Raw genomic sequence first — 115,343 nt, 5'->3', positions numbered from 1 at the left:
TTGGTGCCGGGCGCAACGCCGAAGAAGCCGTTCTCGGGGTTGATGGCCCACAGGCGGCCGTCCGGGCCGATGCGCATCCAGGCAATATCGTCGCCCACTGTCCAGACCTTGTACCCGTTCTTGCGGTACCCCTCCGGCGGAATCAGCATCGCCAGGTTGGTCTTGCCGCAGGCGGACGGGAAAGCAGCCGTAACATACTTAATCTCGCCCTTCGGGTTTTCAATGCCCAGGATGAGCATATGCTCGGCCATCCAGCCCTCATTCTTGCCCAGGAAGGAGGCAATGCGCAGCGCAAAGCACTTCTTGCCCAGCAGAACATTTCCGCCGTAGCCGGAGTTGACGGAAATGATGGTGTTGTCCTCGGGGAAATGGCAGATATAGCGCTTTTCCTCGTCGATGTCGCACTTGCAGTGCAGGCCGCGGACCCAATCCTCGCTGTCGCCGAGCACCTCCCAGACCTTGTTGCCCACACGGGTCATAATGGCCATGTTCAGTACGACATAGATGGAGTCGGTCAGCTCAACGCCGATTTTAGCGAACGGAGAGCCGATAGGGCCCATGGAGTAGGGGATGACGTACATGGTGCGGCCCTTGTAGCTGCCGCGGGCAATGTCATAGAGCATCTTATAGGCGCTCTGGGGCTCCATCCAATGGTTGGTGGGGCCTGCATCCTCTTCCTTGCGCGCACAGATAAAGGTACGGCCCTCCACGCGGGCAACGTCGTTGACGGCGGTGCGGTGCAGGTAGCAGCCGGGCAGCTTCTCTTCGTTGAGCTTAATCATTTCGCCGGTGCTGCAGGCCTCTTTGCGCAGGGCCTCCAGTTGTTCCTCGGAGCCGTCAATCCAGACGACCTGGTCCGGGGTAACAAGCGCTTTCATGTCTTCAAGCCACTTTAAAACAGATGGATTCTTAGTCATATCAATCTCCTTCCGGCCATATTCGGCCAAACTGAATTTTAAACCCCTTAAACTTTGCGATTTTTAGTTTATTATAATCTATTGTCAAAAAATAATCAATTAAATAATTATGAATAAGGGGATAAACTTTTCCATTATTTTCTGTTGCTTTTCGTATTTTATGCGGGGGCGCGGGGGCTTAATTTTATCAGAAGCCGGCTTCAATACTCATCGTCGGGCGGGCGTTGAGCGCCATGCCGGCGAAGTGGCCCGCCTGCTGCTCAAAATAGGCCTGGGCCCCCACCATGGCGGCGTTGTCCCCACACAGGGAAAGCTGCGGCATAAAGAGCTGCCAGCCGTTCTGGCGGCACAGCTCCTGCATGCGGCGGCGCAGCAGGGTATTTGCCGACACGCCGCCGGCCAGCACCAATTTACGCGCGCCGGTTGCCTCTGCGGCATGAACGAAGTTGCGCGTCAGGCAGTCCACCACCGCCTGCCGGTAGGAGGCCGCCAGGTCCGGGATGCTGACCTGCACGCCTTTTTGCGCGGCGTTGTGCAGCAGGTTGATGACGGCGGTTTTCAGCCCGGAGAAGCTGAAATCGTACGGCGAACCGTCCACTGTGGGCTTGGGCAGGCGGAAGGCCCCCGGGTCGCCCCCCTCCGCCACGCGGTCCAGCTCGATGCCGCCCGGGTAGGCATCCCCATGGCGCGCGCCGCCTTGTCAAACGCCTCGCCCGCCGCATCGTCCCGGGTACGGCCCAGCACGTGGATCCGGGTGTAACCGTCCACACGGATAATATGGCTGTGCCCGCCGGAAACCACCAAGCACAGGAAGGGCGGTTCCAGCCCCGGGCTGGCAATATAGTTGGCCGCGATATGCGCGCGCAGGTGATGCACCGGAATCAAGGGCTTGCGCGCCGCCAAAGCCAAGCCCTTGGCAAAATTGACGCCCACCAGCAGCGCGCCGACCAGGCCCGGCGCCGCCGTGACGGCGATGCCGTCCACCTCCCCGAGCGCCAGGCCCGCCTCCTGAAGCGCCTGCTCCGTCACCGGGACCACCGCCTCACAGTGGCGGCGGGAGGCGATCTCCGGCACAACCCCGCCGTAGAGCCGGTGCTCGGCTACCTGGGAGGCCACCACGGAGGAGAGCACGCGGCGGCCGTCCTCCACCACGGCGGCGGCTGTCTCGTCGCAAGAGCTTTCAAGCGCCAAAATTCGCATGGAAATATCATTCCCCTCTTTGTTCAAATTAAAACGGCTTTCCCCGCGGGCCGCGGCACATGGCTATTATTTATCATACGTTAAAGCGGAAGAGCACCACGTCGCCGTCCTGCATGACGTATTCCTTTCCCTCGCTGCGCACCAGCCCTTTTTCCTTGGCTGCCGCCATGGAGCCGCAGGCGATGAGGTCGTCATAGGCGATGACCTCCGCGCGGATAAAGCCGCGTTCAAAATCGGTATGAATCTTCCCCGCCGCCTGCGGCGCCTTGGTCCCCCTTGTAATGGTCCAAGCGCGCACCTCGGGCTGGCCCGCCGTCAGATATGAAATAAGGCCCAGCAGGCTGTAGCAGGCGCTGATGAGACGGTCAAGCCCGGATTCGCTCAGGCCCATATCGCTGAGGAACAGCTGCTTTTCCTCATAATCCATCCCCGCAATTTCCGCCTCAACCTCCGCGCAGATGGGCAGCACGGCGGCATGCTCGCCCTCCGCGATTTTTTTAACCGCCTGGTAATATTCGTTGCCGTCCAGCCCGCCGCTGAAGTCCGAATCGCTCATGTTGGCGGCATAGATGACCGGCTTATTGGTCAGCAGGGATACGCTCGCCAGCAGGGCCGCCTCCTCCCCGGTGCACTCCATGCTGCGGGCGGGCCTGCCGGCATCCAGGGCCTCGTGCACACGGGTGAAGAAATCCACCTCGTCCTGAAATTTCTTGTCGGCCTTTACCATTTTGCGGGCCTTGTCGATGCGGCGGTCGAGCACCTCTATATCGGAGAGGATCAGCTCCAGGTTGATGGTCTCAATATCGCGGGCCGGGTCGATGCCGCCCTCTACATGCACAATGTCGTCGTTGACAAAGCAGCGCACCACATGCACAATGGCGTCTACCTCACGGATATTCGCCAGGAATTTATTGCCCAGCCCTTCGCCCTTGGAGGCCCCGCGCACCAGGCCCGCAATATCCACAAACTCAATGGTGGCGGGGGTGTACTTCTCCGGGTGGTACATTTCCGCCAGCTTATCCAGGCGCTTGTCCGGCACGGCGACGACGCCGACATTGGGCTCAATGGTGCAGAACGGATAATTTGCGGACTGCGCCCCCGCGTTGGTGATGGCGTTGAACAGGGTGCTCTTGCCCACGTTCGGCAGGCCCACGATTCCTAATTTCATATATGCTCACTTCTCCTTATTTTAACGGGCTTTCTCAAATCTAAATATTTTTTGTCCTTCCCTTCAGACAGGCCTTTTCCGCATTTCCGGCCCTTCGGGTCTTTTCTCCTATACCGGAAAGCCCCTGTCGAAAAAGGGGGAAAAGAGCTTTGTACAACGGTATATTATACCATGCCGGCCCTTTTCCCTCAACTGTTTTAAGCCAAAATCTCGTGTATCATCTTAAATTTTATCCTTGTCCAAATTTAACTGTGATTTCAACTCGCCTTAAAGTTTGATTGGGATCCCCCTTTTCAATCTGTTCGGGCGTCATTTTCCGCTTTTTTCCGAGCCCTGTAACCGCCTCAAAAAGAGGAGCTTTTATATTTTATTTATAATAATAATGTTTACATCGTAAAAAAATTAGTATAAAATGAGAGCAGAAAATAGACTGGAAAAGGCGAATCTGATGAGCCATTGCGCAAGCAAGATTGATCTTGTTCCCCGGTAGGGTAAAAAGCATGAGGAGGGTAAAATTTATGAAAAAGCTTGCGGCCAAGTTAACCGTGCTGCTGGTATGCCTGCTGCTGCCGCTGACGGCCTGCAGCCCGGTGGATTTTTCAGAACAGATTCAGGACGTTTATTCGTATTGGGACTTTGAGGTCATTGTACGTATGCCGCGGTATTACCGGGCAAGCGCAATAGACCCGAACGCGCCGCTGGATATTGAGGTGGAGCTGCGGTGTGCAGGGAATAATGAGAGTATTGAAATTGGGCATAACGGATCTTTTTCTGCGGCGCTTCTGTATTATGAGGATGAAGAGGAGCCGATGCTCCCCTATTCATTTACGCAAGAGTTGCATTTGCAAACGGTCTATAAGGATCAGCCGCTGATAGAAAAGTGGGATGCTTCAAAAGAGGTTCAGAAGCTGGGGCCGCTCAAGCCCGGAAAATACCGCGCAAAGATGTACTGGAATTTCCGCTACATCGACGCCGACCGTGACAGTGAAGAAACCATAACCAACTGGGCATATGTCCATTTCTGGATTATTTAGTTCGTATAAAATAAAAAAAGAATGGATTGAAACAGGCGAATCCAATGAGCCATTGCGCAAGCAAGATTGATCTTGTTCCCCGGTAGGGTAAAAGCATGAGGAGGGTAAAATTTATGAAAAAGCTTGCGGCCAAGTTAACCGCGCTGCTGCTGGTATGCCTGCTGCTGCCGCTGACGGCCTGCAGCCCGGTGGATTTTTCGGAACAAATCAACGACGTCTATGCGTATGAGGACTTTGAGGTCACGGTGCGTATGCCGCGGTATTACCAGGCAAGCGCAATGGACCCGAACGCGCCGCTGGATATTGAGGTGGAGCTGCGGTATACAGGGGATAAGGAGAGTATTGAGATTGGGCATAGCGGAATTTTTTCTGCGGCGCTTCTGTACTATGAGGATGAAGAGGAGCCGATGCTCCCCTATTCATTTACGCAAGAGTTGCATTTGCAAACGGTCTATAAAGATCAGCCGCTGATAGAAAAGTGGGATGCCTCAAAAGAGGTTCAGAAGCTGGGGCCGCTTAAGCCCGGAAAATACCGCGCAAAGATGTACTGGAATTTCTGCTATACCGATGCCGCGCACGACAGTGAAGAAAGGATAACCAACTGGGCGTACGTCTATTTCTGGATCATCTAGTTTTGATCAAACTGCTAAAACTGCAATCATGAACCCATAACGCTGCGGCGCATAAACCCGAGGGGTAAGGCACAAACGCCTTACCCCTCAAATTGTATGCTCTAAAAACGGCTTAAAACAGGCCTTTCACCCCTTAAAATTTCATGGACATAAGGCGGAAGCAATGAAACTGGGAGCGTCTCCTTTATTGATAAGCCCGGCGCCTCTCCCCGTCTCCCCGTTCTCAGGGCTGCCGCATGGTCAGCGCAATCCGCTTTTTGGGAATATCCACCGAGACCACCCACACCTTGACCACATCGCCGACCTTGAGCACCTCGCTTGGGTGCTTGATAAAGCGGTTGCAGATTTTAGAGATATGCACCAGGCCGTCCTCGTGTACGCCGATGTCCACAAAAGCGCCGAAGTCAATGACATTGCGCACGGTGCCCGTCAGCTCCATGCCGGGCTTCAGGTCCTCAATGGAGAGCACGTCCGCCCGCAGCAGCGGCGGCGGCAGCTCGTCGCGCGGGTCGCGGCCAGGACGCAGCAGCTCCGACACAATGTCGCGCAGGGTCGGCTCGCCCACACCGATCTTTTCCGCGGCAGCCGCGTAGCCAATGGCCTCCACCTTTTCCGGCAGCCCGGTAAGGCTGCCGGCGCGCACGCCGTCCAGCCCGAAGCCGCAGAGCTTCAGCAGCTCCTTGGCGGCGGCGTAGCTCTCCGGGTGGACGGCGGTGTTGTCCAGCACATTTTCACTTTCTGCCACGCGCAGGAAGCCCGCGCACTGCTCAAACGCCTTCGGCCCGAGCTTGGGAACCTTTTTCAGCTCCGACCGGCTATGGAAGGCGCCGTTTTCCTCCCGGTAGGCGACAATGTTTTTCGACACCGCCGCCGAAATGCCGGAGACCTGCTCCAGCAGGCTGGGGGATGCCGTGTTCAGGTCCACGCCCACGGTATTGACGCAATCCTCCACCACGCCGCCCAGCGCCTCTCCCAGCCGCTTCGGGGGCATGTCGTGCTGGTACTGCCCCACGCCGATGGCCTTGGGGTCGATTTTCACCAGCTCCGCCAGCGGATCCTGCAAGCGGCGGGCAATGGAAACCGCGCTGCGCAGGGTGACGTCAAAGTCCGGGAACTCCTGGGCCGCCAGCTTGCTGGCGCTGTAGACGGACGCCCCCGCCTCGCTGACCAGCATATAAGCCGGCGCGGGCGTGTGCCCCGCCCCGGCAAGCTCGCGGATCACCCCGGCGGCAAAGGCCTCCGTCTCACGGCTGGCGGTGCCGTTGCCAATGGCAATAATCTCCACGCCGCGGCGGAGTATCAGGTCCTTCAGGTATTTTTTTCCCTCCTCCACCTTTGCCTTGGAATGGGTGGGGTAAATGACGCCGGTGTCCAGCACCCGCCCGGTGGGGTCCACCACCGCCACCTTGCAGCCGGTGCGGTAGCCGGGATCCAGCCCCATGGCGACCTTGCCCTTGACCGGGGGCTGCATCAGCAGCTGCCGCAGGTTCATGCGGAACACCTGAATCGCCGACTCCGCGGCGTTCTCCGTCAACGCGGCGCGCACCTCGCGCTCAATGGCGGGGAAGATCAGGCGGTCATAGGCATCCTCCGCGGCGGCGCGGCAAACAGCCGTGCAGGGGGACTCCGGCGCCGCGGGGCCGGCCGCAACCGAGCAGACAATCCCAAGGCCGCGCGCGCGGTCCAGCTCCACCGCAACTTTTAAAAAGCCCTCCCGCTCGCCGCGGTCTACCGCCAGCACCCGGTAGCCCGCAATGCGGCGGACAGGCTCGCGGAAATCATAATACTGCGCATAGACGGAGTCCTTCTCCGGGTCCGCGGCCTTCGAGGCCAAAACCGCCTGGGCCATTGCTACCACGCGCAAGCGCTTGCGAATGCCCGCATCATCGGAGAGCATCTCCGCAATAATATCCATCGCCCCCTGCAGGGCCGCAGCGGCATCGGGCACCTCCTTCTCCGGGTCCACATAGGCCCGGGCCAGCTCCAGCGGCTCGGGGGTCCCGGCCTTCTGGGCAAATATCTGCTCTGCCAGCGGGGCAAGCCCACGGGCCCGGGCCACCGATGCACGCGTCTTGCGCTTGGGGCGGAAGGGCCGGTATACGTCGTCAAGCTCCGAGAGCGTCTCGGCGGCGTTCAGCGCTGCCTCGACCTCCCCGGTCATGCAGTCCGCCTCCGTGATGAGCTGGCGGACCTCTTCGCGCCGTTTTTCCAGGCTGCGCAGGTACTCCAGCCGCTCGGAAACCTCGCGCAGCTTCTGGTCGTCCAGGCTGCCGTGCGCCTCCTTGCGGTAACGGGCGATAAAAGGGATGGTATTCCCCTCGTCAATCAATTGAATAATATTGTTCGCCTGCCATGCCTGCAGGCCGAACTGCACCTGCAGCGCCGATGCGTAATCCATAAATCCATATCCTCCTGTATTTTTGCTGAGGGCCCGAAGGCCCTCCGGCTCCTTGTATGCCGGACAGCACGGCCCGGCAAGCCGCCTTAAGCCGGACCTGCCGCCGGATTTTCCGCCGGATTCGCCGCCGGGTTTTCCGCCGGCACCTCTATTTCATAGACATAGTCGTCCATGACAAACCCGCCGCCGATGCCGGCCACCTGGCTGCGCACCCGCGTCATGCCAAGGCGCTCATAGGCCGCGACCGAACCGCTGTTGTGCTTGTTGACGGTGAGCCAGATGGCGCGGTAGCCCTCCCGGCGGCAAAGGTCCATTAAAAACTCCAGGCCCTGCCTGGCTGCGCCGCGCCCACGGAAACGCCTGGCCACATAGAGCTTGCTCAGGTACAGCTTCTGCCCGCCGTCCGTCGGCTGAATGCCGGTAAAGCCTGCGTTTTCCCCCTCGCAGCGAAAAAAGTAATAGCGGTAATGCTCCTGCTCCAGCTGGCGGCGAATCGCCGCCTCTGACTGGAACTTGTCCACCATATATGCCACCTGCGCCGGCCCCAGCAGCGGCGTGTAGTGCTCACGCCAGATTTCCGCCGCCAGCTTCGCCAGCACAGGGATCTCCTCCTCTTTTACAGGGATTATCTCCATACCTTCCTGCATCATGCTTTGCCCTTCCTCCTCATTCTTATTGTCATCTTGACTGTAATTTTTATTTTTCCAAGGCCCCGTCCCGGGCAGCCTCTAGCTACCGGCCGCCCATGAACGGCAGCAGCTGGACCAGGGACGACAGCGCGAAGATCACCGGCTGATGCAGCACATAAATGACCAGTGCATGGCGCCCGATCCAAGAAAAAAACGGAATGCGGGACGGGTAGGCGAACCGGGGGAATTTCCCGGCAGCCGCCAACCGCCCCAGCACCGTCCCGGCGAAAAAGATAAACACCCAGGGCAGCAGCGGGAAATAATCCGCCGAAAAAAAGTCCGGGCTGCAAAATCCCAGCGGTGAAAGCCAATAGACGTACAGGCCGGCGGGCAGCGGGATCTCCAGCAGATAGGGGATGCCGGCAAATCCCGACGGCACGCGCAGCGTCAGCGCAAAAAGCGCCGCAAACGCCGCCAGCTCCCCCCAGCGAAAGGGCGGCGCGGGCCGCCCGCGCTTTTTGCGCAGCGCCTCCAGCCCGCCGAACAGCAGCATGCAAACGCTGAGAAAATGGAGAATGCCGAAGAGGATCCGTTCCTGCGGCACGACAAGCCCTGTTACCAGCGAGACCGCCAGCGCAATGACAAGCAGCTTGGCGCCCCGCGCAAGGTTGGAATGCGAGAGGTTGGAGGATATTCCCGAAATTAAAATGAACAACCCGGCAAACCAGGGCTCCGCCGGCATAAAAAAGCGCAGCAGCGCCTCGCCGAACGCCCAGTGAAAGAGGTAGGCAAAGGTATAAAAGCCATGGTAAAACACCATGCAAAACACCGCGAACCCCCGCAGCTCGTCCATCAGGTAAATACGCCCGCCCACCGGGCCCCCTACGGCCTGTCCGGCGGCTCGCCCGTCCGTCTTTTGCATGCGCCTGCCTCCTCTGCTTTCTAAAGTCCTGTCTGTTTTACGCGGAAAAGCCTGTTCAAAGCCTTTTCCGGGCCCCGGGCGCCCGGCCCGCTGTCCTAACCGGGAGGGGCCGCCATGTCCCGCCAGCGCGCCGCCGAAAACGGCCTGCGAAGCAGCCCCTGCGGCGGCGTTCCACAGCCGGCAGAGAAGATTGCAGTAAAGCCACTGAAGACCTCTGCCGCTTAACAGACATTATACCACTTATTTTTTTGACTGGAAAGTGCTATAATAAAAGGAATCTATTTACAAACCAACCGGGACGGCCCCTCAAAGGGCCTCTCCCGTTCAAATCAGCTAAAGGAGAAACAGCATGAAGCTCTTGGTTTTAGACGGAAACAGCATTTTAAACCGCGCCTTTTACGGTATTAAGCTGCTCACCACCAAGGAGGGGCAGTTTACCAACGCGATTTACGGCTTTCTCACTATGCTTGAAAAACTGAAAAGCGAGTCCGCGCCCGATGCGGTCGCGATTGCCTTCGACCTGAAGGCCCCCACGTTCCGGCATCTGGCCTATGCGGGCTATAAGGCCCAGCGCAAGGGCATGCCCGAGGAGCTGGCCCAGCAGCTTCAGCCGCTGAAGGACCTGCTCACACATCTGGGCTACCGGCTGGTGGAGTGCGAGGGCTTCGAGGCGGACGACATCCTCGGCACCTTCGCCCGCGTTTGCCGGGAAAACGGGGACGAATGCGTTATCGCCACTGGGGACCGCGACAGCCTGCAGCTGGTGGGCGGCGGCGTAACGGTGCGGCTGGCCTCCACCAAGATGGGCCAGCCGCAGGCCACCGTCTACGACGCGGAAAAAATCCGCGAGGAATACGGGGTAGAGCCGCAGCAGCTCATCGAAATTAAGGCGCTGCAGGGCGACACCTCAGACAATATTCCCGGCGTGGCGGGCATCGGGCCCAAAGGGGCCGGCGAGCTGATCCGCCGCTTTCACGACGTGGCTTATCTCTACGATCATCTCGATGCACTCGACATCAAGGAGGGGGTGCGCCAAAAGCTGGCGGCCTCCAAGGAAAATGCCCTGCTCAGCCGTTACCTGGGCGCTATCCGCACCGATGCGCCCATTGACACCACGCTGAGCGACTATGTCCCCCGCGCTGCGGACCCCGAAGCCGCGCGGCTGATGGCCCGCCTGGAGCTTTTTACCCTGATGGAGAAGCTGAACCTGCACGCGGATGCAGCCATGCCCGCCGAGGGCCAGGCACCCCCGGCAGGGGCCCTGGCTCTGACGGAGGCATCCGGCGCCACGCCGGATGCCGTCAGCCGGGCAGCAGAAACCTGCCTCGCGCCCGTCTATGCGGACGGCAGCATCCAGGCGCTTTATTTTACCGCGCCCGGCGCCCTTTTCCACACCGTGGACGAAACGCTGATCCGTACGCTGCTGAGCGACGGTTCCATCCGCAAAACCGTCCATGACGTCAAGCCCCTCTATGCCGCCATGCTCCGGCAGGGGGCGGAACCGGCGGGCATCGCGCTTGACACAATGCTGGCGGCCTACCTGCTCAACCCGTCCTCAAACGGCTATGCGCCGGATCGGCTGGCCCAGGAGTACGCCGTACAGGGGCCCTCTCTCCAGGAGGCCGGCGATCAGCCGCAGGAGGCCCGGCAGGCCCGGGAGGCGGCCCTGCTGCCTGCCCTGGCGGAAAGGCTGAGCGCTGAAATTGAGGCCAAGGGCCAGACGAAGCTGCTTGAGGCCATTGAGCTGCCGCTGGCGCGTGTATTGGCTAAAATGGAGGCTGAGGGCTTTGCCGTCAACAGCGGGGAGATCGAGAAATTCGGCCTTGCCCTGGACCAAAAGGCCCGCGAGCTGGAGCAGCAAATCCACCGGGAGGCCGGCTACGAATTTAATATCAACTCCCCCAAGCAGCTCGGCGATGCGCTCTTTGTCAAGCTGGGGCTGCCCCACGGCAAAAAGACAAAAACCGGCTACTCCACCAACGCGGATGTGCTGGAGGGCCTGCGCTTTGAGCACCCGGTGGTGGACATGGTGCTGAACTACCGCACGCTTACCAAGCTGAAATCCACCTACTGCGACGGCCTCTTAAAGGTAGTGGGCCCGGACGGGCGCATCCACTCCAGCTTTAATCAGACGGAAACCCGCACCGGGCGCATCAGCTCCACCGAACCGAACCTACAGAACATCCCGGTGCGCACCGAGCTCGGCCGCGAGCTGCGCCGCTTTTTTGTTGCCCGCGAGGGCTGGGTGCTGGTGGATGCAGACTATTCTCAGATTGAGCTGCGCGTACTGGCCCACGTGGCCAACGACCGAAATATGATCGAGGCCTTCCGTGAGAATGACGATATTCACCGCCGCACCGCCGCGCAGGTCTTTCATGTGCCGGAGGAAATGGTCACGCCGCTGATGCGCAGCCGCGCCAAGGCGGTCAATTTCGGTATTGTGTACGGCATTGGGGCCTTTTCGCTCAGCAAGGACATCCACGTCACCCGCAAGGAGGCGGAGCAATATATTCAGGATTACCTGGCCCATTTCAGCGGGGTTGCCGCCTATATGGAGCACGTCGTCGCCCAGGCCAAGAAGGACGGCTACGCCGAGACCATCTTCGGGCGCAGGCGTTATCTGCCGGAGCTGACCTCCAGCAATTTCAACACCCGTTCCTTCGGCGAACGCGTCGCGCGCAACATGCCCATTCAGGGCGCAGCAGCCGATATTATCAAGATCGCCATGATCCGTGTGGAGAATCGCCTGGAGAAGGAAGGCCTGCGGGCCCGGCTCATCCTACAGGTACACGACGAGCTGATTGTCGAGGCCCCGAAGGAGGAGGCGGCGCACGTTGCCGCTCTGCTGACCGAGGAGATGCAGAACGCGGTCAGCCTGTCCGTCCCCATGGTGGCGGAGGCCAGCATGGGCGAAACCTGGTACGACGCGAAGGGCTGAGGAAAAAGGAGGAAGGCATGGATTTTTTCACCTGCCCCAAATGCGGGGGCCTGCTCCGGCAGCGGGAGGAAGGCGCTTCGCTTGCGTGCCCCGCCGGGCATGCCTATGACGTCGCCGCGGCGGGCTATGTCAACCTGCTGCTGGCAAACCAGAAGCATTCAAAGGATCCGGGCGACAGCCCGGAGATGGTGCGGGCCCGGCGAGACTTCCTCGAAACCGGCGCCTATGCGCCGTTCAGTGAAAAGCTCTGCGAGCTTGCCGCCGGGGAGCTGCGGCGGCTGTCCGAAGGCCCCCGCCAAGCCGGGCGCACCGGCAGGCCCGCCGTCCTGCTCGACGCCGGCTGCGGAGAGGGCTATTACACCGGGCATCTGGCGGAATACCTGCCGGCACATGGGATCGATGCCCGGATTTTCGGCTTTGACATCGGAAAAACCGCGGTCCGCTACGCGGCGAAGCGCTGCCGGGCCGTCTCCTTTGCGGCTGCCAGCGCGTTTTCCATTCCCTGCGCGGAACGGGCGGCAGACGGCCTGATCGACCTGTTCGCACCCATCGTTCCCGCGGAGTTTGCGCGCGTGGTACGGCCCGGCGGCTTTATGCTCCTCGCCGTGCCGGGGCCGCGCCATCTCTACGCGCTCAAGCAGCAGCTCTACGAGCGCCCCTATGAAAATGAAAGCCGGGAGATTGACTACCCCGGTTTCCGGCGCTGCGGGCGGGAACGGGTCTCCTTTTCCCTGCGGCTGAGCCGGAAGCAGGATATCCTCAACCTCTTCCGCATGACGCCCTATTACTGGAAAACGCCCGCCGGGGGGCGCCGCCGCCTGGAGGAACTCGACACCCTGGCCACCGAGGCCTGCTTTGATTTTTTGACCTTTAGACGGGAGGAATAAAGCCATGAACCAGCTTCCAGACACCAAGCCCCCGCGCGCTGCCGGAAACAGCGGCGGCAGGATCTGCCCGGGCGCCGCGGCCCACTCGGCCCACGCGGCCGCACTCACCGAAGCGGATACGCGCGCCATCCTCCTTATTTTCCTCGCCGCCATCACCCTGGTTGCCATGGCGATGCGCGTCGCGCTGTTTCCGATTGAATCCGGCGATTACCACCAGTTTTTGCACGGCTGGTTTACGCAGCTGAAGGAAGCCGGCGGCCTCGGGGGCATCGGGCTTGAAATCGGCGACTATATGCCGCCCTACTTTTACATTTTGGCTCTGCTGACCTACCTGCCTGTGGACGACCTGGTCTCCATCAAGCTGGTGTCCTGCATAGCCGACATCTTGCTCGCATCGCTGGTATTCCGGTTGGTGCGGCTGCGCTGGCGCAGCCCCAGCTATGCTGCCGCCGCCTATTGCGCCGTTCTTTTTTTGCCCTCCGTGTTTCTCAATTCCGCCGCCTGGGGCCAGTGCGATGCCATTTTTGTCTCCGCGCTGCTGGCGTTCCTCTACCATGCGGATCAGGGGCATTCCAACCGTGCGGTGCTCTGGTACGCTGTTTCCTTCATCTTTAAGCTGCAGGCGGTGTTTTTGGGGCCGCTGGTGCTTTATCTGCTGCTAAAACGGCGCATCCGCCTGCGGAGCGTTTGGATTTTTCCCGCCGTTTACCTGGCGGCCTGCCTGCCCGCCGCCCTCATGGGCCGCAATCTCTGGAGCCTGCTCACGGTATACTTTGCCCAGGCGGGGCAGTACAACCTGCTGGCAATGTTCCTGCCCAACCCCTACACCTGGTTCGGCGACAGCACCTCGCCGGCGCTCAGCCGCGCGGGCATCTTTCTGGCGGGCGGCATTGTGCTGTGCGTACTCTTTTTCCTCTGGCAGCACCGCCACCGGCTCACACGCGGCCTGCTGCTCTCCCTGGCGCTGTTTTTTGCCATTCTGGTTCCCTTTTTGCTGCCGCATATGCATGAGCGCTATTACTACCCCGCCGATGTGCTCAGTGTGGTGTTTGCCTTTTATTACCCGAAAAAATGGTATGTACCCGCCGCCGTATGCACCACCTCGGCCTATACGGTCTGCCACAACCTGTTCGGCACCGATTTTATCCCCGTGCAATACCTGAGCATTCTGATTTTAGCCATTCTGCTGCTGGTAGGCCGCCATGTGCTGGCACAGCTGAAACGCCTGCGCGCGGGCCGGGCCGCCCGGCCCGCTGCAAGGGAGGGCCGCCATGCTGCTTAAAGGAACCGGGCCCATTCTCTCCAGCGGCCCATTTCACATTGTGCCCATGCAGGCGCATCACCTTGATGCCCTGGCACAGCTGGAGCGCTGCTGCTTTTCTACACCCTGGACGCGCGACGGCCTGGCGGCCGAGCTCACCAGCGAGACGGCCTGCTTTGTGGCCGCCGAGCCTGCCGGGCAGCCAGGCGTTGCCGCCGGTTACGCCGGTATGCATTATATTGCCGGGGAGGGGTATATCGACAACGTCGCCGTTTTTCCGGAATACCGCAGGCAGGGCGCGGCGGGCCTGCTGCTGGAGGCCCTGTTCCAATTCTGCCGGGCCGCGGGCGGCAGCCTGATTACCCTGGAGGTCCGCGCGGGCAACCGGCAGGCGTTGTCCCTTTATCAGCGCCTGGGGTTTATAGAGGTGGGGCGGCGGCGAAATTTTTACAGCAGCCCAACCGAGGATGCCTTGATTTTAACCCGTTATTTTACCCCCGCAACCAATGGTTGCGGCCTGGATTTTCCATTGTAAACGAAAGATGGTAGCCTTTGCGTGCGGCTCATGGTAGCATTCAATCAGCACGGGGCCGCGGGCCGAAGCTGCGGATTCGCCCTGTGGAATGATCTTAAAGGAGGACCTCACCAATGAATATCAAGCTGGCAGACCGCCTCGTCGCCCTGCGTAAAGAAAGGGGCTTTTCCCAGGAGGAGCTGGCGGACCGCCTTGGAATCAGCCGCCAGGCCGTGTCCAAATGGGAACAGGCCCTTTCCTCACCCGACCTCGACAACCTGGTCCGCCTGGCCCAGCTCTACGGCTTACCTCTGGACGAGCTGGTGTGCGTAGATGCACCCCCAGCCGCGAAGCTGCCGCAGGGCGCTGTTGACGGCGCCGGAGAGCGTTCCGGCGAAAGCGCCCGCCTGTCCGTGGGAATAGCGCCCGCGGCCCCGCCGCTTGAGGCGGAAAATAACGCGTCGGGCCGGGAAGCCTCCCAAGAGCCCTGTCCCGTCCCTTCCGGTGCGGAGCTCGGATTGGATCCGGAGGCAACGGTAAAGCGGCGGCAGCCCCGAAATTGGAGCTGGCTTTATATCGTCCCCTATCCTGTCATCACCGTGCTGGTATTTTTGATTCTAGGCTTCGGCTGGGGGCTCTGGCACCCGGGCTGGGTCGTCTTTTTAACCATTCCGGTCTACTACGCCGCCGTCACCGGGCTGGCCGAGCGAAGGCCAAACCCGCTTTATTATGCCGTCCCCGTGCTCGCCCTTCTGGTCTTTTTTATCCTGGGGACTATCTTTCACCTTTGGCACCCGGGCTGGGTCGTTCTACTGGCAATTCCCGCTTACTATGCGGCATCGTCCGGGTATGCGGAACGCCGCCGCGTCTCCGATGCGCTCCGAAACGCTTACCCCATCTTAGCCGCGCTGGTCTTTTTCATACTCGGCGTCTGTTTTAACCTGTGGCATCCGGGCTGGCTGGTTTTTGTCACCATTCCGATCTTCTACGGCATGCTAGAGGCCTTCAACCACCGTGCAAGCAATTAAACAGCCATTTTACCGCCCTGATAAAGGGGCGGTATTTTTTATGTGCGGCGCCAGGAGCATGTCAAGGGCGACCGGCCTGTAAAACAGCGCGCGCAGCTGCTCCGGCGTCTCTGCCCGCGCACGCGCCCACATCAGCTTAGCGACGGTGGCCTCCAGCGTAAGGTCGTAGCACTCCAGCAGGCCGTGCTCCTTTTTCAGACGGTGGCCTACCTCGTAGCGGGCAAGGTCGCTGCCCTCCTGCGGCGCCTGTGTTGCCATCACCACGGTTTTTCCCTGGCGGACCAGCGCATGAAAAGCCTCCCGGTAAAGCTGGGGCAGGCCCCCGGAACCATAGCCCTGCAGCACCAGCGTGTCGCAGCAGCGCCCGGCATGCTCCAAAATAGCCGCCGGCATACCCGGCGTGAGCTTCAGCACCATTACGCCGGGGTCCAGCTTACGGTAAAACAGCGGGCCGCAGCTGCTCCCGCCCTGCACGCAGGCCGGCGGGATGTAGGGAATCACCCGCCCGTCCTGAATGCGGGCAAGGTCGGGAAAGCCGATGCTGGAAAAGGCATCATAGCTTTTTGTGCGCAGCTTACGGGCGCGGGTGCCGGCGATGACCCGGCCGCCGAACACAACGCATACGCCCCAGGAAGCCCGGGAGGCCCGGGAGGCCCGCACAGGGCCGAAGCCCTCCCCGCCCGGCTCAGCCGCAAATTCACCGCAGGCACAGCGGAGGCTGTCCAGCAGGTTCATCCTTGCGTCTGTTTCCTCCCAGGAAATGGGCCGCTGTGCGCCCGTGATCACAACCGGTTTGGGCGAGCACTGAATCAGATAAGAGAGGGCCGCCGCCGTATAGGCGAGCGTATCCGTGCCGTGGCAGACGACAAAGCCGTCGTATTCCTGGTAGTGCTGCTCTATGCAGGCGGCCAGGTCCAGCCAATGGGCCGGTGTAATGTTTGTACTGTCCAACAGGAAGGGGCTGGCTGTCTCAATCTCGCAAAAACCGGCAGCCTCCGGGATCTCACGCAGCAGCTCCGCCGCGCTTAGGCCCGGGGCAAGGCCCTGCGCCGTCTGCCGGGAGGCAATCGTCCCGCCTGTGGCAATCAGGAGAATTTTCTTTTTATGCATTTTCATTTCCTTTCCCTTCATCCTACCGTCTACTGTTTTTATTATTCCCCCGTTATTTTGCCGCGGAAGCCGGCGTTCGATTCCCTTTCCCCGCAAATTTTCATTCGTAGGCCCCGCTCCTGCCGCCTCTGCCCGGACAAAACCAGGGCAAGGCCCGCAAAAGCGCCGCTGTGCATTGCAGCGGGCGGCCAAAGGTGATAAAATAAGGAGCATAACAGCATGCCGGCTAAGCGCCGGGGATAAGGGAGGAAAAACAGATGCCTGAATTACCCGAGGTCGAAACCATCCGCCGTGTGCTGGAACCGCAGCTGCGCGGCCGCCGGATCCTGCGCGCGGAGCTGCTCACACCGGGGGTGGCGGCACACCCTGCCGCGGAGGATTTCTGCCGCGCCGCCGGCGGACAGGCATTCAGTGCCGTGAACCGGCGCGGAAAATTTCTGCTGCTTCACCTGGAAAACGGCGGAGATATTGTGGTCCACCTGCGCATGACCGGACAGCTGCTGCTGACGCCGCCCGATATTTCCCCGGAAAAGCACACGCACGCCGTCTTTTATTTGGATAACGGGAGCCAGCTGCGCTTCAGCGACATGCGCCGCTTTGGCCGTCTGTGGCTGAAACGCCCCGGGGAGCCTGACACCTTTACCGGGATCTGCGGCTTGGGGCCGGAGCCCTTTGACCCTGACGTGGATGCCGCCTACCTTTTGCGGGCCTTCGGCCGGAGCAGGCGGCCCATCAAGGCCTGTCTGCTGGATCAGTCCCGCATCGCGGGCATCGGCAACATCTACGCGGATGAAATCCTCTTTTCCGTACGGATCCACCCGGCGCGCCCAGCCGCCACGCTGCGGCAGGAGGAATGGGCGCGGCTGGCCCAGGCCATTCCTGCCACGCTCGCCTATTTTATTGAAAAAAATGCCATCAGCCCGGAGGAGTATTTAGCAGAGCGCGGGAAAAACTACCGCAACACACCCTATCTGCGGGTATATGGACACGCGGGCAGCCCCTGCCCGGCCTGCGGCGCCGTTTTAACGCGAACAGTGACCGGCGGGCGCGGCACCTGCTTCTGTCCGCAATGCCAGGCGGAGCCATCTTCGGCAGCGGGCACAAAAGAAGGACAAGGCCGGGCCGCCCGGCAGAGAAAGGAAGGGACCAAAAATGACTGAATCCCCCGTCAAAACGGCCCTGGTGACCGGCGGAGCAGGCGGCATCGGCCAAGCGGTATGCCGCCGCCTGGCCCGGGAGGGCTACCGGGTCATTGTACACTACCACACCAGCGCCCGGCAGGCGCAGGCGATCGCCCGGGAGCTGAACCAAAAGGCGGGGCCCGGCCACCTGGCCCTTGCGGCCGATGTGGGCGACCGCCAAGCGGTGGAGGCGCTTTTTGCCCAGGCGGGCCCGGTGGACGTACTGGTCAATAACAGCGGCATCGCCCAGCAAAAGCTTTTTACCGACATTACCGACGAGGACTGGGACACCATGTTCCGCACCGACGTTAAGGGCGTTTTTCTCTGCTGCCAGGCGGCGCTGCCGTATATGATCCATCAAAAATCGGGATCCATCATCAACATCTCCTCCATGTGGGGGCAGGTGGGCGCCTCGTGCGAGGCGCACTATTCCGCAGCCAAGGCCGCGGTTATCGGCCTGACCAAAGCCCTTGCTAAGGAGCTCGGCCCCTCCGGCATCCGCGTCAACTGCATCGCCCCGGGCGTCATTCTGACGCCGATGAACCGTTCCCTTTCTGCCGGGGACCTGGAGGCGCTGCGGGAGGAAACCCCGCTGGAGCAGCTCGGCGACCCGGCGCACATCGCGGATGCCGTCGCCTTTCTGGCAGGGGGACAGGCCTCGTTTATTACCGGCCAGGTTCTGGGGGTCAACGGCGGCTTCGTCATCTAACGCCCCGCGCGGACAGAAAATACAATTGGGGACGCAAAAGGAGAATAGACATGAAAACGCTGATTTTTCAGGGCTCCCCGCATGAGCATGGGGACACGGCCTACCTGACGGGGCTGCTCGCGCAGCGGCTGAGCGGCGAGGTGCGGACCGTGCACGCCTACCGCTGCGCCATCCGGCCCTGTGTGGACTGCCGCGCCTGCTGGAAGACGCCCGGGTGCCGGATAAACGACGGCATGCAGGCGGTCTATGCGCAGATTCGGGAGAGCGACCATATTGTTATTGCCTCCCCGCTGTATTTTTCCGAGCTGACCGGGCCCCTGCTCAGTGTGATGAGCCGCTTGCAGATGAATTACGCCGCCGGGCGTTTTCTCCACGTGCAGGCCTCTGGCGGGCCTAAAACCGGGGCGCTCATTCTCTGCGGCGGCGGGGACGGCAGCCCCGATCGTGCACAGAAGACCGCCCTCTCGCTGTTTCGCTTTATGAACGCCAAGCTCACCCGCACCATTCTCTCGCTGCAAACGGACGCCGTCCCCAGCTGTGAGGACGCCGCCGCAATTCAAAAAACGCTGGCGCTAGCCGGCGCTTGGAACCGTGAGGCCGCGGCGGGCGGCCTTTAACCCTGGGCCCGCCTTGCGGACTCGTTTCGCGTGCCGCCCCACGGCCGTAAGACGGCCCGTGAGGCGGCCCCTGGCGGCTGCGTATTTGCGCCTCTATTTAGAAATAAATTCTAGTATTATATTTGTTTAAGAAAATATTTTTTAAAATTTCAGTTATTCCTTTCTTCGGTATAAAAACGTTTTTTCTTTGATTCTCACCATGTTTTCTGTCCTGCCTGCAAATCAAACCAGCAGCCGCTGCCTCCTTTTCCCTCGAAAAAGAAGCCCGCAGCCGCTTGACAGCAGGCTTTTCGTTTGGTTTAATCAGTATGAAATCAATCAGGACTTAAAGGGGAGGACTCTATGAAGGTTTTATTTGTAGGAAACAGCCTGGCCTATCACGGCGAGGCGCCGGAGCTGGGCTGGTATGGCAACCATGGCATGGCTGCCAGCAGTAAGGAAAACGACTTTGTCCATGTGCTTACCCGGATGATCGAGGCCAAATGCGGGCCGGTTGAAACCATGGTCGCCGGCGGCGTAAAGGTGGAGCGGGAGCCCGCCGCGGTAACGGCGGAGGATTTCGCACACCTGCGGGCCTTTGACCCGGATATCATTGTGGCGCGCCTGTGCGAAAACGTGCCCGCCGGGCAGCTCGAGGCCTTTGGCAAGGCCTATGTGCGCATGCTGCGCGCGATTGACCCGGAACAAAACGCGAAGATTTTCTGCACCGGCAGCTATTGGCCCAGCAAAGAAGCTGATTTTGAGATTCAGACCGCGGCGAGCCTGTGCGGCGGCATATATGTACCGTTGGACGCAGTGCACGGCGACGCTTTCAAGGCGCTGGGAGAATACGCGCATGAGGGTGTGGCCGCCCACCCCAACGATGCCGGCATGAAGGCTATTGCCGGGCAGCTGTTTGCCGCCATTGATGCCTCCGGCGCGCTGGACCCCGCCACCGTGTACCCCATTCCCGACGGGGAGCCCATCTCCGGCGACTATCAGGTCACCGTTGACGGCCAGCCGGCCGGCTGCTATACCTGCCATGTCTCCGCCATGCCCTTTAACCGGGAATGGCCCGGGCATCAGCGCCCCTACAGCCAGGGCGAGCAGGCCTCCTTCCTCTATTTCGATATGAGCGCGCCCGCCAGGCTGACAGTCAGGCCGAACAGGGCCTTTACCGAGGCGGTGCTGCGCCCGCTTTCCAAGGGAATTGAGCTGACGGCTGCGGACGGCGCCATTTCGTTTACCATCCGCAAGCCCGGGCACTTTTCACTGGAAATCGACGGACGCCGCCACAACCTGCACATTTTTGCCAACCCAAAGCAGGCCTATGCCCGTACCCCGGACACTCTCTATTTTGGGCCTGGCGTTCATAAGGCAGGGCCCATTGTGCTGCACAGCGGCCAGACCCTCTTTGTGGATGCGGGCGCGGTGGTCAAGGGCTTTGTCCAATGCGTGGACAGCAGCAACGTCCGCATCGTGGGGCGGGGCATCCTCGACTGTGCCGGCTACGACCGCCACGTCCCCCTGATCTGGGAGGAAGACGGCCTCATGAACCTGGCCCGCTGCGAAAACGTCCTGGTTGACGGCGTCATCCTGCGCGATTCCAACTGGTGGTCCATCACGGCCTTTAACTGTGTCAACCTGCATTACAACAACGTCAAGACCATTGGTATGTGGCGCTACAATACGGACGGCTTCGACTTTGTCAACTGCCAGAACGTGCGCGTGACCAACTGCTTCCTGCGCAATTTTGACGATGTAATTGTCCTCAAGGGCCTGCGTGTGGAGCAGAACGACGGCGCCAGCCGCACTCCCCTGTGCTATGAGCGGATGAATGTACAGAATTTCCTGGTGGAAAACTGTGTGATTTGGTGCGATTGGGGCGGCGGCCTGGAGTTAGGCGCCGAGACCGTGGCGGACGAATACTGCAACCTGGTTTTCCGCAACTGCGATATTCTGCGCAACGACATGGGCGCACTGCGTATTCACAGCGGCGACCGCGCCGTTATCCACCACCTCACCTATGAAAATATCAATGTCGAATATTCACGCTATGATCGCGCGCCGATGATGCAAACAAGCGACGAGGCGAAGTATGAGCCGGACGACATGCTCTACACCCCCGCGGTCATCTGCGGCTGGATGTACTGCGGCCGCTGGTCCAACGACAATATCCTCGGCAACGTGTACGACGTCACCTATAAAAACATCCGTGTTTATGCAGACGAGGGCTTCGGCGTTCCCCCCATCTACTTCCGCGGCGCCTCCCCGGAGAACCGCTTTGACCGCATCACCATTGACGGCCTCTATTTTAACGGCAAGCGCCTGGCCGCCGCCGACGTCGAAATAGAGAAAAACGAATTTACCGGCGACATCACGCTGAAATGATGCTGCTGTAAAACAAAGCCGCACGGCCCGTAAACCGGCAAAAACGGAGGATCTCCCCTATAAGGGGGAGATCCTCCGTTTTTTAGCCCGCAGCCCGTGGAATGGGCCGCCGCTCTATATCCTACGGCTCGTCGTCCGTGCGGCCCAGCAGGTAATCCACCGAGCAGCCTAACGCATCGGCGATCTTAGCAAAGTTCAGGGTCAGAATATCCTTTCCCTGTCTGATCTTTGAAACCGTATTTTTACCCAGGCCGCAGCTTGAGAGCAGCCAGCCGATGCTCTTTCCCTGCGCTTTTGCCCTCGCCTTAATCCGGTTTGCAATGTCCTGCGAGCAATAACGCCGTGTTTCCTCGTGGGGCGGCCCGCTGGAAAAGCGCCCGCATTTCAGCCTGCGGATCGCCGGCCTTCTCTGCGCATAGGGCTCGCCGGGTTCCCCCCGCGCCGTCGTCATCCGTTTAGCGCGGTTTGTTATTTTAAGCATCTCAGCCACTTCTCCTTCTCCCTGTTCAGGCGCCGGGACGGCGTTCTCTTTTTTCTGCGCACCGTTAGGCGGACGGCGCACAGTAAGGCCGCACCGCCTCCGTAATCGTATCCAAAAAGGCCTCCTCGCCAAAGGTATTCATCTTCCAGAAGACCGCCTGGCTGCCCCCGGATGTAATGGCGGACAAAAAGATGCGCCCGCCGGCCTGCAGCAGCGTCAGATTCATGCTGACGCGGTTGCCGCCCAGCATGCTGTACCGCTCATAGACGCGCACTGCGCACCGGCAGTCCCCGGCAAAAAAGTCGCTTCCGTCCTCTTCACTTGCCGACATGCTCCCCTCCAGGACCGCGCGCTCAATGCCGGCAAGGATCTCCTGAAAATTCCCCTGCAATTCACATTCCAGCTTCGCCATAACGCAACAAGCCTCCCACTTCTGTTTTTTCGAGCGGGCACGGCGTTCATGCCCGCCCGATGTCGTTTATTCCGGCTGCAGCTCCAGACCTGCCTCGGTAAAGCGGTAAACATGGTCGCAGGCCTCCTGCAAATACTTGCGGTCATGCGAGATGCTGATAATCGCCCCGCCGAAATCCCGCAGCGTCTGCCGCACCACTGGGCTGGACAGCGGACTGAAATTACGGGTCGGTTCATCCAGCAGCAGCACGCCGGCGTTCCTGAGCACCATATCCAAAAATAGAAGCTTGGCCCGCTGCCCGCCGCTGAGGCGCCCGATTTTCCCGGTCATCTCCTCATGCGTAAACTTCATGCTGCCCATGTACGTACGTGCCCGGGTAATATCCTCCTTGGTATAATTGGCGGCGAGATATTCTACCGGAGTCTGATCATAATTCAACTTTTGGGAATAATCCTGCGGCATATAACAAGCGGTAATATCCCGCCGGTTCCGCAGCTCCTCCCAAAGGGCCGCGAGCAAGGTAGATTTTCCCGCGCCGTTGCGCCCCACAATTCCCACATGCTCCCCGCCGGAGACGAAGAGGCGGAGATTCCGTGCCAGCACGCGCTCGCCGATGCGCAGCTCCGGCAGGGAAAAATCCAGTACCGTCTTGCCCTTGGGCAGACGGATGTCCTCGCTGAACCGGGTCAGGATAGCGGCCTCCTCCTCGGGAAAATCAAGAAAGGATTCCGCCTGGCGTTCAAAGCGCTTTTCCTGGGAAAGCACCGCCTTCATCTTTTTCTTCAGCAGCCGTCCGCCGCCGGGGTCCTGGCGGCTGATGACCCGCTGTTCGTGGTCCACCCGGTCGTACACCTGCCGCCAGCGCTCCATCTGCCGGCCGTAATCGGCGCGCTGTTTTCTGGCCACCTGCTCCTGCTTGTCAAAGCTCTGCCGCCGGGCCGCCAGATACTCCCGGTAGCCCGCATGCGTCACACTGATGCGGCAGCGGGTCTTGCGAACCAGCTGCTCCATATGAATTATGACGTTCGCTGTATTTTCAATCAGCGTTTCATCATGCGAGACAAACAGCACCGGCGCCCGGGAACGGCGGATGTAGTTCTCCATCCATTCCAGCGTTTCAATATCCAGGTCATTGGTCGGCTCGTCGAGCAGCAGCACGTCGGGCTCCTCCATTAGGATTCTCGCCAGCTGGATTTTGACCTTTTCCCCGCCGGAGAGGGTAGACACCCGCCGGTGGGAACGCAGAAAATCCGCCGCCAGTCCAAGGGAGGCCAGCAGGCCCGCCCGGCCCGCTGTGTCCTGCCCCTCAAAATAGCCGGCTACGGTCTTTGCCAGGTCCTGCTCCTCCATCATCTGCGGCAGGTACGCGGCCCGGCCCTTTTTGATAATCTGTCCACTATGATCGACATACCCGTCAACCAGGGATTCGTCGTAAATCAGCTTCAGCAGGGTCGATTTCCCATTGCCCTCCTCGCCGATAATGGCCGCCTTGTCGCCCCGGTTCAGGGCAAATGAAAAATGCTCTGCCAGGGGACGGTTGTTTTGCGAAAGCCAGACGCTGACATCCTTCAATTCCAGCATCGGCAGCACCTCCTCGTCATAAAAGCTCTGTTTCTTGCCGGGCTCTTCACCGCCGAAAACAAAGCCGCTGTGTGCCATGCCCCGCTCCGCCGCGCGCTTTCGCTTTTTTCGGGAGACTGCCGCGGAAAATTTCCCGGGCAAATAAAAAAGGCACAGCCGTGAGCCGTCCTGTTCCGTGAGGAACCAACGGCAGCACAAAAGCAACTCAAAATCGGACGGCAAACCACGGCCCCCGCGGCAAGCTGCGCGCATGGGCTCGCACATACCCGTCTGGGCGGGCATAAGCTCGGTTTCTGTCTGATTTGAATTACTTTCTCATCGCTGCGCCTCATCTCCAAGAGTAAAATGACATTGCGGGCCCTTTGTTTTTCACCGCTGCACGGTATTTACAATGCTACAAAGCGCCCGAAAATGTGCCGCATGTTTTACCATGCTCAGTGTTATTATAATGCATGTGCGTTCAAAAAACAACCCGCCGGCGTAAAACAAAATAGGTTTTCCACAAGTCTAAGTGCAAGCTGTGGAAAACCTGTCCTTTTTTTCATAATCTACGCAAATTTATCCGGCTTATATTTAAAAAAAGCCAGAGTTTTCAAGGTTTTCCAGAGTTTTCCACCACGCGGTTGTTGAAAGTGTGGAAAGTTTTTCCAGCGCTATTTTACATAGGTTACATAACCGGCCTTACGCGGCTTGGCCTCGGGCTGATTCCCGGAAGCCGGCACCCCTAAAATACAGTGGCCGATGCCCGCGTAATCCCCCTCGATGCCCCATTCTCTCAGCAAGGCCCGGCCCTCTTCGGAGTCAAACTCCTCACGGGCACGGTGAATCCAGCAGGAGCCCACGCCCACCGCATGCGCGGCGTTGAGCAGGTTGCCCAGCACCAGACTGCCGTCCTCCACATAGGTTGAAACCGAGCGATCCGCCAAAACCACAATCACCGTCGTGGCTCCATAAAATGGGTCGCCGTCAAAGCCGGGCATAAAGCTGGCATTGAGCCTGGACAGCCGCCGGATAACCTCCGCGTTCTGGATAACCACCATTTTTGCCGACTGCCTGCCCATGCCGCTGGGCGCCCAGGTACCGGCCTCTACAATCTTCTTCAGCTTCTCCGGGTCAATTGGCTCCGCCTTAAACTGCCGGATGCTGCGGCGGGATTTCAAATCGATTATTGTTGATTCCATGGTAATTCCCCCTTATAACTAAAGTATAGCACTTTTTCAGCGGAACAGGCAAGCTCACCGGCCCCTTTCTCCTTAGTCCTCAAATACGGCGAGCGCCTCCGGGTGAAACGCCACGCCGCCGAAATAGGTGACGGTATTGGCCCCATTGATGTAGTTCATGCCGGCCTGCTTGGCGAGCTTGCTGACAAAAAGCCCATAGCCCTCCAGCGAGCCGTGCGATCTGTCCGGAAAGCGGCAGGGCGCATCCGGGTAGGTGCACTCCTTACACAGGCCGCAGCCCTCGTTGGACAGCATCAGGTAATTGCCCAGCAGCGGGCGGAGCTTATTGTCCAAGGCGCGGCAGGTCTCCTTAAAAGCCGAGGCCCCCGCCATCATCCCCTCATAATCGAAGGAATCCTCCAGATCATATTTTACACTGAACAGCAAAAATTTTTCATACTGCTGAATGCGCGCCCGGCATTCCTCCACCGTGCCGACCGCCGGCGGGCAGGCCCAGCTGGTGTTGTATTTCTGACAGGTATTGACCGCGCACATATCGCGCACCGCCTGCTCAAAGCGCATACCCGCGGTATCTACTAGGCCGGATTGAAAGACGCCGGCCTGATCCAACAGCTCTTGTAAACGCATAGCTCTTCTCTCCTCATTTCTATCTTTTCCATTGCCGCTTTCATTTTCCACAGGCCGCCGGGAAACGGTGGAAAACAAAGGCGTATAAAAACCGCTATTTTCCGGTTTGGGCCGGCCCTCCGGGGAAGCAAAACAGCAGGCCTCGGATGCCGTCCCCAAAACACATTTTAGGCTTGAAATTTTATTACTATGTGTATAAATTATAATATTATATACATATAGTGCCCCAGGACAGCAGCAGCATGCCGTTTTCAAACCGTATTCTCGGGTCCATAGGCCCCATTTTCTCTATCTGCTCCGGCTGCCTGCTGTCATCCGCACGGCACGGCTTTCGGCTTTCAGCCTTGGCATATTTAGCGCGTTAAATTCCTGCAAAAACAGCCTCCAGCGCCTCTCCGGCCTCAATCCTGACCGGCTCCGTGAAGGCCAGCACGCCGTCCGCCGTCCTGCAATCAACGGGCCGCCCGCTCAGCGCGACCGACGCGCTGCCTTCTAGTCCGGGGTGTGTTAGGGCCAGCCTCTCCAGTGTCAGGCTGCCATACAGCACCCGCAGCACGGCATGGCTTCCCTGAAGCTCTACTACGCCAAACCCGCTGTCCAGCGACCACAGACAGGTAAAATCGCCTTCAACCACCGGGGCAAAACCCAGGCAGCGCCGCCCCATGTCAAAGGTCATGCCGGAATAAGCCTGCAGCAGGGCAAACGATGCCATGGAGCGGGCATAGTTGGAGCCACACTCAATCTCATTCCAGGGGTTGCGCTTTTCACCGTCGTAGCGTTCGCGAACGCCGCGAATCAGATCCAACCCCTCCTCCAGCATGCCCTCCTGAACCATATGCACCGCGGCCTGGTACTCAAAGCCGTGCATGGTTTCCTGGGCATAGGGAACGGGGATCACCGGCTCCCGGCGGCCTTCCGGGTAGGCGCAGATCAGCGTGCCGCTCTCGTCATCCAAGCCGTAGACGCGGCACGGGTTAACATGCCCGCGCAGGGACGGCTTGTAATTATAGCGGTAAATCGACCGCAAGGCGGAGCGAACCTTGCCGCGGTCCAAAACCTCGCCCAGCCCGATGACGTTTGCGTGCCACTGGCCCAGCACCTGATCGATGGCGCAGCCCTCGCCCACCTGATACTTGACCTCGCCGAGCTCATCACTCCAGTAAGCGCCCAGGGCATCGCCGCCGACAATGGTGTCTCCCTGATTATATTGAAGCAGCTGCTCTTTATCCGTAAGGTCTATTTGCTGGAAAAAATACTCTCCGTTGAAAAGATGCTCCTCTGACCAGGCCTTGCCCTTCTCAAAGACGGCGCGGAACCTAGCCTCGCTCTCCGAGTCATTGACAACAGCCGCCATCTCGGCACCGGCCTTCAGGGCCGCCAGGTACATACTCTCCAGCCAGGAATTAGGGCCAAAAAGCTCCATATCCAGCGTGTGATGCTGGCGCCCCGAAAGCACGCCGGTCTGCTGTGGGTCCCAGGCATCGTAGTTCTCCGGGCTCCAGGCATATTCCAGCGAACGCTTGACCCGGGGCCATTTCGCCCGTAACCAGTCCGCATCGCCGCAGATTTTATACTCCCGGTAGGTTTTAAAAATGGTGGCAAACTGCCCGTCCGCGCAGGGACGGAAGCCCCAGGGCTCACGCCCCAATGGCAGCATCAGGCGGAACGCCAGCCCACCGTCCGGCTTATAATCGTATTCATACTCCAGGTTGCGCATGGAACGCTCCAGCCGTGGGAATAAAAAGCACATGGCATAGGTATAGGCCCAAACATGCGTGCAGGAGCCCTCACAGGAGCCCGTGGCGGCGTTGCAGCCCTCCCACCCATAGAGGGAGCCGTCCTCCAGGCGCAGCACGGTGGGGCTCTTCAGCACAGACACCGACGACGAAACCGCATCCAGCGCCTCCGGCGGAAGCGTTGAGCCAAAGAGCGCCTCCTGGTACAGCTTTGTCCCCTCGTACAGGCGCGCCCAGTTCTCCAGCCCGTAAACGGCGGTGGCCGCGGAGTCCGCGAACAGCGTGGCATAGTAATTCCGCCAGGCATTTTTAAACGCGCTGTTCTCACGGGCGAAATCCCGCTCCGTGTAGGGAACGCCGCCGTTTTCCTCCAGCCAATAATTATGGTTATTGGGCAGGTTCCAGCTGATGATAAAGCGCACCGCCCTCTTCTCGCCGGGCTTCAGCGTCATCCGGGCCGCGAGCGTCCCCACATCATCCGCCGGGGCCGTCTGCTCATAGCGGCGGTTTTTCAGCGGGCCGGGCGCGGTAAAATTTTTCCAGAATACGCCGATATGGTCAAACCAAACGCCGCGAAACCAATATTCCTGGCAATCCACCTGCCCGGCATCGGTCGCCAGGGTTAAATCGCCGTAGGCAAAATCCTCCGGCGCATGCGCACGGTCGCAAAGGTGCAGCACGTGGCATCCGCCCCGCTGCTCATAACGGTTTTCCCCGCCCTTTTCAGAAAACGGGTTTTTCAGCGAGCCCGCCAGCGTATAGGTCAGTGTGCGGTTGGTGGTATTTTCCACCGTATAGGTAAAAAATGCCGCGGGCAGGGACGAGTCGTCCTCATTGGTGGGAATAAAAGGGTTGAAGGCTTCCAGGCTGACCTTGCCCGGGAAGGAATCCGCCGCGCCCCCATCGTCAAAATCAATCTGTGCAAACGGAAACGCGCCCCGAAAAACACTGCTGCGGAAATGCGGCAGGCCCATCAGCGCCGTCCGCGGCACGCCGTGCCCAAAGTTCTGCTCGGAAAAGGAACCGGCACAATCCTTCTCAATGTCCGCATGCAGGACCCGCGCGTCCAGCACCTCTCCGTCCGCCTCAGCCTTAACGGCAAAATGCGTCATACCGTTGCTGCTGCCCTTGTTTGGGCGGTTAAAAATCTCCCAATCGACCAATTGCCCATAGCCGGACAGGCCGATGCAGCCGCTGCCGATTCCCCCCAGGGGAAAGCTGATGGCGCGGCGCTTGTTCCCTTCATAAATAAACGCCATAAAAAGCTCCTCCTTGCTGCTTTTTTACCGTCCGCCCTTACGGCAGAACGGAATATTTTCCTCTTATGACGCCATTATATCGGTTCATCCTCTGCCCGTCAAGCAAAAAGAAAACGTTTTCCTGCCGGCCGTCCGGTTTTCAACAGCAAGGAGGAGCTTTGGTGGAAAATACGGTTCCTCGCTTGTAACCAACAAAATTATGTGTTATGCTTTTATAAAGAAGCTCTGCCCATTTTCCGCTCCGGGAAAATAAATACAATTTGTATAATAAGGAGAGTTTATACGCCTCATGTATGCTTGTATCATTCGTATTCGCTGATATTGCGCAGCTGCACCGATGAACGCCGGTGTGCTTTGCTGCGCCTAATTTTCAGCAACGAATGAAAATGAGGTGTATTTTTTATGTCCAAAAAACAAGCGCAAGGGCTGCCCCTTTCCATATCTCAAAATTTTCTCACCAGCAAGCGGACCATTGAACGCCTGGTCCGGCACGCCTGCCTGACCAAACATGACACCGTGCTGGAAATCGGCGCGGGGAAAGGTCATATCACGCGCTGCCCGGCACAATACAGCGGATCGGTCATCGCCTATGAGCTCGATTCTGCCCCCGCTGCCCGCTTCCGGCGATATTCTCTACATCCAATGGCTCTGCCTTTTCCGAGCATGGCTGCAATACGGCAGCAAAAATTACTAACAGGAGCCGGTTTTATCATCCTACTCTCCGTTTTTCTGCCCCGCGTCGCCATCCCGGCGGTTTTTCAGCTGCGCTTCATATTTTTTCCCTACCTGAAGCTGGGAATGGTAGACGGCCCCCCGCACCACGGCGTCCGTTCCAAAGGCATTGCGCAGGCTGTCCATCGCCTGGTCGAGCCTGCGCTCCTTTTCTTTTTTCGCGTCCGCAAACAGGCTGAGCTGAGCGGTATCACCAAACTGAATATCCGTCATGGAAAGGCCGAGCAAGCGGAGGGGAACCCGCTGTTTCCACAGCTCCGCCAGCAGCAGCTTTGCCTCCGCGTATACCTCGCTGGTAATATCCGTCGGCTCGGCCAGCTTTCGCTGGTGCGAATGGTTTTTAAAATCCCTGCCGCGGATTGTGACCGCTACGCAGCCGCCCCTTGCCTGGTCGGCCCGCATGCGCCTGGTGACGCCATCCGCCAGCAGCAATAAAATGTTGTGGGCTTCCGGCAGCGTGGTGACATCCGCCTCCAGTGTTGTCGAGATGCTATAGCCCTTCGCCTTTTCGGGCTCCGCCAACACCGGCGAGTCGTCCCGGCCATTGGCGTAGTCCCAAATCTGCTGCCCCGGCTTTTTCCCCAGCAGCAGCTGCACCCGCCGCAGCTCCGCATTCGCCAGGTCCCCAATGGTGCGAATATGCGCCTTTTCCAGCTTTTCCGCCGTTGCGCCGCCAACCGAGAACAACTCCCGCACCGGCAGCGGCCATAGCTTTTCCTCAATATCCGCGGTAAACAGCGTGTGCACCTTATCCGGCTTTTCAAAGTCGCTTGCCATTTTTGCCAGGATTTTATTGGGGCCGATGCCGACGTTTACCGTGAACCCCAGCTCTTCACGAATGGCATCCTTGATGGCGCCTGCAACCGCGGTTGGATCCGGGTAAATTGACCCCGTACCGGTCATATCCAGAAAGCATTCATCAATGGAGAACTTTTCCACCACCGGCGCATATCTGCGGCAAATCTGCATGAACGCGCGCGAATTTTTCTCATAAAGGCGGAAATCGGGCCGCAGCAACAGCAGGCCGGGGCACTTTCGCAGCGCCATGCTCACCGGCTCCCCTGTACGGACATGGTATTGCTTCGCCGGAATTGATTTTGCCAAAATGATCCCGGTGCGCTTCTCGCGGTCCCCCCCGATGGCGGAGGGAACCAAACGGATATCGGGTTCCCCTGCCGCCACCCGCCGGGCGGCCTCCCAAGAAAGATAGGCGCTGTTGACATCAATATGAAAAATCAGCCGTTCCATGCGATCTCCCCCTTTCACTACAGATTTATGCGGAAGCCCTGTTAACAAAAGCCTCCAGGCCCAAATGGGGCCCGGAGGCTTTTATACGCGCCGGGAATACTCCCCGCTTTTAGCTCTTTAAAAATATTTCGCCTGTACCGCCCGGTAATCCCTGCGAAGGGGCCCTGTCAGGCCTTAAATTCCTGGAAGGCCTTGACCGCCTTGTCGCGCAGCTCAATATTCTCGGCAGCGCCGTCGTTGAGGCTGGTATCCACATAGATCATCAAGTACTTTCCGCTGTTGGAGATATAGGCTCCTGTGACGGTCTGCCCAATCAGGTCGAAGCTGCCATTGGCCTTAACGCTCTCAAGAACCGCTTTTGCCGTGTCGTTCAAATTTTCCGGGTCATACTCATACAGCTCCACGCGCACATTGCTGGTTCCGCCCGCCGCGGAAAACAGATATTTATAGCCGGTTTCCTTCGCGCCGATAAAGTCGCCCTTCATTTCGGCCTTTTCACCGCTCACATAGCCGTTTGTCAGCATAAATTCAGCCAGGCCGTCGAGGCTGTCCGCTACCTCGGACTCCGCTTTTGGGGTCAGCGCACTGGAGGCGGAGCCGCTCTCTGTACCGGAAACGGCGCTGGAAACCTCGCCGCCCATACCGCACGCCGTCAAAGAACCCATGCAGACCACTGCCGAAAGCAAAACCGCCGCAATCCGTTTATTCATAAAAAATCCTCGCTTTCTTCCTTGTGTTCTCAGCCGCCGGCCTCAGGCAAGCGGCGCCTTCTCACGCCGGGGGTTCATCTCCAAAAATAAGAAAAACCGCTCTAAAGCGGTTCTCTGTTCTTCCGATTGGCATAACCGCCCCGGCAATACGCCTTTACTGGTTGTAGGGTTTCAGGCCGGTCCGGCGGCCCGCTTTTGTCCAGCCAACACACCCATTTCATGGGCCCAAACTAAACAAAAGGCGGTAAGCGTGTGCTCACCGCATGTATGTGGTGGACACAAGGGGACTCGAACCCATGACCTCTCGCGTGTGAGGCGAGCGCTCTAACCAGCTGAGCTATGCGTCCATAGGTTACAAGAGGAATAAACCCCTGTAACTTGCTATAAAAATTGGTGACCCGGACGAGATTCGAACTCGTGAAACCGCCGTGAAAGGGCGGTGTCTTAACCGCTTGACCACCGGGCCGAATTGGTAGCGGCAACTGGACTTGAACCAGTGACACTCCGGGTATGAACCGAATGCTCTAGCCAACTGAGCTATGCCGCCATTTATGCTCCGCCGCACAAATGTGATGCGGAGCGTATTTTATTATAATATAGTTTGTCCGGTTTTGTCAAGATATTTTCTGAAATAATCAAAAAATTCGCGTGATTATTTCATTCTGGTCATGTTGGTGTCCTTCAGCACAACATCGTGGGCACCGCCCTCCTTGATGCTCACCGCAGAAACCAACGTCAGCTTTGCCCGCTGCTGCAGCTCGGGTATGGTCAGCGCGCCGCAGTTGCACATGGTGGATTTCACCTTGCTCAGCGTCAGGCTGACATTATCCTTCAGGCTGCCCGCATAGGCCACGTAGGAATCCACGCCCTCTTCAAAGGAGAGCTTCTTGCTGCCGCCCAGGTCATAGCGCTGCCAGTTGCGCGCACGGTTGCTGCCCTCGCCCCAGTACTCCTTCATATAGGTACCGTTGACGTTGACCTTATTGGTGGGGGATTCGTCAAAGCGGGAGAAATAACGGCCCAGCATCACGAAATCCGCGCCCATTGCCAGCGCCAGCGTAACATGGTGGTCATAAACAATGCCGCCGTCGGAACAAATCGGCACATAGATGCCGGTCTCTTCAAAATACTCATCCCGCGCCTTCGCCACATCGATGACCGCCGTCGCCTGGCCGCGCCCAATCCCCTTTGTTTCACGCGTGATGCAGATGGAGCCCCCGCCGATGCCGATTTTGACAAAATCCGCTCCGCAGTCCGCCAAAAAGCGGAACCCCTCGGCATCCACTACGTTGCCCGCGCCGATCTTGACGCTGCCGCCATAGCGCGCGCGTACCCAATCAATGGTGCGCTTCTGCCATTCACTGAAGCCCTCGGAGGAATCGATGCACAGAATATCCGCGCCGGCCTCCAGCAGCGCCGGCACACGCTCAGCATAATCGCGGGTGTTGATGCCTGCGCCCACCACGTAGCGCTTCTGGTCGTCTAGCAGCTCATTGGGGTTTTCCTTGTGGTTGGCGTAATCCTTGCGGAAGACCATATAGACCAAATGCCCGTTTTCATCGACGATGGGGAGGGAGTTTAGCTTGTGCTCCCATATAATATCGTTGCACTCCGAAAGCGTGGTGCCCCTCGGGGCTGTAATCAGCTCCGCAGCAGGCGTCATAAACGCGGAGACCGGCAGATCCTCCGGCATACGGCTCACGCGGTAATCCCGCCCGGTGACAATCCCCAGCAGCTTGCCGTTTGCCGTACCGTCATCCGTTACCGCCACCGTGGAGTGGCCTGTTTTCTCCTTGAGTTCCAGGATGTCGCCCAGCGTGCAGCTTGGCTGGATGTTGGAGTCGCTGACAACGAAGCCGGCCTTATAAGCCTTAGCGCGTGCAACCATGGCGGCCTCGGCCTCAACGGACTGAGAACCATAGATAAACGAGATGCCGCCCTCCTTTGCCAGGGCAACCGCCATGCGGTCGTCGGAGACCGACTGCATAATAGCCGATGTCAGGGGGATGTTCATCTCAATCGCCGGCTTCTCCCCTTTTTTATAGCGCGTTACCGGCGTTTTCAGGCTGACATTGGCGGGAATGCACTCCGCAGAGGAGTACCCCGGAATCAACAAGTATTCGTCAAACGTATGGCTCGGTTCATTGTAAAAATACGCCATTGTAGTCCCTCCACGCATATTATAAATTGATGTATAAAAAAGCCCAGCAGCTGAAAATATAGGGCTTCGCCCCGATCCGGGGGCTTTTGCTGAAAACTTGGTTTTCAGCCTCTTCGCCCGGCGGACAGCAGCTGGCTTAACCCTGCCCCGTTGTTTTTCCGGAGCCTCTACCGGCGGCCTCTAAAAGTACTCGCCGCGCTCTCGCGCGGGAGGGGCCTCGCCCCGATTCGGGGGCTTTTTGCTGAAAACTTGGTTTTCAGCCATTATACCATATTACAGCCTTCTTTTCAATGAACAACCCCGACAAAACTAGCCGTGCTTCCTGCGGCTGTTCTGGCCCTTTTTTACCGCGTTTACTCCGCCGGTGAATCCTCCACCAACGCGCGCGCGGAAAAGCCCAGGCCGCGCGGGTTGAAGCCCTGCAGGGTAACCACGCCGTCCTCCTCCCCGCCGAAAAGCTCCAGCGTCTCGCCCAGCATGCTCTCGTTAATATAATCAATTTGAACCGCGCGCAGGCAGCGGCCCATCATACCGCCCGGGATGAAGTCCTCAAAAATATCCCCGTAGATGGTATTGTTAATGTGCCCGTTGTAGTCCAGGTCCGAATAGCGCACCACACGCTCGCCGAGCGGCTCCAGGCCCTTGGCACGGATGCGGGTGAGGCGGTCCTCCGGCGCGACCCGTTCATCTACAAAAATACCATAGGCGTAAAACTCCTGCGGCCGCAGAATTTTATGATTCAGCGGATTGGCGGCTACGCTGCTCTGCATCACACCGGCAAGCAGCTCCTCCCCGGCATAAATCTGAAAATCCCGGTAAAACTGCGCCTTATTGCTGCCGCGCGGATGCGTTTTAATCGTTACAATTTCCGCATTGGCAGGCATGCGGTGAATTTTAACCGCGTTGGTAATAATCAGGAATACAATCCCGTCCTCCTTCATCTTCTGGTACCCGATGCCCAGGGCGGCGAGATGGTTCTCGCTGGTCTCCTGGCACATATGCAGCAGGGCGCTGAGCTTTAGGGTGCTCTGAGCCCCCACCTCATAGCTGGCCACACGGACGGTGCGGCAGTACTCCTCTATTTTTACAATTTGCTTTTGATCTTCCATGCTATTTTATCCCCTTCATTCAGCCATGCGTTGATTCGTTTTTGCTCGTTCCCCGCCGGTGAAACAGCCGTTTATCTGCGGCCGGAAGCGCCGTTCCAAGGAACAGCGCTTCCGCCTTGCCCCGAGCGCCCAATATCCTCGCCGGATATTGAATAGCCGGGTTATTTAATCACTTCCTGTCCGCCCATGAACGGACGCAGCACCTCCGGCACGGTTACACTGCCGTCGGCGTTCTGATACTGCTCGACAATGGCGGGCAGCACACGGCTGGTCGCCAGCCCGGAAGCATTGAGCGTGTGCGCGAAATGCAGCTTTTTGTCCGCGCCGCGGTATTTTATATTGCCGCGGCGGGCCTGGTAAGCGCGCGCATTCGAGGCAGAGCTGACCTCTTTATAAATGCCCATGCTGGGAATCCAGACTTCAATATCATAGGTTTTAGCCATGGAGAACGAGCAGTCCCCGGCGGCCAGACGGCTCAAGCGGTAGTGCAGGCCGAGCTTTTGTACCAGGCTTTCCGCTTTGCCGACCAGCTCTGCAAAGGCCTGGCCGGAGCCCTCCTCCGTCGTGTACTGCACCATTTCCACCTTGTTGAACTGGTGGCCGCGGATCATTCCGCGCTCTTCGCTGCGGTAGCTTCCCGCCTCCCGGCGGTAGCAGGGCGTATAAGCGATGTATTTGCGCGGAAGCTCTTCTTCGCTGAGGATCTCATCCCGGTGAAGATTAACCAGTGCCGTCTCAGCCGTTGGCAGCATAAACTTTTTGTCCGCGGAGGTGGGATTTTGAATCCAATATACCTCCTCGCCGAATTTTGGGAACTGTCCTGCCACATAGCCGCACTCATAGTTGAGCATATGCGGCGGCAAAACCAGCTCATACCCGTCGGCTAAATGCTCGCTGACAAAAAAGTTGAGCAGCGCCCATTCCAGGCGCGCGCCGGCGCCGCGGTAGACCCAGGCCCCGTTTCCGGCAATTTTAGCGCCGCGCTGATAATCAATCAGCCCCAGGGACTCGCACAGATCCACATGATTTTTTGCTTCAAAATCAAATACCGGCTTTTCCTTAAAGTAGTGGTCCGGCACATTCTGCTCCTTGCCGCCCGCGGCGACATCCTCGTCCGGCAGGTTGGGCAGGCTCAGCATCAGCTCCCGCTGCTTCTCTTCCCACTCGCTCAGCCCGGCATTGGCCTCTTTGACCTTTTCCGACAGCTCCTTCATTTCCGCCATCAGCGCGGAGGTGTCCTCGCCCGCCTTTTTCATGGCCGGGATCCTTTTGGTCATTGCGTTTTGCTCCGCCTTCATGGATTCCGCATGCCCGGTCAATTCACGGCGCTTCTCATCGATGGACAAAATCTCATCCACCACCGCGTCCAGGTCCATCTCTCTTTTGCGGATGCCTGCCTTGACCGCCTCCGGATTGCTCCGAATTAATTTAATATCCAGCATAATACTACCTGCTCCTTTTCCTTCCGTTTCTTTTCCTTTGTTTTCAACCGCCGGGGCGCTGTTCTGTGGAAAATCAATCCCGGTCAAACAATTTCATTAGCTCCGTCAAATCCTCTTCCCCGTAGAACTCAATTTGCAGCATACCCTTTTTCTGGTTCCCGGAGATGGCCACCCTTCTGCCCAAATGGTTGTGCAGCGCCAGCTCGGCCTCTTCAAAATAACGCGGCTTCCGCCTCGGCCTTACCGGTTCCGGCTCCCCGACTTCGTCGTTGACCCGTTTTGCCAGCCGTTCCAGCTCTCGCACCGAGAGCTCCTTTTCCACCGCAAGCTTGGCAGCCTCCAGCATATCCTCCCGGCGCTTGAAGCTCAGCAGTGTGCGGGCATGCCCCGCGGACAGCGCACCCTCCTCCAACATTTGCAGGACCTCTTCGGGCAGGTTCAACAGCCGCAGCGCATTGGCAATGGCCGGCCTTGATTTTCCCACCGTGCGGGAGACCTCCTCCTGTGTCAGCCCGTACTGCTCCATCAGCGCCTGATAGCCGCGGGCCTCTTCAAGCGGGTTTAGATCCTCGCGCTGCAGGTTTTCAATGAGGGCCAGCTCCATGACCTCGCTGTCCGTCAGCTCCCGAATCACCGCCGGTACCTCGGTGACGCCTGCCATTCGGGCGGCACGCCAACGCCGCTCGCCGGCTACAATCTGGTAGCCACCCCCCATCAGCGGGCGGACCAGCAGCGGCTGCAGCACGCCGTGCTGTGAGATGGAATCCGCCAGCTCAGACAAAGCTTTTTCGTCAAAATCCTTACGGGGCTGCTCCCGGTTCGGCTCGATCTCACTGGTTTTTAAGGCAATGGCCGCGTTGCGGTCTTCTGTATCATTCTCTGCAAAAATTGCGTCCAGGCCCTTGCCCAGACCGCCTTTTTTTGAAGCCATTCTATCGCTCCTATCCCGTTATTCATGATGCTTTGATGCCGAGGCGGCATAACGCTTTGCCTCAGTACCAGCCAGTGTGTTGTATATCGTTCTATCAGCCCGATTGCCAGTCTCTTTTTTTCTGTGTCAGGCATTGAGCCTGAGAATTTCCTCTGCCAGAGCGCTATAGGCATAGGCGCCCTTATTGTTGCGGTCGAAATACTCTATTGGTTTTCCAAAGCTCGGCGCCTCTGAAAGCCGCACAGCCCTGGGGATCACCGTTGCAAAAACCTTGCGGGGAAAATACTTTTTTACCTCATTGACCACCTGCTGGGTAAGGTTCAGGCGTCCGTCATACATGGTGAGCAGTACGCCCTCAATCTCCAGCTGTTCATTATATTGCCGTTTAACGCGGCGAACGCTGTTCATCAGCTGGGAGAGCCCCTCCAGCGCATAATATTCGCACTGGATTGGGACCAGCAGAGAATCTGCTGCACAGAGGGCATTGGTGGTAATCAGGCCCAGGGAGGGCGGGCAGTCGATAAAGATATAATCATATTGCCCGCGCAGAGGCGCCAGCGCGGCCCGCAGAATTGCTTCACGGTGGTCAAAGTCCACCAATTCAATTTCAGCAGCTGCCAGCTCCATGCCCGAGGGCAGCAGATCCAGGCCCTGAAATTCGGTGTGCAGGCAAATTTCTTCCGCCTTTGCCTCGCCGATCAATACATCATACATGGTTTTTCCCTGCTTGCGCCGGTCAATTCCTACGCCGCTGGATGTATTGCCCTGCGGGTCAATATCCACCAATAGGACCTTTTTCCCTTTTGCGCCGATGGCTGCGGAAAGGTTGACGGACGTGGTTGTTTTACCCACGCCGCCTTTCTGGTTTGCCACTGCGATTATTTTACCCAAACCTGTACTCCCCTTTCCTGTTGTGTTCATGGGCGCGGGGCAAAAACAAGATCCTGCCGGTTATATTTTTGCCCTTGATGCATTTATTATTGCATCATTATTATAGCATCAAATGATATGAAGGAAAAGGCTCTGAATCAATTTTCCTGTAATGTTTCATGTGAAACATTGACTGGCCCTGAAGGCAGGCGCCTTTCATTCCACTTTTCTTTACAGAATAATAAAATAAAAGCCTAAGCAGCAATTAAATTTTTTCTTGGCTTACCGGCTGCAAACGAGCGTCTCTTTCTGCAAGGACGAATGCTTGGCTGCGCCTGCAGAAATTTAGGCCCCCTCGTTTCAGCCGCCAGCCTCATATGCCCGGCAGTTTTCCATTGGTTCCATTTTTAATGGCCTGGCGGCGTTTTCCTTACAATGTAAAACAGGAGCAGCATAGCTGCTCCTGTTTTACAAAAGGGATATAAACAAAAAGGGAATGGGTTTTTCCTTGTAAGCAAAATTAATTTAGGATTGCCGCTTCCTTCAGCCTGTCCGCTTTACCGGAAAGGTTGAAATTGGCGAGCCAGCCGGTAACCGGGCCGCCTCCGCGGCCGCCTTGGGAATGCGTACCATATATTCAATATATTCCTCTGTCTCATTCTGCCGGCTCTGGGCGGCGATACCGCTTTTCTTCATGGTATCCACCGCATGGCGCAGCGTATTCATAAAAATACGTACATCCTTTACCACCATGGTCGGACGCTTCTTTTTGGGCTTTGCCGCCTCTCCCTGCAGGAGCCGGTCGATATATTCCTCGCTTTTGGCAACATTCCAGCCTTTTTCAATAATGACGCCCAGCGCATGCTCCCGTTGCTTTTCATCGCAAATACGCAGCAGCGCACGCGCGTGCCGCTCCGTTAACCCGGCCCGGTTTATCGCGTCCCGCTCGCTGTCCCTCAGCTTCAGCAGGCGAAGCTTATTGGCAAGTGCGGATTGGCTTTTCCCCAGCCGCAGGGCAGCTTCCTCCTGTGTGACACCCCAGCGCTCTATCAGCCTGCGCAGGCCCTCGGCCTCCTCAAATACGCCCAGGTTCTGGCGCTGCATGTTCTCCGTCATTGCCAGGACGGCGCTTTGCCCGGCATCACATTCGTTGACAATGGCTGCTATGGACCTCCACCCGAGCAGCTTTGCCGCCCGCAGTCTGCGTTCGCCGGCAATCAGCTCATAGCCCGCACCGTTTTTGCGCACGGAGATCGGCTGCAACAGGCCGTTCTGACGCAGGCTTTCCGCCAGCCCTCTCAATTCCTCCTCGCGAAAAACCTGGCGGGGCTGAGCGGGATTCGGAGCAACCCGCTCCAGGGGAATCTGTACAACCTTACGTTTATCCATTAAATTCAACATGTTGTTAAGCTGCCGTGGAAAACACGCCAGCCTTTCCCACCTTTCTCTTTTCCCATTGATGCTGGGCCCTATGCTGAAGGCCGCGTTTGGCTTGTCCACAAGGGAGCAATTTCTTTACCTAAAAGATAGCATACCAAGCATAAGCATCGTGTCATAATATGCGCCGGTCAATGAACATTATTTTGGCGCATTCGTTCTTTATTTCGCAGATAAAGGTGGTAAAAAGAGGTAATAATTAGAAATAATGGTAATTTTTTCCACATTTATTTTTTCAATAGTGGAAAACTGGTTGCGCCCCTTGCCCCCTCGCACCGTCTTGTAAATAGAGGACGGCTAAGAGAAACAGGAGCCGTGCTTTTATACAGCTCCTTTATTTTTTTCGATTCCTTAAGTTTTACAGCAACGGCTCTTTTTTTATTTTGGCTGCCGGCCTGGGATAAAGCCGGTTGAGCGGCGCAACGCGCTGAATGAGGATCACCCGGCGCTCATCGCCGTCCGGAAGCCGATAAGCGCAGACCTTCCGCACCTTCCCCCCCAGCACACGGATAGCTTTGCGCGCCTCTTCCAGCTCCTCCTCCCCTTTTGGGCCCTTCATTGCCGCAAAAATTCCGCCCATTTTTACAAAGGGCAGGCAATACTCGCACAAACGGTAAAGCGGCGCGACCGCCCGGGCCGTAGCGACATCAAATTGCATACGCAGCCCTTGCTCCCGGCCCGCATCCTCCGCGCGCTGGTGAAGCAGCGAAACATCGACGCCGATCCGGTTTGCTACCTCCTGTAAAAAGGTCAACCGCTTTTGCAGGCTGTCAAGCAGTGTCATTGTGTCGCCGGGCCGCAGAAGCTTGACCACCATGCCGGGAAATCCCGCGCCGGTTCCCACATCGATCCAATTCAGGCTGCTGTTCAGCAAGGGTTGAGCTGTCTCCTCCGACGCGATTGCTTGCAGCAACAACGCGCTGTCCAAATAATGCTTGACCATCATCTCGTTTTCCTCCAAGATGGTGGTCAAATTCATCTTTCCACTCCACTCCTTGAGAAGGAGGAGGTAATCTGTCATTTGCTGCGCCTGCTGTTCTGTACAGCCTACTTTATTTTCCGCGAACAAGCGCATAAGTGCTTCTGTTATCTCTGACATTTTCATCTTCTCCTTTGGCGGCTGCAACGCCCCTCTTTGTTTAGCCCGATCTTCTCTCCATGCACAAACGGCCCGCACGTATTACGCGGGCCATTAAAAAACCTTCTCCTACGTCGGAACAAGTTGCGCTGGCTCTGATTTTTTATTTCATAAAAAATCAGCCGCCGCTCCACTGTTCCTCCTTTTCCGCAAAAGCTCTCGCCCAGCTCACCTGCTCGCTTGTAAACGCCCTCGCGACGGTTCCCTGACGCTACCAAGCTTTTGCGGGCTTGTACTACGATCGCTTGCGGGTATTCTTTGCCACATTAGAACAAGTTGCGCTGGCTCTGATTTTTTATTTCATAAAAGATCAATCACCGCTCCACTGTTCCTCCTTTTCCGCAAAAGCTCTCGCCCAGCTTACCTGCTCGCTTGTAAACGCCCTCGCGCCGGTTCCCTGGCGCTACCAAGCTTTTACGGGCAATGTCTTCGGCGCATTTTTCTATGGGCAGCCGTTTCATTGAACCCCTGTCCGGCCCTCTTCCATTTTGGCAAGCCATATCAGCAACACGGAAATATCCGCCGGACTGACGCCGCTGATGCGAGAAGCCTGGCCGATATTTGCCGGCCGTACCTTTTGCAGCTTTTCCCTTGCCTCCATTCGCAAACCGGTAATATTGGCATAATCCATTCCCTGCGGCAGCGTTCTCTCCTCCAAACGCCGCATCTCCGCAATATCAGCCTGCTGGCGCCGGATATATCCCTCATATTTCAATTCGATTTCAACTGCCTCAAAAACAGGCGCGGGTAAATTCGGACGCCCGGCATCAACAGGCGCCAGCGCCTCATAGTCCAGCTCCGGCCTCCGCAGCAAATCCGCAAGCCGCACCCCGGTCTGCACCGGCGATGTTCCACGTGAAACAAGAATGCCGTTCAGCTCCGGTGTGGGTGAAAATACCGTATTCTCCGCGCGCTCCAGTTCCGCACGCTTTTGTTGCTGCTTGCTGAGAAACCGTTTCCAGCGTTCATCGTCAATAAGGCCAATCTCCCTGCCTATGGGGGTCAAGCGCTCATCCGCATTGTCCTGCCGCAAAACAAGGCGGTATTCGCTGCGCGAGGTCATCATGCGGTAGGGATCCGTAACGCCCTTCGTAATCAAATCGTCCACCAATGTACCGATATAAGAGCTGGACCGGTCTAAAATCATGGGCTTTCGGCCCTGTATCTTCAGCGCGGCATTTACCCCCGCCACAAATCCCTGGGCCGCGGCCTCCTCGTAGCCGGAGCTGCCGTTAAACTGTCCCGCGCCATAAAGGCCGGGCAAATCCAAAAATTCCATAGACGCGCTCAACTGTAGGGGATCCACACAATCATACTCAATTGCATAGGCGGGGCGCATAATCTCCACATGCTCCAGGCCCTTGATAGTCCGGTAAAACTGCACCTGCACCTCCTCGGGCAGGCTGCTGCTCATGCCTTGCAGGTACATCTCCTCTGTGTCCAACCCACAGGGCTCAATAAAAAGCTGATGGCGCTTTTTATCTGGAAAGCGGACAATTTTATCCTCCAGGCTAGGACAGTAACGCGGGCCGACCCCTTCTATTTTTCCGCTGTACATGGCGGAACGGTGAATATTTTTCAAGATGACTTCTTTGGTTTTATCATTCGTCCAGCTCATATGGCACACGGCCTTATTACGAAGAGGGGTACAGGTGTCGTATGAAAAGGGAACAACAGGTTCATCCCCCTCCTGCAGCTCAAGATCAGTAAAATCGATGCTCCCGCGTAAAACACGGGCAGGCGTCCCGGTTTTAAAGCGCCGCAGGCTCAGGCCCAGCTTTTTCAGAGATTCCCCTAAAAAGGCAGCCGGAAACATGCCGTCCGGGCCGCTTTCAAAGGAAACATCGCCGACAAAGATTCTGCCGCCTAAAAAGGTGCCGGTAGCAATCACCACTGCCTTTGCCGTATAGCGCGCCTTCATGCGTGTTACCAGGCTCCAGACGCCGTCTGGACGGCGGTCAAGGGCTACAATTTCTGCCTGCTTCAGCTGTAGGCGCTCTTGCAGCTCCAGCTTATGCTTCATCAGCTTTGAATACTCCCGCCGGTCAATTTGTGCGCGCAGCGAATGTACCGCGGGTCCCTTGCCTTTGTTGAGCATACGGCTCTGCAGCATGGCGGCATCCGCCGTACGGCCCATTTCGCCGCCGAGGGCGTCGATCTCGCGTACCAAATGCCCCTTTGCCGTGCCGCCAATGGACGGGTTACAGGGGCAGTTCCCCACCGCATCCATATTGATGGTAAAAATCACCGTGGAGCAGCCGAGGCGAGCGCTGGCCAGCGCGGCCTCAATGCCGGCATGGCCCGCGCCAATAACCGCCACGTCATAGAAACCCGCATTATATTCCATATCTGTTTTCCCTCTGATCTTCTCTCTTATCTGTCTGATGCAAATCCCGGATTCAGCCGCGCCTCATCCAAAAACAAGCGTAACAATTGCTTCAATTCCCGCCCAAATAAATAACAACGGCGCTAAAAAAGCCCCGACCATAAACCCGCGCCGGATCATATCCGAAAAAACGCTTGCCTTCTTGCCGATGAACCAAAAAACCAGGCAAAACGGAAGAGAAATAATCATAATCATCAACATAAACACACTGACCACCGGAAAGGAAAGCCCATAATAAAAAATCAATAGGCCGGTAGCGGCAAAAATTGCCACGACATCCAGTGCCGCCAGCAAGATCAGGATGTTGCGTTTGACAGAGACCCCCTCATTATTACGCATATAACGCTTCATGCCGTAATCCTCCTTATCATTACTATAATATTATGATTTAAACTGTTTTCATTATTTACCTACACAAAATTGAGAAAAGACGCGATCCACCACCGCGTTTGTTGCACGCTCTCCGGTCAGATCCAGCAGCGCGGAGACCGCGCCCTCCAGTGAAACGGTTACCGCGTCAAACGTCATTCCTCTTTTCAGCGCATCGAGCGCCTCGTTCAGACATTCCCCGGCCCGCGCGGCGGCATCGCGCTGGCGTTCATTGAGCAAAACCGTCGCATCCCCCTCCAGGTGGCTGAGGTGCAGCACCCGCTGTACAGCATCCCGCAGTGCCGGCAGGCCCTCCCCGGCAGCCGCGGAGATATGCACCCGTTCCGCAAAAGCCTCGGAGAGCAGCTCCTCTGGAAAACACGAGGGAAGGTCTGTTTTGTTGACAACGGCGATCGCCGGAACACCCTTACAAGCGGCAATTAAGGATCGATCCTCTTCGTCCAAATGCTGGGAGGAATCAAACACCGCCAAAATCAGCTGTGCCGATGCCAGGCGGTCCCGGGCCCGAGCCACACCGATGCGCTCGACCGGATCCTCCGTCAGGCGCAGCCCGGCGGTATCTGCCAAGCGCAGGGGAATCCCCCCAAGCAGAACCGTTTCCTCAACAATATCCCGCGTCGTCCCCGCCAATTCCGTCACAATCGAGCGTTCACAGCCCGCGAGTAAATTCATCAGCGTGGACTTGCCCACGTTCGGCCTTCCGGCGATGACCGTATCCACGCCGTCGCGCAGCAGCTTTCCCTCGTCAAATCCGGCAAGCAGGTCCTTCATTTCCCCCGCGAGCGCCGCCAGCGTCTCCATTAGGCCCTCCCCGGTCACCTCCGGGATTTCATCCTCCGGGTAATCGGCCCAGGCCTCCAAATGGGCTACGGTGTCCAGCAGGCGCTGGCGCAAGGCGCGGATGCGCTTTTCCAGCGCACCGCCATGCACAGCCAGCGCCGCCCGGGCCTCCTGCTCGCCCTTGGCGGAAATCAGAGACATGACGGCCTCTGCCTCTGTCAGGCCAAGCTTACCGTTCATAAAAGCCCTGCGGGTAAACTCACCCGGACCGGCAGGGCGCGCACCGGCGGATAAAACCGCCTGCAGTACACGCCGCAGCAAATATAGGCCGCCATGGCAGGAAAGCTCCACCGTGTTTTCACCCGTATAGCTCGCCGGAGCCCGGTAATTCAGGGCCACACACTCATCGAGCGCCTGGTCCCCGTCATAGACAGCGCCGAACAGCGCGCGGTAGCCCTCCAGCTCCGCCAGCTTTTTTCCGCTTTTAGCCCGGAACACCCGGTCCGCCACCTGCTGGGCGCCCTCGCCGGAAATGCGGATGATCCCCAGCCCTCCCGGCGCCTGCGGCGTTGAAACCGCCGCAACCGGCGCGGCGGCCAATGCCTGAGCTTCCTGTAAAGCCTGCGCCATATGTCCTTCCTTTCTGTACGCTTTCCATTCCACCATTTTCGGGTGAAGGAAAAAGCCGGCCGGTGTTGGTACCCGGCCGGCTCCTTTTATCGTCTTATTTATGAACTTCAATCTTCCCGTAAAGGGGACCCTTATGCTCGCTCTTGTTGGTCAGCGGCTCATCCTGTACCCTGGCCCTTATGGGCGTTGCAGGCGCAGCGGCACTGCCCTCGTTAAAATTGCGCGGTGCGCGGCCGCCCTGGTTGTTTCCGCCCCGGTTTGCGGGAAGCTTCTCATAGGGATGGCGGCGGTTTGCGTTGCCGCCGCCCTGCGGGCCCCGCCTGCCGCGCGGCGCGCGCTCGCCCTCAACAGGGCCAATCACGACATGGCGCGCCAGATCCTCGCCCTCACTCCAGGATTTTGCCCCCTCAATATCCTGCACCGCCGTGTGGATGATGCGCCGCTCATAGGGGTTCATCGGCTCCAATGAGAAATTACGGCCGATGCGCAGCGCTTTCGCCGCCATCTTTTTGCCGAGAATTGTCAATGTCTCCATCCGTTTTTCACGATAATTGCCAATGTCCAGCGTGATGCGGTAATAGGTGTTGTCCACATGGTTCGAGACCAAGCCGGCCAAATACTGCAGGGAGTCCAGCGTCTCCCCCCGATGGCCGATGATAAAGCCAATGTCCTCGCCCTGAATGGAAATCAGCGCACCGTTTTCTTCCTCCTGTACCTTGAACTCCACATTGGAAACGCCCATGCAGGAAAAAATGCTGCGCAGATAGGCCACCGCCGCATCCGCGGGGCTTGTCTCGATATAAGCGCGCACCTTTGCCGGGCTGCCGCCGAAAAGACCGAGCGTCTTTTTTACGGGAAGCTCTAATACCTCAAATTCTGCTTCGTAAGACTCGACCCCCAGCTTTTTACAAGCGTCTTCCTTTGCTTTTTCAATGGTATCACCAATACCGACTGCTTCCTTTACCATAGACCTATTCCTCCTGGAAAGCTGGGTTTTCCCAGCTTTATTTTCTTGCTTCCCTTCTACTTTTTCTCTCCACGGTAATCATTTGCATTTTTTGTTCCCTTATTTTTGGCGGCAGACTGCTTTTTTTCCTGCGTATTTTTCTTCTTCTGCGGCTGCGAGCCCAAATTTTTGGCCTCCAGCTTGGTCCGCACAAGCGCCTGGGTCTCCAAAGGCAGGGGCTTCATCTTAGCCTCCTCCTGATCCCTCAGGGCAATACGCGCGGCCTCGGCCCTGGCGTTCAAATCCGCCGGGCTGTAAAACCTTTGCAGCGCAAGCGTCTGGATAAAGCTGATAAGCGTCTGAGCCGTCCAGTAAAAACCGACGGCCGCAGGCATGATAAACGCCAAATAGGCGGTAAAGAGCGGCATGACATACATAACTACTTTCATGCAGCCGGCCTGCTGCTGCATGCCGGGCTGAAGCTTCATGGTGACAAACTGTGTTACCAGCGAGGAAACCAAGCACAGCACGGGAATCAGCCACAGCATGGAGGCAAAGCCGCCCGAGCTGGGGGTAGCCAGCAGGTTCAGTCCCAGAAAGTTGAATCCATGGCTGAAAAACTCAATATTGTTCATTTCATCGGGGGTAAATATATTGGTCAAATAGGGCTTTAGGCTCTCAAAATGCTTGATGATGTCCATCTCCGCATACTGGTTGGAGGCGGAGATATTCAAGCCCGGAATCTGAGAGAGCAGGGAAATAGCCTGCTTAACATGCTCGGCCGAGCAGTGCACGGCGTTCTGCAGCGGATAGAGCACGGAGTAATAGATGCCGAACAGGATTGGAAACGGGATCAGCATCGGCAGGCAGCCGCCAGTGGGGCTGGCGCCCTCCTTCGCATAGAGCTTCTGGGTCTCTTCCGACAGCTTCATCTTGTCGTTTCCATAAATAGCCTGAAGCTCCTTCACCTTCTTCTGGAGCTTTGCCTGAGATGCCATGGAACGCTGCTGCTTGATGGAAAAGGGGAACATGAGCAGCTTCATAATAATTGTAAAAAGCAAGATGGAGACGCCGTAGTTTCTTACAATAGAGTAGAGGAACCACAGCAGATAGCCCAGGATGCTGCCAAACCAATTAAACAATTCAAACATTTACAAAACTCCTTGCAAAGGATTAATCCTCTTCATTTTTCACGAGGCGGAGCCAGAGACAAAACAGCAGCCTCGCGCAAACGCCGGTCCGTTTTCTTCCAGAACAAACGCGCCTTTTTCCTGCGCGGAACAGGCGCAGGCCACGCTATTTTTTTGGGATTCTTCGCTCAATGCGTTTAAACCCGCCCGCCTGCCGCCGCTCCGGCACAGGGTCATAACCGCCGCGGCTGAACGGGTTGCAGCGCAGCACGCGGTAAACGGCTAAAAAAGTACCCTTTACCGCGCCAAAGCGCTCCAGCGCCTCCAGCGCATAAGTGGAGCAGGTGGGGTAATATTTACAGCAGGGCCTTTTTAAGGGTGAAAGGCACCGCCGGTAAAATTTTATAAAGCAAATAAGCAGGCGCTTCATTGCAAAACACCCGCATCTCTAAAATGTTTCATCATTGCACGGTAAACCTCCGTGCTTTTTACAAAAGGCGTGCGCCCACGGGCAACAAAAACAACATCGTAGCCCTTTTTCAGGCGCGGATACGCCTGCCGGTACGCCTCGCGGATCACCCGGCGGGAGCGGCTGCGTTTTACGGCATTGCCGACCTTTTTCCCCGTCGTAATTCCCACGCGCAGCGCGGCGTTGCGGTTTTTCAGCACATAAGTAACAAGCGAAGGGCTGACGTAAGACCTTCCCCTTGCATATACCCGGCGAAAATCCCGGTTTTCTTTCATTGGGACAATAACATCCATTATGCTTTACTCCAAGAAAAATTCCCTTTCAAGCGCGGGCCGAATAATCCGGGCCGGGCGGCGTATGCCGGGCCGCCGCTGAAAGCGGCGCCTAAAAAGAAAGGCCACACGAGGTGGCCATGCACTCAATAGGTCAAACGTCCTCTTCCCTTTGCACGGCGGCGTGCGAGTACTTTACGACCGTTTTTAGTGGACATTCTTTTCCTAAACCCGTGTTCCTTCTTTCTATGGATCTTCTTGGGCTGATAGGTTCTCAGCATGAAAAAACCCCCTTTCGGAAATTAAAACTTTGACAAAATGATTGCTTCGGTCCTGCCTGTGCTGGAAGAGCTCCCCGATGCTGGAAGCATCCATAACCCTGCCGTTAAAACGGTGGTTGCCGCATTCATAAGACCTTTGCAAGTTCCTATTATAGCCTAAACCCTGGGGGCCTGTCAACCAAAAAATTTAGCATCCACGCGCGTTTCAGCGTTTTACCCATCCCCTCGGACGCCTTTTCATATAAATAGGGCCCATGTTCGTTTTGCAACCACAATATCCAGTTATTATTTCTCTGATATAATAATGATAAAAATATGACCTAAAAAAGCGGCGGGCAGGGTTTCTTGAAAAGACGATAGCATACGCCCCTTCATTTTTTCAACGGTTTTTGCAGGGCTCTTTTTTTACCCGGACATGATGCCGGAAAAGGATGCTTTGCCATGTTATTCGCTATTTTCAGCCGAAAATGCGTTCATATTTTCCAAATACAGGCCTGTTAAAACGAACGAGGAAAAATCTTGTAAAAAGGGAAATTCAACCCATGCGGCCTTACAAAAGCGAAAAACCGATTGTAATGTCTATTTTTTTATGATAAAATAAATCTTAATAAAATCGTCTATTTATTTTTATAAACCCGTATTCGGCGCTTTCTGACGGGATTGTTCTGAAATCGCCGTAAGGTCTGCCGCGACAGATCCGTTTATACTGGTTTATCAGTAGGCGTTGCCGGAGGTACGCATTTTTTCGCTGACGCAGGCGAAAAAGACGTGCTTTTTCTCCGTTTTGCCTTTTTTGCCCTTTCAGCCGCCGCCCTCCGCTTTTATGAAGGAAAGGGCCTGGCGCCAGCGCGCCGTCTTATTAAAAATTAGGTAGTAAAACCCCGTTTCGGGTGGGTTACATACCGGTTTACATAAAAAATTAATCCCCCGCGGGATATGGAAAGGTTAGGTTAGTTTTTATGGAATCCTTTACTGAAGCTTGGAAACTGATCTGCGAATATTGCAAAAGCCGCATCACGGAGGTCGCTTTTACAACCTGGATCAGCCGCATCGAGCCGGTTGACCTTGATTTTACCACAGGAGTGGCGGTGCTGCGCGTCCCCAACGAGTTCCACCGCCAGACGCTGACGCGCTGCTACACGGATCTGCTCACCGACGCCATTGCGCAGGTTTTTGGCCCGGGCATCGAGCTAAACTTCATTATTCCGGAGGAAACGCCCGCGCAGCACGATATTCCCGAGCCGCCGACCGAGGATTATGAATTTACCTTCGACACCTTCATCGTCGGCCCCTCCAACAAATTTGCACACGCGGCGTCCATGGCCGTTTCCACAAAGCCCGCAACGCTTTACAACCCGCTGTTTATTTACGGGAACTCCGGGCTGGGCAAGACGCATCTGCTCTATGCCATCTGCAATGAAATCACCCGCTCCTTCCCAAGCATGAACATTATTTACACCAAGGGCGACGAGTTTACCAATGAAATGATCGAGGCCATCCGCCACGGCACCACGGCCCAGTTCCGCCAGCGTTACCGCAAGGCCGACATCCTGCTGGTCGACGACATCCAGTTTATCGCCGGTAAAGATTCGACACAGGAGGAATTCTTCCACACCTTTAACTCGCTGTATGAGGCAAAAAAGCAGATTGTGCTTACCTCCGACCGCCCGGCAAAGGACATTGCCACCCTGGAGGAACGTTTGCTTACCCGCTTTGAATGGGGCCTGACCGCCGACATCCAGCCGCCCGATTTTGAAACCCGCATCGCCATTATTAAGCGCAAGGCGGAGCTGCTGGGCATTGCCATGCCCGACAACGTCTGTGAATACATCGCCAACCGTGTCAAAAACAACATTCGGCAGCTTGAGGGCACCGTCAAAAAATGAAGGCCTTCTACCTGCTCAACGGGGACCCGCTCAACATCAATACTGCCCAGGCCGCCATCAGCGACATCATCAATAACAGCCAGCCGGCCCCCTATACTGTAGAAAAAATTATTGAAGAGGTCGCGCGCACCTTCGGCGCGACCTCCGCGGACATCCGTTCCGCCAAGCGTTCCGCAAACATCTCCAATGCCCGCCAGGTAGCCATGTACATCGCCCGAGAGATCACCCAAATGCCCATGGAGGCCATTGGCAAGGAGTTCGGCGGGCGCGACCACTCCACGGTGGTCTACGCCACCCAGCAGGTTGAAATCAAGCTGGCCAAGGACAGCAAGATGAAGAGCACGGTGGAGGACATCATCAAAAACATCCGCGACCGCTGAGTATTTACAGCGCGCAGAGCAATCGCTTCTTCTTTTTTTGCTTTCTTTTTTATCAACAAGTTCTCAACATTCCCCACACAGTTTTCAACCGAGCCGTTGAAAAACTCCGCTTCAACAGACATCCACAATTTATCCACAGCCCTTTTTTTAAAACTTCTCCCTCGAAAAAAAAGGCCTCACGCGGTTTTGCGGACTTTTCCACTTTTCAGCGACTACTACTAAGACTACTAAAATAAAAGATAAGATGCATGGATTTATATATTGTCCTGCAGCAGCTGCAAGTCCGGCGGATAATCCTGCAACGGCAGTTAAGATAATACACTCTGTATATTTGTCAAAGAAGCACGCTCACCTCACCCTTTACCGGGTTGTATAAACATACAAGCTATACGGCGCAAAGCGCTGTTCCAAATATGCCGGCAAGCGATGGCCGGCCTTCATTTCATTGAAAGGGGTTGACATTATGAACCTGACCTGTACCAAACAACAGCTGGTAGAGGCTGTTTCAAACGTACAACGCGCAGTTTCTTCCAAATCCTCCGTCCCCGCGCTGGAGGGCATCCTGCTGAAAGCAAGAGAAGGCGAAATCTTTTTATGCGGCTATGACCTCGAGCTCGGCATCACCACCGCCATCGAGGCCTCCGTCGAAGAAACAGGCGCCGTAATTTTAAACGCGCGCCTCTTCAGCGACATTGTGCGCCGCCTTCCCGCGGACACTGTCCAGTTGACAACCGACGAAAAGGACGTCACGACCATTCACAGCGGCAACAGCGAATTTTCCATCGCCGGGATTCCTGCCGCCGAATATCCGGAGCTGCCCGTCGTCACCGACGAGAGCTCTATCGCGCTCTCACATACCATGATGAAGGGCATGATCCGCCAGACGATCTTCGCCGTCGCGGAATCGGATGCAAAGCCCATTCATACCGGCACGCTGTTTGAAATCGGCGAAGGCGTTGTGCGCCTGGTTTCTGTGGACGGCTACCGGCTCGCTATCCGCGAGGAGAAAGCCGCGGATGCCGTGGAAGCGATGAATTTTGTCGTACCGGGCAAGTCCCTGGGCGAGGTGCTCAAGCTGCTCTCGGACGATGAGGAGAGCAAGGTCTCCCTACAGGTCGGGCGGCGGCATATTCTGTTCAACATCGGCCGCTATACGCTGATTTCACGCCTGCTTGAGGGCGAGTTCCTCGATTACCGCGCCGCGATCCCCGCATCCGCCTCCATGGAGGTCATCTGCAAAACGCGGGACTTTATTGAAAGCGTGGAGCGCGTCTCCCTGCTGATTACCGACCGCATGAAAAGCCCCATCCGCTGCGTATTCGACACGGATGAAATCAGTCTTTCCTGCTCGACGGCAATCGGGCGCGCCAGCGACCAGTTTACTGCCAGGGTCAGCGGCGACCCGGTGGAAATTGGCTTTAACAACCGCTTTTTACTGGATGCGCTGCGCAACACAGAGGGCGACGAGGTGCGCATTCAGCTGAACGGCCCCTTGAGCCCTATGAAGATTTTACCGCGCGAGGGCGATGCCTTCCTCTTCCTGGTGCTGCCGGTGCGCCTGTAAAGGCTCCCGGGCGTTGATGGAGGCGGCAATTTTATTTGCGGGCGGCAAGCAAGAGCGGCCCCGCAGGGAAGGAACAGGATGAAGCAGGAACAAATCTTTATTAAAACTGAATATATCCGTCTGGACGCACTGCTGAAAAGCGCGGGTGCGACGGACACCGGCGGCCAGGCAAAATATGCCGTACAAAACGGGATGGTTCTGGTCAACGGCGAGGTGTGCGCCATGCGCGGAAAAAAGATGAGGCCCGGGGACACCGCCGAGTTCAACGGCACGCGGTACCTGGTGGCGGCTGAGGAGCACGCGGCGGGCGGCGCGGAAGGCCGGAACACGCCGAAAAGATGATTGTACGGTCGCTGGGGGTTCAAAATTACAGGAATATCGCCGACGGCCTGCTGGAGGCCTCCCCTGCCGTCAATGTCATTTATGGCGAGAACGCCCAGGGAAAAACCAACCTTTTGGAGGCCCTGTGGCTCTTTACCGGGGGGCGTTCCTTCCGCGGCGCCAAGGATGCGGAGCTGGTGCGCCTTGGGCAGCAGCGCGCGCTGGCCTCTCTTTGCTTTTACAGCGGGGAACGGGAGCAGGAAGCCGAAATTTCCGTACAGAACGGGCGGCGGGCTGCAAAATTGAACGGCGTGGAAAAAAAATCCCCTTCCGGGCTCATCGGCAGCTTTTGCGCCGTACTGTTTTGCCCGGAGCATCTGCGCCTGGTAAAGGACGGCCCTGCCTTGCGCCGCAGCTTTCTCGACTCGGCCATCTGCCAGTGCAGGCCCTCCTATGCGGGCGTTTTCTCGCGCTATCAGCAGAGCCTGCTCCAGCGCAACAGCCTGCTGAAGGATATTCCCTACCACGCGGAGCTGCTGGATACGCTCGATGTGTGGGATGAGCGGCTGGCGGGCTACGGCGGGCGGATTATCCGGGAAAGGCGCGCGTATGTTGAGCGCATCCGGGAAACCGCCGTGGCCGCTTATGCGGGCATCTCCCGCAGCCGGGAGAAATTGGCCTTTGAGTACCAGTGCAGCGCGGGCGGCGGCACGGCGGGAAACGAGCAGCAGGCCCTGCTGGAGGCGCTGCGTGCCGCCAGGCGCGAGGATGTCGCGGCTGGGCATACGTCGGCCGGGCCCCATAGGGATGACCTGAGCATCGAAATCAACGGCCTGAGCGCCCGCAGCTTCGGCTCACAGGGGCAGCAGCGCTCCATTGTGCTGGCATTGAAGCTGGCGGAGGCCGCGGGCCTGGCGGAGGCCTGCGGGGAACCGCCCGTGGTGCTGCTCGACGATGTGCTCAGCGAGCTGGATGCCTCCAGGCAGGATTACCTGCTGAACCACCTGAGCGGCGGGCAGGTTTTTATGACCTGCTGTGAGCCGGAGGCCGCCGGGCGGATGGAAAACGGCGCGCTGTTTCATGTGGAGGGCGGGCGTCTGGAGCGGGTTTCCGCGGGGTAACCCGGCGGAAGGAAAAGAGAGGAGTTGGCGCGTTTTTATGTATCTGCACCTAGGGCAGGATACCGTGATCAAAATGGATGAAATCATCGGCATTTTTGATATGGAGACCTCGACGATTTCTAAAATTACCCGTGATTACCTGGCCCAGGCGGAAAAGGCCGGGCAGGTGGTCAACGTTTCTATGGAGCTGCCGAAAACCTTCATTCTCTGCCGGGACACCAAGAGTAAATCCGGCAAGACGGTTTATATATCGCAGATTTCTTCCTCAACGCTGCTCAAGCGCAGCCGTTTTATAGAAAATATCTCCAATGTCAATATAAGCCAGGAGGATCTGGACTGATAAACGCGGCCCGGGCGCGGGCATTCGCCGTCCGCGGGCCCGAAGAAGCAAAGGGAGTGCCTATGTCGAAATTTCATTTACCCCGCTGCCCTTACTGCGGGAAAAAGGTCAATCCGTTTTTAAGCTGGTACCTCAGGTTTCAGGGGGAATACCGCTGTGCAAAGTGCGGCGGGGTCAGCAATGTGGCGCTTGACAGCGCCGCCTATATCGTCGCGGGCGCGGCGGTGCTGGCGGCGCTGGCGCTGTTCGCCGTCTATTTGGCGGCCCAGCAGGCCCTTGGGCTGTGGGGGATCCTGCTGGTTTTCATTCCCTTTATTCTTTTTCTGGCCCTGAGCATCCTTTTAATCCGGCTGAAAAAGCCGGGCAAACCGGCGCCCCGTGCCGGCGCGAAAAACGGCCGCCCGCCGCAGGGGAGCCGGCGCCGCCCCGGGGCTGCAGCTTCCGAGAACAGAGAGCCGCACACCTCGCAGTTTTCAAGGCTCAACCTGGAAAAGACGACAGACCTGCGCTATGTTCAGAAAACGCTTGTAGACCAGAATATGGCGCACACCATCATCCGAAAGTAGGCGGGCGATGGGAACGAGAAAGCCGCATGGCCTGCGCCTGCCCCTGTGCCCCTACTGTGAGGGCCGGTTTTTATATGGGGATGTCCGCCGGCATATTCGGGACAAAACGGGCGTTTGCCCCAACTGCGGCAAACGTTTTATTATTCGCGCCAAGGGGCGCATCGTGCTGCTCTGGTGTATTGCCGGGGTGCTGCTGTGCCTGCTGAACCTGCTTTTCTGGAGCCTGGAGCAGGTGAACGTGCTGTTTATTGCGGGGCTTACCGCCGTGCTGCTGTGCTGCCTTTTCCCCTTGCATCCCTTTGTGGTGCGCTACCGGCGGCTGCAGGACCCCCTCCCGCCTGGGCGGCGAAGGGGCGCTGACGGAAAAAAGGGCGGAAAAACAGGTTGAAAAGTGAAAATTGTTCCGCGATTCCCTAAAAAAATTCACATCTTTTTTGTATAATGGAAAGAGGGAAAAGCGGCCCCTTTACAGCTTATTGATGAATTGTGTTTTATGGATAGACGTATATGAGGAGCGACAATCAAAATGGAATTAAATGAGATCACGCAAACCACTCAGGCCTATGATGAAAATCAAATACAGGTTCTGGAGGGGCTGGAAGCGGTTCGAAAACGGCCGGGCATGTACATTGCCTCCACCGGGCCCAAGGGCCTGCACCACCTGGTGTATGAAATTGTGGACAATGCCATTGACGAGGCGCTGGCCGGCTTCTGCAACAAAATTGTGGTTGAAATCCTGCCGGGCGATATTATCCGCGTAACCGACAACGGGCGCGGCATTCCGGTGGGCATTCAGCATAAGACAGGGCTTCCGGCTGTAACGGTCGTCTTTACCATTTTGCATGCAGGCGGAAAGTTCGGCGGCGGGGGGTACAAGGTGTCCGGCGGCCTGCACGGCGTGGGCGCCTCTGTGGTAAACGCGCTGTCCGAATGGCTGACCGTAGAGGTGCGCAACGGCGAGCACCTGTACTATCAGCGTTTTGAGCGCGGGACCGCCGTAACGGAGCTGGAGGAGCGCGATGCAACCACCGAAACCGGCACAACGGTTACCTTTAAGGCCGACCCGCAGATTTTTAAGGAAACGACCGTCTATGAATATGAGGTGCTGCAGACGCGCCTGCGCGAGCAGGCCTTCCTCAATGCTGGCGTTGAAATTGAGCTGATCGATTCGCGCGGCGAGGAAACGGTGCGGAATAATTTCTGCTATCACGGCGGTATCTCCAGCTTTGTCGAGTACATCAACAAGAAGAAGGCCGTGGAGGCCATCCACCCGGATATTATCCATTTTTCCTGCGTCGCCGCGGACGACAACGCCACGGCGGAAGTCGCCATGCAGTACAATGATTCGTATAATGAGCTGATCCTAAGCTTTGCAAACAATATCCACACCACGGACGGCGGCACGCATGAGGATGGCTTCAAGCGCGCGCTCACCCGTGTGATGAATGACTACGCGAGAAAATATAATATTCTCAAGGAGAACGACAAGAACCTCTCCGGCGACGATGTGCGCGAGGGCCTGACCGCCGTAATCAGCGTCAAGCTCAAGGATGCCCAGTTTGAGAGCCAGACCAAGGGGCGCCTGGGCAATACGGAGATCGGCGCGCTGGTGGCAAACCTCATCAATGAAAAGCTCAGCATTTACCTGGAGGAGAACCCCGCCGCCGCCCGGGCTATTTTTGACAAGGCGCTGGCGGCGGCGCGCGCAAGAGAGGCCGCAAAAAAGGCGCGTGAAATGGTGCGGCGCAAATCCGCGCTGGAAAATGCCTCCCTGCCCGGCAAGCTGGCGGATTGCCAGAGCCGCGACCCGGAGGAGACCGAGATTTACATCGTCGAGGGCGATTCCGCAGGCGGTTCCGCCAAGGGCGGACGCGACCGGAAGTTCCAGGCCATCCTGCCGTTGTGGGGCAAGATGCTCAACGTGGAAAAGGCCAGGCTCGACAAGGTCTACGGCAATGAAAAGCTGATGCCGGTGGTGACAGCGCTGGGCTGCGGCATCGGCGAGGAGTTTGACCTGACCAAGCTCCGCTACGGCAAAATCATCATCATGGCGGATGCCGACGTTGACGGATCCCATATCCGCACGCTGCTGCTCACCTTCTTTTTCCGCTTTATGAAGCCGCTTGTCGAGGAGGGCCACGTCTACCTGGCGCAGCCCCCGCTCTACCGCATTACCAAGAACAAGCAGCACTATTACGCTTACAGTGACCCGGAGCGCGACAAGCTAATGGAGCAGTTCACCACCGGGTACGATATCCAGCGCTACAAGGGCCTGGGCGAGATGGACTCCGATCAGCTCTGGGAAACCACCATGAACCCGGCGACGCGGATCATGCTGCGCGTTGAGGTGGAGGATGCCGCCGCCGCCGACGAGGCATTCACCATTCTAATGGGCGACAAGGTCGAGCCGCGCCGTGAATTTATTGAGAAAAATGCAAAATATGTGCAGAACCTGGATGTTTAATCCGGCGGCGGGCGCTTCCGCCTGGTGCGGACGGCGATAGCCGAATATCAGTACACGCGGCCCGGCGGGCCGCAGAAAGGCGAGAAAACATGAGTAAATTGCAACCTGAGCCGGCTGGCGGAGAGCAAAGCGCCAACCCTCCTGAACAAAAGAAGGAGGAGCCGTCCCTCGAGGCAAAAAAGGAAAAGAAGCATGTGTTCCCCGTCCAGGAAGAAGAGGATGAGGATGAGCCCGTGGAGTGGGACGGCAGCGAGGCCACCCTGGTGGCCGACGAGGAGGCCGCCGTTTACGAGGAAAAGCAGACGGGCATAAAGCTCAGCTATACGCTCAGGCCGGACGAGGTCTTCCATGCCCTGAAAAAAAGCGGGATGACCAAGACCTCCGGCCTCCGGGCTGTGGTTGAGATCCTGGTGCTGGCGGTGCTGGCGGCGGTGTTCTTCTTTCAATATTTCTCCGGGACCGGCGCACCGGCGCTGTTTTTCGGCATCGTCAGCGTGGCGCTGGCGGCGGTGGTCGCGGTTGTTCCCTATTTGGGCAGAAGGCGCAAGGCAATTGCCATCTGCAATAACCCGAAGATCGCATCTGTGCAGATGGAGATTTTCCCCGATGAGATTGTCATGGGCAAGGGAGAAGGAAAATGGGAAATCCCTCTGGACGGCTCCTGCTTTCGTGAGGAATATAAAAATATGATTTTGCTGCACACGGCGGACCGCCTGGTGCTGCTGCCCTTGCGCGCGGTGGAGCCCGCTGTGCGGGCCGAGGTGCAGGGCATGGTGCTTTCGGGCACCGAGGAGATAAAGGAGGCGTGAGTCATGCCTGGATTTTATGAAGGCAAGCCCGCGGCCGTGGTACGGCAGAAAATGACGGGCGCGCTTTATACACAGGCGTCGCTGACGGCGCGGCGGCAGATGTTTCCGCTGACAAGGCCCGGCGTCCGCGCGGGAATCTGTGTGACGCTGGCGCTGCTGTGCTTGTCCGGCACGCCCTGGTACGCGGCGCGGTACGGCGGCGTTTGGGTGCCGGTTGCCCTGGAAGTGCTGCTGCTGTTGCTGGCGGCCTTTTTCCTCTTTGTACAGCCGAAAAACGAGCAGGCCCAGCTGGAGAAGAAGTTTTCCTCCAACCCGCTGCTTGCGCTGGAGACAACGGCTTCTGTCTACCGCGACAGCGTGGTGCTGGAGAACGAGTGCGAAAAAATATTGGAGTATTGGACGGAGTTTCAGCGCTGCTTTGAAACGCCGCGCTATTTTGTGGCGGCGGGCGGACGGGAACGGTATTTATGGGTACTGGACAAGGACGCGCTTTCCCAAGAGGAATGCGCGCGGGTGTCGCAGCTGCTGGCGGACGCATTTGCGGCGAAATACCGCAGGCTGAAGGCTTAACGCCCCCGCCGCCCCAGCGTGCTGCTGGGCGGGCGGCGGTCAGGCCCTTTCAAACGGGAAGGAGCGCAACATGGAAGAACGTGAACCGGTAATAGAAGAACTGTGCGCAAGCTACCTGCCCACCCGGGAGGATTACTGCGACTATAAGACGGCGGCCTGCCATGCCGCGTGCCGTCCCCGTGAGGCGCTGGCACTGCGCGTCAGCGGTATTGCCTTGGTGCTGCTCGGCATTCTGTTTTGGACGCTGTGGGGCCGCACCGGCTATGTACAGACTATTGCGGACTGCCTGCTGGTGCTGCTCGGCGTGCTGCTCGGCAGCTGGCAGGATGCCCTGATGCCCTATTTTATCCGCCGCTCCGCCGGCGCCTACTATGACGCGAACAAAGAGCGGATGATTGCGAAGAATTTGCTGTTTACGGACCATACCGTTCAGATAAAGACCGGCCGCTATGAGGCGCATCTCGACTATGGCCTGCTTTTTAGGGCTTATGAGGACAAGAAGATGTTTTTGCTCTATACAGGCGAGGAGGAAAGCCATTTTGTGCCTAAGCGCGCGTTGACAGAGGCCCAGGCGGCCCTGCTGCGCGGGTGGCTTTCCACGGCAATGGGAGAAAAATTTCGTCAGGAGGGAATCCGATAAATGGATGACATTACGGGAAACAATCTGGAAAATACAGAGGATCAGGGGCAGAACGAATACAATAAGATCATCAACGTAGACCTGGAAAAGGAGATTAAAAAATCCTTTCTGGACTACTCCATGTCGGTTATTGTGTCGCGCGCCCTGCCGGATGTGCGGGACGGCTTGAAGCCGGTGCACCGGCGCATCCTCTACACCATGTATGAAAACCACCTCGACCCCGACAAGGCCTACCGTAAATGCGCGGACACCGTCGGATCGGTGCTGGGCCGGTACCATCCGCACGGCGACGCGTCGGTCTACGACGCGCTGGTGCGCCTGGCACAGGACTTTTCCATGCGTTATATGCTGGTGGACGGCCACGGCAACTTCGGCTCCGTGGACGGCGACCCGCCGGCTGCCTACCGTTATACTGAGAGCCGCATGAGCCGCCTTTCCCAGGAGATGCTGCTGGATATTGACAAGGACACGGTCGATTTTACCCCGAACTACGACGACCGCCTCAAGGAACCCACCGCCCTGCCCAGCCACTTCCCCAACCTGCTGGTCAACGGCTCCACGGGCATCGCGGTCGGCATGGCGACGAATATTCCGCCGCATAATATGGGTGAGGTCATCGACGGCATGTGTACGCTTATCGACAACCCAGACGCCACCCTTGAGCAGCTGATGGAGCACATCAAAGGGCCGGATTTCCCCACCGGCGCCGTCATCATGGGGCGCAGCGGCATCCGGGCGGCATACGCCACCGGGCGCGGGCGTGTTATTGTGCGGGCCCGGGCCGAGATTGAGGAGGAAAAGAACGGGCGTTATAACATCATTGTCACCGAGCTGCCCTACCAGGTGAACAAGGCGCGCCTGATTGAATCCATTGCCGACTTGGTCAAGGATAAGCGCATCGAGGGCATCAGCAATGTGGAGGACCATTCCGACCGCACAGGCATGCGGATTGTGGTCACCGTAAAGCGCGAGGCCTCCCCGCAGGTGGTGCTCAACCAACTGTTCAGCTACACGCAGATGCAGTCCACCTTCGGCGTGATTATGCTTGCCATTGTCAACGGCGAGCCCAAGACGCTGACACTGAAGGAAGCGCTGCAGCATTACATCGATTTTCAGGAGGACGTCGTCACCCGCCGCACGCAGTATGAGCTGCGCAAGGCCGAGGAGCGGGCCCATATTTTACAGGGGCTGAAAATTGCCGTCGATCACATCGACGAGGTCATCGCCCTGATCCGCGCCTCAAAGGACAGGCCCTCTGCCAAGGCGGCCCTGATGGATCGCTTCGGCCTGGATGATGTTCAGGCGCAGGCTATTGTGCAAATGACGCTGGGCAGCCTGACCGGCCTGGAACGCCAGAAGCTGGAGGAGGAGCTCGCCGCCATTGAGGCGAAGGTCGCGGACCTGAAGGATATTCTTGTAAACCGGGGCCGCCTGATGGGCATCATCAAGGACGAGGCCCTGGAGGTCAAGCGCAGGTTCGGCGACGAACGCCGCACCGAAATCGCCGCAATCAGCGGCGAGGTGGATATAGAGGACCTGATCCCGCGTGAGGAGTGCATTCTGACGCTGACAAACTTCGGCTATGTCAAGCGCCTGCCGGCGGACACCTATTCCATCCAGCACCGCGGCGGACGCGGCGTCTCGGGCATGAGCCGCCGGGATGAGGATGTGGCTACCGAGATGTTCGTCATCGGCTCGCACGATTATGTGATGTTCTTTACCAATCTGGGCCGTGTCTACCGGCTTAAATGTTATGAAATTCCCGAGGGCTCCCGCACCAGTAAGGGCATGAACATTGTCAACCTGCTTCCCCTCTCTGCCGACGAGCGCGTGACCTCCATGATCCGCGTGCCGGAATTTGATGAGGAAAGCTACCTGGTTATGGTCACCCGTAACGGCATCATCAAGCGTACAGAGCTTAAGGCCTATGACACCACCCGTAAGGGCGGCGTGATTGCCATTGATTTGGACGAGGGCGACGAGCTGGCCTGGGTGCTGCTGACGGACGGCAGCGACCAGCTGGTTCTGGCGACGAAAAAGGGCATGGCCATCCGCTTCAGCGAGGGGGATGTCCGCGCGGTCGGCCGTACGGCGCGCGGCGTGAAGGCGCTGACGCTCAAGGAGGGCGACGAGGTGGCCGGCATGAGCGCGGTACGCAGCGGCGGCCTGCTGCTCACCGTCTCTGAAACGGGCTACGGGCGCCTTTCGGAAATTGCGGATTACCGCCTGCAATCGCGCGGCGGCAAGGGTATTATCAACTACCATGTCGGGCGGTACGGCGATGTCGCCGCTATTAAGGTAGTGGACCCGGAGGATGATGTCATCCTGATTTCCTCCGACGGCATCATCATCCGCATTCGTGCCAATTCCATCCGCCTCTGCGCGCGGCCCAGCAAGGGCGTGCGCGTGATGCGCCTGGCGGAGGGCAGCCGTGTCGTTACCCTGGCGCGCACCGCGCATGACGACGAGGAGGCCGAGGATGAAATACCGGAGGATGACGGCGAGGACTTGACCGAGGAAGAGCTCGGTGCGGAAAATGAAGAAGGACAGGTGGATGGCGCCGATGAAAGCGATGAATAAACCGATTAAGCTGATTGCCCTTGCCGCGGCTGCTGCCGTGGCGCTGGGCCTGGCGGCCTGCAGCGGCGGCGCTTCAAGCAGCGTTGCGGGCTCCGATGCCCCGTCTCAGAACGGGCAAAGCGCGGCCTCTTCGGAAGCCGGAAAGAGTGAGAGCGCGTCCTCTCAGGAGCAGAGCCCCGGCGATTCCTCCGGTACAGGCAGCGAGTCCTCCGCGGCCGGCTCACAGGCGCCGAGTATTGATGAGCCTGCCGAGGGCGAGCAGCCCGGGCAGCTGATTGACATTGAAACCGGGAACGCGGCTTTCGACCAAAAGTTCAAGAATAATCCGATTGATCAGCAGTACCTCAAGGAGATGCAAAACGCGATCTCCAATGTGGATATGGTGACAGTGTCGGAAAAGTATACTTCGCTCTGGAAAACCGAGATTGAACAGGCTTATAAAAAGCTGCAAAATCTGGCCGCCGACGACAAGGAGGCTTATGCGGAGGAACAGGCCCAGTGGGAGAAGGACACCCCCGCGGCGCTCGAAAAGATCTATGAGAGCGCCGGCAGTGTCGGCGGTTCCCTGGCAGCGGTCAATGCCGCCAGCCAGACGATGGATTATTACCGCACCCGCGCGGCGCAGATATATGCCGAGCTCTATACCTATGACCCGGAGTTTACCTACGAGTTTTCCGCGGGCTGAGCCGATGCTGCCCGCGGGCGGCCCCGTAAAAAAGATCACACGAACGCTTTTTCCGTTTGTGTGATCTTTATCATAACGCGAGTAAGAGCATAGGGGAAAAATGAATATCTGGAGGTTTGCAGCATGGAATTAAAGGAAGAAACCCTTTCCAGTGAGGTTTTATATAGGGGCCGGGTTGTTACGCTGAAAAAGGACCGTGTACGGCTGGAAAACGGTGTGGAGGCCGCGCGTGAGGTGGTGTGCCACCCCGGCGGCGTCAGCGCCGCCGCGCTGACGCCGGACAACCGCATCTACCTGGTGCGCCAGTTCCGCTACCCCTACAAGCAGGTGGTGCTGGAGACCCCGGCCGGTAAGCTGGAGCCGGGTGAAGACCCGGACGAGGCCATCCGGCGCGAGCTGCGCGAGGAAACGGGCGTAACGGCGGACGGCTTTTTAAAGCTGGGCGACTTCTACCCCACGCCCGGCTACACGGACGAAATCATCCGGCTGTACGCCTGCCGCGCCCAGTCCCAGGGCGCGACGGATTTTGACGACGACGAGTTCCTGGAGGTCGAAACGCTGCCGATCGGCGAGGCCGTGCAAATGGTGATGGATAACCGGATCCCCGACGGTAAGAGCCAGGCGCTGATTTTGCGCACCGCACTGCTGGTGCAGGCCGGTAAGCTGTAAATAAAAAATAAATATCTATTTTGTAATATACTTATAAAATAATACAAAGCGGATTATTAATACGGCCCAGAAAAACGGGAAAGGCGGCGCTGTTTTGGGGTGGGGAACCGGCGGCATTGCGGTGGCTTCAGCCATTGCCGCGCGGCCGGGTACAGGGGCCACCAGGGGGTTGTGGAAGCTATGGAAAGATTAGCGCAAAAAAAGGGCATGATTTTTGACCTGGACGGGACGCTGCTCGACTCGATGTGGATTTGGGATGAGGTGGACAGGCGCTTTTTGGCTAAGCGTGGGATTGCCCTGCCCCCGGATTATATGGAGGCTGTCAACGCGCTGGAATTTTCGCAGGCCGCGGCCTACACCATCAGCCGCTTTGCGCTGGAGGATTCCCCCGCCGCGCTGATTCGTGAGTGGACGGAGCTGTCCCGGCAGGCCTATGCGTGTGAGATCCGGCTCAAGCCGGGTGCAAAAGCATATTTGGCGCGGCTTCGGCAAAACGGTATCCGCCTGGGGGTTGCCACTTCTTCGGCGCGGGAGCTCTTTGTCCCCGCATTGAAAAACAACGGCATCTATGATTGCTTTACCGCGTTTGCCACTACCAAGGAGGCCGGCAAAGGCAAGGATTTTCCAGACGTCTATTGCCTGGCTGCCCGGCGCTTGGGGCTGGGCCCATCTGAGTGCGCGGTGTTCGAGGACACGCTGACGGGCTTGAAGGGAGCCGCCGCGGGCGGATTTTTGACCGTTGGGGTTTACGATGCGTTTTCCACGGCGGAGCAGGCCGCGGTCATGCAGGCGTCAAATTTATACATAAAGGACTTTTTAGAGCTTATATAACAAAAAGTATCTCCTGCGGTATGCCGTTTGCCTGTGCGGGAGGTACGGGGCCGCTAGGGCCTCAAAAAGCTTTTCCCTCTATACCGGGGTTTTCTGGCTATATAATAAGACTCCTAATTGTAATATTTTTTAAAATATTACAATTAGGAGTTTTTCTATTGCTACCGGCGTTTGGAATAGAACGGCCTCATTCCGCCTCGATTTGGCGGCGCAGCTCCAGCATCTTCTCGTCCGTCTCAGCGATGGTCTCCGCGCAGCGGCGCAGCTCCTCGCTGATTACGGCGCTGTTCTTAATCTGTTTTTTATATTTCATCTCGTGCTCCAGGCTGGCCCAAAAATCCATGGCGACGGTGCGAAGCTGAATCTCGACCCGCATCGGCTGCTTGGAGTCCAGAAAAAAGACGGGTACCTCCACCACCATATGATAGCTGCGGTAGCCGTTGGGCTTGGGGTTTTTGATGTAATCCTTAACGCGGATCAGGCGGAGGTCGTCCTGTGCAAGCAGCTTTTCCGCCACCATATAGATGTCGTCAATAAAGGAGCAGACAACGCGGATGCCGGCTATGTCGTTCAGCTCCTTTTCGATGGACTCCAGTGTGATATCCATGCCGCGGGCCTTCATCTTCCCCACAATGCTGGCGGGCCGCTTGATGCGCGTTTGAATGGACTCGATGGGGTTGCGGTATTGACGGGTGTTGAAGTCGTTGCGCAGAATCTCCAGCTTAGTGGTAATCTCCTGAGACGCGGCCCTGTAGCGGGCCAGCATCTCGTTAAACTGAAGAATATGGGTGACAAAATCGTCAGGATGGTCTAAAAGATAGCTTTGCAGCTCCTCACGGTCCTGGTCGAGCTCAAGCTCCTGCGGTGTCTGCATAGGTACGGTCCCCTTTATAAAAAGTGAAGCGCGATCGGCGCATGTCATAAAATTATGATAGCATACCATTGCGAATATTTTATGAATAAGCAGCGAATAAAACCGGCGCCGGGGGCTTGATTTTTGCATCCGTGTCTGGTATAATACCGATGCTCATTCGGAGGGCGAGTCATTCAGTTGGAAATGATTAGCTGGATAAGATGACGGGCTGAAATGCCGGTTTCCTTATCCGGCTTTTTTATTTTCTAATTGTAAAACGGAGGTTGGTTCTAAATGGATCTTTTGCAGGGAAAGATCAAAAATTTGTATTTTAAGTACCTGGCCGCGGCGTTTGGCAGCGCGCTGATCAGCTCCATTTACGGGATTGTCGACATGGCCATGGTCGGGCAGTACCAAGGGCCGAGCGGTACGGCGGCTCTGGCCGTGGTCGCCCCGGTGTGGAACATTATTTACAGCCTGGGGCTGCTCACAGGCATTGGCGGTTCGGTGCTTTTCAGCCTGACCCGCGGGCGCAAGCAGGAAAATGAGGAGGATGAAAACGCCTATTTTACGGTTGCGGCCGCCGGTACTCTCTTTTTTGCTGTGATCTGCTGGCTTGCGGTGATCTTTTTCGACGGCCCGATGCTGGTTTTGTTCGGTGCGGAGGAGACACTGCTGCCCCTTGCGCAGCAATACCTGCTGCCCATCAAATTTGCCGTACCCTTTTTTCTGTTCAACCAGATGCTGGCGGCCTTTTTGCGCAATGACGGCAACCCGGGGCTGGCCACTGCGGCGGTGCTCTCTGGCGGCATTTTTAATGTCTTCGGCGATTACCTGTTCGTCTTTCCCTTGAATATGGGGATTTTTGGCGCTGGCCTGGCGACCGCCACCGGCTGCTTGATTACTTTTGTGGTGATGTGCAGCCATTTTTTCACGGCCCGGAATACGCTCAGGCTTGTTCCGGTGACGCATTTTTTCCGCAAGCTGAGAAAAATCGTTGTGACGGGGTTTTCGACCTTCTTTATTGATGTGGCGATGGGCATTCTGACCATGCTCTTCAACCGCCAGATCATGAAATATGCCGGCGCCGATGCCCTGGCGGTTTATGGGATTATTGTAAATATCAGCACGGTGGTACAATGCTGCGCCTATAGCGTGGGCCAGGCGGCCCAGCCGATTTTTTCCATCAACCTGGGGGCAGGGCTGTGGGCGCGCGTGCGGCAGGCGCTTAAATATGCCCTGCTTGCCGCCGGATTTTTCAGTGCGCTGTGGACCTTTTTGGCGCTGGCCTTTCCAAACGTGTTTGTACATATCTTTATGGCGCCCACGCCTGGGGTTCTGGAGGCGGCCCCCTATATTATCCGCTGCTACGGAATTTCCTTCCTGCTGCTGCCGCTGAATATTTTTTCTACCTACTATTTCCAGTCTATGATGAAGCCCGGGGCCTCCTTTTTTGTCTCAATTTCCCGGGGAATGGCAGTCAGCGGCGCGCTGATTCTGCTGCTGCCGCTTGTGGGCGGCGCGGATGCGCTTTGGCTGGCGATGCCGATCACAGAGCTGCTGGTGGCGCTGGCGGTAATTTTCCTTATGGTGCGTTATACCAAGAACCTGGGCGCGGAGAAGCGTTTACAAGAAAATGCGCCCGGCTGCCGTTAAAAAGCCGCTGTGCGTGCTGCCGCAGGGCATCGGCAGCGTGTTTTTGTAAGGCCTGTGTGTTTTAAGTATGGCGGCTGTCGCCAACGAACGTTCAGAAAGGGTGTTGGACATGATTTTTACGCCGATTGACAGGGAGAATTGGAGCAGAAAAGAATACTTCGACCACTATTTTAAGGAGGTCCCTTGTACCTACAGCATAACGACAAAGCTGGATATAACCGGCATTAAACAACAAGGATTCAGGCTGTACCCGACGCTTCTTTATTTGATTGCCAAAACCGTCAACCGTTTTGATTCGTTTCGCACGGCATTTCGTGCCGACGGCAGTCTCGTTGTTTATGAGGAAATGTCCCCCTGCTACACGATTTTTCATAAAGAGACGGAGACCTTTTCAAATATCTGGACGGAATATACGGCGAGCTATGCGGAATTTTGCCGGCGCTATGCGCGGGACCTGGAGCGCTTCGGATCCGTTGAAAAAATGACAGCAAAGCCCGGGCAGCCGGAAAACAGCTTTACGGTTTCGATGCTGCCGTGGCGTTCGTTTGAGGGATTTAACTTGAATATCGCCGGCAATGAGTACCTCCTCCCCATCTTTACCATTGGCAAATATCAGGAGACAGACGGAGGATATTTCATTCCATTGGCAATACAGGTGCATCATGCCGTATGCGATGGGTTTCATGTATGCCGCTTTATCAATGCGTTACAAGCATCGCTTGACAGCCGGTTCGCGGACTGCTGAACCATCTGCGGTACGGGCGGCCTCTAAGAGGATTGCCGGAAAAAATTATTCCTCAATAGGCGCCCGTTCATCGATCAGGCTGCGGACCTCCGCGGCCTTTTTTTGCAGCAGCGGCGGCACGGGCCCCTCTTGCGTACACTTCAAATAGCCGCGGGCCGCTTCCAATTCCTCCGGCGAGGTGGCGTGCAGCGCCTCATATTCCGCCAGGGTCAGGCTCCAGGCCAGCTTGTTCAGGCGGGAGGAAGTGTTGGAGAGGTTCTTTTTCATCATGCGTTTGTCCTTTTCATCCCGTTTTTCGGGTGCTTTCAGGTTTAGCGCCATAATATCCAGCAGCATGGCAGCCGCCCGGCCGTCCGGGGAATCTGGTTTGTAGCGCCCGCACTTTTCCCGCAGCAGCGCCATGGCCTGCTGCACACCGGCTTCATCTTCTTGCTTGAGCCGGCAGAGCACCAGCAGGTTGTATTTTTTCAGCCAGAGCGGGTGCCGCGGCGACCGGAAGTGGACCCGCTCCAGACATTCCCCGGCTTGGTCCAGCTCGTCAAGATAATAGTGCGCGGCGGCGCACTCCAGGGCCAGGGTGCCGCGGGCCCGGCGAAAGGCCCGGTCGTGAAGCAGCGCCTCCATAGCCGCCAAATATTTGCCCGGGTCGCAGTCGGTAAGCAGCACATCCTGCAGCAGCGCGAACCGGCTGGCTGTGCGCCGCCGGAAGCCGGTATGCAGGCACACCGCGCAGGCAATGACAAGCAGCTCCAGCAGCAGGAAGGCCATGTCACTGATGGCCCGGGCCAGGGAAAGGCCGAACAGGAGCAGCAGCAAAGCCGCCAGCCCAGCCAGCAGGACAATGCAGGCGGCTCTGGCTCTGCGTGTCTGCCGCAGGAAGCGTGCAGCCGTCTGCTCCGGGCTGATGGAATAGTAGATGGACTGTTTCATGGCGACCTTCCTTTTATCAGTTTGATTTCTTGCCTGCGGGGGAAGCCGGGCGGTCAGCGGAGCTCCTCCGCATAGTAGGCGCGGCTGCATGCGTGCAGGCCCTTTTCATCGCGGCAGTCCACACGGATATAGGCCTCCTTGCCGGTCAGCTCAAAGCTGGCCTCCGTGAGAGACTCTCCGGCCCTTGCGATGTGCTTGTAGCAATCCCGCCCGTCGGTTACGACGAAAATTTTTTCAACCGGGGAACATCTCACGTGCAGCTTGCCGTCCTCCAGCCAAAGGCCATGGAGCTCGGGCCCCATGGAGGCGTAATAGTCCCCATGCTTCAGCGCGGCGATGACGGCCGGGTAGGTGAGCGCCGCCGCCTTGACCATGGTGAAGCCGCCGAAGGAGTCGCACAGCGGGTCCCCGAAGGGGAAGAAATTGTGGTTGTCGTCGGTCATCAGGCAGCCAAGGCGCTGCCCGGTACGCAGCATCTCGTCGTACACCTGGGGGTTGTAGCCGTAGAGGCCGTCGATCTCGCAGCCGTGGTTGTAAATTTCCATGGCGAACAGCCCGCGCAGGTTTTTGTAATCATCCAGGGTTTGCAGCGACCAATAGGGGTGGTTGTAGCAGCAAAGAAAGCCAAGCCGGTTCATGCGCTCAATGAAGGCGTTGATATATTCGCAGTCGTAGCGCTGTTCGGCGAGGATGTTCGCCTGTTTTTCCGCGGGTTGGGCCTGCGGGTCGGTATCATAAAAATTGAGGTGGTAGGTGCGGCAGTGGTTATAATCGCCCGGCTCCATGGGCGCGTTGATGTCGATCTCATAGGCTGCCAGCGCCAAAAAGCCTTCGTCGCAGAGCTCGGGATGCCAGGCATAGCGGTTATGGTCCGTATAGGCGACGATGGCGTAGCCCTGTCCGCGGTAGGCCTGCTTCAGCTGCTCCAGTGTCAGCCTGCCGTCTGAAAGTGTGGAGTGGCAGTGCAGATTGGCCTTGTAAAATTGGCCTTGCTCCGGCAATAAAAACTTTTTACTCATATCAACAGCCCCCAATAATTTTACACAAAATCCGCGGCTGGCGCTTATTTGTGCGCGGGCCGCTTTTAATAAGTATAATCTTCCGGGCGGATGGATTCAAGAGAAAATTTTATTCCGCGGGGAGCACGGCGGATTTATACCGCCGCCGTGGGCGTCTGGAGCGGGGGCGCTGTAAAAGGCGGCCTGCACATGGGGTCGGGTCCGTTCACGCCAAATAGGGCTTTGTCCGGTGCTCGCTCAAATAGACGAAGGTGTGCGGGCGGTCAATCAATTCCCGGGCGAAGATCAGCATCGCGGTGAAGGACGGCGTGGGCAGAAAACGGTAAAGCTCCTGGGCGGCGCCGTCCAGCTCCGCCGGCATGCCCATGACGAGGCCGTATAGCTGTAGGCCCCGGAGAATATCCCCGGCCTGCCGCGCATCCAGACCCAGCTCTTTCACCAGCAGCTCCGGGGTAAACAGTTTGCTGTGGTCACGCCTGTTGAGCAGGACCAGGGTATTGAATACATCCGGGTCTGAAAGCAGCTTAAACAGGGCAGGGTAATCGATGCCGGTGAAAAAGGCGGCCTCCTTATCCCCTGCCTCCGGTACAATCAGAAAATAGGGCAGCCTGTCTGAGATGTTCATTCGCGTATAGCCGTAGTCGTCTGCTTTGCTGGAATAAATTTGGCGGTTCCGGCCCATGCTTTCCCGAAAATCCTGAATGCTTCCATCCTCCGGCATGCTGCCGGACATGGCCTGTTCAAGGACCCAGCACAGATTAAAAACGGCATCAAAGGACTGTGCGGGCGCGGTGTCTGCAATTTTTTTGGCAAGCTCCCGCATAATGTCCTGATAACCCGCACCGCTGCGGCCAAAAAGCACATCGATGGGCACGGCGAAAAAGTCCGCGATTGCCGGAAGCAGCTCCGTGTCCGGTACCCCGCCGTTCTCCCATTTGGAGACAGCCTGCGGTGAGACGCATACCGCGCGGGCCAGCTCCTCCTGCGTACAGCCCTTTTCCCGGCGCAGCCCGGCAATGATGCCGCCAATTTTATGGTTACTCATGATGATCCCTCCGATTTTAATTTGAATGCCGAAGGCTTTCCTGGTTTTATGATAGCGAAAAGCCCGGTTGATTTCAACGGAGGCGGATTTGCCGCCGTTCAACCTCGGGTTGAGCGGTGCAGAGGGCTTCTTCCACACATGAAATACCCCCGGCGGGGCCGGGGGTATTTATTACGGCTTCAAAGCAAATATTAGAGCGCTTTTTCCACCCGAATGGCGATGCCGTTTTCCAGGCCAAGACGCACCAGGTTATAGCGGTCCTCCCAGGCGGAGCCGGCCCCCTTAAGGAAAGAGAACGGGCCGACGCTGTAGAGCTCCCCGGCGGTGTGGTGGTGGGGCCCCAGCAGGTTGCGGCAGCTGTTTGTCAGCGTTACCGCCAGGGTGTTTTTTCCGGCGTGCGCCTGTGCGGTGATGTCGGCCTCATAGGGGGCCCAGAGGAAAACGGACGGCGCCGCGCCATTGACAGCCACCTTGGTGACAACGGCATCCGGGCGCGTGAACGAGACGATGATCCGGCAGCCCGGCTTCAGGTCCTCCGGCGTCAGCTCAAAGGCCTTTTCCAGGGTGATGGAACCCGCGAAGAAGGGGTAGCCGTCAACCGCGAGGTTCTCAATAACGGCATCCGCATGGGGCCTTGACACGGTAAAGTCCCCCGCAACGGAAAAGGCGCGGCGTTCCTTTTCAATCACCTTACCCTCGCTTTCCACCCGGAAATTACCCAGCAGGTAGATGCTTTCAAGCTCGGTCTCAACCGTTACCCGGTTGGCCTCCGCCTCATGGATGGTGGGGTCGTTCTTGACCTCATAGACCCGGCCGGGGTTGCGGAACTCCCGGGCCAGGATGATCTCGTTTTCACCCGTGCGCAGCATGCCGGCAACCGGGAGCTTTTCAAAGCTGCGGTCCAGGTAATAGCCGGCGGGCGCGGCGCTCAGCAGCATGCCGTTGACAGTGATGCGCTGCTTCTGCGGCTCCTCAACAACAAGAAAGACATCGCCTTCAGGGATCTCCTTGCAGCGGAAGGTAAATTTCAGCCAGATGGGCTGGTTCTTCGCCTCCTTGATGAGACGATCCTGGATTTCAAGGTGGTTGGCGGGGGCCTCGTAGTGCTCGCCGTCGAAGGAAAGCGCGCAGTAATCGAGTGTGAGCGCATTCGGGCTGGCGGCCTGCACGGCAAAGCTACCGCGCAGGGTCTGGGTGCGCATCAATTGTACCTGCCCCGCGCCGGTTGCCGCCGGGCCGTCAGATGACGGGCCCTCAAACAAAACCAGGGAGCCTGCGGGCTCCAGCCGGACGCGCCCGGTATCGAGCGGCGTTTCGGCCAGCGTGCCGCAGGTACATTCATAGGGGTACAATGCGGCGCCTGAGGCAGTCTCAATCCGGCAGTCCACGGCATGCTCCAGGGAATTGTTGACGAGGTAATAGTAACGGGCGCCCTCATAGACTCTGGACATACAGAAAATATCGCCGGGCTCGGAGCCGTCCACAGGGAAGGCCGTCACCACCCGCGGCGGCAGCTCCTGCTCCAGTACTGCCAGGAAGCGCTCCTCCCCGGGCTTGGCGACGGCAGCCAAACGTTGTGCCAGGTCCGGGCAGCGGACGCCGTCCACCAGCGTGGGCAGATCCCCCGCGGCAATCACCCGCCCGCCCTGTGCCAGAAAAGCCTCCAGCAGACTGAGGGTGGTGGAATCGATGCTCACCATATCGGGCAGCAGCACCGTATGGTAGCGCATCTCCCCCAGCCGCAGCGCGCCGTCCTCTACGGCGCCCAGCTCCTGAAGCAGCGTTTCGTCGCCGTAATGGAAATCGTACTGGTGGGCAAGCAGGCGGTCGGTCAGCGCCTGGAACCTGCGGTCCAGCTCCTGGACGGGCGCGCTGTCGTTGCCGTTATAGAGCACCCAGGCGCTCTTAATGGGATGCAGCAGCAAAATACCGGCCTCGGGGCGGCTCTCAGAGAGCAGCTTGCTCAGGCGGGCAAAATAGTCGTTGTAGACGCGGTAGTCCCCCCACCAGGGCTGCTGGAAAAACAGCGAGGCGGGGTATTCGCGCTTGCGGGAGCCCTTGAGCGAGTACAGGCCCAGGTGCTGCAGCTGTAGATTAATCCCCAATACATTTTGCCATTGGGAGATCCATTTGAGCTCCTCCATAGAAATATTCCAGCCCGCACAGCCATACATCTCGCACAGCACGCGCTTTTTTCCGGTTTGGGCGGCCACCGAGGTAACCTGTAGGATGGTCATGTTGCACAGCCCGATGCGCGACAGCCAGTCGATGCCCGGGATGGTCATGTGCGCATAGAAGGGCATAGTGCCGATGGCGCAGCGGATTTGATCATAGAAATTATCCTCCAGGCAGGTGTGGCCCATAAAGGCCAGCCCGTTCTGTTCGCACCAGTCGCACAGCTTTTTTGCATAGTGATTGGTAAAGCATTCCTGCATTAGGGTAAACAGGTCGTAGCGCAGCTTTTGATAGTCGCCTTTCTCATAAAACACGGCGGGCAGTTTTTCCATCAGGCTGTAGCCGTAGCGCGCCTGGAAGAGCTCCGGCAGGTCGATGGACCACGGCGTGGCGTAGCGCGCGGTCTGAGGCTCGTCGGAAAAAACGCCGAACAGGCCCTTGCCGAAGAGGTCGCCTGCCTTTTTCTTGTAGTCCTCATAGGAGGCCTCGATAAAGGCGTCGGTAACCCGGCTGCTCATGTTGTCGACATAATAGCGGCTTTCCCCGTAGTAGACGCGGATAATGGCCTCCTGGGGATGCGCGGCGAGATAGGCGGTATCCACAGGAATGGGCGCGGCGTCCCCGTCTGCCGCGAAGCGGTAAAGGCCCAGCGTGGATTTATCGCCGGCCACTGCCTGCAGCCCGGCGGCGGGCTTCTCCTCGCAGAGGAGGAATTTGAGCCAGTAGTCCTCCCCCTTTCCGTTGACCTTGCCCGCGCCGAAGCCGGAGGGCCAGCCGTGCTCGTCGTCAACAATGCTGAGCATGCCGTACTTATTGCCCTCCTCCACCATGGCGCGGACGCTGTCCGTCCACTCTTTGCCCATGTAGGGGACCTCCAGGCCGCCGCGGGCGTGCATGACATAGCCGCCCAGCCCGGCCCGGGCCATTTCGCGCACCTGGCGTGCGGTTTCCTCGGGTGAGATGTTCTCCAGCCAACCCCAATAATTTTGGGGGCGGTATTCCATCTCCGGATTTTGCAGGTGTTCAACCGCCTTTTGTGCATGGTTTGTGTTCATGTAATTCCTCCCTACGGCCCGGTGCGGGCCGGTTTCGTTTTATCCCGGGGATGCGGATCTGGGCCGGGCGGCCTCTTCCGCATCCCATTGTGCTGGAAAATCATTTTTCTTCTACTATGCATAACGGCCCCTTGCCTGAACAGCGATGTTTCCAAGCAGGAGCCGGTATGCCGTATCCTACGGATTTATTGCCTCTAAAAAATTTATAAAGCAAATCCCACAGGAGCGCCGGGCCTACGGTACGAGCGGCAGACGGTGGAGACCATGCCGCCCACTCCGGATGTGACACGCCGGCCGGCGGACCAGCGCCCCAATGGAATTAGCTGGCTTAAAGGGAAGCGTCGGGGTCAATGTAGAGAAGGGCCGAGCTTCTGGGCTGGCCGAGTGTGACAGGCAGGCCCTCCTCCATCAGCGAGCGGCCGGTGCGCACCACCGTCTCGCCGCTGCCGGCGTCTTCGACACGGTAGGCGGACGCTGGGCGCAGGCCCTTCAGACGGAACCGGGAGGCCTCAAACGGGCACTCCTCCCGCCGAAAGCAAACGACGGCGGCACGGTTCTTCGCAGGGTCGCAGAGCTCGTAGGCCAGCCAGTCGCGGTTACAGACGGTGACATTAGTCAGTGGGTATAGATCTGCCGCGTACAGGTCGCGGACCCGTTCCAGTTCAGCGAACATTGCGCGCAGCTCTGCCAGGCGATCCGGGTCGTTCAGCGCCGCCTCGATTTCGCCCACACTAATGCTGATGCCCTGGTTCATCATGCTGCGGAAGGTGTAGCGATCGCTGAAGGACCCGCCGGGGCTGGAAACAGGCACCCATTTGCCCAGCCCGCAGGTCATCATCTGGTGGCCGGTGGGGCTGTTGTCGGTGTAGCAGCTGTAGTCGGTGCGGAACAGGGCGACGCTGCGGCCCATGGCCTCAAATTCCAGGCGGCGGCCGCCGCTGGCGCAGTTGTCGATGACGAGGCCGGGGTGGCGCTCCAACAGGGCGTCCCACAGCCGGTAAAAGCCCTCTACGCAGCGGATCTGTGTGATGCCATGGCGGCCGGGGGGATCGTTGGCCTCCCAGGCCGCGAGCGGGTCGACGTTATGGTCCACGCGCAGGATGTCGATGCCGTAATCGGTAATTTTTGTAGAAATATTGTTAAACATCCACTGCCAGGCCTTGGGGTCGCCGAGGTTCAAAATCAGGTGCGCGCCCTTTTTGCGTTCACCAAGGAAGAACTCAGGATGCTCCAGTGTGGCGGGCGTGCCGTAGACGGCGCGCTCGTGCTCGAACCACAGCAGAAACTTCATGCCCAGAGCCCTTGCCCGGTCGCTGACGGGCCGCAGGCCGTCCGGGTAGCGCAGGGGGTCGTGCTCGTGGTAGCCGACGTTGTCGGACCAGTCGTTGGAGGTCTTTTCATTGCAGTGGGTGCCGGGCTTGCCGTACCAGCCTGCGTCGATCCAGTAGGCGTCCACCGGAAGGCCGGAGCGCTCGATCAGCTCCAGCTGGCGCAGGTGATCCTGTTCATCGGTCCCCCAGCATGTAGCGGAAACGGGCAGCCTCACAGGCCTGCCGTCAATATGCGGGTGGTGGCGGCGCAGCATGTGGCGGCGGAAGCTGTTCTGCGCATCGTCCACTTCGCCGCTCCAGGGCATGACGAGCACGCGCGGCGTGCTGATTTGCTCGCCTGGGAGCAGGAAGAGCCGCGTGCCCGGCATGCCGCCGGAAAAGCGGAAGCAGGCCGCGCTGCTGCCCGGCTCTCGGGCCTGCAGCTGCAGGTCCAGCTCCCATTGCCCGCCCCAGGCCAGCGCCAGGATGACGCCGCAGTCCTGTGTTTTGAGGTTAAAATAGGGGAAGCAGCCGTGGGATCCGGAGGTCGGCCTCCCGTTCAGGGAGCCAAAGTGCATGCTGCCCTTGTTCGAGATATAGTGCAGGATCTCCTGCAGGGGCAGAAAGTCGTCGGCCTTGCAGTCCGACCCGCCCGAATAATATAAAATGTTGTCATGTGCGCCGTACTGCTGGGTGCCCGCGGTACGGAACGGCGAATACTCCACGCCGAGGTCTAGGGGCTTGACGTGTTCCAGTACGGCGCTGTTTTTGCCGCCGTTGTTCCGAAAGGAAAGGCTCCATTCGACGGCGGGCGTATCTTTATAATAGGTGCACTGCACAGTGGCCTGCAGGCCGTCTGCCAGCTGGTAGGCGGCGGTGATGCGGTCTGCGCCTGCATCCAGGGCGCGAACCTCCTTGGTAAAAGCGCAGGTGCGCAGCAGCCCGGCGGAGGGGCTGCCGCCGTAGCGGAAGGAAAAGGGCAGCCGGCCGGTGGGCTCCAGGGCCTCTTCCAGCCAGTGCTCCAGCTTTTCGCGGGGAGACGGAGTGCTGCCGAATGGAATCATGATAATACTCCTCCTTTTCAGATCCGATTGATCCTAAAGAACATGCTTGCAGGCAATACAGCCGGGCACGTTTACGGCGGCGGTTCCAAGCCGCCGCAGGGCTGCATGACAAGCCCCGCGGGAATGGCGGGAATAGCCGGTGCGGTTGGCTCCGGTGGAACCGCCTCCGCGCCCTCGGGGGCGGAAAGACTGGTCCCGCGCTCTTCATCGATGAGCAGCATCAGTGCTTCCGCCGCGCTTTCGGGCCCGGCCTGCGCGGCGCGGTAGAGCTGGGCGTTGCGTTCGCCACCCGGCGTCTCTCCTCCGGCGACGGACAGTGTGCGGCCGGTGAAATCCGCGCAGCTGGCGCGCAGCACGACCGGGTCGTTGATGATCCACAGCCGGTGGACAGCGCCGCCGGCCTGCAGCGAGTAGCGCGGCGTATCCTGGGAAAGCGCATCCAGCCGTCTTTGCATCAGGCCGCTTTCGTCGCGGTAGAACGCGCAGATTGGAAACAGGCCGCAGGGCTCCGTCCGCGGGAGCTCCGCCTCTTCTGCGGCGCCGGCCTCCGTGCGGCGGGGTTGTACGGAGCCATCCAGCCGTACCAGGGCGAGGAAGCCCCGCACGGTTTGTGTCCGGCCGTTTGCGGGGGCCTGTTGTTCATATAAATAAAAGGCGGGGTCCATGTCTATTTTTACAAGCGAGTCCGTTAACCATTGCTGTAGGAGCGGTCCGGCCTCAGCCGGGCACAGGGCGAGCCGCCCGGCGCTGTAAGGGCCTGCTTCCGCGCCGTCCGCGGGCGGGCAGGTCAGCGTGCCGGCGGGGCCTGCCGCGCCGGTATAGCGCAGGCCGCGAAAGGGTTTGATCTCAGCCATAATAAATGGGGTTCCTCCGTTCTGTAGCGGTCAGGGGCAGGGGGATCCCCCCGGTACTCCTGTTCCTCTCATTGTAAACGGTAGAAAAACCGGCGTCAAGGAAAAACGCGGTTTATTTTCGGTATGCTGTGCCTCAGCGCGCGGGATAGATGCCCTCTTCCCACCAAATCCGGTTCATGCGCTCATAGCGCTCCAGGGGCAGGCCGGTGTAAACGCAGTTGGAGGTGGCAAACACATAGCCCCAGCCCTCCATGCCCTGGCGCAGGGCGCGCCGCACGTCGGCATCGCACGCCTCATCGTCGCCGGTTTGCAGCAGGCCGCAGTTGACGTTGCCAATCAGGCAGACGCGGTCGCCGTACAGGCGCTTGACCTCGGCAAGGTCCACGCCGCCCTGCGGGTCCAGCGAGTGCAGTGCGTCCGGCCCGCAGGCGACCATCTGGTCAAGGATGGGCATGATGTTGCCGTCGGTGTGCTTGATGACATAGTAGCCCATCTCATGATAGCCGTCGATGACGGCCTTCAGGTCCGGGGCAATAAATTCGGCGAACATCTCGGGCGAGAAGAAGGGGTTAACGTTGAAGCAGTAGTCCGAGCAAAGGCAAAGGCTGTCCAGCAGGCCGGGCGTGCGGTGGAGCTGCGCGGCCATGTTCAGCAGCTCCTCGGTGCGCCGGCGCGACTCCTCCTTCAGCGCATCCGCCTTTTCATATAAAGAGACGGTGAAGTCCATCATCCGGTCGCCGTCCGGAATGGAGAAGGTGGGGTCGCCGTGCATGGTGAGGAAGAATTTATCCCCCGAACGCTCGCGGATGATCTCAAGCAGGCGGCGGGTATTTTCCAGCCCGCCGGGGTTGGGATGCACGAAGATGCCGCTGTGGTGGTATTTTTCCGCAATGTCGATAAAGCACGAGGCCATATCCTGTAGATGGAGCTCGCGCTCCTTGACGGACATTTGGTTCCACTGAGAATAATCCCGGTGCAGGGGATGCACCTTCCCCAGCACCTCCATGGTCAAATAAAAAACCAGCTCAAAGGTGGGGACGTGCCCCTCCAGGGGCTCGCGCTTCAGGGCCTTGATAAACCGTTCCTTTTCAGTCATGCTTTCACCTTGTTTTCGTTGTCCCCCGGCTGCGGTGGGGACAGGATTTTAAAACGACTTCATTGTAATGAATTTAGAGACGGTATGCAAGACGAAAGACGCTTTTTCTTTTTTTTCGTCATATTTAACATAGATTACAAATTATTCTGGCAATTTTGGCGCTGCATTTGGTGATAATGATAAATATTAACATTTTGTTCATATTTTAATCACTTGACCATCACTTAGGCTTGCTAAAGTGTAAGCTGTATTTTAGGCATATGCCGGGGAAACGCATCTCTACAGCCAAAGGCGTTCAGGCCGGGCTTTTTCATAGGGCCGACGGGGATGGATGTTTCAGAGTAAAATTTAGGAGGAATCAGGATGATCGAGGTTAAGGGCCTCACAAAGCGGTATGGCGCCAATATTGCGCTGGACCATATCAGCTTCTCTGTAGAGCAGGGAACCATCGTGGGCTTCCTGGGGCCGAACGGCGCCGGTAAGTCCACCACCATGAATATCATCACGGGCTACCTTTCTGCCAGCAGCGGCAGCGTGTCCGTGGGCGGGCACAATATTTTGGAGGAGCCCTCCGAGGTGAAAAAGCTGATTGGCTATTTGCCGGAAATCCCGCCCCTTTATACGGATATGACAGTGAAGGAGTACCTGAACTTTATGTATGACCTGAAGAAGGTCACACTGCCGCGGGAAAAGCACCTGAAAGAGATCTGCGACCTGGTGCGCATCAACGAGGTATACGGCCGCCTCATAGGCAACCTCTCCAAGGGCTACCGCCAGCGCGTGGGCATTGCGCAGGCGCTGCTGGGCAACCCGCCGGTGCTCATCCTGGACGAGCCGACCGTCGGCCTGGACCCCAAGCAAATCATTGAAATCCGCAACCTGATTAAGAACCTGGGCCGCAACCATACCATTATTCTGAGCTCCCACATCCTGCCGGAGGTGCAGGCGGTGTGCGAGCGGGTGCTGGTCATCAACAAGGGCCGCATCGTGGCGGACGGCACGCCGGACTCCCTCTCTCACAACCTGTCGAGCGACCACCGCCTGATTGTGCGCATCGAGGGCCTGGAGAAGGATGTGCTTGCAAATATTAAGACGCTGAAGGATTTGGTCGAGGTGGTCAGCTACGGCGAAAAGGAGGCCAATGTGTGCGAGTACTCCATTGAGGGCAAGCCGGGCCGCGACCTGCGCCGCGACCTGTTCGCGCTGTGCTCGCGCAAGGGCATGCCGATTTTGGCGCTGCGCAACACGGACCTGTCCCTGGAGGACGTCTTCCTGCGCTTGACGAGCGAAAGCTACAGCGGGCCGGCCATTCAGCCGGAGGAAAAGGCGGCGGCGCGCGAGGCTGTGGAGGCCGCGGAGACTGCGGAGGCCGCCCCGCAGGAAAATTCTGAGGAAGGAGGGGATGAGGAATGACCGCGGTTTTAAAACGTGAACTCAGGTCCTACTTTACTTCCCCAATTGCATATGTATTCATCGGCATCCTATGCGCATTGTACGGCTTTCAGTATTGGATTGTCATGCTGAACGGCTCTTCTTATTATATTACCAGCTATGTGTACCAGAATATGTTTATGTGGAGCCTTATGCTTCTGCCGATTATCACCATGCGCAGCATGTGTGAGGACCGTAAGAACAAGACCGACCAGGCGCTGCTGACGGCCCCCGTCAGCGTGACGGGCATTGTCTGGGGCAAATACCTGGCCTGCCTTACGGTTTACCTGATTGCCATGCTGCTGTGCCTGGTGCCGGCTCTGGTCATCGGCATTTTTTCCTCGCCGAGCTGGGCGTCCATATTCGGCACCTTTGTGGGCACCATCCTCTATGGCGCGGCGATGCTCTCCATCGGCGTGTTCATCTCTTCCATGACGGTGAGCCAGGTGGTTTCCGCGATTGTCACGTTCATTGTCAGCGTGCTGATGCTGATGATTAACTCGCTGGCGGGCATGGTACAGCTGAGCTTCCTGGCAAATTTCATGAACTGGATTTCCTTTAACACGCGGTACCAGGCTTTTACAGCGGGTACGTTCAGTATTTCCAGCATCGTGTTCTTTTTGAGCGTTATTGCGGTATTCACTTTCCTTACCGCCCGTAAGCTCGAGAGCAGAAGATGGAGCTAAGGGGGGAACGGAACAATGAAAAATCAGAACGAGGGACAGGAGAAAAAGGTGGAAAAGGAAAATAAGAGGGCTGAACGAAAGGCTGCCCGCGGCGAAAAGAGAGCACAAGAGGGCAAGCGCCCCTTTAAGGAGATCGTCAAGAGCAAGAACTTCAAGCACGGCACGCTCTCCACACTGCTTTCCATTGGTTTTGTGGTGGTTATTGTGCTGGTGAACGTAATTTTCAGCGCCCTGACAGACCGGTTCCCGTCAATGAATATCGACCTGACCAAGAACAGCACCAACACCCTTTCCGAGGAGGCCGTCAAGGTGGTGGACTCCGTAAAGGAAAAGACGGTCATCAATATTTTGGCCAGTGAGAACAACGCCAACAGCGGCGAGTATGCGCAGGTGGTGGCCCTGGCCAATAAGATGGCGGAGCGCAATTCCAACATCACGGTTGAGTTCACGGACCTGGACCAGAACCCGACGTTTAAGTCGAAGTATGACGATGAAAATATTTCTTCCTACAATGTGGTGGTGGAAAGTGAAAAGCGCTACCGTGTGGTAACGGCGGACGACATGTTCCCCACCGAGCTGGATCAGAGCACATACCAGCAGGTTTATTACCAGGATGTCGACAGCCAGCTGGCCTCTGCGGTCAGCGCCGTGAACGCGGAGTCGCTGCCGGTTGCGGCCTTTGACACCGCCCACAATGAGAGCGGCGCGGCGGGCTACCGCTCCCTGCTGGAAAGCAACAATTTTGAGGTGGTGGAGTTTAACCTTTTGACCGAGGAAATTCCGGAAAACGCGCAGTACATTGTGCTGAGCGTGCCGCAGACGGACCTTTCCGAGGCAGAGGTCGAGAAGCTGGATAATTTCCTGAACGACCAGGAGGATTTGAAGGACCGCACCGTCATGTTTGTCTATTACCCCGGCATGACGGAGGTTAGCAACCTGGAGGCCTTTATCAACGAATGGGGCCTGAGCGTGGAGACCGGGCGTATGGTCGTGGAGAATGATTCCACCTCTTATTACAGCCGCCCGGACTACCTGCTTATGTCCGCCAATACAGACCTGGACCTGGAGGGGACCAGCAGCGATTATGGCTACCTCCTGGTGCCGCAGGCCAACCCCGTGGACATTCTGTTTGAGTCCAGAAGCGGCGTGACTACCTATCCCCTGCTCAGCTCTTCAGACTCCAGCGTGCTCTACGGCGCGGCTACGGGTGAGGTCATTGACGAGACAAAGCGCTCCTATTGTGTGGGCGCGCTGGCGCAAAGGGTCTTTAATGACAACGAGGAGCAGAAGTCCTACTACTCCAATGTGGTGGTTCTGGGCAGCGGCTCGATGATTGTACAGAATTTCCTGGAGGCCAGCACCTTCGGCAACGCGAAATACCTGGTGGATATTGCCCGCTACGGCACCGGTACCACCGGCGTTGAGGCCGCCGTCCCGAGCAACAAGCAGCAGAGCATTACCACCGACATCACCATGTCCTCCAGCATGATGAACTGGATGGGCCTGGGCGTGTTTACCATAGTGTTCCCCATTCTTGTGCTGGCGACAGGGCTCGTTGTATTCCTCAGAAGGAGGCACCTGTAATGAAGAAGAACGTGCGGTACCTCGTGGTTGTTTTGGTGTGCATCGCCGTTCTTGTGGGGGCCGTTTTGGTCTTGGCTTTAACGGGCGGAGAGGAAGAGGCTGCCTCCTCGTCCGCCGGCAGCACCTCCTCCACAGCGGTTGAGGCTCTCATTGACCGCCCGGACACGGAGCTCAAAACAATGGAGGTTACCAACGAGGAAGGCGGGTATATTATCCATGCGGAGCCGGAGGCCGCTTCTAGCGGCGCTGAAAGCGGCGCCGAAAGCAGCGCCAGCTCCTCGTCAACGGTGAAAATGCTCTATACTGTGGATGGCCTGAAGGACGATTATGCCAACCGCTCGCTGGTGACCGCGGCGGTCAACGACGTGCTCACCCTGGCGCCCTCCCGCGATCTGGGCGAGATCGGCGACCTCTCGGAGTATGGGCTGGATAAGCCGGTGGCAAAGGTCAAGGCCACCTATACCGACGGCAGTACCTTCAGCTACTGGGTGGGCGGCGAGTCCGCGGGTACCGACGGCGCGCGCTATATCTGCGAGGAGGGCTCAAGCACCGTATATGTCGCAACCCTGGGCGATTTCCTCTATGGCTCCAATATACAGTTTATTCGCAATGACGTGCTGAACGTCACCTCAAAGGATGAGACGGCCTCGTCGGAGGAAAATTTGGAGTCCGGCATCAGGTTTACCAGAATTGCGCTGAGCGGATCCAATTATGACGAGCCGATTGAGCTGGTCAGCGACGATGACGGCTCGACTATCAAAATGGTAAAGCCGCGCACCGCGGGGACGAATGAAACGGAAATGGACACCCTCAAGGAGGCGCTGACCACGCTGACCGCCTACGGTGCGGTAGCGGCGGAGCCAACGCAGGAGGACCTGGAGAAGTACGGGCTGGCGGACCCGGCCGCGCGGGTGGAGTTTACCGCCGAGGGCGACGATTACGCCATGATTGCCTCTAATGCGGACAGCGAGGGCTACTGTTACCTGATGCTGGAGGGCCGCGACGTGGTCTATAAGGTGTTGGAGTCTAGGATCAGCGCCTGGCTGAACGCAGATGCATTCAAGCTGCAAAGCCGCCTGACCTTCCAGCCGATGCTGACCGAGCTGAAATCCATGGAGGTTTCGGTGAACGGAAAGGAAACCGCGTTTACCTTTACGCGCACGAAGAACGAGGACAAGAGCACCGAGGACGAGACCGCCTATGACTACACGGTTGCGGGGCCGGACGGCAAGGAGCTCAATTACGAGTATTTCCGCAATTTCTATAAGAGCTTTATTGTGCTTTCACTCATTGAGAACACCGCGGATATTCCCGACGGCGACCCGGAGATCACCGCGACATACCGCTATTTTGACAAGAGCGATGTGGATGTTGTGGAGTTCTACAGGGCGAGCGGCCGCCGCTATACGGTGGTTGTAAACGGACAGGTGCTGGGCAACACCGTCACCAGCGGGATGGAGACCGCGCTCGAAAGCATGGAGCTTTTGATTCAGGGCGAGGAAGTACCGGATACAGTCGGTTAAGCGCTATTTATCCGGCACAGCGCCCCGCCGCCGTTTAAGCGGGGAGACCGGCATTTTTACAGGGGAGCCCGGCGGTGCGCGGCTCCCCTTTTTATATGCCGGCGGGCCCCTGCGCGGGGCCGTTGCGCACAGCTGGAAAAAGCGCCCGCAGAGCGCTGGAAAACACGATTATTTTTATTAGATTTTCCCGATTTGCGCTTGACACACTAAGTGGATATGATATACTTTTATTAAATCAATCTTGGTAATTTTGAAGGAGAGTGACTTTCATGCAAAAGGGTAAATTGGGTATTTGCCTTTGGGTTTATCCGCTGCTGGCATTCCTGCTGGCTATTTTTGGACAGCCGCTTATGTGCCTGGTTCTGTTCCTGTTTGCGCTGGGCGCTGAAAAGGACGAATGGGCTGCCCGCCAGACGCTGCAGGCATTTCTGCTTGCGCTCGTCAGCAGCCTGATGGATTATGTGTTCGGCACCCTGCTGGGCGCGGTCACCAACATTCCGTTTGTCGGCGGCGTCATCGGCGGCTTCTTCGGCGTGATTGAGGCGCTGGTTTCCATTGTCGTGCTGGTGTTTGCCATTCTGGGCCTGGTACGTGCCTGCAAGGGCCAAGAGGCCAATGTTCCGCTGTTCGGCGGCATTGCAAACCGTGCATTCGGCATGGTGCGCCAAAAGGTTGTATACCAGCAGCCGGTTCCCCCGCAGAACCCGCAGGGCCCGCAGGCTTAAGGTACCTGTGCGCCCGTCGGGCGCAGCATAGAGAAGGCGCTTCAGCTGGTCGGCGGCTGAAGCCGTAATAGAAAAACCCGGACAGTAAAACATCGATTTAAGGATGGCTTTGCTGCCCGGGTTTTTAACATTAAACAGAAAAACGATTTTTCCGCTATTGCGGAGGGGGCGTGCTTCCGTGCGGCCCGAGACATTACGGGCAGGCGGTTGGGCCTGCTCGAGAGGAGGCTTGTATGATGAAAGAATTTATTTTACGCAACCAACGGCTGGAGGCCGCCTTCGATGAATATGGCAGGCTTGTAAGGCTGAAAAACAGAAAAACCGGCTGGAAAATACAGGAGCGTGAGGCCCTGGCGCTTTCATTTGCCATGCAGGTGCCGCTGGAGGGCCGGCGGAACAACACCGTTTACGGCAGTGAGCAGCAACCGCCGGAGCTGGGACAACCGGCGGATAATGTGCTCCAATTTACCTGGAAGGGGCTGAAAAGCGCATATACCGGCCTGCTGGACATTATCTTCACGGCGCGTGTTACCCTGCATATGCGGGGGCTGCTCTTTGAAAGCAGGGTGGAGAACCGGTCCCCCTATACGGTCGAGAGTGTGGAATACCCCTGCCTAGGCGCGGTGGAGCGGCCGGAGGGTGCGCAGCCCTTTTACCGGATGAACGGCGCTTACTGCAGATTGATGAAAACAGAGCTTGCGCCGCATTTTGCCAACCAGATGGGTTACTGGGGCGTGGATTACCCTACTCAGCTGGCCGGGGGCCCTGAAAGCCCCTTTGTGCTGGTGGGCAATGAGGAACAGGGCTTGTATGTCGGCAACCATGATACCACCTGCAAGGAGCTGGTGCAGTTCTGTTTTGTCATGAAGCCCGGGCAGGAGGATTCCTTGCGCTTTACGGTGCCCGCCGGGCGCGAGGCGGACGGCAAGCCCGTGCACATGGAGCTGAAGGTTTTTCACTTTCCCTATGCCGCCCCCGGTGAGACGGTGGAGGCCTCGCCGGTGTTTGCCGGAGCTTATGAAGGCAATTGGGAGCGCGGCGCGGATCTGTACAAGAGCTGGCGTTCAACCTGGTTTAAGCGCCCCCCTGCCCCATCCTGGATAAAGCCTGTCCACGCCTGGCTGCAGCTGCATATTAATTCCCCGGAGGATGAGCTGCGCTGCCGGTATCAGGACTTGGTGCGCTACGGGCGCTCCTGCGCACAGAACGGCATCCGGGCCATTCAGCTGGTGGGCTGGAATACCGGCGGGCAGGACCGCGCCTATCCCCTGCATGACACCGACGGCCGTCTGGGGACCGCCGGGGAGCTGCGGCAGGCAATCGCGGAGATTCAGCAGATGGGCGTCAAGGTCGTCCTCTTCAACAAATATACCTGGGCGGACCGCAGCCTGCCGCAGTTCCGCACGCGCTTCCTGCAATATGCGGCAAAAGACCCCTATGGGGATTACCGGGTCCACCCTGGCTACCAGTACCAGACGCCTGCCCAGCTCTCCGACATCAATACCCGCCGCCTGGTCCCCATGTGTATGAACAGCGCCCAATGGCGGGACTTTTGCTGCGGTGAATTTGAAAAGAGCATCGACCTCGGCGCCGATGGAATCCTATACGATGAGTGCCAGCACCACGGCGGGGCGTTTTATTGCTTTGACCCGTCCCACGGACACCATGTCCCGGCTAATATCTATGCGGGCGACCATCTTCTGGCGCAGGATTTCCGCGCTGTTGCGGAAAAGAAGAAGCCCGATTTCCTTTTTGCGGGGGAGGCGTGCTATGATTTGGAGCTGCGGGACTACGCCCTGGCCTATTTCCGAATTACCCCGGACCACATCCCACTGCAGCGCTACCTGGACCCCTACGCCGGGCTAATGGCGGCGGTAACAGGGTTCAACGACCGCGACGCCATCAATCTGTGCCTGGTCTACCGCTATATTATCAGCTACGAGCCCTATATGTTTAAGGGCTCCCCGGAGGATTTTCCGCGGACGATCGCTTACGGGCGCATGGTGGATGCGCTGCGTACCCGCTACAGCAATTTGCTGTGGGATGCCGAGTTTACCGGTACTAAGGGGCTGCTGCTGGAATCCGCGCAAAAGGAGAGCCTGCATTATTCCGTGTTCATTGAGCCTGGAACCGGGCGCCGTGCCGCCGCCATTGCCAACACGGATGCAGAAAGGCCCGCTGAAGTAAAGGTGCGCTTTGAGCTGCAAACCAGCAACCTGTGGTTCTTCTCCCCGGAGGAGCCGGACGGAAAGGTCTGCGGCGGGAGCCGCGTCATTCCCCCGCGTTCGCTGGCGGTGCTTTATGAGAAATAGCCGGCAGCCGGGGCAAGGGGGTTTCAACGGTTTTTGGGCCCGTTGTTAAAAAAGCCGTAAGGTTTTGTTATTCTTTCGTTTGAAAGAAGACGGCGGTTGTTCAGAAAGGGCTGCTATACTTCAAGAGGGTGATGTGAAGATGATAGCGCTTTTTCTGGAGGCCTTGACCGGCTATGCCGCGTTTTTCCCGTTTCTCCTGCTGCTGCAAATTATTATGAACCGGCGTTGCAGGAAGGAGCAGCTTCAGGTGCGGCGCGGGGCCTGGGTGCTTTGGCAGCTCTTTGCTTTTATGGTGGTGGAGATTCTTTCGGTGACCGGCTCCGCGGGGATATTGGATGTGGGGACGATGGGCGCAGCGATGTTCGGCCCTAGGGAGCTCAACCTGGTTCCGTTTTTTATGCCCGGGGCCCAGGCAACCCGGCTTGGCCTGGTGCTTAATACCATTCTCTTTATGCCGGTTGGCTTTTTTCTGCCGCTGCTGTGGAAGCGCTGCGAGCATTTCGGGCGGCTCTTGGGCCTGGGCTTTGCCCTCTCGTTGTGGGTCGAGCTCAGCCAGCTCCTCAACTGGCGCGTAACGGATATTGACGATTTAATCGCCAACACACTGGGCGCCGTTATTGGTTGGCTGCTGTACCGGCTGGCCGGACGGCGGCTTGCACCGGCGTTTCAGCTTGATAATACCCAGGCCGGTTTTTGGGTGCGCCATTATGCGTTGGTGAGCCTGGGGGGCATATGCCTGTATAATTTTTTTGTGCGGCCCTTCATCAGCCTTGGCCTTTACAGCCTCACGGGCGGCGGGGTGCTGCTCTGACAAAACGGCGCGTTTTGTGCGGCAAAGCCGGGCAGGCCGCCCGAAAATGAAGAAAACACCACAAAGCCGCCCCTTTTTCCGGCAGGAAAAGGGGCGGCTTTTGCTCATGGTTGTTTTAAAGCTTCACCCGGCGGCCTTTCGCCCTTTTGCCGGGGAAAATTCTTTCAGAAATCCATCCGCGCCAAGCCGTTTGCGCGCCGCGGCGCGCTTGCCGGGAATCCCGGGCATAGGGGAGTAGGCCCCGGCTTGATATTAAGGCTTGCGCAGGCGCGGCAGCGCCAGAATCGCAATGGACCAAAGCACCTCGTAGAGCACCAGGAAGAGGGTCGTCAGGCGCGGCAGGCCCGAATAGCAGGTGAGAAAGGCAGCCAGCAGGAAGCCCAGCACCACGGCAATCGCCTGCAGTGCCACGGCAATGGAGATATTGGCGCGCTGGCGGACACAGGCGGTGATCATCCGCATCATAGCGGTGGGGCGTCCCTTGGTGGCCATCAGCGCGTCGGCACGGCCGTCGGGCTCCGCGGTGATGCCCTCATAGACCTTGCCGAGGGAATCCGGCAGCACGGCAATGCTGCTCTCGTCAAGCTGGAAGCAGCCGGCGAGGAAGGCCGGGGTAATGGAGGGATCACAGGTGCGCACAATCAGGCTCAGGCCGTTGTCCTCCATGCGGTGCAGTTCCGCCGCCCGGCGGCGGTCTGAAATGTAGGAGATGAGGAACATGGCGACAAGCTCGCCGTCCGCCGCCAGGTAGAGCAGCTGCCGCCCGCCCATGCGGTAGGTTTCCTCGTAGTCCGCCGAGGGGGGCTCAATGGAATAGGACTGCATCAGCAGGCGGTTGCCCACCAGGATTCTCCGTCCGGACACCCAGCCGACAACGCCCATGCCGTCCTCGTAGAGAGGGTTTTCGACCTTGGGCAGGATTTCCCGGCGGTTTTGCACAATCTGGCTGAACAGGTCGCTCAGCGGCCCGCCAACAGCGCACATCAGCCCGGTGGCATCCACAATGGCTTCGTCGATGCGCTGTCCGCCGAAGGTTTTAATCCCGTTGAGAACCAGCGTCCCGCGCGGGAAGAGGTCGCGCGCATCGAGCATGACGGCGTTGACGCGGCTGAATTTTTCCACGGCTGGGTAGCCGCACAGCATGGCGCCGCAGCGTGCCGAAAGCTTATCCAGGGCCTTCAGCGGCAGGTTGACGCTGAGGGTATTGGTAAAGGGCACGCAGACGCAGCATGAAACCGTCAGGGCTGTCAGCGCCGCCAGCGCATCGCCGGAGAGGAGGAAGGCCGCGATGCACAGTACCAGGGAGGCAATGACCCCCAACGGCGCAATCAGCTGGGAATTTTGGTCGCTGGGGTCAAATTCAAAGGAAAGCCGCAGGAAATTGCGCAGAAAATGAGCCTTCTTCTGATAGGCGATCACCGGCACGCCGGGAACGCAGTCGCGCCCCATTCGCAGCGCGGTGTTGTGGTCGTCAAAAATCTGCACGGACATTTTAGCCTCCGGTGAGGAGACAAAGTGGAAATTGCGCCCCACGCGGCGGACCTGCACCAGCTTGCCCGCCGTATTGAGCAGCAGCGCCAGCGCCGCAGGCAGTACATAGAGGTGCAGGGTGGAATCCGTCACCCGCTCCGGGACAAAGGCCAGAACAAGGGCGTGGACCTCCGCGACCAGCGCGGCAACGGCTACGCCGCTGTCGCTGTTTGCGCGCAGGAAGAACAAGCCCTTGAGGCCGTTCAGAAGGGTCTGCCCGTTAAAGAGAATGGCAATCATTAGAAAAATAACATTTAAAATCAGATAGGTCTGCACCGGCAGGACGGGCTGCCCACTGGCAGAGAAAAGAGAAAATTCTCCTAGGAAGCCCACGGCGCCGAGCAGCAGCACGCACAGGGCGGAAACAAGCATCCGCAGCAGCAGCTCGCGCTTCCAGGCGCCAATGCTGTGCAGAATAGAAGGAGCATCCGCGGGGTCGCGGTAATCGTCGAGCTCCTCCTCCGGCTGCGGGAGCTCCTCGTCGGCGCGGTTGTCCATCTCCTCGTCGGCAAGCACCCGGAAGCGGCCGCGTTTGCGCTGCTTGTGCGGAGGCTCCGCCTGCCCGGCCTCCGCGGGCATATCCCCGGCCCGGGCCTCCGGCAGGTCGGGCACTTTCGCGTCGCTGAGCGCCCGGTTGATTCTCACCGGGCCGGTGGGTTCGCCGTTGTCCCCGTCAATGCTGTGCAAAACCCGCGCCGGCGCGGGCCGGGCGTCTGCCTGTGCGGGCTTCTGTGCGGCGCGCGGCGGCTCGGCAGGCTTTGCCGCCGGGGCGGCGGGTTTTGGTGAGGGCTGACGGGCTGGGGCCGGCATGTCAACCGGATCCGGTGTGCCTGCGGCGGCTTCCTCCCGTTTGCCGGGCGTCCCGGCCGGGGCGGATGTTTCCCCGGCAAGCAGGGCAATGACGGCGGGCGGCAGGCCATCCTGCTCCGTCTGCTCCACCGGGGCGGCAACAGGCACGGCCTTTTTTTCCGGCAGATGGGCCGGTTTGGGATATTGCTTGGCCTCCCGTTCAAGCGCCGTGGGCAGTATGTTGACATCAATGGTATGTACCCGGGCATTTCGCGCCCGGTACAGGGTAAATGGGTCTTCGGCGCTCTGGTTGAGCCGGATCGGCGGCTTGGCTGTGCCGGGGGCCTCGGGATCCGTCCGTGGCGCCGGATCGGCGGCCTGGCCTGGCTCGGATGCCGGCTGTACGGCGGGAGCGGGTTCCTTGACCGGTACGGGGGGCTCCTCCTGTGTAGGCTCCGGGGCCTGTACGGCTGCCGGGGGCGCTGTATCGGAGGGCTGCGGAACAACAGCGGGGGCAGGCTCCGCGGGATGGCAGGAAGGAACGGGCGCTGCCGGGACAACCGGCGGCACGGATTCACCGGGGGCAGGCTGAAGCCTCTCTGTGGGGATTTTCTCGGGGGTATCCGGCGTATTCCACAGGGATTCGATGGCGGAGACCCCCTCCTGCCCGGCTGCTTGCCCGGTAATCGGGGTGGTAATAGGGTCGGCAACCGGCATTGCAGTGGGCATGGGGATGGGAGATACCGGTTCGGCGGGGCCTGTGGGCTCCGGGGGAACGATCGGGCCCGGAACACCGCCGGGTTCAGGTACCGGTTTGGGTGTGGGGACAATAGCGGGCCCTTCAGGGGCGCGCTTGGGGGCGGCCTGCTGTTCCAGCTCAGGGGGGCTCTCCTCAGGGGACTGCCGCACCGGGAAGTCTGCTGCTTCCAGCAGCAGTTCCGGGGTTTCCTGCGGCTTTTCCGCCCGGCGGCCTGCTTTCCGGCCGTGCTTTTTTTGCAGCGTTCGAAGCTCCTCCTCGGTGAGATTCATCTCATCTTTAACAAGGGAAAATATATCGGTTTGCAGGCTGCCGGTTTCCTGGATTGCCTGCTGTATCCGGCGCTTGCGCGCCGCGCGGATTTCTTCGAACCGCTTGGCGAGCTCGCTCTCCTCGTTGGGGTCGCGGATTTCCGCCTTGGTGAAGAGGTAGCGGAATTCCGCCCCCTCCTCTTCCCCATCCTGGGCGGCGTGGGCGGCAAGATCCTCGTCGGTAATGGCCTGGAAAGAAAGCGTTTTCTCATAGTCCTTGCGGTATTCCTCCAGCGATTTAAGCTGAAGGCCGTAATAGGGATCCTCCTCGTCGGGCTCGGGGATGCGTTTTTTTCTGCGCCCGAGTAGGCCCCGGCTCTTTTTATCCTTTTTCCGCTCGCCTGGGCGCTTTGCTTCCCCTGCTTTTTCCGCCTCAGGGTCAAGCGGGACCTCGGCAATTTTTTTACCCAGGTAAGGCGCGCCGGACGGCTTGCGTGCGGCCCCGTGTGCAGCGTCATGCACGGCGTCATGTACGGCGTCGTGTACCGGGGCCGGATCGGCGGCGCGCGGAAAATCCGGCGCTGCAGAAGCGCCGGAGCGCCCGGTTTGTCCGCTATGGACAGCCGGATCGGCGGCAGGCTTAGCAGCCGGGGCGGCTGCTTGTACAGCTGCCTTCGCCGGCGCTTGCCGGTCGTTCGGCGCGGCTTGCCGCCGTTCTGCTTCAATATCGGCGAGGATTTCATCCAGGGAAAGGTCGTTCCCGGTGTCCTCCGGCCGTTCATTCTTTTTATTTTCATCCATCGTTCAGGTTCACTCCCCGCACAAGTTATCAGGACTGCCGCCGGGCGGACCGGCCTTTAACGGGCCTTCCACCCGCCCCGCTGACGGGCAACCTCATAGCACAGGATGCCGCAGGCAACGGAGGCGTTCAGTGAGTTTATTTTACCCTTTAACGGCAAAGATATTACGAAATCGCTCTTTTCTTTCACCAGACGGCCGACGCCGCTGCCCTCGGAGCCAATGACCAGCGCGCAGGGGCCGGAATAGTCCACCGAGCACCAAGGCTGGCCGTCCATGTCCGCAGCGTAAATCCAGACGCCGCGCTTTTTCAGATCCTCGATTGTGGCGGCAATATTAACGGCACGGGCCACGGGCATGTACTCCACCGCCCCAGCGGAGGCCTTGCCAACCGCGTAGGTCAGCCCTACGGAACGGCGCTTGGGAATAATGACTCCGTGCGCGCCGGCGCATTCGGCGGTGCGGAGAATGGCGCCCAGGTTGTGCGGATCCTCCAATTCGTCCGCGATGATGATAAACGGGGCTTCCCCGCGCTGCTGCGCAAGGTTCAGGATTTCATCCACCGTGACATATTCCTTAACCGCGGCGGAGGCAACGACGCCTTGGTGGACAGCGCCGCCGCAGAGGCCGTCAAGCTTTCGGTTATCGGCCTCCTTAATGACCGCCCCGGCGGCCCTGGCCTTGGCTGCAAGTGCGCGGAGGCCTTTGGCGGACGGGGCATCTTGGGCGTCGGTTCCCGCACGCAGGGCATCGCGTGCGATATAGAGCACATCTATGGTGCGTCCGCTGCGCAGCGCCTCGTTGACCGCATTGCGGCCTGCAATAATCTGTAGCCCGTGGCCTTCCTCGTCCTTCCTGGAGCTCTCCGCACGGTCCCGCTGGGGAAGGGGATCCCGTCCGGACACATGCGCCTTTCTCACAAATTCTCCTTGGTGTCCGGCGGCTGCGCCGCGCCGGGGATTTCTTTCCTTCATATGTGCACTCCTTTATAAGACGATTCGTCGTTGATAGAAAATATTTACAATAGGCGTTGAAACGGGAAATAAGATTGCCCCGCTAGAGGGTGGCCTCCGGCTGCAAAAGGAAGCCTTGCGGCTAGTATGGCAATAGAGCCCGACGCTTTAAAAAAGCGCCGCGCAAGGCGTAGAGGGTGAGGGAAGTACCCGCCGCGCGCCAGCGCGGGAGGGGCTTCGCCCCGATAGAGGGTGGCCTCCGGCTGCAAAAGGAAGCCTTGCGGCTAGTATGGCAATAGAGCCCGACGCTTTAAAAAAGCGCCGCGCAAGGCGTAGAGAATGAGGGAAGTACCCGCCGCGCGCCAGCGCGGGAGGGGCTTCGCCCCGATAGACGGGGGCTTCCCAGCAACAAACCAGAGGTTTGTTGCCATTATACCATATTTCGCAGGAAAGGAGGAGGTTAAAAACAAAATTAGTAATATTTACCGACTCTAAGCCCATTATAGAGGCCGCGGCGGCGGATGTCCATGGCGGCGCGGTATAAAACCGTGAAAATCCTCGACGGCAGCGCGCCCGGCTGACGCGAAGCACCAAAATTTGACAGGCGCGTTTATTGCGTTATACAAGGAGTATTGACCATTTTTGACTTTTAACAGGATGGCGTTTGTAGACTGTGGAAAACTCGGTTGAAAATGTTGATAACCTCAGAAAAGGTGCCTGTTGATTTGTTTAAGATTTTTTCCACAGTCCCTTTCAAGAGCGGCCCAAGCCCCGAAAAAAACTCAACAGACAGTATAGGGGCCTTTACAAGGGTCCTTTACAAAGGGATCTTGCAGAACATCAGTTTGGCCCGCGGGGTTCTCTTTTTTGCACCGGACGTTTTTGGAAAGAAGTGATATTTATTCAAGATATAAGTTTTTCGTTGACATCAATCACTAGATGTAGTATGCTAATGGACAGCGATGTAAAATTGCCCGCAGCTGGAGCGCAGGGGGCATTGCGATAGATCAGCCGATAAGATGAGAGGAGTAAGGAATCAATGGCTACAAAGATCCGCAAGAGAAATGGTGTTGTCGTGGCGTTTGATGCTTCAAAAATCAAAAATGCGGTGAAAAAGGCAAACGACGCCGTGAAAGAGGAGCCGATGGACGATGCCGCCCTGACGCAGCTGACCGGCCGTGTGGCGCTGGCCTTTAAGGGGAACCGCGTGCCCGATGTGGAGGCGATTCAGGATGTTGTGGAGCAGGAGCTGATTGCCGCCGGCTACGGGCGGACCGCCAAGGCCTATATTCTTTACCGGGACGATCACGCCAAGATCCGCCAGGCGGAGGGGGACCTGATGCGGATTTACCAGGAACTGACCTACACGGATGCCAAGGATGCCGATCTTAAGCGTGAAAACGCCAACATTGATGCCGACACCGCCATGGGCACCATGCTCAAATACGGCTCTGAGGGCAGCAAATATTTTACCAACAATTATGTGCTGCCGAAGGATGTTGCCGCCGCGCATATCAATGGCGATATTCATATCCACGACCAGGATTTTTACATGCTGACCGAGACCTGCTGCCAGATCGACCTGCTAAAGCTGTTCCAGGACGGCTTTGCCACCGGGCACGGCTGCCTGCGTGAGCCTAACGATATTCGCAGCTATGCCGCGCTGGCGTGCATCGCCATTCAGGCCAATCAGAACGAGATGCACGGCGGGCAGAGCGTGCCCAATTTCGATTATGCCATGGCCCCAGGTGTGGCAAAGACCTACCGAAAGGCCTATTTCAAGGCCCTGGCCCAATATTTTGAGGTCAAATTTGAGATGAGTCATGAGGACGCCGGAGCGCTCAGCCGTACGGTGTGCGATGAGGTGGCTGAACCCGCGTCCATGGGCAATGCGGCGGCTTACGGCAAGGCCCTGGCAGGCTACCTGCCGGCGCATCAGCGCAGCCTGATGTACCAGGAAATCAGCGGCGAGCAGGCGCTGGCGGCGCACGAATATGCCGCGCGGGTGGCCTGGAGCAACACCAACGACGCCTGCTACCAGGCGATGGAGGCGCTGGTGCACAACCTGAACACCATGAACTCCCGTGCGGGCGCGCAGGTCCCCTTTTCCTCCATCAACTACGGGACGGACACCAGCCCCGAGGCGCGCATGGTGATGCGCAACCTGCTGGAGGCCACCGATCATGGCCTTGGCAACGGTGAAACGCCCATCTTCCCCGTACAGATCTTTAAGGTCAAGGAGGGTGTGAACTATAACCCCGGCGACCCGAATTACGATCTCTTTAAGCTGGCGATTAAGACCTCGGCAAAGCGCCTCTTCCCCAATTTCAGCTTCATTGACGCGCCCTTTAACCTGCAATATTATAAGCCGGGCGACTATAATACCGAAATTGCCTACATGGGCTGCCGCACCCGCGTAATGGGCAATGTGTATGACCCGGACCGTGAGGTCACCTGCGGGCGCGGCAACCTCAGCTTTACCAGTGTCAACCTGCCCCGCATAGCGATAGAGGCCCAGGGCGATTTGGAGGCCTTCTACCGCCTGCTGGACCGCCGGATCGACCTCATTGTCCGCCAGCTGCTGCACCGCTTCAAAATCCAATGCGGCAAAAAGGTCTACAATTACCCGTTCCTGATGGGACAGGGGGTGTGGATCGACGCCGAAAAGCTCGGCCCCAACGACAGCGTGGCAGAGGTGCTCAAGCACGGCACCCTGAGCATGGGCTTTATCGGCCTGGCGGAGACGCTGAAGGCCCTGACGGGAAAGCACCACGGCGAAAGCCCCGAAAGCCAGAAGCTGGGGCTGGAGATCGTCTCCTACATGCGTAAGCGCATGGACGGCGAGAGCAAAAAAACCGGCTTGAACTTCACCCTGCTGGCCACGCCGGCGGAGGGCCTGTCCGGCCGCTTTGTACGCATGGATAAGAAAAAATACGGAGAGATCCCCGGCGTGACGGACCGCGATTACTACACGAACTCCTTCCATGTCCCGGTCTACTACCCTATCAAGGCGTTCCGCAAAATCCGCCTGGAGGCCCCGTACCATGCGCTTACCAATGCGGGCCACATCAGCTATGTGGAGCTGGACGGCGACGCGTGTAAAAACCTCGACGCGTTTGAAAGTATTATCCGCTGCATGAAGGAGGCCGGCATCGGCTATGGCAGCGTTAACCATCCGGTGGACCGCGACCCGGTCTGCGGTTTTACCGGCGTCATCGATGAGGTCTGCCCCCGCTGCGGCCGCCGCGAGGGTGAGGGCGTCAGCCTGGAGCGGCTTGCCGAGCTCCGCAAGAAATATCCCAACATGCCGCGCTTTTACGGCTTGGAATAATCGATGCAACGATTCCGCCGCTGGGTCGCCGTGATAAAATCGTCATTGCCGCCCATCAAACGGCCCGGAACAGAAAATAAATGCTTAAACCAATCTTGAGACAGCGAAAAGGAGTGTTTCACATGACAAGAAAAGTGACAGAGGTAAAAAAACAGCAAACCGCAAGCGTGGGCGAGGGTGTGGGCTTTGAGCGCATCCGCCGTATTACGGGCTACCTGGTGGGAACCATGGACCGTTTCAACGATGCTAAGCGCGCCGAGGAGCATGACCGCGTCAAGCATGGGCTGAATTGACAGGGCGGGCTTGCGCGATGAACACCCTCCTACGGATTGCCGGTGTGGAAGAGGAGTCGATTGTAGACGGCCCCGGCTTTCGCTACGCAATATTTACACAGGGCTGTCCGCATCACTGTCCGGGCTGCCAGAACCCCCAGACGCATCCGTTTGACGGCGGCCGTCCGGTGGACATCGGCGAGCTGTTTGCCGCCGTCTGCGAAGACCCCTTACTGAAGGGTGTCACCTTCAGCGGCGGGGAGCCGTTTTGCCAGCCGGCGCCCTTGGCGGAGCTGGCGCGGCGGGTGCATGCCCGCGGGCTGGATGTAACCGTTTTTACCGGCTACACCTGGGAACAGCTGCTGGCTGCCGGGGACCCCGCGGTGCGTGAGCTGCTGGGCCAGACCGACCTGCTGGTGGACGGCCCGTATCTTGAGGAACAGCGCGACCTGACGCTGCTGTTTCGCGGCAGCGCAAACCAGCGCCTGATTGACGTGCCGCGGTCGCTTGCCCTGCCCCCGGAGGCGCAGGCCTCCCCCATTTTATGGGAACAGGCGTTTTGACAGCGTGGCTGATACGCTGTGAAATAAGCCTGACAATCAAAAAAGCCGGGGACGGAAACGTCCTCGGCTTTTTTGCATCTTTTCAGAAGTGGCCATTAATAGCATAAATACTAGATTTAGTACATGTAGTTACGCATGTCATAAATCATCTTTTTAAGGAAAGCTACGGGCTAAACGTCTAAATAAACCCGAAGCTCCTTACTTTGAATTAAGAATAGCATAGAATTATTTTTAATGCAATATTTTTACACAAATTATTTTCAAAAAATGGCAGTTTTATTCACTATGTCTAAATAATAAATAAAGTCGCTTTCCCGCAAAAAAGGGATTACCAACCTCTCCGCTTGACAAGGGTTATATACTTTCGGTATTGATGAACCGGGGACTATACTTTGAGTATATGATTTTTTGCTTGCTGTAGAGCCCGAAATAGCCGGAAAGCATATAGCTGACGGCAACTGCCAACAGGAAGAAAACACCGCTGCCAGCCGCCGCACCGGCCGCTGCGGCGTCCGCAGAGCTGCTGGCGAAGAGTTCAAAGCTCATCAGCAGCGAGCTGAGCGGGCAGTTTGTTACGCCGCAGAACAGTGCCACCAGGCCCAGCGCGGCGGAGAAGGAGGGGCTCAGGCCGATGAGGCCCCCGAAAAAGCAGCCGAAGGTAGCGCCCACGAAAAATGAAGGGACGATTTCACCGCCCTTGAAGCCGGCGCCGATGGTTACGGCGGTAAAGACAATTTTGAGCGCGAAGGCCTCCGGCTCGGCCTGGCCCGCCATGGCCTGCTGGATCACCGGCACGCCTGCCCCAAGGTAATCCCCCGTTTGCAGCAGGAAGGCCAGCAGCACAACAATGCCGCCGCCGGCTGCCGCGCGCGCATACTGGTTGGGCAGCAGGCGGCGGTATGCCTGGGAGGCGCCCTTCAGCGCGGCGCAGAACAGGATGCTCACCGCCGCGCACAGTGCCGCCAGCAGTAAAACCTGCAGGATGGGAATGACCCCGACGGCGGGAATTTCACTAATGGTGAATTGAGTACGCGCCGCGCCGAGCCAGCCGGCGAGCTGCGCCGCCAGCACAGAGGCAATGGCGCAGGGCACCAGCGCGGCATAATACATGACGCCGACGCTGACAACCTCCATGGAAAAGACCGCCGCCGCAATCGGTGTGCCGAAGAGCGCCGCAAAGCAGGCGCTCATGCCGCACATGGTGATAATGTGCATGTCCTTCGCGTCCAGACGGAACCAGCGGCCCAGCTGGGCTGCGATGCTGCCGCCCAGTTGGAGCGCTGCCCCCTCCCTGCCCGCGCTGCCCCCGAATAAATGCGTGAGCAGCGTGCCGGTAAAAATCAGCGGCGCCATGCGGAACGGCACCTTTTCTTCGGAGCGCACGGCCAGCAGCACCAGGTTGGTGCCCCGACTTTTTTCAATACCCGCCGCGCGGTAAAGAAAGACGATCAGCAGGCCGGCCAGCGGCAGAAAAAGCACTAAAACGGGGAAATCCGTACGCACCTGGGTGACAAAACCCAGGGCAAAATAAAAGGCGGCGCCAACCAACCCCGCCGCGGTTCCCACCACACAAGCCAGCACGGCCCATTTTAGGAAAATAAGCAAATATTTCCCGGCGCTTCCGGTTTGGTCCTTCATGCGCCGGGTTAATTTCAGTAAAAATTCCTTTTTTATCACAGGAGCACCCCTATCGCCCGTTTTCAAAGCATCATTTTTATTATAAAAGCTTTGCGGCCCGGGCGCAAGAGTACCAGGAAAGTTTTCTGAAAACAAAAGCATAGAAAAGCAAACAGGCACGCGCCCCATCCCTTAAAGGGCTCATACCTGTTTGCATTGAGCATGGAGGGGGTAACTCCGTGCGTTGAGCGCACGCTTTAATCATGACTATGACATGCCAGCTTCATTTTTTAGCAAATCAATAAACCCCTCTATATAGTAGAAGTGTTTTTTTCGTAAAAATGTTTCACTTTTTATAAAAAAAATTATTTTTTTTCGGCTAAGGGACACTTTTGTCTCTTAGCACATAAATTTAATGATAATATTGATATTTTTGGTTGTAATTATTCTCCGCTTTCTCTAGGATAAAATCAGAGCCTGCGAAAACAGCTCAAAGTCAGGGAAAAAGGGAGAGTTGAGGAAAATGGAACGGAATTATGTAAAATTGAGTACGGAGTACCTTGAGGCGGCCAGGGCGCTGGAAAAGAGAATTGTTGTGCTGCGGCAGGCCGCACGCACGGTGAAGTGGACGCATAAGGAAAATGATAAGCTGGCAAAGCGGATAGCGCTGCTCAATGACATGTACGTGGATTGTAAAATTACCGCGGGCCATCTGAAACGCCGGGGACTGGAGCTATGAGAAGGCCCGTCCTGAGCCTGGAGCTGCTTGGCGACCGCCTCCAGCTGCCGGATCGCGTTCCCGGCGGATCCGATGAGGCCAGGCATCGGGCAGTACTGCGGGTGCTGCGGCGCGCCATGGAGGGCGAACTGACACAACGGCAGCGCCAATGCCTGGAGCTCTACTATTTTCAGGGCCTGACGCAGGAGGAAACGGGCCGCAGGCTGGGGGTTACCGCGGCTACGGTCAGCAGGCACATTAAGCGGGCCCGTGAGCGCCTGCAGCAGGTGCTGGTGTACAGCTTTCCGTATCTCTCCGAGTCCTGAGCCCGGCCGCGGGGCCGGGAGAAGCGTCTCCTTCTTCGGTTTTCCACGGATTTTCCGGCGCTTGTTGAAAACATGGCCGCGCACTGAAGAAAAGCCCGGCCCTTCCCGTTTATGGCGGTCAACCGCCGTTTAGGAAGGGCCGGGCTTTTTATGCATTGTCTTGCCGGGGCTCGGGGGCTATAAAGGCCTTTACAAGGGGCCTTTGTAAAGGGGCCCTTGTAAAGGCCTTTGCCCCGGAGGCCGCAGGCAGGCTGCTTCACTTTTGGTTTATTCGGTAAAGGTAAGGCTGTCAAAGAAGACGCCGGCTTTATTTTGGAAGGAGGCGGTGACACTGCTGCCCAGCTCGCTGTATTGCAGAAACTGGAGGTCTTCTCCATAGCCCAAAATGCGGTATGCGGAGACCACGCCATCAATGGCAGTGGAATAGGCCTGCACATAAAGCGTGCCGTCCGCCATCTCGCCGGTGGAATACGCTGCGCTTTCGTCCTCAATCTGCGTCTTCAGCTGCATACGCAGGTAGGCCTCCAGCCCCATATCGCCGTAAATATCCTCGGAGGCATAGCCGGGGATGGAGAGGAAGCCGGCGTACAGCTCACTGTCGGAATATTCCGCGGTAACAAAGCCGCTGTCTGTAGTAATCTGCGCTCCCTCCGGCAGGGCGATGGTAGCGCCGGCCTCTTCAACGGTGTAGACAGGCCAGTTGACAGCGTTGGAGGTAAGAACCTGATTGACAATGGAGAAGACCCCGCAGCCAATGGAGGCCACCGCCATAATACCGCAAAGCACAACCTTGACGACGGCCCCGGCCGAGCCAAAGAGCTTGCGGCGGGCAAATAAAACCTGGACGCTGGGGTCCGGCACGGCGGCATAGCGCTTTTTCAGGCTGTGGTATTGAAAACAGGCGATGGTTCCAAAAATCAGCGCAAGCAGCAGTAAAATCCGAATTACCGCATAGCCGCCCATGGAACTGGGCGCGAGCGTGGAGTAGCCCGACACCAGTGAAAAGACGGTCAGGCCGGTATCCGCGCACATAAAGATAAGCCCGATCAGGCAGCAGACGCGGCTGCGGAAGTGCACGCCCAAGGCCAGCGCAAAGAACAGCAGCCCGACGAAGATGAAGGTAACCGCTTGCCCGGCGGTATAGCCCATGTCTGAAAAGAAGCTCGGCAGCAGAGCGATCGCACAGCCCAGCAGGCTGTTGATGAAGGCAATGAAGATGCAGAAGCCCTCGGCCTCTCGGATCCGCTTATGTATGCCGTGGGATTTTTGAAAGACGGCGGGATCGGCTGCCGGGTACCCGGCCGGCGCCGCGCCGTTTGGATAATAGGCCTGCGGCTGGGGCGGCATAGCGCCCGGCGCATAAGGGGCTCCCTGCGGGGCCTGCTGCGGGTACGGCATTTCTGGCGCCGGGCTTGTGGGATAGGCCTGGCTGGGCGCCGCGCCCTGCCCGTTTGCGGGCGCGGTCCAGGCCGCGGGCTGTGTGGGAAAGACCGGCTGTGGGATGCCGTTAGCTTGGTCCGGGGCCTGCGGGGTCTGCGGAACTGGTGGAACCTGCGGCGCATTCGCTTCGGCCTCTGTGTTTGCGTGGAGGTCGCGGTCCGGTTGCTCCCAAGGCTCCTTTTCCCCCGGAGCCGGTTTAAAATCGTCCATGTGAATACTCCTTTTCCCTTTTTGTTATCAATGCATTTCTATCCTTCGTAAAGCCGTGCCAGCGCCTTTTCGCCCGGCCCGGCAAGGACCCTCTGGGTATCTATATGAACCGGCGGCCGCCGCCATGCGGGCGCCGCTTCATTACGAAACGGCCGGCAGGTCGCCGGGCTCGTGGGAAGCGCCGTTAAAATAAATGTCATACCACACCAGAAAAATATAAATGGTCCAGATTTTGCGGCTGTTGTCGTGCTTGCCGGCCCGGTGATCGTCCAGCAGGGCCACCAGCTCGCCGGTGTTGAAGAACTGGCCGGCGGTGGCGCTTTGAAAGGCCTCCTTGACCAATTGGTAATATTTATCCTCGCGCAGCCAAACACGGATGGGCACCGGAAAGCCGAGCTTCTTTTTCTGGGCGGTGGCGTCGGGCAGGCGCTTCACCGCGGCCTTGCGCATGGCGTATTTGGTGTTCTCGCTGTTGACGCGCAGCCTGCGCGGCAGGCGCGAGGCAACTTCAAAGACTTTTTTGTCCAGGAACGGCACGCGCAGCTCCAAGGAGTTCGCCATGCTCATGCGGTCGGCCTTCAAAAGAATATCGCCGGCCAGCCAGACATTGATGTCCAAGTACTGCATCTTGGTTACATCATCCTGGTCCCGCACCTTGTCATAGATCGGCCGGGTCAGCTCCTGCGGGCGGGAGACGGGAATGTCCGCACGCAGAATACGGCGCTTCTCCGCCATGGTGAACATGCTGCAGTTGCCGATGAAGCTCTCCTCAATGGGCTGCGCGCCGCGGATGAGGAAGCTTTTGCCGCGGAAGGAAAATGGCAGCGCCCGGGCCACTGCCGCCAGCGCCTTGCGCAAAAAGAGCGGCACGCGCTTGTAGCCGGCGAGGTCGTCCGGCTCGTGGTAGATATTGTAGCCGCCGAAGAGCTCGTCCGCACCCTCGCCGGAGAGAACGACCTTCACGTATTCGCTGGCGATTTTTGAGACAAAGTACAGCGCTATGCAGGAGGCATCCGCCAGCGGCTGATCCATGTGGTATTGAATTTTGCGGATATTTCCCCAGTACTCCTCCGGCGTGATAACCTTGTAATGGTGCTCTATGCCGATCTCGCTGCTCAGGCGCTTCGCCCAGTCGATTTCATTGTACCGCTCGCCGTAGTCAAAGCCCACGGTAAAGGTCTTTTGCCCGGCAAAATAGGTGGAGACATAGCTGGAATCCACTCCGCTGGAGAGAAAGCAGCCCACCTCCACGTCGCTGATTTTGTGGGCGTTGACGGAATCCTCAAAAACGTCCTCGATCTGCTGCACGGCCTGCTCCTCGGTGATGGACTCGTCCACCTGAAAGAGCGGGTCCCAGTAGCGGCGGGTCTCCACCCTGCCGCCGCGGTACCACAGGTAGTGGGCGGGCATCAGGCAAAATACCCCCTCAAAAAATGTCTCGGGCGGAACGGGGTACTCAAAGGAGATATAGCGGTCCAGCTCACGCAGGTTGAGCTTTTTCTCAAAGCCGGGAAACTCCAGAATGCTCTTAATTTCGGAGCCGTAGACAAAATGCTCCCCCACCTGGGCATAGTGCAGGGGCTTAATGCCGAAGTAGTCGCGGGCCATAAACAGGGTTTGCTCCCGGCGGTTCCAAATGGCAAAGCCGAACATGCCGCGCAGGCGGCCCAGCAGGCCCTCCTGCCACTCCTCAAAGCCGTGCACCAGCACCTCGCTGTCCGTCTGGGTGCTGAAGACATGGCCCTTCTCCGCCAGCTCCCGGCGCAGCTCCCGGTAGTTGTAGATCTCGCCGTTAAAGGTAAGCACCAGGTTCTTGTCCTCGTTAAAGATCGGCTGGTCGCCGGATTCGGTGATGTCGATGATGCTCAGGCGGCGAAAGCCCATGGCGATGCCGCCGCCTGCAAACACACCGCGGCTGTCGGGGCCGCGGTGTGTAATGACGTCCGTCATGCGGTTAATCACGGCATCGCGGTCGTTTTGGTCGATGATCTCGCCTGTAAATCCACAGATTCCACACATAATATCTAATAACTCCTTGCTTAAATCGTCTCACACAAGCAGCCCGGCTGCACTTTCCCGTATAGTATGGCCCGCCCGGCCGCGGAATAACCAAATCGAGCCAATCTGCGGGCAGGGCCTAGCCCTGTGCGCCGGTGCGCTTTTGGTAGGTCTCCAGCAGCGTGCGGGCCGTATCCGCATTGATAAAAGAAAAATCGGTGGTTTCGCCGTAATCCAGGGCCTCAAGCACCTCGCGCGAGCGCCGGTAGACCTCGAATTTTGTGCGCTGGCGGATGGGTTGGGCGTCCCCCTCCAAAAAAACGGAAAAGCCCATGCGGTCGGCAGGCTCGTCCACATAGCAGAAGAAACAGGCCGCGGCCTTGCGGTGGTACTTGTTCCACAGCACGTCGCACAGCGCGAGCTTGACCAGCTCCACGGCCTGGTCGTCCAGCCCGGCCTCGAAAATCATAATTTTTTCCTTGAGCTCTGCCAGTGAGGCGACCGTGCGCTTACGTACCTGCGCCAGCTGGGGAAATTCCGTTACGGCCTCTACGCTGCGGCGGGACTCTTCCCCCGGCGCGACGTAAACCATAAACCGGCGGCCTTTGTCGTGGTACAGGCAGGGGTAAACGAGCTGGAGCTCCCGGCTGCAGGCGGGGCATTTCCAGTCAAAAAGGGTCTCGTCTAAAATTTTCCGGCGCAGGTCGGGGCTGATTTCCGCACTGATGCTGGCCCACATGCGCGTTTTAACCGCCTTGCCGCAATGCGGGCAGACGACTTCCTTGGTTAGCTCTGACGACATGGTGGTATTCCTCCTTATAACCGATGCCGCCCCGGCAAAATCCGGGGACAAAACAGGATGGAATAAGCCGAAAAAACGGCGCTTTTTTCAAGCAATGGCGTAGCTTAACCCTAATCATATCATAAAAAATATGAAAAAGAAATAAGGATTCAGAAAGATTCCGATGAAATCGCCATAAAAGCGGGCCTGGTTCATAAAAAAGACAACTATTTTTATGCAGGATATGATATAATAGCAGCAAGCCGGATGCCGGTGTGGCGGAAGCTCCGTTCCCTTTAAAAATCCGGCGTGATCATTTTAAGCAAGCGTGAAAAGGAACGCCGGGCCCTTTTGTAATACATATATAATCATGATACGCGGCCTTGAAGCCGTGAAGGAGGCTATTGACATGAAAATTTTGCAGACGCTGGGCAGCACAATTACCCGCACCGTGGAGCAGCTGGTGGAAAAGAACCACCGCGCCGCGATGGTCAACCGGATTCGCCTGGTGATTAAGAACGAGAGCGAGAGCAGCACCCGGCTTTATGAGGAGCTGGGCCGCTATTATTTTGACCATCTGCGCGACCCGGAGAATAAGGAAACGGAACGGCTGTGCGGCAGCATCGAGGAGCACGAGGCCCGCATCCACCGCGCGTTCGGCAAAATGGCTGAGGTCGCCGAGGAGGCCCGCGCCGCGAAGGAGGCCGCCGCGGGGGAGGCCCCCGGCTGCGAGGCGTGCGGAGAGGGCTACTCCTGCGGGGATTGCTCCAGCTGCTCCGGCTGTGCGGACGGCGAGCGCCTTGCCGGGCCATCTGCCCCCCTGCCGGCGGAACCGGCCTTTTACGGGGCGCAGAAGGGCGAAGAGGGCGGCGAAGCGGCCGATGACGAATAAGATGAAGAAGGTGCTGCTGGGCATGAGCGGCGGTGTGGACAGCTCCGCCGCGGCCCTGGTATTGCAGCGCGCGGGGTATGCGGTCGCCGGTGTGACCCTCAGCCTCCAGGGGGAAAAGACCCGCCGGTCCGATGCGGTACAGGATGCCCGGCGGGTGGCGGAAAAGCTTGGTATAGAGCACCGGGTGCTCGACCTGACGGAGGAATTTGACCGGCATGTTGTGGCGCCGTTTGCAGCCGATTATCTTGCGGGCCGCACGCCCAATCCCTGTGTTGCCTGCAACCGGCATATCAAGTTTGGCGCCATGCTGCGCTACGCGCTGGCGGAGGGGTTCGATGCCGTCGCCACCGGCCATTATGCGGTGGTGGAGCAAGATGAGGCCGGCCGCTACCAGCTTTACCGCGCCCAAACGGAAAAGGACCAAAGCTATGTGCTTTATTCCCTGACCCAGCAGCAGCTGGCCCATGTGCTGTTTCCGCTGGCTGCCTACGCCAAGGATGAGGTGCGCGCGCTGGCCGGCGAGGCGGGCCTGCCCGTGGCGCAGAAGCCGGACAGCCAGGAAATCTGCTTTGTGGAGGGGAACGACTATGTTGCCTTTTTAAAGCAGTATGTGGGCGAGCTGCCGCCCCCCGGTGATTTTGTCGATGAGGCCGGGGCGCTGCTGGGCCGTCACAAGGGCCTGGCGCACTACACCGTCGGGCAGCGGAAGGGGCTGGGCTGTTCCTTTGGAAAGCCGATGTATGTGGTGCGGCTGGAGCCGGACGGGAACCGGGTCGTCCTGGGCGGGGAGGGCCGCCAGTACGCGCCCGGGCTGGTAGCGCGGGATGTAAACTGGATTGCGTTTGATTCCCTGGCCGGACGGGAGCTGCCGCTGCGCTGCACGGCGAAAATCCGCTATAAGGCGGAACCGGCGCCCTGCCGGGCCGAGCCCCTTCCTGCTGAAATGGGCGGCGGCATACGGGTGCTGTTCGACACCCCCCAGCGCTCCGTCACGCCGGGACAGGCCGTCGTGTTTTACGACGGCAGCCGGGTACTCGGCGGCGGCGTCATCGCCGCCCCGCTGGCGTGATGGGGCCCCTGTCAAGGGGCGCGGCTATGCGGGCAACCAGCGGATGAACTAAATAAACAGCGGCGCCTGCCCACTGAATCCGGATTTTCCGGTGGGGCAGGCGCTTTTTATGGGAGTGAGTGAGGCGGCCGGAACAGCCAGGCCCGCCGTCCGCACTGGGCCTGATGGCGGGCCTGCCCTGCTCGGGAAAAACCGCCTATGCCCGGCTGCCGCATGCACAGGGGCCGGGCGCGGGAATCGCGCTGCCCCGGGACGTTTGGCAGCTCGCGCTGTACGGCGGCTTCTTTCCCGCTGCGCCGCCGGAGGAACGGGCGCGCAGTTTGAGCCGCCCACAGCGGAAGAGCAAAAAAGCCCGGCCTCTTTTTTAGTGAGGCGCGGGCTTTTTGTGGGTATGTATGGCGGCGGGTCAGCTTCCGGTATTAAAGAAGGGGGTCAGTGCCGCGGCAACGCCGTTGATGGGCATGGTCTGTAAAATGACGCGCCCCGGGCCGGTGACGCGGGTGTTGAAGAAGCCCTCGCCGCCCAGGAGCTTGTTTTTCAGCCCCTTGACGCTTTCAATGTCGATTTTGCAGGTGGCGTCCATCATGGCCAGGTTGCCGGTATCTACCAGCAGGCTCTGTCCGGGCTGCAGGTTATATTCCACCGCGTAGCCGTCGATTTCGATAAACGCGATGCCGTTCCCGGTAAGCTGCTGCATAACAAAGCCCTCGCCGCCGAAAAAGCCCGCGCCAAGCTTTTTCTGAAAATAGACAGAGAGCTGCACCCCGCGTTCAGAGGCGAGAAAGCCGCTTTTTTGCACAATAATGGGATGCTCGGGCGTAATCTGAATGGCGCGGATGGAGCCCGGGAAGCTGGAGGCAAAGGAGATCATTCCCTCGCCGTTTATGGCGGTGTAGATGTTCTGGAACATGGAGTCGCCGGAAAACATGCGCCCAAAGGCCTTACCGACGCCCCCCGCGCTGGTTTCCATCTGCATATTGGGGCTCATCCAGCACATAGAGCCCTTTTCAGTGATCATAGATTCGCCGTTTTGCAGGTTGCAGACGACGACGGGCATGGGTTCTCCGATAATTTGATATTGCACTTGCTGTTCCTCCTCAAGGTAGAAAGTACGGAGGAGGTTCTCTCCCCCGGTTCGATATTTTTTTATTATCGCATGAAAACGGCCCCGGCGCAATCCTTTTGTTGCCGGTTATTAAAAGAGCCGCGCCCTGCCCGGTACGAGGAACAGAAGGCCCGTCTGCCTGTTTAGCGCAAACACCGGAGCAAACGGCCCAACCGCCCGCCCCGGTGCCTGCAATGAATAAAAGCTTATGGGTTACTCCATAAAGGAAAAGGTCTTGTAAGAATTTGTGGCGTAGTCGTAGGCCTTGCCGTCCTGATAGGGCATAACGCCGAAGGTGTCTCCCTGAACGGCGTACCCGATGTCGGAATCGCTCAGCAACAAAATATAGGTAGTCCCAGGGGTGGGGTCAACGCCGTATTCCGGGTCTCGTTCCTCTACATATAAACTGGATCTTTCGTTTTGTGGAATCTTATTCAGCCCATAGGAGGAAATTTCACCGGGCTCCAGCGCATCGAGATATTCGTCTACGGAGATAGCGCCGCCGCCGTAGACGGCCTCTAGGTATTGCCCGGCGTAGTCGCCTTTCAGGACATCGGTAACCTCAAATAACCCCTTGGTATAAATATGGTCGCCGTTTGCAACAAAGGTATCGGTATTGCCGAGAAATTTGCCGATGACAACGAAGTCGCAATACCAGTCGGCAATCTGCTCGGGGTCTGTAGTCATGTACATTTTTGAATTGCCGAAACGGCTGTAAATTTGCTCCTCTGAAGGGGGCTCTATAAAGGAATAGCCTTCCGGAGCAGGCTCTAGCGTCTTGGTACTTGAACACGCAGTTAAAGAAAATACCATTATAACTAATAAAATTCCAGATAACAGAAAATGAAGTCTATTGAAAAACTTTCTCACGATAACACTCCTTAAACAATTAAAATATGATTCAACATTTACTGCATAAAGGCGAAAGTTTTATAAGATTGTGTGTCATAATCGTAGGCCTGGTTGCCCTGGACATGTAAAATTCCAAACTTAGCGGTTTGAACCCAGTATTCCTTTAAAGAAGGCTTCAAAAATAAAATATAGGAATTTCCAGGCTCAGGGGATGCACTAAATTCGCTTGTACCATCGATAAATTTACCGGCACGTTCGTTTTCCGGAATTTGGTCATATCCCCCATGCTGTGCAAGGTAGCCGCCGATTTCTTCTATATATTTATCCAAAGGGAAATACCCGCCGGGATAAAGGGCCTCAATATACGGATCCTCATAATCGCCTTTAAAGACCTTTTCAATTCTGAATAGCCCCTTGGTATAAACAGACTTAGTGCCATCATTAGAAAAGCGCGTATCGGTGTTGCCTAAAAATTCTCCTTGAACAACGATAGGAACCATTTTGAATAGGTCGTCAGCACATGTTGTGATATACATCGGTGCAGAAGCCCCGGCCTTGCCGACAATCTGACTGTCGGATGCAGGGCTTTCTATAAAGGAATAGCCTTCCGGAGCAGGCGCCTGCACGGGCGCGGCAGCGCAGGCGGACATGGCAAGCAGCAGGGCGGCGGACAGCAGACAGGACAATACCCGGGTGTGCTTTTCATGAAAAGTCAACTCCTTTTTAGTCTGAGATGGAAACAAGCGGCGTAAAATTTTCCTATCTCAAATATAAGACAAAAAAAGATATTTATCAACATAAAATATAAATATATTAATATTTTTTAATATATTTAATACACAAACACCGGAGCAAACGGCTCAGCCGCCCGCCCCGGTGCCTGCAATGAATAAAAGCTTATGGGTTACTCCATGAAGGAAAAGGTCTTGTAAGAATTTGTGGCATAGTCGTAGGCCTTGCCGTCCTGCATGGGGATCATGCCGAATTTATCAATTTGGATAGCGTAGCCCTTGGCTGTTTGTATAAGCAGGAGAATATAAGCAGTGTCCTTTTCGGGTTCTGCACCCGTATCAGCAACACGTTTTTCGATATATTGCCGGGCGCGTTCATTTTCCGGTATCTGATCATACCCATAATTTTTTATTTGATCTTCCGTTAGCCCCTCCATATATTGGTTCAGTGGAACAGCGCCGCCATTGTAAACAGCCTCAATATATTTCTCCTCATAGCTTCCCTTTAGAACATCCTCTACTTCAAACAACCCTTTTGTGTAAATCATGTTTGTCTCCGCATAGGATTCCGTGTTGCCCAAAAACTTACCCACTACAATAAGCGTTGCATCTTTTGCGAGTGTTTCGGCGTTGTTTGTCCCGTAGCTGGCATAACGCTCCGCCGACCCAATAATTTGCTCTTTGCTGGGCTCAGCGATCAAGGTATAGCCGTCCGGGCCGGGGGTGGTTTCTGGCGCGGAAGGCGTGGAAGAACATGCGGACAGGGCTACAAGCAGGGAAGTAATAATCAAACAGGCAAAAGATTTGACATATACTCGAATGCGCTTTTTCATGATGGTCAACTCCTTTTTAGTCTGAGGTGGAAACAAGCGGCGTAAAATTTTCCTATCTCAAATATAAGACAAAAAAAGATATTTATCAACATAAAATATAAATATATTAATATTTTTTAATATATTTAACACACAAACACCGGAGCAAACGGCCCAGCCGCCCGCCCCGGTGCCTGCAATGAATAAAAGCTTACGGGTTACTCCATAAAGGAAAAGGTCTTGTAAGAATTTGTGGCGTAGTCGTAGGCCTTGCCGTCCTGCATGGGGAGCATGCCCAAGGCACCTGACTGAATGGTATAATAGCCGTCATCTGATTTTGCCAACAACAGAATATAGGAGACTGCTGGTTCGGGTTCCGCGCTGTTTTCTGATTCACGTTCTTCAATGTATAAATTGTCACAATTACTTTCAGAAATTTGGTCCAAGCCGTAATTTTTTAGTTGGACCGGCGATAAGGAATCGATATATTCTGCTATAGAAATAATTCCTCCATAATAAGCAGCCTCAATATATTCTTCATCATAATTGCCTTTTAGTACATCTGTGACCTCAAATAACCCTCTCGTATAAATCATGGGAATGTCACTATCTAACATAAAAGTATCTGTGTTTCCCAAAAATTTACCAACAACAATTACGTCGCAATACCAATTGGCAATTTGTTCAGGATTGTTGGTCATATGCATTGATGAGCTTTCAAGTCGACCGTAGATTTGCTCCTCTGAAGGGGGCTCTATAAAGGAATAGCCTTCCGGAGCAGGCTCTAGCGTCCTAGTACTTGAACACGCAGTTAAAGAAAATACCATTACTAATAAAATTCCAGATAACAGAAAATGAAGTCTATTGAAAAACTTTCTCACGATAACACTCCTTAAACAATTAAAATATGATTCAGCGTTTACTGCATAAAGGCGAAAGTTTTATAAGCTTGTGTGTCATAATCGTAGGCCTGGTTGCCCTGGACATGTAAAATTCCAAACTTAGCGGTTTGAACCCAGTATTCCTTTAAAGAAGGCTTCAAAAATAAAATATAGGAATTTCCAGGCTCAGGGGATGCACTAAATTCGCTTGTACCATCGATAAATTTACCGGCACGTTCGTTTTCCGGAATTTGGTCATATCCCCCTTGCTGTGCAAGGTAGCCGCCGATTTCTTCTATATATTTATCCAAAGGGAAATACCCGCCGGGATAAAGGGCCTCAATATACGGATCCTCATAATCGCCTTTAAAGATCTTTTCAATTCTAAATAGCCCCTTGGTATAAACAGACTTAGTGCCATCATTAGAAAAGCGCGTATCGGTGTTGCCTAAAAATTCTCCTTGAACAACGATAGGAACCATTTTGAATAGGTCGTCAGCACATGTTGTGATATACATCGGTGCAGAAACCCCGGCCTTGCCGACAATCTGACTGTCGGATGCAGGGCTTTCTATAAAGGAATAGCCTTCCGGAGGATTGTTTGCTCTCGCACACGCACTTGAAAGAATCAGAAGTATAAAAGCCAGAAAAAATGATAATCTTTTTGTCAGAATATAAGTATGCATTATATATTCCTCCATTAGTATAAAGTATTATAGGCATCTCCGTCCTCTTTTTGGATAACATATGCTTTCCAACCTGTTGCCTGATAATACATAAGACTACTAGTATTATACATATTGTGAGATAATCCCAATGCGTGCCCTGTTTCATGGGCAATAATTCCCTGAATCCATTGATTATAAGTAAACGGGGGATTTAATCTACCATAATTTGTCCTGTTGATTGTCGAGTTGTTTATATAGACTTCAGCAAAGTTCCAGTTATTTGAATCTGGATTTACCTGATGGGAACCAGTAGTAAAATGTTTGGTTATTCCCAAAGTGTTCATATCTGTTCCGGAAGAGTAGGTATAGTAAGCTAACGCATATGAAGATACATTGGATGTTTTATTAAGGACTGGCTTGTTATTAAGATACGAAGAAGACCGCCAATTGGAGATTGCTAAATTTATTTGATTAATATAGGTAGAATTTGCAGAGGTAGATACATAATAAGTAACATTCTTGATATTTCCTAAAAATTCACACCAAAAAGTTGGTGTTGCCGCAAACACTTGAGTAGTCGGCACAATGAGAATGGATAACGCTAAAAGTAACCCCAAAATGCGCTTTTTCAATTTCATAATCAAATCCTCAACCCTTTCTCAAATTATGAATAAATAATGAAGGGAAGCTTCCTTACCTATAGTATAGCTTTAAAAAATAAAATGTCAACAATAATCACATAAATTATTTATTGTTTTTATTATCATTAATATAAAAATATAGTAAAAAAATACAAAGGCGTTTGCCTTTGCCGGTTTTTGTTTTGCAATAAATAATGCCTATGCTTTTTATGTGCTGCCAAACGGCCGGGCTGTTTTCCCTCTGCGCCCGCGGGGCCGCCGTTATTCGCCCGGCATTTCCTTTCATTTTCCGCATGGTTTTATAACGCCCGTTGTCTGTTGAATTGCCGCCGGCGGCGCGGGTGGAACCGCTGATTTTGTTGTAAACAGCGGACTTTTCTGCTATGATAGAAATGAAAACGGCGCGTCCCGCCGCCCGGCCCGGCCCGGGCCGCGCCAAAGCACGGAAGCAATGCCCGGAACGGGCGTGAAGGAGGTTTATGATGGAAAACAACAAAGCCGCCGGCGCGGCAGAGCAGCCGGCGCGCCTACCCCCTGGGGCCCGATGGGGCGCTCGCGCGCCTTCAGGGCCGCGCGAGCGCCGGGAAACCCGGTTTTCCGTACATACGGGCGTCTAGGGCGCTAGACTGATTGTTCTTTAGAAGGGAGAAATAGATTGCATGGATTTTAAAAACAGTACGTTTATGTACATTCTGGGCGGGATCGTTGGTATTTTCGTCATCGCCCAGTCCGTTTACTTTCTTGTAAAGGCCCTGCGCCGGGGCAAGGCCCTCGGCATTACGGGCTCCGTCATTAAAAAGACGATTTTCTCCAGCGCGGTGTTCGCCGTGCTGCCGTCCATCTCCATCCTCATCGGCCTGATCGGCCTCACCAGCGCGCTGGGCCTGCCGCTGCCATGGATTCGCCTGAGCGTGCTCGGCGCCGTGACCTATGAGCTGCCCGCCGCGACGACGGCGCTTAACGCCCTGGGGCAGAGCATTGCCGACCCCATCACAAACCCGGCTGCCTTTACGGCGGTGGCCTGGGTGATGACGCTGGGCTGCATCACGCCGCTCATCATCATTCCGCTGTTCCTGAAAAAAATCCAGGGGGGCATCCATAAGCTGCAAAAACGCGACACCAAGTGGGGCGACCTGTTTATTACCGCCCTGTTCCTGGGCATGATCTCCGCGTTCCTCGGCATGGGCATCTCCGACGGGCTGCTCTCCATCCTGACCCTGCTCACCTCCGCGCTCCTAATGGGCATTTGCGGCGTGCTTGTCAAGGTCAAAAAGGTGAAGTGGCTGGAAAATTTTGCCCTGCCCATCAGCATGCTGGGGGCCATGGCGTGCTCCATAGCCTATGCCAATATTCTGCCCGCCAACCTGCTGCCCCAGGGGCTTTGGAACTGAGGAGGGATAAACCATGAAAAAAACGGTTGAAAACAGCGCTTACGAGGACCAGGTCCACTTTTACGGAAGGATTTGGATGGTAGGCGCTCTGATTGTAATGCTGCTGGTGCCGGTTTCTATGTGTATTTATTTCGGCGCGTGGCCCGACACGCTTGCCGTGCTCAAGGGCCTGCTGGGCGTGGCGCCCATCTACTGGACGGTGTGTACCATTGAGGTGTTTACCTACGCCCCCATGCTGGGGAGCGGCGGCACCTACCTGGCCTTTGTCACCGGCAATATCACCAACCTGAAGGCGCCGGCGGCTATTAACTCCATGGAGGCCGCCAGGGTAAAGCCCGGCAGCGAGGAGGGGGAGGTCATTTCCACCATTGCCATTGCCACCACCTCCATTGTTACCACCATCATCCTGGCGCTGGGCGTGCTGCTTTTTGCCCAGCTGACGCCGGTGCTGGAGTCCTCCGTGCTCAAGCCCGCCTTTAAGATGATTCTGCCCGCACTGTTCGGCGGCCTGGGCGTGGTGTATATCTCGAAAAACTGGAAGATCGCGGTGGCGCCGCTGCTGTTTATGATTGTCCTGTTCCTAATTGTGCCTTCCCTGGCCTCCTCGGTCAGCGTACTGGTGCCCGTGGGGGCGCTGGTGGCCATCGGCGTGGCCCGGATTCTCTATAAGAAAGGAAAGGTGTAAGCCATGCTGTGGGTTCTGTTGGCGCTGGCCTGCGCCGCCGCCGTGCTGCTGGCGGTGGTGCTGGTGCGCGCGGCGCTGTTTAAGCCCGGCGAGGGGAAAAATACGCCCGGCGAGGCGGCCTGCATTGAATATAAGCGGGCGGTGGAGCATCTTTCCCAGATGGTAAGGGTGCCTACCGTGTCCTCCAGAAACCCGCAGGAGGTGGACGAGGGCGCCTTCGAGGACTTCCGCCGCCTGCTGGAGGCGCTCTACCCCCGGGTGACGGCAGCCTGCCCCCGGGAGCGAATCGGCCCGAGCGGCCTCCTCTATTATTGGAAGGGGAAACAGCCCGGCGCGCCTGCCGTTCTGATGGCGCATTACGACGTGGTGCCCCCGGGCGACCTCACCGGCTGGCAAAAGCCGCCCTTCTGCGGGGAGCTGGATGCGGACGGCGTCCTGTGGGGGCGCGGGACGCTGGACACGAAGGGAACCCTCTGCGGCATCCTGGAGGCCGCAGAGGCGCTGCTGGAGCAAGGCTATATCCCTGAGCACGACGTGTATTTTTCCTTTTCGGGGGATGAGGAGATCATGGGCCCCAGCGCGCCCGCGATTGTGGACGTGCTGGAACAGCGCGGCATTCATCCCGCTCTGGTGCTGGACGAGGGCGGCGCAATTGTAGAGGGGGCGTTCCCCGGCGTCAAGGAAAAGACCGCTGTGGTGGGCATTTGTGAAAAGGGCCAGCTCGATGTGGAGCTTTCCATCAAGAGCAAGGGCGGGCACACCAGCGCGCCGCCGGTGAAAACGCCGGTTGCCGCTTTGGCCCGCGCTGTCACCCGGGTGGAAAAGCGCCCCTTCCCGGCGGTGCTGACCCCTGCCGCCCGCGATATGTTTAACATTCTGGGCCGCCGTTCATCCTTTGGAATGAAGCTGATTTTTGCCAACCTTTGGCTTTTCCTGCCCCTGCTGAAAAAGATCTGCACAGCCTCAGGCGGCGAGATGAACGCGCTGATGCGCACCACCTGCTGCTTTACCAGGATGGAGGGCAGCCAGGCCGCCAACGCCATCCCCACGGAGGCGCGCATGACCGCCAACCTGCGCCTGGTCCGCGGGGATTCGATGGACGATTGCGAGGCCTACCTGCGCCGGGTGATCGACGACCCGGACATCACCGTGACGCGGATTCAGGGGAACGACGCCTCGCCATACTCTCCGGCGGACGGCCCGGCCTGGGAGCTGGTGCGCTCCGCCATCGGCGAAACCTGGCCCGAGGCGGTGACGGCGCCCTACATGATGATGGCCTGCAGCGATTCCCGGCACTTCTGCCGCATCAGCGAGCATGTGCTGCGCTTTTCCGCCATGGAGCTTTCTAAAGAGGAGCGCGGCTTGATTCACGGCCTGAACGAGCGCGTTCCCGCCGAAAAGGTGGGCCGGGCGGCGGAGTTCTTTTACCGGGTGCTGAAAAAGTGCTGAACCCCGCGGCGGCGCGCCCCCGGCTCCCAATTCGTTAAACCTGGCTGTGCACGGGCTGCTGCCGGGCCCCGGCCTGTGCTTTTGCAGCCGCCGTATTCGCGGGGCAGCTGTGAAAATCCAAGCCCATTGTCAATAAGGCCCGGAAGCGGCATGATTGCTTCCGGGCCTTATTCATTCCGCATGAACGGTGCAGGACGGCAAGGCCTGTGCTTACAGCGCCGGCGCGCTCCTTTAAAACGGAGAATATGCCAAACACAATGGCCGCTATTCCTTTTTTACTTAAATTTTCCTATGATTGCTTGGTAGCCCTTCGGCGCTGGCTACAACATTACAATTTTAAAAAAGCAAAGAGTATCAAGCTTTGGAGTGGTAACCGGATTTCCCGATTCAGCTTGCCCCTGTTACAATAGCGTATGATGGAAGGGTGCATGTGAAATCATCAAAATACCTCCTTAAGCCCGGGCGAGAGGGACCGCCTGCGTGAAAGGAGCACGGTCAGCTGCAAAAGCGGTGGTTGCCAATGACGGTTATAACAGGCCGGGAAAAAATCCATTTATTTGTAGATTTATCCGGGTTATAATAGTAAATAGCACCGCCGGAGGGATCCTGGCCGTTAATGGCATCGCGCGCGGCACGGTAGGCGCTGTCGGCCACCGGGGCGTTGACGCCGCCGTCCGTCAGGCATGAAAAGGCGCCGGGCTGGTAGATGACGCCTGCCAGAGAATTTGGGAAGGACGGGTGCTCGATGCGGTTGAGAATCACCGCGCCCACAGCCACCTGGCCGGAGTACGGCTCGCCGCGCGACTCGGCGGAGATAATCCGCGCCAGCAGGTCGATGTCGCTGCTGCTGAACTGGCCCTGCCCGGAGCTGCCGCCGATGCCCAGCGCGCTGAGGGTTTTGGGGCCGGCAATGCCGTCGGCGGTCAGGCCGTTGTCCTTTTGAAAGGCGGCCACGGCCTTGCGTGTCTTTTCGCCGTAAATACCGTCGATCTTGTCGTTTAAATATCCCAGGCTGGTGAGCTTTTCCTGAATTTTACGCACCTCGTCGCCGCGCGACCCGACCTTTGAAAGAGTCTGCACGGCCTCCTGCTCCGAAGAAAACAGCCCGCCCAGGCCGATGGTTTCCAACACCGCTCCACGGGTGGCAATGGCTATCATCAGCAGATTTAATAGGATAATCACCAGTATTCGCCAAAAATATTGGAGCCTGTTTTTTGTAATCGCTGTAACTTTCATTTGTTTAAAGGCCTCCGCAATCAAAATTAAATTTGAGTATACAATGCTGAACATGAAAGCAGTTTTCCCAGCGAAAAGAAAAAATATCCGGTCCGGCGCGCCTTTGGAGCAGGATAGATTTACCAGCGGGTTTTATTTGGCAGGCGTTCTCGGCCGGATTAGCGCGGGCGGCGCTGTGCGCGGGCATCCGCCCCGCGGGAAAACACGAAAAAAGAGAAATTTATAACTTTTTCAAAAAAAGGGAAAAAAAGGGGTTGACAAAAGGGGAATGATTTGGTATTATAATCAAGCGCCTTGCGAGAGGCGGTCAAAAAACAAAAGCTTCACAAAGCCGTGAAAGGCAGATGGGGAGCGGGTTTTGAGACAAACAGGACCTTGAAAATTAAACAACGAGAAGAGAGAAAAGGAACCCGTAAACAGTTTGAGAGTTTTCACTTGAGAGA

Annotated in this window: 98 protein-coding genes, 3 tRNA genes and 2 pseudogenes (1 of these 103 running past the window's edge); 48 read left to right on the top strand and 55 right to left on the bottom strand. The window is 57.5% G+C overall.

The window, feature by feature from the left end:
- The 3 genes and pseudogenes from DPQ25_RS10660 to ychF form a co-directional block, all read right to left on the bottom strand.
- Nucleotides 1–917: the 5' portion of a phosphoenolpyruvate carboxykinase (GTP) gene (locus tag DPQ25_RS10660; RefSeq protein WP_112333179.1), read on the bottom strand. 847 nt of this gene lie to the left of the window's left edge; the window shows 917 of its 1,764 coding nt (coding positions 1–917); its start codon is at nt 915–917; its stop codon lies beyond the left edge, outside the window.
- 187 nt (nt 918–1,104) lie between these two features.
- A pseudogene (gene tsaD, locus DPQ25_RS10655) lies at nt 1,105–2,117 on the bottom strand (tRNA (adenosine(37)-N6)-threonylcarbamoyltransferase complex transferase subunit TsaD).
- Between the two features lie 73 nt (nt 2,118–2,190).
- The gene (ychF, locus tag DPQ25_RS10650) at nt 2,191–3,285 is read right to left on the bottom strand and encodes a redox-regulated ATPase YchF (RefSeq protein ID WP_112333156.1); all 1,095 of its coding nucleotides are present in this window, start codon (nt 3,283–3,285) and stop codon (nt 2,191–2,193) included.
- A 518-nt stretch (nt 3,286–3,803) separates the two neighbouring features.
- On the opposite strand from ychF, the gene DPQ25_RS10645 reads away from it, so the two are divergent.
- Nucleotides 3,804–4,319, top strand: coding sequence for a hypothetical protein (locus DPQ25_RS10645; RefSeq protein ID WP_112333155.1), 516 nt, complete (start codon nt 3,804–3,806; stop codon nt 4,317–4,319).
- A gap of 113 nt (nt 4,320–4,432) precedes the next feature.
- A complete protein-coding gene (locus DPQ25_RS10640) occupies nt 4,433–4,951 on the top strand; it encodes a hypothetical protein (RefSeq protein ID WP_112333154.1) in 519 nt (172 codons plus the stop codon).
- Between the two features lie 223 nt (nt 4,952–5,174).
- Here DPQ25_RS10640 and DPQ25_RS10635 read toward each other — a convergent pair whose 3' ends face one another.
- The 3 genes from DPQ25_RS10635 to DPQ25_RS10625 all read right to left on the bottom strand — a co-directional run bounded on the left by DPQ25_RS10635 (nt 5,175) and on the right by DPQ25_RS10625 (nt 8,900).
- Nucleotides 5,175–7,349, bottom strand: coding sequence for a Tex family protein (locus DPQ25_RS10635; protein WP_112333153.1), 2,175 nt, complete (start codon nt 7,347–7,349; stop codon nt 5,175–5,177).
- Nucleotides 7,350–7,435: 86 nt separating this feature from the next.
- Nucleotides 7,436–7,999 carry a GNAT family N-acetyltransferase gene (locus tag DPQ25_RS10630; protein WP_242978299.1) on the bottom strand — a complete coding sequence of 188 codons (564 nt, stop codon included), beginning with the start codon at nt 7,997–7,999 and terminating at the stop codon, nt 7,436–7,438.
- 82 nt (nt 8,000–8,081) lie between these two features.
- The gene (locus tag DPQ25_RS10625) at nt 8,082–8,900 is read right to left on the bottom strand and encodes a heparan-alpha-glucosaminide N-acetyltransferase (protein ID WP_112333152.1); all 819 of its coding nucleotides are present in this window, start codon (nt 8,898–8,900) and stop codon (nt 8,082–8,084) included.
- Between the two features lie 349 nt (nt 8,901–9,249).
- Between DPQ25_RS10625 and polA the strand changes: the two genes are divergently transcribed.
- The 5 genes from polA to DPQ25_RS10600 all read left to right on the top strand — a co-directional run bounded on the left by polA (nt 9,250) and on the right by DPQ25_RS10600 (nt 15,528).
- Nucleotides 9,250–11,838 carry a DNA polymerase I gene (gene polA, locus DPQ25_RS10620; protein ID WP_112333151.1) on the top strand — a complete coding sequence of 863 codons (2,589 nt, stop codon included), beginning with the start codon at nt 9,250–9,252 and terminating at the stop codon, nt 11,836–11,838.
- A 17-nt stretch (nt 11,839–11,855) separates the two neighbouring features.
- Entirely contained in the window at nt 11,856–12,725 is an 870-nt protein-coding gene (locus tag DPQ25_RS10615) for a putative RNA methyltransferase (RefSeq protein WP_112333150.1), read from the top strand.
- Nucleotides 12,726–12,729: 4 nt separating this feature from the next.
- Entirely contained in the window at nt 12,730–14,007 is a 1,278-nt protein-coding gene (locus DPQ25_RS10610) for a glycosyltransferase family 39 protein (protein WP_112333149.1), read from the top strand.
- Nucleotides 13,997–14,521, top strand: coding sequence for a ribosomal protein S18-alanine N-acetyltransferase (gene rimI / locus DPQ25_RS10605; RefSeq protein WP_112333148.1), 525 nt, complete (start codon nt 13,997–13,999; stop codon nt 14,519–14,521). Before DPQ25_RS10610 ends, rimI begins: the two co-directional genes overlap by 11 nt.
- Before the next feature lie 113 nt (nt 14,522–14,634).
- Nucleotides 14,635–15,528, top strand: a complete 894-nt coding sequence (locus DPQ25_RS10600; protein WP_112333147.1) for a helix-turn-helix domain-containing protein — start codon at nt 14,635–14,637, stop codon at nt 15,526–15,528.
- Nucleotides 15,529–15,537: 9 nt separating this feature from the next.
- On the opposite strand, the gene DPQ25_RS10595 is transcribed toward DPQ25_RS10600, so the two are convergent.
- Nucleotides 15,538–16,644 (bottom strand): asparaginase, encoded by a 1,107-nt coding sequence (locus DPQ25_RS10595; RefSeq protein ID WP_242978298.1) that lies wholly within the window; start codon nt 16,642–16,644, stop codon nt 15,538–15,540.
- 251 nt (nt 16,645–16,895) lie between these two features.
- On the opposite strand from DPQ25_RS10595, the gene mutM reads away from it, so the two are divergent.
- The 4 genes from mutM (at nt 16,896) to DPQ25_RS10570 (ending at nt 21,515) form a co-directional block, all read left to right on the top strand.
- A complete protein-coding gene (gene mutM / locus DPQ25_RS10585) occupies nt 16,896–17,798 on the top strand; it encodes a bifunctional DNA-formamidopyrimidine glycosylase/DNA-(apurinic or apyrimidinic site) lyase (RefSeq protein WP_112333145.1) in 903 nt (300 codons plus the stop codon).
- Nucleotides 17,791–18,528 carry an elongation factor P 5-aminopentanone reductase gene (gene ymfI / locus DPQ25_RS10580; protein ID WP_112333144.1) on the top strand — a complete coding sequence of 246 codons (738 nt, stop codon included), beginning with the start codon at nt 17,791–17,793 and terminating at the stop codon, nt 18,526–18,528. Before mutM ends, ymfI begins: the two co-directional genes overlap by 8 nt.
- A 50-nt stretch (nt 18,529–18,578) precedes the next feature.
- A complete protein-coding gene (locus tag DPQ25_RS10575; RefSeq protein WP_112333143.1) occupies nt 18,579–19,145 on the top strand; it encodes a flavodoxin family protein in 567 nt (188 codons plus the stop codon).
- A gap of 342 nt (nt 19,146–19,487) precedes the next feature.
- Nucleotides 19,488–21,515 carry a glycosyl hydrolase family 28 protein gene (locus DPQ25_RS10570; protein ID WP_112333142.1) on the top strand — a complete coding sequence of 676 codons (2,028 nt, stop codon included), beginning with the start codon at nt 19,488–19,490 and terminating at the stop codon, nt 21,513–21,515.
- 121 nt (nt 21,516–21,636) lie between these two features.
- Here the strand turns inward: DPQ25_RS10570 and DPQ25_RS10565 are convergent, their stop codons facing one another.
- The 6 genes from DPQ25_RS10565 to DPQ25_RS10540 form a co-directional block, all read right to left on the bottom strand.
- Nucleotides 21,637–21,996 (bottom strand): helix-turn-helix domain-containing protein, encoded by a 360-nt coding sequence (locus DPQ25_RS10565; RefSeq protein WP_242978297.1) that lies wholly within the window; start codon nt 21,994–21,996, stop codon nt 21,637–21,639.
- Between the two features lie 64 nt (nt 21,997–22,060).
- Nucleotides 22,061–22,408, bottom strand: coding sequence for a DUF6054 family protein (locus tag DPQ25_RS10560; RefSeq protein ID WP_112333141.1), 348 nt, complete (start codon nt 22,406–22,408; stop codon nt 22,061–22,063).
- Between the two features lie 66 nt (nt 22,409–22,474).
- Nucleotides 22,475–24,067: an ATP-binding cassette domain-containing protein gene (locus DPQ25_RS10555; RefSeq protein ID WP_242978296.1), complete on the bottom strand. Its 1,593-nt coding sequence runs from the start codon at nt 24,065–24,067 to the stop codon at nt 22,475–22,477.
- Nucleotides 24,068–24,642: 575 nt separating this feature from the next.
- Complete coding sequence (locus tag DPQ25_RS10550; protein WP_112333140.1) at nt 24,643–25,170, bottom strand: nitroreductase family protein; 528 nt, start codon at nt 25,168–25,170, stop codon at nt 24,643–24,645.
- A 72-nt stretch (nt 25,171–25,242) separates the two neighbouring features.
- Entirely contained in the window at nt 25,243–25,797 is a 555-nt protein-coding gene (locus DPQ25_RS10545; RefSeq protein WP_112333174.1) for a DUF2284 domain-containing protein, read from the bottom strand.
- Between the two features lie 361 nt (nt 25,798–26,158).
- Nucleotides 26,159–28,792 carry a GH116 family glycosyl-hydrolase gene (locus DPQ25_RS10540; protein ID WP_112333139.1) on the bottom strand — a complete coding sequence of 878 codons (2,634 nt, stop codon included), beginning with the start codon at nt 28,790–28,792 and terminating at the stop codon, nt 26,159–26,161.
- A 402-nt stretch (nt 28,793–29,194) separates the two neighbouring features.
- On the opposite strand from DPQ25_RS10540, the pseudogene DPQ25_RS15340 reads away from it, so the two are divergent.
- Nucleotides 29,195–29,353 (top strand): annotated as a pseudogene (locus tag DPQ25_RS15340) (rRNA adenine N-6-methyltransferase family protein); the annotation flags it as partial.
- A gap of 153 nt (nt 29,354–29,506) precedes the next feature.
- Here the strand turns inward: DPQ25_RS15340 and DPQ25_RS10525 are convergent.
- From DPQ25_RS10525 to rpmH, 20 genes are all read right to left on the bottom strand, one after another.
- Nucleotides 29,507–30,772 (bottom strand): DNA polymerase Y family protein, encoded by a 1,266-nt coding sequence (locus DPQ25_RS10525; RefSeq protein ID WP_112333137.1) that lies wholly within the window; start codon nt 30,770–30,772, stop codon nt 29,507–29,509.
- Between the two features lie 167 nt (nt 30,773–30,939).
- Nucleotides 30,940–31,482, bottom strand: a complete 543-nt coding sequence (locus DPQ25_RS10520; protein ID WP_112333136.1) for a hypothetical protein — start codon at nt 31,480–31,482, stop codon at nt 30,940–30,942.
- A gap of 270 nt (nt 31,483–31,752) precedes the next feature.
- Nucleotides 31,753–31,829, bottom strand: a tRNA-Val gene (locus DPQ25_RS10515).
- A 44-nt stretch (nt 31,830–31,873) separates the two neighbouring features.
- A tRNA-Glu gene (locus DPQ25_RS10510) sits at nt 31,874–31,948 on the bottom strand.
- A gap of 4 nt (nt 31,949–31,952) precedes the next feature.
- A tRNA-Met gene (locus DPQ25_RS10505) sits at nt 31,953–32,029 on the bottom strand.
- 105 nt (nt 32,030–32,134) lie between these two features.
- A complete protein-coding gene (locus DPQ25_RS10500; RefSeq protein WP_112333135.1) occupies nt 32,135–33,643 on the bottom strand; it encodes an IMP dehydrogenase in 1,509 nt (502 codons plus the stop codon).
- A 353-nt stretch (nt 33,644–33,996) separates the two neighbouring features.
- Nucleotides 33,997–34,752, bottom strand: a complete 756-nt coding sequence (locus tag DPQ25_RS10495) for an acyl-[acyl-carrier-protein] thioesterase (RefSeq protein ID WP_112333134.1) — start codon at nt 34,750–34,752, stop codon at nt 33,997–33,999.
- A gap of 161 nt (nt 34,753–34,913) precedes the next feature.
- Nucleotides 34,914–36,194 carry a serine--tRNA ligase gene (gene serS, locus DPQ25_RS10490; RefSeq protein WP_112333173.1) on the bottom strand — a complete coding sequence of 427 codons (1,281 nt, stop codon included), beginning with the start codon at nt 36,192–36,194 and terminating at the stop codon, nt 34,914–34,916.
- A gap of 73 nt (nt 36,195–36,267) precedes the next feature.
- Complete coding sequence (locus tag DPQ25_RS10485; protein ID WP_112333133.1) at nt 36,268–37,125, bottom strand: ParB/RepB/Spo0J family partition protein; 858 nt, start codon at nt 37,123–37,125, stop codon at nt 36,268–36,270.
- 126 nt (nt 37,126–37,251) lie between these two features.
- Nucleotides 37,252–38,016 (bottom strand): ParA family protein, encoded by a 765-nt coding sequence (locus DPQ25_RS10480; RefSeq protein WP_112333132.1) that lies wholly within the window; start codon nt 38,014–38,016, stop codon nt 37,252–37,254.
- 522 nt (nt 38,017–38,538) lie between these two features.
- Entirely contained in the window at nt 38,539–39,396 is an 858-nt protein-coding gene (locus tag DPQ25_RS10475; RefSeq protein ID WP_112333172.1) for a ParB/RepB/Spo0J family partition protein, read from the bottom strand.
- 394 nt (nt 39,397–39,790) lie between these two features.
- The gene (rsmG, locus tag DPQ25_RS10470) at nt 39,791–40,531 is read right to left on the bottom strand and encodes a 16S rRNA (guanine(527)-N(7))-methyltransferase RsmG (RefSeq protein ID WP_112333131.1); all 741 of its coding nucleotides are present in this window, start codon (nt 40,529–40,531) and stop codon (nt 39,791–39,793) included.
- 496 nt (nt 40,532–41,027) lie between these two features.
- On the bottom strand, nt 41,028–42,917 hold the full coding sequence (gene mnmG, locus DPQ25_RS10465) for a tRNA uridine-5-carboxymethylaminomethyl(34) synthesis enzyme MnmG (RefSeq protein WP_112333130.1): 1,890 nt from the start codon (nt 42,915–42,917) through the stop codon (nt 41,028–41,030).
- 63 nt (nt 42,918–42,980) lie between these two features.
- Complete coding sequence (locus tag DPQ25_RS10460; protein ID WP_112333129.1) at nt 42,981–43,307, bottom strand: hypothetical protein; 327 nt, start codon at nt 43,305–43,307, stop codon at nt 42,981–42,983.
- A gap of 51 nt (nt 43,308–43,358) precedes the next feature.
- Nucleotides 43,359–44,756, bottom strand: a complete 1,398-nt coding sequence (gene mnmE / locus DPQ25_RS10455) for a tRNA uridine-5-carboxymethylaminomethyl(34) synthesis GTPase MnmE (RefSeq protein WP_112333128.1) — start codon at nt 44,754–44,756, stop codon at nt 43,359–43,361.
- A gap of 94 nt (nt 44,757–44,850) precedes the next feature.
- On the bottom strand, nt 44,851–45,723 hold the full coding sequence (jag, locus tag DPQ25_RS10450; RefSeq protein WP_112333127.1) for an RNA-binding cell elongation regulator Jag/EloR: 873 nt from the start codon (nt 45,721–45,723) through the stop codon (nt 44,851–44,853).
- A gap of 56 nt (nt 45,724–45,779) precedes the next feature.
- A complete protein-coding gene (locus DPQ25_RS10445; RefSeq protein WP_112333126.1) occupies nt 45,780–46,853 on the bottom strand; it encodes a YidC/Oxa1 family membrane protein insertase in 1,074 nt (357 codons plus the stop codon).
- 145 nt (nt 46,854–46,998) lie between these two features.
- Nucleotides 46,999–47,262 (bottom strand): membrane protein insertion efficiency factor YidD, encoded by a 264-nt coding sequence (gene yidD, locus DPQ25_RS10440; RefSeq protein WP_112333125.1) that lies wholly within the window; start codon nt 47,260–47,262, stop codon nt 46,999–47,001.
- A complete protein-coding gene (gene rnpA / locus DPQ25_RS10435; RefSeq protein ID WP_112333124.1) occupies nt 47,259–47,594 on the bottom strand; it encodes a ribonuclease P protein component in 336 nt (111 codons plus the stop codon). Before rnpA ends, yidD begins: the two co-directional genes overlap by 4 nt.
- Nucleotides 47,595–47,719: 125 nt before the next feature.
- The gene (gene rpmH / locus DPQ25_RS10430) at nt 47,720–47,854 is read right to left on the bottom strand and encodes a 50S ribosomal protein L34 (protein ID WP_112333123.1); all 135 of its coding nucleotides are present in this window, start codon (nt 47,852–47,854) and stop codon (nt 47,720–47,722) included.
- A gap of 959 nt (nt 47,855–48,813) precedes the next feature.
- Here rpmH and dnaA point away from each other — a divergent pair.
- From dnaA to DPQ25_RS10350, 16 genes are all read left to right on the top strand, one after another.
- The gene (dnaA, locus tag DPQ25_RS10420; RefSeq protein ID WP_407928163.1) at nt 48,814–49,740 is read left to right on the top strand and encodes a chromosomal replication initiator protein DnaA; all 927 of its coding nucleotides are present in this window, start codon (nt 48,814–48,816) and stop codon (nt 49,738–49,740) included.
- Nucleotides 49,737–50,120, top strand: coding sequence for a helix-turn-helix domain-containing protein (locus DPQ25_RS15335; RefSeq protein ID WP_407928162.1), 384 nt, complete (start codon nt 49,737–49,739; stop codon nt 50,118–50,120). Before dnaA ends, DPQ25_RS15335 begins: the two co-directional genes overlap by 4 nt.
- Before the next feature lie 463 nt (nt 50,121–50,583).
- Nucleotides 50,584–51,684, top strand: a complete 1,101-nt coding sequence (gene dnaN, locus DPQ25_RS10415) for a DNA polymerase III subunit beta (RefSeq protein WP_112333121.1) — start codon at nt 50,584–50,586, stop codon at nt 51,682–51,684.
- 78 nt (nt 51,685–51,762) lie between these two features.
- Nucleotides 51,763–52,026, top strand: a complete 264-nt coding sequence (locus tag DPQ25_RS10410; protein WP_112333120.1) for an RNA-binding S4 domain-containing protein — start codon at nt 51,763–51,765, stop codon at nt 52,024–52,026.
- Nucleotides 52,023–53,126, top strand: coding sequence for a DNA replication/repair protein RecF (recF, locus tag DPQ25_RS10405; RefSeq protein ID WP_112333119.1), 1,104 nt, complete (start codon nt 52,023–52,025; stop codon nt 53,124–53,126). Before DPQ25_RS10410 ends, recF begins: the two co-directional genes overlap by 4 nt.
- Before the next feature lie 37 nt (nt 53,127–53,163).
- On the top strand, nt 53,164–53,466 hold the full coding sequence (gene remB, locus DPQ25_RS10400) for an extracellular matrix regulator RemB (RefSeq protein ID WP_112333118.1): 303 nt from the start codon (nt 53,164–53,166) through the stop codon (nt 53,464–53,466).
- A 62-nt stretch (nt 53,467–53,528) separates the two neighbouring features.
- Complete coding sequence (locus DPQ25_RS10395) at nt 53,529–54,032, top strand: hypothetical protein (protein WP_112333117.1); 504 nt, start codon at nt 53,529–53,531, stop codon at nt 54,030–54,032.
- A gap of 7 nt (nt 54,033–54,039) precedes the next feature.
- Nucleotides 54,040–54,420, top strand: a complete 381-nt coding sequence (locus DPQ25_RS10390) for a hypothetical protein (RefSeq protein ID WP_112333116.1) — start codon at nt 54,040–54,042, stop codon at nt 54,418–54,420.
- 138 nt (nt 54,421–54,558) lie between these two features.
- Nucleotides 54,559–56,496, top strand: a complete 1,938-nt coding sequence (gene gyrB / locus DPQ25_RS10385; RefSeq protein WP_112333115.1) for a DNA topoisomerase (ATP-hydrolyzing) subunit B — start codon at nt 54,559–54,561, stop codon at nt 56,494–56,496.
- An 89-nt stretch (nt 56,497–56,585) separates the two neighbouring features.
- A complete protein-coding gene (locus DPQ25_RS10380) occupies nt 56,586–57,305 on the top strand; it encodes a hypothetical protein (protein ID WP_112333114.1) in 720 nt (239 codons plus the stop codon).
- 3 nt (nt 57,306–57,308) lie between these two features.
- Nucleotides 57,309–57,875 carry a YcxB family protein gene (locus tag DPQ25_RS10375; RefSeq protein ID WP_112333113.1) on the top strand — a complete coding sequence of 189 codons (567 nt, stop codon included), beginning with the start codon at nt 57,309–57,311 and terminating at the stop codon, nt 57,873–57,875.
- 70 nt (nt 57,876–57,945) lie between these two features.
- Entirely contained in the window at nt 57,946–58,515 is a 570-nt protein-coding gene (locus tag DPQ25_RS10370; RefSeq protein ID WP_112333112.1) for a YcxB family protein, read from the top strand.
- Complete coding sequence (gene gyrA, locus DPQ25_RS10365) at nt 58,516–61,095, top strand: DNA gyrase subunit A (protein ID WP_112333111.1); 2,580 nt, start codon at nt 58,516–58,518, stop codon at nt 61,093–61,095. It begins immediately after the preceding gene.
- Nucleotides 61,070–61,780 carry a lysozyme inhibitor LprI family protein gene (locus DPQ25_RS10360; protein WP_112333110.1) on the top strand — a complete coding sequence of 237 codons (711 nt, stop codon included), beginning with the start codon at nt 61,070–61,072 and terminating at the stop codon, nt 61,778–61,780. Before gyrA ends, DPQ25_RS10360 begins: the two co-directional genes overlap by 26 nt.
- Nucleotides 61,781–61,903: 123 nt before the next feature.
- Nucleotides 61,904–62,449 (top strand): NUDIX domain-containing protein, encoded by a 546-nt coding sequence (locus DPQ25_RS10355; protein WP_112333109.1) that lies wholly within the window; start codon nt 61,904–61,906, stop codon nt 62,447–62,449.
- 180 nt (nt 62,450–62,629) lie between these two features.
- On the top strand, nt 62,630–63,280 hold the full coding sequence (locus DPQ25_RS10350) for an HAD family hydrolase (RefSeq protein ID WP_112333171.1): 651 nt from the start codon (nt 62,630–62,632) through the stop codon (nt 63,278–63,280).
- A gap of 187 nt (nt 63,281–63,467) precedes the next feature.
- On the opposite strand, the gene DPQ25_RS10345 is transcribed toward DPQ25_RS10350, so the two are convergent.
- Nucleotides 63,468–64,154 carry a GTP pyrophosphokinase gene (locus DPQ25_RS10345; RefSeq protein ID WP_112333108.1) on the bottom strand — a complete coding sequence of 229 codons (687 nt, stop codon included), beginning with the start codon at nt 64,152–64,154 and terminating at the stop codon, nt 63,468–63,470.
- A gap of 273 nt (nt 64,155–64,427) precedes the next feature.
- On the opposite strand from DPQ25_RS10345, the gene DPQ25_RS10340 reads away from it, so the two are divergent.
- Complete coding sequence (locus tag DPQ25_RS10340; RefSeq protein WP_112333107.1) at nt 64,428–65,789, top strand: MATE family efflux transporter; 1,362 nt, start codon at nt 64,428–64,430, stop codon at nt 65,787–65,789.
- Between the two features lie 109 nt (nt 65,790–65,898).
- The gene (catA, locus tag DPQ25_RS10335) at nt 65,899–66,534 is read left to right on the top strand and encodes a type A chloramphenicol O-acetyltransferase (RefSeq protein WP_112333106.1); all 636 of its coding nucleotides are present in this window, start codon (nt 65,899–65,901) and stop codon (nt 66,532–66,534) included.
- Between the two features lie 45 nt (nt 66,535–66,579).
- On the opposite strand, the gene DPQ25_RS10330 is transcribed toward catA, so the two are convergent.
- From DPQ25_RS10330 to DPQ25_RS10300, 7 genes are all read right to left on the bottom strand, one after another.
- The gene (locus DPQ25_RS10330) at nt 66,580–67,464 is read right to left on the bottom strand and encodes a hypothetical protein (RefSeq protein ID WP_112333105.1); all 885 of its coding nucleotides are present in this window, start codon (nt 67,462–67,464) and stop codon (nt 66,580–66,582) included.
- Between the two features lie 53 nt (nt 67,465–67,517).
- Nucleotides 67,518–68,483: a PHP domain-containing protein gene (locus DPQ25_RS10325; protein WP_112333104.1), complete on the bottom strand. Its 966-nt coding sequence runs from the start codon at nt 68,481–68,483 to the stop codon at nt 67,518–67,520.
- 205 nt (nt 68,484–68,688) lie between these two features.
- Nucleotides 68,689–69,528: a helix-turn-helix domain-containing protein gene (locus DPQ25_RS10320; RefSeq protein WP_112333170.1), complete on the bottom strand. Its 840-nt coding sequence runs from the start codon at nt 69,526–69,528 to the stop codon at nt 68,689–68,691.
- Between the two features lie 191 nt (nt 69,529–69,719).
- Nucleotides 69,720–72,758, bottom strand: coding sequence for a glycosyl hydrolase (locus tag DPQ25_RS10315; protein ID WP_112333103.1), 3,039 nt, complete (start codon nt 72,756–72,758; stop codon nt 69,720–69,722).
- A 328-nt stretch (nt 72,759–73,086) separates the two neighbouring features.
- Complete coding sequence (locus tag DPQ25_RS10310) at nt 73,087–75,132, bottom strand: alpha-galactosidase (protein ID WP_112333102.1); 2,046 nt, start codon at nt 75,130–75,132, stop codon at nt 73,087–73,089.
- Nucleotides 75,133–75,203: 71 nt separating this feature from the next.
- On the bottom strand, nt 75,204–75,986 hold the full coding sequence (locus tag DPQ25_RS10305) for a DUF1015 family protein (protein ID WP_112333101.1): 783 nt from the start codon (nt 75,984–75,986) through the stop codon (nt 75,204–75,206).
- A 133-nt stretch (nt 75,987–76,119) separates the two neighbouring features.
- Nucleotides 76,120–77,082, bottom strand: a complete 963-nt coding sequence (locus tag DPQ25_RS10300; protein WP_112333100.1) for a uroporphyrinogen decarboxylase family protein — start codon at nt 77,080–77,082, stop codon at nt 76,120–76,122.
- 363 nt (nt 77,083–77,445) lie between these two features.
- Here DPQ25_RS10300 and DPQ25_RS10295 point away from each other — a divergent pair, with 363 nt between their 5' ends.
- From DPQ25_RS10295 to DPQ25_RS10265, 7 genes are all read left to right on the top strand, one after another.
- Nucleotides 77,446–78,495, top strand: a complete 1,050-nt coding sequence (locus DPQ25_RS10295) for an ATP-binding cassette domain-containing protein (protein ID WP_112333099.1) — start codon at nt 77,446–77,448, stop codon at nt 78,493–78,495.
- Entirely contained in the window at nt 78,492–79,199 is a 708-nt protein-coding gene (locus DPQ25_RS10290; RefSeq protein WP_112333098.1) for an ABC transporter permease, read from the top strand. The genes DPQ25_RS10295 and DPQ25_RS10290 overlap by 4 nt, the downstream gene beginning before the upstream one ends.
- 15 nt (nt 79,200–79,214) lie before the next feature.
- Nucleotides 79,215–80,783: a Gldg family protein gene (locus DPQ25_RS10285; protein ID WP_112333097.1), complete on the top strand. Its 1,569-nt coding sequence runs from the start codon at nt 79,215–79,217 to the stop codon at nt 80,781–80,783.
- Nucleotides 80,783–82,306, top strand: coding sequence for a DUF4340 domain-containing protein (locus DPQ25_RS10280; protein WP_112333096.1), 1,524 nt, complete (start codon nt 80,783–80,785; stop codon nt 82,304–82,306). Before DPQ25_RS10285 ends, DPQ25_RS10280 begins: the two co-directional genes overlap by 1 nt.
- A 269-nt stretch (nt 82,307–82,575) precedes the next feature.
- The gene (locus tag DPQ25_RS10275; RefSeq protein ID WP_112333095.1) at nt 82,576–83,031 is read left to right on the top strand and encodes a hypothetical protein; all 456 of its coding nucleotides are present in this window, start codon (nt 82,576–82,578) and stop codon (nt 83,029–83,031) included.
- A 233-nt stretch (nt 83,032–83,264) separates the two neighbouring features.
- Nucleotides 83,265–85,343 (top strand): DUF6259 domain-containing protein, encoded by a 2,079-nt coding sequence (locus DPQ25_RS10270; protein ID WP_146740555.1) that lies wholly within the window; start codon nt 83,265–83,267, stop codon nt 85,341–85,343.
- A 139-nt stretch (nt 85,344–85,482) separates the two neighbouring features.
- Nucleotides 85,483–86,154 carry a VanZ family protein gene (locus DPQ25_RS10265; protein ID WP_112333093.1) on the top strand — a complete coding sequence of 224 codons (672 nt, stop codon included), beginning with the start codon at nt 85,483–85,485 and terminating at the stop codon, nt 86,152–86,154.
- Between the two features lie 252 nt (nt 86,155–86,406).
- On the opposite strand, the gene DPQ25_RS10255 is transcribed toward DPQ25_RS10265, so the two are convergent.
- Nucleotides 86,407–90,282: an HAD family hydrolase gene (locus DPQ25_RS10255; RefSeq protein ID WP_112333091.1), complete on the bottom strand. Its 3,876-nt coding sequence runs from the start codon at nt 90,280–90,282 to the stop codon at nt 86,407–86,409.
- Nucleotides 90,283–90,338: 56 nt separating this feature from the next.
- The gene (gene rlmB / locus DPQ25_RS10250) at nt 90,339–91,253 is read right to left on the bottom strand and encodes a 23S rRNA (guanosine(2251)-2'-O)-methyltransferase RlmB (RefSeq protein WP_112333090.1); all 915 of its coding nucleotides are present in this window, start codon (nt 91,251–91,253) and stop codon (nt 90,339–90,341) included.
- A 1,018-nt stretch (nt 91,254–92,271) separates the two neighbouring features.
- Here rlmB and DPQ25_RS10240 point away from each other — a divergent pair.
- From DPQ25_RS10240 to nrdG, 3 genes are all read left to right on the top strand, one after another.
- Complete coding sequence (locus DPQ25_RS10240; protein ID WP_112333088.1) at nt 92,272–94,563, top strand: anaerobic ribonucleoside triphosphate reductase; 2,292 nt, start codon at nt 92,272–92,274, stop codon at nt 94,561–94,563.
- 122 nt (nt 94,564–94,685) lie between these two features.
- Nucleotides 94,686–94,856, top strand: coding sequence for an anaerobic ribonucleoside-triphosphate reductase (nrdD, locus tag DPQ25_RS10235; protein ID WP_112333087.1), 171 nt, complete (start codon nt 94,686–94,688; stop codon nt 94,854–94,856).
- Nucleotides 94,857–94,873: 17 nt separating this feature from the next.
- Nucleotides 94,874–95,398, top strand: coding sequence for an anaerobic ribonucleoside-triphosphate reductase activating protein (nrdG, locus tag DPQ25_RS10230; RefSeq protein ID WP_112333086.1), 525 nt, complete (start codon nt 94,874–94,876; stop codon nt 95,396–95,398).
- A gap of 354 nt (nt 95,399–95,752) precedes the next feature.
- On the opposite strand, the gene DPQ25_RS10225 is transcribed toward nrdG, so the two are convergent.
- Complete coding sequence (locus DPQ25_RS10225; protein ID WP_242978294.1) at nt 95,753–97,075, bottom strand: chloride channel protein; 1,323 nt, start codon at nt 97,073–97,075, stop codon at nt 95,753–95,755.
- Nucleotides 97,076–97,538: 463 nt separating this feature from the next.
- On the opposite strand from DPQ25_RS10225, the gene DPQ25_RS10220 reads away from it, so the two are divergent.
- Nucleotides 97,539–97,754 carry a hypothetical protein gene (locus tag DPQ25_RS10220; RefSeq protein ID WP_112333085.1) on the top strand — a complete coding sequence of 72 codons (216 nt, stop codon included), beginning with the start codon at nt 97,539–97,541 and terminating at the stop codon, nt 97,752–97,754.
- Nucleotides 97,751–98,059, top strand: coding sequence for a sigma-70 family RNA polymerase sigma factor (locus tag DPQ25_RS10215; RefSeq protein WP_112333084.1), 309 nt, complete (start codon nt 97,751–97,753; stop codon nt 98,057–98,059). The genes DPQ25_RS10220 and DPQ25_RS10215 overlap by 4 nt, the downstream gene beginning before the upstream one ends.
- A 267-nt stretch (nt 98,060–98,326) precedes the next feature.
- Here the strand turns inward: DPQ25_RS10215 and DPQ25_RS10210 are convergent, their stop codons facing one another.
- The 3 genes from DPQ25_RS10210 to DPQ25_RS10200 form a co-directional block, all read right to left on the bottom strand.
- Nucleotides 98,327–99,709, bottom strand: a complete 1,383-nt coding sequence (locus DPQ25_RS10210; protein WP_112333083.1) for a hypothetical protein — start codon at nt 99,707–99,709, stop codon at nt 98,327–98,329.
- Nucleotides 99,710–99,850: 141 nt separating this feature from the next.
- Nucleotides 99,851–101,728, bottom strand: coding sequence for an asparagine synthase (glutamine-hydrolyzing) (gene asnB / locus DPQ25_RS10205; RefSeq protein WP_112333082.1), 1,878 nt, complete (start codon nt 101,726–101,728; stop codon nt 99,851–99,853).
- 118 nt (nt 101,729–101,846) lie between these two features.
- Nucleotides 101,847–102,509 carry a CpXC domain-containing protein gene (locus tag DPQ25_RS10200; RefSeq protein ID WP_112333081.1) on the bottom strand — a complete coding sequence of 221 codons (663 nt, stop codon included), beginning with the start codon at nt 102,507–102,509 and terminating at the stop codon, nt 101,847–101,849.
- Nucleotides 102,510–102,897: 388 nt separating this feature from the next.
- On the opposite strand from DPQ25_RS10200, the gene DPQ25_RS10195 reads away from it, so the two are divergent.
- The 3 genes from DPQ25_RS10195 (at nt 102,898) to DPQ25_RS10185 (ending at nt 104,817) form a co-directional block, all read left to right on the top strand.
- Nucleotides 102,898–103,380, top strand: a complete 483-nt coding sequence (locus DPQ25_RS10195) for a hypothetical protein (protein WP_112333080.1) — start codon at nt 102,898–102,900, stop codon at nt 103,378–103,380.
- The gene (gene mnmA / locus DPQ25_RS10190) at nt 103,370–104,449 is read left to right on the top strand and encodes a tRNA 2-thiouridine(34) synthase MnmA (protein ID WP_242978293.1); all 1,080 of its coding nucleotides are present in this window, start codon (nt 103,370–103,372) and stop codon (nt 104,447–104,449) included. The genes DPQ25_RS10195 and mnmA overlap by 11 nt, the downstream gene beginning before the upstream one ends.
- A gap of 119 nt (nt 104,450–104,568) precedes the next feature.
- The gene (locus tag DPQ25_RS10185) at nt 104,569–104,817 is read left to right on the top strand and encodes a hypothetical protein (protein WP_112333078.1); all 249 of its coding nucleotides are present in this window, start codon (nt 104,569–104,571) and stop codon (nt 104,815–104,817) included.
- Between the two features lie 38 nt (nt 104,818–104,855).
- On the opposite strand, the gene DPQ25_RS10180 is transcribed toward DPQ25_RS10185, so the two are convergent.
- The 7 genes from DPQ25_RS10180 to DPQ25_RS10150 form a co-directional block, all read right to left on the bottom strand.
- Entirely contained in the window at nt 104,856–105,533 is a 678-nt protein-coding gene (locus DPQ25_RS10180) for a TIGR00266 family protein (protein ID WP_112333077.1), read from the bottom strand.
- 234 nt (nt 105,534–105,767) lie between these two features.
- The gene (locus DPQ25_RS10175; protein WP_146740553.1) at nt 105,768–106,247 is read right to left on the bottom strand and encodes a hypothetical protein; all 480 of its coding nucleotides are present in this window, start codon (nt 106,245–106,247) and stop codon (nt 105,768–105,770) included.
- 215 nt (nt 106,248–106,462) lie between these two features.
- On the bottom strand, nt 106,463–107,032 hold the full coding sequence (locus DPQ25_RS10170; RefSeq protein WP_146740552.1) for a hypothetical protein: 570 nt from the start codon (nt 107,030–107,032) through the stop codon (nt 106,463–106,465).
- A 278-nt stretch (nt 107,033–107,310) separates the two neighbouring features.
- On the bottom strand, nt 107,311–107,970 hold the full coding sequence (locus tag DPQ25_RS10165; RefSeq protein WP_112333074.1) for a hypothetical protein: 660 nt from the start codon (nt 107,968–107,970) through the stop codon (nt 107,311–107,313).
- Between the two features lie 197 nt (nt 107,971–108,167).
- A complete protein-coding gene (locus DPQ25_RS10160) occupies nt 108,168–108,830 on the bottom strand; it encodes a hypothetical protein (protein WP_146740551.1) in 663 nt (220 codons plus the stop codon).
- Between the two features lie 38 nt (nt 108,831–108,868).
- Nucleotides 108,869–109,516 carry a hypothetical protein gene (locus DPQ25_RS10155; protein ID WP_146740550.1) on the bottom strand — a complete coding sequence of 216 codons (648 nt, stop codon included), beginning with the start codon at nt 109,514–109,516 and terminating at the stop codon, nt 108,869–108,871.
- A 14-nt stretch (nt 109,517–109,530) separates the two neighbouring features.
- On the bottom strand, nt 109,531–110,136 hold the full coding sequence (locus tag DPQ25_RS10150) for a matrixin family metalloprotease (protein WP_112333071.1): 606 nt from the start codon (nt 110,134–110,136) through the stop codon (nt 109,531–109,533).
- A 662-nt stretch (nt 110,137–110,798) separates the two neighbouring features.
- Between DPQ25_RS10150 and DPQ25_RS10140 the strand changes: the two genes are divergently transcribed.
- From DPQ25_RS10140 to DPQ25_RS10130, 3 genes are read left to right on the top strand one after another with little or no spacing between them, the layout of a single operon-like run.
- Nucleotides 110,799–111,530 (top strand): DUF5058 family protein, encoded by a 732-nt coding sequence (locus tag DPQ25_RS10140; protein ID WP_112333069.1) that lies wholly within the window; start codon nt 110,799–110,801, stop codon nt 111,528–111,530.
- 13 nt (nt 111,531–111,543) lie between these two features.
- A complete protein-coding gene (locus DPQ25_RS10135; RefSeq protein ID WP_112333068.1) occupies nt 111,544–112,215 on the top strand; it encodes a hypothetical protein in 672 nt (223 codons plus the stop codon).
- 3 nt (nt 112,216–112,218) lie between these two features.
- A complete protein-coding gene (locus DPQ25_RS10130) occupies nt 112,219–113,664 on the top strand; it encodes a M20/M25/M40 family metallo-hydrolase (RefSeq protein WP_112333067.1) in 1,446 nt (481 codons plus the stop codon).
- A gap of 495 nt (nt 113,665–114,159) precedes the next feature.
- Here DPQ25_RS10130 and sleB read toward each other — a convergent pair whose 3' ends face one another.
- Complete coding sequence (sleB, locus tag DPQ25_RS10120) at nt 114,160–114,900, bottom strand: spore cortex-lytic enzyme (protein WP_112333168.1); 741 nt, start codon at nt 114,898–114,900, stop codon at nt 114,160–114,162.
- Between the last annotated feature and the right edge of the window lie 443 nt (nt 114,901–115,343).

Source organism: Hydrogeniiclostridium mannosilyticum (assembly GCF_003268275.1).
Classification (GTDB): domain Bacteria; phylum Bacillota; class Clostridia; order Oscillospirales; family Acutalibacteraceae; genus Hydrogeniiclostridium; species Hydrogeniiclostridium mannosilyticum.
This window is presented reverse-complemented; position numbering and strand designations above follow the sequence as displayed.

Coding starts and splice junctions, on each gene's coding strand:
- DPQ25_RS10325 (WP_112333104.1), bottom strand. CDS start 68,483: ATGAGTAAAAAGTTTTTATTGCCGGAGCAAGGCCAATTTTACAAGGCC.
- DPQ25_RS10210 (WP_112333083.1), bottom strand. CDS start 99,709: ATGGACGATTTTAAACCGGCTCCGGGGGAAAAGGAGCCTTGGGAGCAA.
- catA (WP_112333106.1), top strand. CDS start 65,899: ATGATTTTTACGCCGATTGACAGGGAGAATTGGAGCAGAAAAGAATAC.
- DPQ25_RS10555 (WP_242978296.1), bottom strand. CDS start 24,067: ATGGCACACAGCGGCTTTGTTTTCGGCGGTGAAGAGCCCGGCAAGAAA.
- serS (WP_112333173.1), bottom strand. CDS start 36,194: ATGCTGGATATTAAATTAATTCGGAGCAATCCGGAGGCGGTCAAGGCA.
- DPQ25_RS10395 (WP_112333117.1), top strand. CDS start 53,529: ATGTCGAAATTTCATTTACCCCGCTGCCCTTACTGCGGGAAAAAGGTC.
- DPQ25_RS10315 (WP_112333103.1), bottom strand. CDS start 72,758: ATGAACACAAACCATGCACAAAAGGCGGTTGAACACCTGCAAAATCCG.
- DPQ25_RS10485 (WP_112333133.1), bottom strand. CDS start 37,125: ATGGCTTCAAAAAAAGGCGGTCTGGGCAAGGGCCTGGACGCAATTTTT.
- ymfI (WP_112333144.1), top strand. CDS start 17,791: ATGACTGAATCCCCCGTCAAAACGGCCCTGGTGACCGGCGGAGCAGGC.
- DPQ25_RS10640 (WP_112333154.1), top strand. CDS start 4,433: ATGAAAAAGCTTGCGGCCAAGTTAACCGCGCTGCTGCTGGTATGCCTG.
- DPQ25_RS10220 (WP_112333085.1), top strand. CDS start 97,539: ATGGAACGGAATTATGTAAAATTGAGTACGGAGTACCTTGAGGCGGCC.
- DPQ25_RS10610 (WP_112333149.1), top strand. CDS start 12,730: ATGAACCAGCTTCCAGACACCAAGCCCCCGCGCGCTGCCGGAAACAGC.
- DPQ25_RS10370 (WP_112333112.1), top strand. CDS start 57,946: ATGGAAGAACGTGAACCGGTAATAGAAGAACTGTGCGCAAGCTACCTG.
- rnpA (WP_112333124.1), bottom strand. CDS start 47,594: ATGGATGTTATTGTCCCAATGAAAGAAAACCGGGATTTTCGCCGGGTA.
- DPQ25_RS10630 (WP_242978299.1), bottom strand. CDS start 7,999: ATGATGCAGGAAGGTATGGAGATAATCCCTGTAAAAGAGGAGGAGATC.
- DPQ25_RS10355 (WP_112333109.1), top strand. CDS start 61,904: ATGGAATTAAAGGAAGAAACCCTTTCCAGTGAGGTTTTATATAGGGGC.
- DPQ25_RS10500 (WP_112333135.1), bottom strand. CDS start 33,643: ATGGCGTATTTTTACAATGAACCGAGCCATACGTTTGACGAATACTTG.
- DPQ25_RS10575 (WP_112333143.1), top strand. CDS start 18,579: ATGAAAACGCTGATTTTTCAGGGCTCCCCGCATGAGCATGGGGACACG.
- DPQ25_RS10255 (WP_112333091.1), bottom strand. CDS start 90,282: ATGGATGAAAATAAAAAGAATGAACGGCCGGAGGACACCGGGAACGAC.
- dnaN (WP_112333121.1), top strand. CDS start 50,584: ATGAACCTGACCTGTACCAAACAACAGCTGGTAGAGGCTGTTTCAAAC.
- DPQ25_RS10310 (WP_112333102.1), bottom strand. CDS start 75,132: ATGATTCCATTCGGCAGCACTCCGTCTCCCCGCGAAAAGCTGGAGCAC.
- DPQ25_RS10275 (WP_112333095.1), top strand. CDS start 82,576: ATGCAAAAGGGTAAATTGGGTATTTGCCTTTGGGTTTATCCGCTGCTG.
- DPQ25_RS10375 (WP_112333113.1), top strand. CDS start 57,309: ATGCCTGGATTTTATGAAGGCAAGCCCGCGGCCGTGGTACGGCAGAAA.
- remB (WP_112333118.1), top strand. CDS start 53,164: ATGTATCTGCACCTAGGGCAGGATACCGTGATCAAAATGGATGAAATC.
- DPQ25_RS10320 (WP_112333170.1), bottom strand. CDS start 69,528: ATGAGTAACCATAAAATTGGCGGCATCATTGCCGGGCTGCGCCGGGAA.
- gyrB (WP_112333115.1), top strand. CDS start 54,559: ATGGAATTAAATGAGATCACGCAAACCACTCAGGCCTATGATGAAAAT.
- recF (WP_112333119.1), top strand. CDS start 52,023: ATGATTGTACGGTCGCTGGGGGTTCAAAATTACAGGAATATCGCCGAC.
- mnmE (WP_112333128.1), bottom strand. CDS start 44,756: ATGGCGCAGGCTTTACAGGAAGCTCAGGCATTGGCCGCCGCGCCGGTT.
- DPQ25_RS10545 (WP_112333174.1), bottom strand. CDS start 25,797: ATGCGTTTACAAGAGCTGTTGGATCAGGCCGGCGTCTTTCAATCCGGC.
- jag (WP_112333127.1), bottom strand. CDS start 45,723: ATGGTAAAGGAAGCAGTCGGTATTGGTGATACCATTGAAAAAGCAAAG.
- asnB (WP_112333082.1), bottom strand. CDS start 101,728: ATGTGTGGAATCTGTGGATTTACAGGCGAGATCATCGACCAAAACGAC.
- DPQ25_RS10195 (WP_112333080.1), top strand. CDS start 102,898: ATGAAAATTTTGCAGACGCTGGGCAGCACAATTACCCGCACCGTGGAG.
- DPQ25_RS10560 (WP_112333141.1), bottom strand. CDS start 22,408: ATGGCGAAGCTGGAATGTGAATTGCAGGGGAATTTTCAGGAGATCCTT.
- nrdD (WP_112333087.1), top strand. CDS start 94,686: ATGACAAGAAAAGTGACAGAGGTAAAAAAACAGCAAACCGCAAGCGTG.
- DPQ25_RS10475 (WP_112333172.1), bottom strand. CDS start 39,396: ATGTTGAATTTAATGGATAAACGTAAGGTTGTACAGATTCCCCTGGAG.
- ychF (WP_112333156.1), bottom strand. CDS start 3,285: ATGAAATTAGGAATCGTGGGCCTGCCGAACGTGGGCAAGAGCACCCTG.
- polA (WP_112333151.1), top strand. CDS start 9,250: ATGAAGCTCTTGGTTTTAGACGGAAACAGCATTTTAAACCGCGCCTTT.
- DPQ25_RS10570 (WP_112333142.1), top strand. CDS start 19,488: ATGAAGGTTTTATTTGTAGGAAACAGCCTGGCCTATCACGGCGAGGCG.
- DPQ25_RS10155 (WP_146740550.1), bottom strand. CDS start 109,516: ATGCATACTTATATTCTGACAAAAAGATTATCATTTTTTCTGGCTTTT.
- DPQ25_RS10350 (WP_112333171.1), top strand. CDS start 62,630: ATGGAAAGATTAGCGCAAAAAAAGGGCATGATTTTTGACCTGGACGGG.
- gyrA (WP_112333111.1), top strand. CDS start 58,516: ATGGATGACATTACGGGAAACAATCTGGAAAATACAGAGGATCAGGGG.
- DPQ25_RS10165 (WP_112333074.1), bottom strand. CDS start 107,970: ATGAAAAAGCGCATTCGAGTATATGTCAAATCTTTTGCCTGTTTGATT.
- DPQ25_RS10525 (WP_112333137.1), bottom strand. CDS start 30,772: ATGGAACGGCTGATTTTTCATATTGATGTCAACAGCGCCTATCTTTCT.
- DPQ25_RS10495 (WP_112333134.1), bottom strand. CDS start 34,752: ATGGAAGATCAAAAGCAAATTGTAAAAATAGAGGAGTACTGCCGCACC.
- DPQ25_RS10130 (WP_112333067.1), top strand. CDS start 112,219: ATGCTGTGGGTTCTGTTGGCGCTGGCCTGCGCCGCCGCCGTGCTGCTG.
- mnmG (WP_112333130.1), bottom strand. CDS start 42,917: ATGGAATATAATGCGGGTTTCTATGACGTGGCGGTTATTGGCGCGGGC.
- sleB (WP_112333168.1), bottom strand. CDS start 114,900: ATGAAAGTTACAGCGATTACAAAAAACAGGCTCCAATATTTTTGGCGA.
- DPQ25_RS10285 (WP_112333097.1), top strand. CDS start 79,215: ATGAAAAATCAGAACGAGGGACAGGAGAAAAAGGTGGAAAAGGAAAAT.
- DPQ25_RS10360 (WP_112333110.1), top strand. CDS start 61,070: ATGGCGCCGATGAAAGCGATGAATAAACCGATTAAGCTGATTGCCCTT.
- mnmA (WP_242978293.1), top strand. CDS start 103,370: ATGACGAATAAGATGAAGAAGGTGCTGCTGGGCATGAGCGGCGGTGTG.
- DPQ25_RS10595 (WP_242978298.1), bottom strand. CDS start 16,644: ATGAAAATGCATAAAAAGAAAATTCTCCTGATTGCCACAGGCGGGACG.
- DPQ25_RS10520 (WP_112333136.1), bottom strand. CDS start 31,482: ATGAATAAACGGATTGCGGCGGTTTTGCTTTCGGCAGTGGTCTGCATG.
- nrdG (WP_112333086.1), top strand. CDS start 94,874: ATGAACACCCTCCTACGGATTGCCGGTGTGGAAGAGGAGTCGATTGTA.
- DPQ25_RS10645 (WP_112333155.1), top strand. CDS start 3,804: ATGAAAAAGCTTGCGGCCAAGTTAACCGTGCTGCTGGTATGCCTGCTG.
- DPQ25_RS10200 (WP_112333081.1), bottom strand. CDS start 102,509: ATGTCGTCAGAGCTAACCAAGGAAGTCGTCTGCCCGCATTGCGGCAAG.
- DPQ25_RS10460 (WP_112333129.1), bottom strand. CDS start 43,307: ATGAAGCGTTATATGCGTAATAATGAGGGGGTCTCTGTCAAACGCAAC.
- DPQ25_RS10270 (WP_146740555.1), top strand. CDS start 83,265: ATGATGAAAGAATTTATTTTACGCAACCAACGGCTGGAGGCCGCCTTC.
- DPQ25_RS10140 (WP_112333069.1), top strand. CDS start 110,799: ATGGATTTTAAAAACAGTACGTTTATGTACATTCTGGGCGGGATCGTT.
- rimI (WP_112333148.1), top strand. CDS start 13,997: ATGCTGCTTAAAGGAACCGGGCCCATTCTCTCCAGCGGCCCATTTCAC.
- DPQ25_RS10240 (WP_112333088.1), top strand. CDS start 92,272: ATGGCTACAAAGATCCGCAAGAGAAATGGTGTTGTCGTGGCGTTTGAT.
- rlmB (WP_112333090.1), bottom strand. CDS start 91,253: ATGAAGGAAAGAAATCCCCGGCGCGGCGCAGCCGCCGGACACCAAGGA.
- DPQ25_RS10330 (WP_112333105.1), bottom strand. CDS start 67,464: ATGAAACAGTCCATCTACTATTCCATCAGCCCGGAGCAGACGGCTGCA.
- DPQ25_RS10215 (WP_112333084.1), top strand. CDS start 97,751: ATGAGAAGGCCCGTCCTGAGCCTGGAGCTGCTTGGCGACCGCCTCCAG.
- mutM (WP_112333145.1), top strand. CDS start 16,896: ATGCCTGAATTACCCGAGGTCGAAACCATCCGCCGTGTGCTGGAACCG.
- DPQ25_RS10600 (WP_112333147.1), top strand. CDS start 14,635: ATGAATATCAAGCTGGCAGACCGCCTCGTCGCCCTGCGTAAAGAAAGG.
- DPQ25_RS10635 (WP_112333153.1), bottom strand. CDS start 7,349: ATGGATTACGCATCGGCGCTGCAGGTGCAGTTCGGCCTGCAGGCATGG.
- DPQ25_RS10340 (WP_112333107.1), top strand. CDS start 64,428: ATGGATCTTTTGCAGGGAAAGATCAAAAATTTGTATTTTAAGTACCTG.
- rsmG (WP_112333131.1), bottom strand. CDS start 40,531: ATGTCAGAGATAACAGAAGCACTTATGCGCTTGTTCGCGGAAAATAAA.
- yidD (WP_112333125.1), bottom strand. CDS start 47,262: ATGAAGCGCCTGCTTATTTGCTTTATAAAATTTTACCGGCGGTGCCTT.
- DPQ25_RS10615 (WP_112333150.1), top strand. CDS start 11,856: ATGGATTTTTTCACCTGCCCCAAATGCGGGGGCCTGCTCCGGCAGCGG.
- DPQ25_RS15335 (WP_407928162.1), top strand. CDS start 49,737: ATGAAGGCCTTCTACCTGCTCAACGGGGACCCGCTCAACATCAATACT.
- DPQ25_RS10445 (WP_112333126.1), bottom strand. CDS start 46,853: ATGTTTGAATTGTTTAATTGGTTTGGCAGCATCCTGGGCTATCTGCTG.
- DPQ25_RS10540 (WP_112333139.1), bottom strand. CDS start 28,792: ATGGCGTTTATTTATGAAGGGAACAAGCGCCGCGCCATCAGCTTTCCC.
- DPQ25_RS10625 (WP_112333152.1), bottom strand. CDS start 8,900: ATGCAAAAGACGGACGGGCGAGCCGCCGGACAGGCCGTAGGGGGCCCG.
- rpmH (WP_112333123.1), bottom strand. CDS start 47,854: ATGCTGAGAACCTATCAGCCCAAGAAGATCCATAGAAAGAAGGAACAC.
- DPQ25_RS10175 (WP_146740553.1), bottom strand. CDS start 106,247: ATGTACATGACTACAGACCCCGAGCAGATTGCCGACTGGTATTGCGAC.
- DPQ25_RS10305 (WP_112333101.1), bottom strand. CDS start 75,986: ATGGCTGAGATCAAACCCTTTCGCGGCCTGCGCTATACCGGCGCGGCA.
- DPQ25_RS10565 (WP_242978297.1), bottom strand. CDS start 21,996: ATGCTTAAAATAACAAACCGCGCTAAACGGATGACGACGGCGCGGGGG.
- DPQ25_RS10265 (WP_112333093.1), top strand. CDS start 85,483: ATGATAGCGCTTTTTCTGGAGGCCTTGACCGGCTATGCCGCGTTTTTC.
- DPQ25_RS10410 (WP_112333120.1), top strand. CDS start 51,763: ATGAAGCAGGAACAAATCTTTATTAAAACTGAATATATCCGTCTGGAC.
- DPQ25_RS10280 (WP_112333096.1), top strand. CDS start 80,783: ATGAAGAAGAACGTGCGGTACCTCGTGGTTGTTTTGGTGTGCATCGCC.
- DPQ25_RS10135 (WP_112333068.1), top strand. CDS start 111,544: ATGAAAAAAACGGTTGAAAACAGCGCTTACGAGGACCAGGTCCACTTT.
- DPQ25_RS10390 (WP_112333116.1), top strand. CDS start 54,040: ATGGGAACGAGAAAGCCGCATGGCCTGCGCCTGCCCCTGTGCCCCTAC.
- DPQ25_RS10150 (WP_112333071.1), bottom strand. CDS start 110,136: ATGAAATTGAAAAAGCGCATTTTGGGGTTACTTTTAGCGTTATCCATT.
- DPQ25_RS10300 (WP_112333100.1), bottom strand. CDS start 77,082: ATGACTGAAAAGGAACGGTTTATCAAGGCCCTGAAGCGCGAGCCCCTG.
- DPQ25_RS10345 (WP_112333108.1), bottom strand. CDS start 64,154: ATGCAGACACCGCAGGAGCTTGAGCTCGACCAGGACCGTGAGGAGCTG.
- dnaA (WP_407928163.1), top strand. CDS start 48,814: ATGGAATCCTTTACTGAAGCTTGGAAACTGATCTGCGAATATTGCAAA.
- DPQ25_RS10550 (WP_112333140.1), bottom strand. CDS start 25,170: ATGGAATCAACAATAATCGATTTGAAATCCCGCCGCAGCATCCGGCAG.
- DPQ25_RS10380 (WP_112333114.1), top strand. CDS start 56,586: ATGAGTAAATTGCAACCTGAGCCGGCTGGCGGAGAGCAAAGCGCCAAC.
- DPQ25_RS10290 (WP_112333098.1), top strand. CDS start 78,492: ATGACCGCGGTTTTAAAACGTGAACTCAGGTCCTACTTTACTTCCCCA.
- DPQ25_RS10295 (WP_112333099.1), top strand. CDS start 77,446: ATGATCGAGGTTAAGGGCCTCACAAAGCGGTATGGCGCCAATATTGCG.